The sequence below is a fragment of the Microbacterium sp. genome, assembly GCF_051860965.1.
Classification (GTDB): Bacteria; Actinomycetota; Actinomycetes; order Actinomycetales; family Microbacteriaceae; genus Microbacterium.
Genome location: NZ_JBIMKU010000003.1, coordinates 57,070 through 169,166, shown reverse-complemented (window position 1 = coordinate 169,166; position 112,097 = coordinate 57,070). Strand labels below are relative to the sequence as shown.

General features: G+C 70.1%; 109 protein-coding genes and 4 tRNA genes (2 of these 113 only partly in view). 36 read left to right on the top strand and 77 right to left on the bottom strand.

Annotated features, from left to right (window positions below; all coding sequences use genetic code 11):
* Positions 1-1,458, top strand: the 3' portion of a protein-coding gene (locus tag ACTIFV_RS06720; protein WP_439592002.1) for a DUF222 domain-containing protein. 15 nt of this gene lie to the left of the window's left edge; the window shows 1,458 of its 1,473 coding nt (coding positions 16-1,473); its start codon lies beyond the left edge, outside the window; the stop codon is at positions 1,456-1,458.
* Between the two features lie 40 nt (positions 1,459-1,498).
* Here ACTIFV_RS06720 and ACTIFV_RS06715 read toward each other — a convergent pair whose 3' ends face one another.
* Together ACTIFV_RS06715 and ACTIFV_RS06710 are read right to left on the bottom strand one after the other, a co-directional pair.
* The gene (locus tag ACTIFV_RS06715) at positions 1,499-2,059 is read right to left on the bottom strand and encodes a cysteine hydrolase family protein (protein WP_439592001.1); all 561 of its coding nucleotides are present in this window, start codon (positions 2,057-2,059) and stop codon (positions 1,499-1,501) included.
* Positions 2,060-2,071: 12 nt separating this feature from the next.
* A complete protein-coding gene (locus tag ACTIFV_RS06710; RefSeq protein WP_439592000.1) occupies positions 2,072-3,085 on the bottom strand; it encodes a DMT family transporter in 1,014 nt (337 codons plus the stop codon).
* A gap of 39 nt (positions 3,086-3,124) precedes the next feature.
* Between ACTIFV_RS06710 and ACTIFV_RS06705 the strand changes: the two genes are divergently transcribed.
* Positions 3,125-3,622: a MarR family winged helix-turn-helix transcriptional regulator gene (locus ACTIFV_RS06705; RefSeq protein ID WP_439591999.1), complete on the top strand. Its 498-nt coding sequence runs from the start codon at positions 3,125-3,127 to the stop codon at positions 3,620-3,622.
* Between the two features lie 133 nt (positions 3,623-3,755).
* Here ACTIFV_RS06705 and ACTIFV_RS06700 read toward each other — a convergent pair whose 3' ends face one another.
* The 3 genes from ACTIFV_RS06700 to ACTIFV_RS06690 form a co-directional block, all read right to left on the bottom strand.
* On the bottom strand, positions 3,756-4,253 hold the full coding sequence (locus ACTIFV_RS06700; RefSeq protein WP_439591998.1) for an HNH endonuclease: 498 nt from the start codon (positions 4,251-4,253) through the stop codon (positions 3,756-3,758).
* Between the two features lie 314 nt (positions 4,254-4,567).
* On the bottom strand, positions 4,568-5,425 hold the full coding sequence (locus ACTIFV_RS06695) for a M23 family metallopeptidase (RefSeq protein ID WP_439591997.1): 858 nt from the start codon (positions 5,423-5,425) through the stop codon (positions 4,568-4,570).
* Between the two features lie 215 nt (positions 5,426-5,640).
* A complete protein-coding gene (locus ACTIFV_RS06690) occupies positions 5,641-6,342 on the bottom strand; it encodes a metal-dependent transcriptional regulator (protein ID WP_439591996.1) in 702 nt (233 codons plus the stop codon).
* A gap of 99 nt (positions 6,343-6,441) precedes the next feature.
* Here ACTIFV_RS06690 and serC point away from each other — a divergent pair, with 99 nt between their 5' ends.
* On the top strand, positions 6,442-7,554 hold the full coding sequence (gene serC / locus ACTIFV_RS06685) for a phosphoserine transaminase (protein WP_439591995.1): 1,113 nt from the start codon (positions 6,442-6,444) through the stop codon (positions 7,552-7,554).
* Positions 7,555-7,574: 20 nt separating this feature from the next.
* The gene (locus ACTIFV_RS06680; RefSeq protein WP_439591994.1) at positions 7,575-8,201 is read left to right on the top strand and encodes a TetR/AcrR family transcriptional regulator; all 627 of its coding nucleotides are present in this window, start codon (positions 7,575-7,577) and stop codon (positions 8,199-8,201) included.
* A gap of 6 nt (positions 8,202-8,207) precedes the next feature.
* Here ACTIFV_RS06680 and ACTIFV_RS06675 read toward each other — a convergent pair whose 3' ends face one another.
* Positions 8,208-8,765, bottom strand: a complete 558-nt coding sequence (locus tag ACTIFV_RS06675) for a DUF3027 domain-containing protein (RefSeq protein WP_439591993.1) — start codon at positions 8,763-8,765, stop codon at positions 8,208-8,210.
* Entirely contained in the window at positions 8,749-9,132 is a 384-nt protein-coding gene (locus tag ACTIFV_RS06670) for a cold-shock protein (RefSeq protein WP_439591992.1), read from the bottom strand. Before ACTIFV_RS06670 ends, ACTIFV_RS06675 begins: the two co-directional genes overlap by 17 nt.
* Positions 9,133-9,238: 106 nt before the next feature.
* Here ACTIFV_RS06670 and ACTIFV_RS06665 point away from each other — a divergent pair, with 106 nt between their 5' ends.
* The 3 genes from ACTIFV_RS06665 to ACTIFV_RS06655 are packed head-to-tail and all read left to right on the top strand — an operon-like array spanning position 9,239 to position 12,904.
* A complete protein-coding gene (locus tag ACTIFV_RS06665; protein WP_439591991.1) occupies positions 9,239-9,508 on the top strand; it encodes a multidrug ABC transporter ATPase in 270 nt (89 codons plus the stop codon).
* On the top strand, positions 9,509-11,209 hold the full coding sequence (locus ACTIFV_RS06660) for a helicase-associated domain-containing protein (protein WP_439591990.1): 1,701 nt from the start codon (positions 9,509-9,511) through the stop codon (positions 11,207-11,209).
* Between the two features lie 36 nt (positions 11,210-11,245).
* Entirely contained in the window at positions 11,246-12,904 is a 1,659-nt protein-coding gene (locus ACTIFV_RS06655; protein WP_439591989.1) for a DNA repair helicase XPB, read from the top strand.
* Here ACTIFV_RS06655 and ACTIFV_RS06650 read toward each other — a convergent pair.
* Positions 12,868-13,845 (bottom strand): lysostaphin resistance A-like protein, encoded by a 978-nt coding sequence (locus ACTIFV_RS06650; RefSeq protein WP_439591988.1) that lies wholly within the window; start codon positions 13,843-13,845, stop codon positions 12,868-12,870. The genes ACTIFV_RS06655 and ACTIFV_RS06650 overlap by 37 nt on opposite strands.
* Positions 13,846-13,934: 89 nt before the next feature.
* On the opposite strand from ACTIFV_RS06650, the gene ACTIFV_RS06645 reads away from it, so the two are divergent.
* The 3 genes from ACTIFV_RS06645 to ACTIFV_RS06635 all read left to right on the top strand — a co-directional run bounded on the left by ACTIFV_RS06645 (position 13,935) and on the right by ACTIFV_RS06635 (position 16,796).
* Entirely contained in the window at positions 13,935-14,627 is a 693-nt protein-coding gene (locus tag ACTIFV_RS06645; RefSeq protein ID WP_439591987.1) for a response regulator transcription factor, read from the top strand.
* Positions 14,628-14,766: 139 nt separating this feature from the next.
* A complete protein-coding gene (locus ACTIFV_RS06640) occupies positions 14,767-16,392 on the top strand; it encodes a sensor histidine kinase (protein ID WP_439592302.1) in 1,626 nt (541 codons plus the stop codon).
* Between the two features lie 116 nt (positions 16,393-16,508).
* The gene (locus tag ACTIFV_RS06635; RefSeq protein ID WP_439591986.1) at positions 16,509-16,796 is read left to right on the top strand and encodes a WXG100 family type VII secretion target; all 288 of its coding nucleotides are present in this window, start codon (positions 16,509-16,511) and stop codon (positions 16,794-16,796) included.
* A 67-nt stretch (positions 16,797-16,863) separates the two neighbouring features.
* On the opposite strand, the gene groL is transcribed toward ACTIFV_RS06635, so the two are convergent.
* The 5 genes from groL to ACTIFV_RS06610 all read right to left on the bottom strand — a co-directional run bounded on the left by groL (position 16,864) and on the right by ACTIFV_RS06610 (position 20,759).
* Complete coding sequence (gene groL / locus ACTIFV_RS06630) at positions 16,864-18,483, bottom strand: chaperonin GroEL (RefSeq protein WP_439591985.1); 1,620 nt, start codon at positions 18,481-18,483, stop codon at positions 16,864-16,866.
* Between the two features lie 157 nt (positions 18,484-18,640).
* On the bottom strand, positions 18,641-18,841 hold the full coding sequence (locus ACTIFV_RS06625) for a cold-shock protein (RefSeq protein ID WP_439591984.1): 201 nt from the start codon (positions 18,839-18,841) through the stop codon (positions 18,641-18,643).
* Between the two features lie 133 nt (positions 18,842-18,974).
* On the bottom strand, positions 18,975-19,547 hold the full coding sequence (locus ACTIFV_RS06620) for a LytR C-terminal domain-containing protein (protein ID WP_439591983.1): 573 nt from the start codon (positions 19,545-19,547) through the stop codon (positions 18,975-18,977).
* Positions 19,548-19,556: 9 nt separating this feature from the next.
* Complete coding sequence (locus ACTIFV_RS06615) at positions 19,557-19,787, bottom strand: DUF3263 domain-containing protein (RefSeq protein ID WP_439591982.1); 231 nt, start codon at positions 19,785-19,787, stop codon at positions 19,557-19,559.
* 9 nt (positions 19,788-19,796) lie between these two features.
* Positions 19,797-20,759 carry a DUF2332 family protein gene (locus tag ACTIFV_RS06610; protein ID WP_439591981.1) on the bottom strand — a complete coding sequence of 321 codons (963 nt, stop codon included), beginning with the start codon at positions 20,757-20,759 and terminating at the stop codon, positions 19,797-19,799.
* Between the two features lie 35 nt (positions 20,760-20,794).
* On the opposite strand from ACTIFV_RS06610, the gene msrB reads away from it, so the two are divergent.
* The gene (gene msrB, locus ACTIFV_RS06605; RefSeq protein ID WP_439591980.1) at positions 20,795-21,196 is read left to right on the top strand and encodes a peptide-methionine (R)-S-oxide reductase MsrB; all 402 of its coding nucleotides are present in this window, start codon (positions 20,795-20,797) and stop codon (positions 21,194-21,196) included.
* Entirely contained in the window at positions 21,193-21,741 is a 549-nt protein-coding gene (locus ACTIFV_RS06600) for a nitroreductase family protein (RefSeq protein WP_439591979.1), read from the top strand. The genes msrB and ACTIFV_RS06600 overlap by 4 nt, the downstream gene beginning before the upstream one ends.
* Here ACTIFV_RS06600 and ACTIFV_RS06595 read toward each other — a convergent pair.
* From ACTIFV_RS06595 to ACTIFV_RS06585, 3 genes are all read right to left on the bottom strand, one after another.
* Positions 21,738-22,697, bottom strand: a complete 960-nt coding sequence (locus tag ACTIFV_RS06595; RefSeq protein ID WP_439591978.1) for a DMT family transporter — start codon at positions 22,695-22,697, stop codon at positions 21,738-21,740. The genes ACTIFV_RS06600 and ACTIFV_RS06595 overlap by 4 nt on opposite strands.
* Before the next feature lies 1 nt (position 22,698).
* Positions 22,699-22,771: transfer RNA gene (locus ACTIFV_RS06590), tRNA-Thr, on the bottom strand.
* A 52-nt stretch (positions 22,772-22,823) separates the two neighbouring features.
* Positions 22,824-23,741 (bottom strand): DsbA family protein, encoded by a 918-nt coding sequence (locus ACTIFV_RS06585; protein WP_439591977.1) that lies wholly within the window; start codon positions 23,739-23,741, stop codon positions 22,824-22,826.
* Positions 23,742-24,005: 264 nt separating this feature from the next.
* On the opposite strand from ACTIFV_RS06585, the gene ACTIFV_RS06580 reads away from it, so the two are divergent.
* Both ACTIFV_RS06580 and ACTIFV_RS06575 read left to right on the top strand, forming a co-directional pair.
* Positions 24,006-25,109, top strand: coding sequence for an ABC transporter ATP-binding protein (locus ACTIFV_RS06580; protein WP_439591976.1), 1,104 nt, complete (start codon positions 24,006-24,008; stop codon positions 25,107-25,109).
* A 70-nt stretch (positions 25,110-25,179) separates the two neighbouring features.
* On the top strand, positions 25,180-26,484 hold the full coding sequence (locus tag ACTIFV_RS06575) for a DUF4032 domain-containing protein (protein ID WP_439591975.1): 1,305 nt from the start codon (positions 25,180-25,182) through the stop codon (positions 26,482-26,484).
* A 10-nt stretch (positions 26,485-26,494) separates the two neighbouring features.
* On the opposite strand, the gene ACTIFV_RS06570 is transcribed toward ACTIFV_RS06575, so the two are convergent.
* The 3 genes from ACTIFV_RS06570 to cysS form a co-directional block, all read right to left on the bottom strand.
* Positions 26,495-27,136, bottom strand: a complete 642-nt coding sequence (locus tag ACTIFV_RS06570; RefSeq protein WP_439591974.1) for an NAD(P)-dependent oxidoreductase — start codon at positions 27,134-27,136, stop codon at positions 26,495-26,497.
* Positions 27,137-27,210: 74 nt separating this feature from the next.
* Positions 27,211-28,197 carry a 23S rRNA (guanosine(2251)-2'-O)-methyltransferase RlmB gene (gene rlmB / locus ACTIFV_RS06565; protein WP_439591973.1) on the bottom strand — a complete coding sequence of 329 codons (987 nt, stop codon included), beginning with the start codon at positions 28,195-28,197 and terminating at the stop codon, positions 27,211-27,213.
* Positions 28,197-29,618, bottom strand: a complete 1,422-nt coding sequence (gene cysS / locus ACTIFV_RS06560) for a cysteine--tRNA ligase (protein WP_439591972.1) — start codon at positions 29,616-29,618, stop codon at positions 28,197-28,199. The genes rlmB and cysS overlap by 1 nt, the downstream gene beginning before the upstream one ends.
* A 44-nt stretch (positions 29,619-29,662) precedes the next feature.
* On the opposite strand from cysS, the gene ACTIFV_RS06555 reads away from it, so the two are divergent.
* Together ACTIFV_RS06555 and ACTIFV_RS06550 are read left to right on the top strand one after the other, a co-directional pair.
* Positions 29,663-30,604, top strand: coding sequence for a DMT family transporter (locus ACTIFV_RS06555; protein WP_439591971.1), 942 nt, complete (start codon positions 29,663-29,665; stop codon positions 30,602-30,604).
* Positions 30,601-31,071 carry a GNAT family N-acetyltransferase gene (locus ACTIFV_RS06550; protein WP_439591970.1) on the top strand — a complete coding sequence of 157 codons (471 nt, stop codon included), beginning with the start codon at positions 30,601-30,603 and terminating at the stop codon, positions 31,069-31,071. Before ACTIFV_RS06555 ends, ACTIFV_RS06550 begins: the two co-directional genes overlap by 4 nt.
* 66 nt (positions 31,072-31,137) lie before the next feature.
* Here the strand turns inward: ACTIFV_RS06550 and ispD are convergent, their stop codons facing one another.
* Both ispD and ACTIFV_RS06540 read right to left on the bottom strand, forming a co-directional pair.
* A complete protein-coding gene (ispD, locus tag ACTIFV_RS06545) occupies positions 31,138-32,331 on the bottom strand; it encodes a 2-C-methyl-D-erythritol 4-phosphate cytidylyltransferase (protein WP_439591969.1) in 1,194 nt (397 codons plus the stop codon).
* A gap of 24 nt (positions 32,332-32,355) precedes the next feature.
* Positions 32,356-32,838, bottom strand: a complete 483-nt coding sequence (locus ACTIFV_RS06540; protein WP_248152437.1) for a CarD family transcriptional regulator — start codon at positions 32,836-32,838, stop codon at positions 32,356-32,358.
* Between the two features lie 155 nt (positions 32,839-32,993).
* Between ACTIFV_RS06540 and ACTIFV_RS06535 the strand changes: the two genes are divergently transcribed.
* A complete protein-coding gene (locus ACTIFV_RS06535) occupies positions 32,994-33,467 on the top strand; it encodes a DNA modification methylase (protein WP_439591968.1) in 474 nt (157 codons plus the stop codon).
* 5 nt (positions 33,468-33,472) lie between these two features.
* On the opposite strand, the gene ACTIFV_RS06530 is transcribed toward ACTIFV_RS06535, so the two are convergent.
* Positions 33,473-34,156, bottom strand: a complete 684-nt coding sequence (locus ACTIFV_RS06530; RefSeq protein WP_439591967.1) for a response regulator — start codon at positions 34,154-34,156, stop codon at positions 33,473-33,475.
* Positions 34,153-35,385, bottom strand: a complete 1,233-nt coding sequence (locus tag ACTIFV_RS06525; protein WP_439591966.1) for a sensor histidine kinase — start codon at positions 35,383-35,385, stop codon at positions 34,153-34,155. Before ACTIFV_RS06525 ends, ACTIFV_RS06530 begins: the two co-directional genes overlap by 4 nt.
* A gap of 179 nt (positions 35,386-35,564) precedes the next feature.
* On the opposite strand from ACTIFV_RS06525, the gene phoU reads away from it, so the two are divergent.
* Positions 35,565-36,242: a phosphate signaling complex protein PhoU gene (gene phoU, locus ACTIFV_RS06520; RefSeq protein ID WP_439591965.1), complete on the top strand. Its 678-nt coding sequence runs from the start codon at positions 35,565-35,567 to the stop codon at positions 36,240-36,242.
* Positions 36,243-36,317: 75 nt separating this feature from the next.
* Here the strand turns inward: phoU and ACTIFV_RS06515 are convergent, their stop codons facing one another.
* Positions 36,318-37,061: a phosphoglyceromutase gene (locus tag ACTIFV_RS06515; RefSeq protein WP_439591964.1), complete on the bottom strand. Its 744-nt coding sequence runs from the start codon at positions 37,059-37,061 to the stop codon at positions 36,318-36,320.
* Positions 37,062-37,102: 41 nt separating this feature from the next.
* Between ACTIFV_RS06515 and ACTIFV_RS06510 the strand changes: the two genes are divergently transcribed.
* Positions 37,103-37,930: a class I SAM-dependent methyltransferase gene (locus ACTIFV_RS06510; RefSeq protein ID WP_439591963.1), complete on the top strand. Its 828-nt coding sequence runs from the start codon at positions 37,103-37,105 to the stop codon at positions 37,928-37,930.
* 5 nt (positions 37,931-37,935) lie between these two features.
* On the opposite strand, the gene ACTIFV_RS06505 is transcribed toward ACTIFV_RS06510, so the two are convergent.
* From ACTIFV_RS06505 to ACTIFV_RS06490, 4 genes are all read right to left on the bottom strand, one after another.
* Positions 37,936-39,036: an FUSC family protein gene (locus tag ACTIFV_RS06505; RefSeq protein WP_439591962.1), complete on the bottom strand. Its 1,101-nt coding sequence runs from the start codon at positions 39,034-39,036 to the stop codon at positions 37,936-37,938.
* Positions 39,037-39,045: 9 nt separating this feature from the next.
* Complete coding sequence (ygfZ, locus tag ACTIFV_RS06500; RefSeq protein WP_439591961.1) at positions 39,046-40,140, bottom strand: CAF17-like 4Fe-4S cluster assembly/insertion protein YgfZ; 1,095 nt, start codon at positions 40,138-40,140, stop codon at positions 39,046-39,048.
* A complete protein-coding gene (locus ACTIFV_RS06495; RefSeq protein ID WP_439591960.1) occupies positions 40,140-40,745 on the bottom strand; it encodes an FABP family protein in 606 nt (201 codons plus the stop codon). Before ACTIFV_RS06495 ends, ygfZ begins: the two co-directional genes overlap by 1 nt.
* A gap of 156 nt (positions 40,746-40,901) precedes the next feature.
* Positions 40,902-41,192 (bottom strand): hypothetical protein, encoded by a 291-nt coding sequence (locus ACTIFV_RS06490; protein ID WP_439591959.1) that lies wholly within the window; start codon positions 41,190-41,192, stop codon positions 40,902-40,904.
* Positions 41,193-41,292: 100 nt separating this feature from the next.
* On the opposite strand from ACTIFV_RS06490, the gene ACTIFV_RS06485 reads away from it, so the two are divergent.
* The 7 genes from ACTIFV_RS06485 (at position 41,293) to pstB (ending at position 49,373) form a co-directional block, all read left to right on the top strand.
* Complete coding sequence (locus ACTIFV_RS06485; protein WP_439591958.1) at positions 41,293-41,991, top strand: winged helix-turn-helix domain-containing protein; 699 nt, start codon at positions 41,293-41,295, stop codon at positions 41,989-41,991.
* 44 nt (positions 41,992-42,035) lie between these two features.
* Complete coding sequence (locus tag ACTIFV_RS06480) at positions 42,036-44,201, top strand: RNA degradosome polyphosphate kinase (RefSeq protein WP_439591957.1); 2,166 nt, start codon at positions 42,036-42,038, stop codon at positions 44,199-44,201.
* Positions 44,198-45,139 (top strand): NUDIX hydrolase, encoded by a 942-nt coding sequence (locus ACTIFV_RS06475; protein WP_439591956.1) that lies wholly within the window; start codon positions 44,198-44,200, stop codon positions 45,137-45,139. Before ACTIFV_RS06480 ends, ACTIFV_RS06475 begins: the two co-directional genes overlap by 4 nt.
* 170 nt (positions 45,140-45,309) lie before the next feature.
* A complete protein-coding gene (locus ACTIFV_RS06470) occupies positions 45,310-46,419 on the top strand; it encodes a phosphate ABC transporter substrate-binding protein PstS (RefSeq protein ID WP_439591955.1) in 1,110 nt (369 codons plus the stop codon).
* A 78-nt stretch (positions 46,420-46,497) separates the two neighbouring features.
* Positions 46,498-47,448 (top strand): phosphate ABC transporter permease subunit PstC, encoded by a 951-nt coding sequence (pstC, locus tag ACTIFV_RS06465; RefSeq protein ID WP_439591954.1) that lies wholly within the window; start codon positions 46,498-46,500, stop codon positions 47,446-47,448.
* 1 nt (position 47,449) lies between these two features.
* Complete coding sequence (gene pstA, locus ACTIFV_RS06460) at positions 47,450-48,550, top strand: phosphate ABC transporter permease PstA (protein ID WP_439591953.1); 1,101 nt, start codon at positions 47,450-47,452, stop codon at positions 48,548-48,550.
* Between the two features lie 43 nt (positions 48,551-48,593).
* Positions 48,594-49,373, top strand: a complete 780-nt coding sequence (pstB, locus tag ACTIFV_RS06455; RefSeq protein WP_439591952.1) for a phosphate ABC transporter ATP-binding protein PstB — start codon at positions 48,594-48,596, stop codon at positions 49,371-49,373.
* A gap of 45 nt (positions 49,374-49,418) precedes the next feature.
* Here the strand turns inward: pstB and ACTIFV_RS06450 are convergent, their stop codons facing one another.
* Positions 49,419-49,991: a TetR/AcrR family transcriptional regulator gene (locus ACTIFV_RS06450; RefSeq protein ID WP_439591951.1), complete on the bottom strand. Its 573-nt coding sequence runs from the start codon at positions 49,989-49,991 to the stop codon at positions 49,419-49,421.
* 80 nt (positions 49,992-50,071) lie between these two features.
* Between ACTIFV_RS06450 and ACTIFV_RS06445 the strand changes: the two genes are divergently transcribed.
* Positions 50,072-50,530 carry a DUF2867 domain-containing protein gene (locus ACTIFV_RS06445; RefSeq protein ID WP_439591950.1) on the top strand — a complete coding sequence of 153 codons (459 nt, stop codon included), beginning with the start codon at positions 50,072-50,074 and terminating at the stop codon, positions 50,528-50,530.
* A 2-nt stretch (positions 50,531-50,532) separates the two neighbouring features.
* Here ACTIFV_RS06445 and ACTIFV_RS06440 read toward each other — a convergent pair whose 3' ends face one another.
* The 6 genes from ACTIFV_RS06440 to sigK all read right to left on the bottom strand — a co-directional run bounded on the left by ACTIFV_RS06440 (position 50,533) and on the right by sigK (position 54,689).
* On the bottom strand, positions 50,533-51,420 hold the full coding sequence (locus tag ACTIFV_RS06440; RefSeq protein ID WP_439591949.1) for an aminodeoxychorismate lyase: 888 nt from the start codon (positions 51,418-51,420) through the stop codon (positions 50,533-50,535).
* A 229-nt stretch (positions 51,421-51,649) separates the two neighbouring features.
* Positions 51,650-52,288, bottom strand: a complete 639-nt coding sequence (locus tag ACTIFV_RS06435; protein WP_439591948.1) for a DNA-directed RNA polymerase subunit beta — start codon at positions 52,286-52,288, stop codon at positions 51,650-51,652.
* A 9-nt stretch (positions 52,289-52,297) separates the two neighbouring features.
* Positions 52,298-52,705, bottom strand: a complete 408-nt coding sequence (locus ACTIFV_RS06430) for a VOC family protein (protein WP_439591947.1) — start codon at positions 52,703-52,705, stop codon at positions 52,298-52,300.
* 47 nt (positions 52,706-52,752) lie between these two features.
* A complete protein-coding gene (locus ACTIFV_RS06425; protein ID WP_439592301.1) occupies positions 52,753-53,121 on the bottom strand; it encodes a helix-turn-helix transcriptional regulator in 369 nt (122 codons plus the stop codon).
* 96 nt (positions 53,122-53,217) lie between these two features.
* Positions 53,218-54,102, bottom strand: a complete 885-nt coding sequence (locus tag ACTIFV_RS06420) for an anti-sigma factor domain-containing protein (RefSeq protein ID WP_439591946.1) — start codon at positions 54,100-54,102, stop codon at positions 53,218-53,220.
* Entirely contained in the window at positions 54,099-54,689 is a 591-nt protein-coding gene (gene sigK, locus ACTIFV_RS06415; protein WP_439591945.1) for an ECF RNA polymerase sigma factor SigK, read from the bottom strand. The genes ACTIFV_RS06420 and sigK overlap by 4 nt, the downstream gene beginning before the upstream one ends.
* A gap of 252 nt (positions 54,690-54,941) precedes the next feature.
* Between sigK and ACTIFV_RS06410 the strand changes: the two genes are divergently transcribed.
* Both ACTIFV_RS06410 and ACTIFV_RS06405 read left to right on the top strand, forming a co-directional pair.
* Positions 54,942-55,598 carry a fasciclin domain-containing protein gene (locus tag ACTIFV_RS06410; protein WP_439591944.1) on the top strand — a complete coding sequence of 219 codons (657 nt, stop codon included), beginning with the start codon at positions 54,942-54,944 and terminating at the stop codon, positions 55,596-55,598.
* Positions 55,599-55,681: 83 nt separating this feature from the next.
* A tRNA-Lys gene (locus ACTIFV_RS06405) sits at positions 55,682-55,754 on the top strand.
* 46 nt (positions 55,755-55,800) lie between these two features.
* On the opposite strand, the gene ACTIFV_RS06400 is transcribed toward ACTIFV_RS06405, so the two are convergent.
* Genes ACTIFV_RS06400 through ACTIFV_RS06385 form a run of 4 tightly spaced genes read right to left on the bottom strand, consistent with a single transcriptional unit; the run spans position 55,801 to position 59,648 of the window.
* On the bottom strand, positions 55,801-56,247 hold the full coding sequence (locus tag ACTIFV_RS06400; protein WP_439591943.1) for a GNAT family N-acetyltransferase: 447 nt from the start codon (positions 56,245-56,247) through the stop codon (positions 55,801-55,803).
* Positions 56,244-56,810 (bottom strand): GNAT family N-acetyltransferase, encoded by a 567-nt coding sequence (locus ACTIFV_RS06395; RefSeq protein WP_439591942.1) that lies wholly within the window; start codon positions 56,808-56,810, stop codon positions 56,244-56,246. Before ACTIFV_RS06395 ends, ACTIFV_RS06400 begins: the two co-directional genes overlap by 4 nt.
* A complete protein-coding gene (locus ACTIFV_RS06390) occupies positions 56,803-57,381 on the bottom strand; it encodes an isochorismatase family protein (RefSeq protein WP_439591941.1) in 579 nt (192 codons plus the stop codon). Before ACTIFV_RS06390 ends, ACTIFV_RS06395 begins: the two co-directional genes overlap by 8 nt.
* Entirely contained in the window at positions 57,378-59,648 is a 2,271-nt protein-coding gene (locus ACTIFV_RS06385) for an MMPL family transporter (RefSeq protein ID WP_439591940.1), read from the bottom strand. Before ACTIFV_RS06385 ends, ACTIFV_RS06390 begins: the two co-directional genes overlap by 4 nt.
* 54 nt (positions 59,649-59,702) lie before the next feature.
* Between ACTIFV_RS06385 and ACTIFV_RS06380 the strand changes: the two genes are divergently transcribed.
* On the top strand, positions 59,703-60,659 hold the full coding sequence (locus ACTIFV_RS06380; protein ID WP_439591939.1) for an EamA family transporter: 957 nt from the start codon (positions 59,703-59,705) through the stop codon (positions 60,657-60,659).
* Positions 60,660-60,719: 60 nt separating this feature from the next.
* Here ACTIFV_RS06380 and ACTIFV_RS06375 read toward each other — a convergent pair whose 3' ends face one another.
* The 11 genes from ACTIFV_RS06375 to ACTIFV_RS06325 form a co-directional block, all read right to left on the bottom strand.
* A complete protein-coding gene (locus ACTIFV_RS06375; protein WP_439591938.1) occupies positions 60,720-61,115 on the bottom strand; it encodes a hypothetical protein in 396 nt (131 codons plus the stop codon).
* Positions 61,116-61,174: 59 nt separating this feature from the next.
* Positions 61,175-61,247, bottom strand: a tRNA-Thr gene (locus ACTIFV_RS06370).
* A gap of 83 nt (positions 61,248-61,330) precedes the next feature.
* Entirely contained in the window at positions 61,331-62,887 is a 1,557-nt protein-coding gene (locus ACTIFV_RS06365) for an alpha/beta hydrolase (RefSeq protein ID WP_439591937.1), read from the bottom strand.
* On the bottom strand, positions 62,884-64,065 hold the full coding sequence (locus ACTIFV_RS06360; RefSeq protein ID WP_439591936.1) for a DNA polymerase III subunit delta': 1,182 nt from the start codon (positions 64,063-64,065) through the stop codon (positions 62,884-62,886). The genes ACTIFV_RS06365 and ACTIFV_RS06360 overlap by 4 nt, the downstream gene beginning before the upstream one ends.
* Before the next feature lie 9 nt (positions 64,066-64,074).
* On the bottom strand, positions 64,075-64,725 hold the full coding sequence (tmk, locus tag ACTIFV_RS06355) for a dTMP kinase (protein ID WP_439591935.1): 651 nt from the start codon (positions 64,723-64,725) through the stop codon (positions 64,075-64,077).
* Complete coding sequence (topA, locus tag ACTIFV_RS06350) at positions 64,722-67,415, bottom strand: type I DNA topoisomerase (RefSeq protein WP_439591934.1); 2,694 nt, start codon at positions 67,413-67,415, stop codon at positions 64,722-64,724. The genes tmk and topA overlap by 4 nt, the downstream gene beginning before the upstream one ends.
* A 91-nt stretch (positions 67,416-67,506) precedes the next feature.
* A complete protein-coding gene (locus ACTIFV_RS06345) occupies positions 67,507-67,824 on the bottom strand; it encodes an Rv3654c family TadE-like protein (protein ID WP_439591933.1) in 318 nt (105 codons plus the stop codon).
* The gene (locus tag ACTIFV_RS06340) at positions 67,824-68,159 is read right to left on the bottom strand and encodes a TadE family type IV pilus minor pilin (protein ID WP_439591932.1); all 336 of its coding nucleotides are present in this window, start codon (positions 68,157-68,159) and stop codon (positions 67,824-67,826) included. The genes ACTIFV_RS06345 and ACTIFV_RS06340 overlap by 1 nt, the downstream gene beginning before the upstream one ends.
* Positions 68,156-68,482: a DUF4244 domain-containing protein gene (locus tag ACTIFV_RS06335; RefSeq protein ID WP_439591931.1), complete on the bottom strand. Its 327-nt coding sequence runs from the start codon at positions 68,480-68,482 to the stop codon at positions 68,156-68,158. The genes ACTIFV_RS06340 and ACTIFV_RS06335 overlap by 4 nt, the downstream gene beginning before the upstream one ends.
* A gap of 38 nt (positions 68,483-68,520) precedes the next feature.
* A complete protein-coding gene (locus ACTIFV_RS06330; protein WP_439591930.1) occupies positions 68,521-69,408 on the bottom strand; it encodes a type II secretion system F family protein in 888 nt (295 codons plus the stop codon).
* A gap of 17 nt (positions 69,409-69,425) precedes the next feature.
* A complete protein-coding gene (locus ACTIFV_RS06325; protein ID WP_439591929.1) occupies positions 69,426-70,436 on the bottom strand; it encodes a TadA family conjugal transfer-associated ATPase in 1,011 nt (336 codons plus the stop codon).
* Positions 70,437-70,853: 417 nt separating this feature from the next.
* Between ACTIFV_RS06325 and acs the strand changes: the two genes are divergently transcribed.
* A complete protein-coding gene (gene acs, locus ACTIFV_RS06320) occupies positions 70,854-72,833 on the top strand; it encodes an acetate--CoA ligase (RefSeq protein WP_439591928.1) in 1,980 nt (659 codons plus the stop codon).
* Positions 72,834-72,873: 40 nt separating this feature from the next.
* On the opposite strand, the gene ACTIFV_RS06315 is transcribed toward acs, so the two are convergent.
* Both ACTIFV_RS06315 and ACTIFV_RS06310 read right to left on the bottom strand, forming a co-directional pair.
* Positions 72,874-73,341: a RidA family protein gene (locus ACTIFV_RS06315; RefSeq protein WP_439591927.1), complete on the bottom strand. Its 468-nt coding sequence runs from the start codon at positions 73,339-73,341 to the stop codon at positions 72,874-72,876.
* A gap of 4 nt (positions 73,342-73,345) precedes the next feature.
* A complete protein-coding gene (locus tag ACTIFV_RS06310) occupies positions 73,346-73,558 on the bottom strand; it encodes a hypothetical protein (protein WP_439591926.1) in 213 nt (70 codons plus the stop codon).
* 119 nt (positions 73,559-73,677) lie between these two features.
* Between ACTIFV_RS06310 and ACTIFV_RS06305 the strand changes: the two genes are divergently transcribed.
* The 4 genes from ACTIFV_RS06305 (at position 73,678) to ACTIFV_RS06290 (ending at position 78,312) form a co-directional block, all read left to right on the top strand.
* Positions 73,678-76,440 carry a transglycosylase domain-containing protein gene (locus ACTIFV_RS06305; RefSeq protein WP_439591925.1) on the top strand — a complete coding sequence of 921 codons (2,763 nt, stop codon included), beginning with the start codon at positions 73,678-73,680 and terminating at the stop codon, positions 76,438-76,440.
* Positions 76,437-77,387, top strand: coding sequence for a metallophosphoesterase (locus ACTIFV_RS06300; protein ID WP_439591924.1), 951 nt, complete (start codon positions 76,437-76,439; stop codon positions 77,385-77,387). Before ACTIFV_RS06305 ends, ACTIFV_RS06300 begins: the two co-directional genes overlap by 4 nt.
* A gap of 28 nt (positions 77,388-77,415) precedes the next feature.
* Positions 77,416-77,489: transfer RNA gene (locus ACTIFV_RS06295), tRNA-Pro, on the top strand.
* A gap of 55 nt (positions 77,490-77,544) precedes the next feature.
* The gene (locus ACTIFV_RS06290; RefSeq protein WP_439591923.1) at positions 77,545-78,312 is read left to right on the top strand and encodes an HAD-IIB family hydrolase; all 768 of its coding nucleotides are present in this window, start codon (positions 77,545-77,547) and stop codon (positions 78,310-78,312) included.
* On the opposite strand, the gene ACTIFV_RS06285 is transcribed toward ACTIFV_RS06290, so the two are convergent.
* The 23 genes from ACTIFV_RS06285 to ACTIFV_RS06175 all read right to left on the bottom strand — a co-directional run bounded on the left by ACTIFV_RS06285 (position 78,309) and on the right by ACTIFV_RS06175 (position 109,808).
* A complete protein-coding gene (locus tag ACTIFV_RS06285; RefSeq protein ID WP_439591922.1) occupies positions 78,309-79,589 on the bottom strand; it encodes an alpha-hydroxy acid oxidase in 1,281 nt (426 codons plus the stop codon). The two genes, ACTIFV_RS06290 and ACTIFV_RS06285, sit on opposite strands and share 4 nt — an antisense overlap.
* 12 nt (positions 79,590-79,601) lie before the next feature.
* Positions 79,602-80,312, bottom strand: a complete 711-nt coding sequence (locus ACTIFV_RS06280) for a FadR/GntR family transcriptional regulator (RefSeq protein WP_439591921.1) — start codon at positions 80,310-80,312, stop codon at positions 79,602-79,604.
* Positions 80,313-80,380: 68 nt separating this feature from the next.
* Entirely contained in the window at positions 80,381-81,154 is a 774-nt protein-coding gene (locus ACTIFV_RS06275) for a hypothetical protein (RefSeq protein ID WP_439592300.1), read from the bottom strand.
* 58 nt (positions 81,155-81,212) lie between these two features.
* The gene (locus tag ACTIFV_RS06270) at positions 81,213-81,593 is read right to left on the bottom strand and encodes a hypothetical protein (protein WP_439591920.1); all 381 of its coding nucleotides are present in this window, start codon (positions 81,591-81,593) and stop codon (positions 81,213-81,215) included.
* A 20-nt stretch (positions 81,594-81,613) separates the two neighbouring features.
* Positions 81,614-82,246 (bottom strand): DNA/RNA non-specific endonuclease, encoded by a 633-nt coding sequence (locus ACTIFV_RS06265; protein ID WP_439591919.1) that lies wholly within the window; start codon positions 82,244-82,246, stop codon positions 81,614-81,616.
* Entirely contained in the window at positions 82,246-82,947 is a 702-nt protein-coding gene (locus ACTIFV_RS06260) for a hypothetical protein (protein WP_439591918.1), read from the bottom strand. The genes ACTIFV_RS06265 and ACTIFV_RS06260 overlap by 1 nt, the downstream gene beginning before the upstream one ends.
* Positions 82,948-83,049: 102 nt before the next feature.
* A complete protein-coding gene (locus tag ACTIFV_RS06255) occupies positions 83,050-83,907 on the bottom strand; it encodes a hypothetical protein (protein ID WP_439591917.1) in 858 nt (285 codons plus the stop codon).
* Between the two features lie 33 nt (positions 83,908-83,940).
* Positions 83,941-84,537: a hypothetical protein gene (locus ACTIFV_RS06250; protein ID WP_439591916.1), complete on the bottom strand. Its 597-nt coding sequence runs from the start codon at positions 84,535-84,537 to the stop codon at positions 83,941-83,943.
* Between the two features lie 3 nt (positions 84,538-84,540).
* Positions 84,541-85,236 carry a hypothetical protein gene (locus ACTIFV_RS06245; RefSeq protein WP_439591915.1) on the bottom strand — a complete coding sequence of 232 codons (696 nt, stop codon included), beginning with the start codon at positions 85,234-85,236 and terminating at the stop codon, positions 84,541-84,543.
* A gap of 2 nt (positions 85,237-85,238) precedes the next feature.
* Positions 85,239-85,937, bottom strand: coding sequence for a hypothetical protein (locus ACTIFV_RS06240; protein ID WP_439591914.1), 699 nt, complete (start codon positions 85,935-85,937; stop codon positions 85,239-85,241).
* 85 nt (positions 85,938-86,022) lie between these two features.
* Complete coding sequence (locus ACTIFV_RS06235; protein WP_439591913.1) at positions 86,023-87,711, bottom strand: ABC transporter substrate-binding protein; 1,689 nt, start codon at positions 87,709-87,711, stop codon at positions 86,023-86,025.
* A gap of 10 nt (positions 87,712-87,721) precedes the next feature.
* A complete protein-coding gene (locus tag ACTIFV_RS06230; protein WP_439591912.1) occupies positions 87,722-87,943 on the bottom strand; it encodes a hypothetical protein in 222 nt (73 codons plus the stop codon).
* A gap of 118 nt (positions 87,944-88,061) precedes the next feature.
* Complete coding sequence (locus ACTIFV_RS06225; RefSeq protein ID WP_439591911.1) at positions 88,062-88,355, bottom strand: WXG100 family type VII secretion target; 294 nt, start codon at positions 88,353-88,355, stop codon at positions 88,062-88,064.
* 101 nt (positions 88,356-88,456) lie between these two features.
* A complete protein-coding gene (locus ACTIFV_RS06220) occupies positions 88,457-92,977 on the bottom strand; it encodes an FtsK/SpoIIIE domain-containing protein (protein ID WP_439591910.1) in 4,521 nt (1,506 codons plus the stop codon).
* Positions 92,978-93,035: 58 nt separating this feature from the next.
* Positions 93,036-94,247, bottom strand: a complete 1,212-nt coding sequence (locus ACTIFV_RS06215; protein ID WP_439591909.1) for an RDD family protein — start codon at positions 94,245-94,247, stop codon at positions 93,036-93,038.
* Positions 94,244-95,857, bottom strand: coding sequence for a protein kinase domain-containing protein (locus tag ACTIFV_RS06210; RefSeq protein ID WP_439591908.1), 1,614 nt, complete (start codon positions 95,855-95,857; stop codon positions 94,244-94,246). The genes ACTIFV_RS06215 and ACTIFV_RS06210 overlap by 4 nt, the downstream gene beginning before the upstream one ends.
* Positions 95,854-97,092 (bottom strand): FHA domain-containing protein, encoded by a 1,239-nt coding sequence (locus tag ACTIFV_RS06205; protein ID WP_439591907.1) that lies wholly within the window; start codon positions 97,090-97,092, stop codon positions 95,854-95,856. The genes ACTIFV_RS06210 and ACTIFV_RS06205 overlap by 4 nt, the downstream gene beginning before the upstream one ends.
* Entirely contained in the window at positions 97,092-97,907 is an 816-nt protein-coding gene (locus tag ACTIFV_RS06200) for a PP2C family protein-serine/threonine phosphatase (RefSeq protein ID WP_439591906.1), read from the bottom strand. The genes ACTIFV_RS06205 and ACTIFV_RS06200 overlap by 1 nt, the downstream gene beginning before the upstream one ends.
* Positions 97,904-99,109, bottom strand: a complete 1,206-nt coding sequence (locus ACTIFV_RS06195; protein ID WP_439591905.1) for an RDD family protein — start codon at positions 99,107-99,109, stop codon at positions 97,904-97,906. The genes ACTIFV_RS06200 and ACTIFV_RS06195 overlap by 4 nt, the downstream gene beginning before the upstream one ends.
* Complete coding sequence (locus ACTIFV_RS06190; protein ID WP_439591904.1) at positions 99,106-101,508, bottom strand: transglutaminaseTgpA domain-containing protein; 2,403 nt, start codon at positions 101,506-101,508, stop codon at positions 99,106-99,108. Before ACTIFV_RS06190 ends, ACTIFV_RS06195 begins: the two co-directional genes overlap by 4 nt.
* A complete protein-coding gene (locus ACTIFV_RS06185) occupies positions 101,505-102,767 on the bottom strand; it encodes a DUF58 domain-containing protein (protein ID WP_439591903.1) in 1,263 nt (420 codons plus the stop codon). The genes ACTIFV_RS06190 and ACTIFV_RS06185 overlap by 4 nt, the downstream gene beginning before the upstream one ends.
* The gene (locus tag ACTIFV_RS06180) at positions 102,767-103,738 is read right to left on the bottom strand and encodes an AAA family ATPase (protein ID WP_439591902.1); all 972 of its coding nucleotides are present in this window, start codon (positions 103,736-103,738) and stop codon (positions 102,767-102,769) included. The genes ACTIFV_RS06185 and ACTIFV_RS06180 overlap by 1 nt, the downstream gene beginning before the upstream one ends.
* A gap of 43 nt (positions 103,739-103,781) precedes the next feature.
* Positions 103,782-109,808: an Ig-like domain-containing protein gene (locus ACTIFV_RS06175; protein WP_439591901.1), complete on the bottom strand. Its 6,027-nt coding sequence runs from the start codon at positions 109,806-109,808 to the stop codon at positions 103,782-103,784.
* 179 nt (positions 109,809-109,987) lie between these two features.
* Here ACTIFV_RS06175 and ACTIFV_RS06170 point away from each other — a divergent pair, with 179 nt between their 5' ends.
* Positions 109,988-110,869 (top strand): DUF1295 domain-containing protein, encoded by an 882-nt coding sequence (locus tag ACTIFV_RS06170; protein ID WP_439591900.1) that lies wholly within the window; start codon positions 109,988-109,990, stop codon positions 110,867-110,869.
* 1 nt (position 110,870) lies between these two features.
* On the opposite strand, the gene galE is transcribed toward ACTIFV_RS06170, so the two are convergent.
* Both galE and ACTIFV_RS06160 read right to left on the bottom strand, forming a co-directional pair.
* Positions 110,871-111,890, bottom strand: coding sequence for a UDP-glucose 4-epimerase GalE (galE, locus tag ACTIFV_RS06165; protein ID WP_439591899.1), 1,020 nt, complete (start codon positions 111,888-111,890; stop codon positions 110,871-110,873).
* Positions 111,891-111,899: 9 nt separating this feature from the next.
* Positions 111,900-112,097 carry the final stretch of a thymidine kinase gene (locus ACTIFV_RS06160; protein ID WP_439591898.1) on the bottom strand. The gene runs 453 nt beyond the window's last position, so only the last 198 of its 651 coding nucleotides appear in the window; its start codon lies off the right edge, out of view — the gene reads right to left on this strand; the stop codon is at positions 111,900-111,902.

Genomic DNA, 112,097 nt, shown 5'->3' with positions numbered 1-112,097 from the left:
TCGACACCCGGGTCATGGCCTGAGCTCGACGCGCTCGTGTCCGAGATGCTCGAGACTCGTCGTGCGATAGCCCGTGCGCAAGCGCGAGAGTCGCAGCTCCTGTCGGCCGCCGTCGACCTCGCGATCGCCCATCGTCCCGATCACCGTTCCTCGTCCGATATCGCGATGCGCGAGATCTCCGCCGAGCTCGGCGCCGCCATGAGGGTCAGCGATCGCACGGTGCAGACGCGCATGGGCGACGCCGTGGCGCTCGAGACGAGGTTCCCGGCCGTCCTGTCCGCGTGGCAGGAGGGGCGGATGGATGCCGGTCACGTCAACGCGATCCTCGACGCAGGCGCCGACATCCAGGACGACGATGCGCGACGACGGTTCGAGGCGATGGCCGTCGAGATCGCGTGCGAGACGACGCCGGCACTGCTGCGCGGGCACGCGAAGGCGATCGCGGCAGAGCTCGACCCCTCTTCGACCGCGGAGAGGATGCGGCACGCGCACGGCGAGCGCAGAGTGCGGGTCTTCGACCTCGACGACGGGATGGCCCGCGTGCTCGCCGATCTTCCCGCCACACTTGCCTACGCGATCGCCGACCGGCTGACACAGATGGCGCGGGCGGCACAGACGGATGAGGCGCGTGATGTCGGGAGCGCGAGTGGTGGAGCGCTCGGCGCAGGAGTTGGTTCCGACGCGGTCGGTTCGCCCGGCGTGGGTGGTGGTTCCGACGCGGGCGGCTCGCCCGGCGTGAGCAGTGGCTCAGACGCGGACGGCGAGTCTGGCGAGAGCCGTGACACCGACACGGTGCACGAGCACGTCGTTACCCGCCCTCGGGTGGATGCCGACGACCGCACGATCGACCAGCTGCGGGCCGACATCCTCGCCGACCTTCTCCTGGCCGGTGCTCCCGCGGCCCACGGCGACGGCGATGCATTCGCGGCGATCACCGCACACGTGCAGGTGACGGTGCCGGTGCTCTCCCTCGCGGGAGTGGACGAGTCCCCCGCTCTCCTCGCCGGGTACGGCCCCATCGACCTTGCGACGGCCCGGCGCCTGTGCGCCGACGCGGCCGGCTGGGACCGCGTGCTCACGCATCCGCTCACGGGGGGTGTGCTCGCCGTCGACCGCTACCGACCCGGCGCCGATCTCGGGCGATTCCTCACGGCGCGCGACGAGCACTGTCGCTTTCCGGGATGCCGCAGGCCCGCCCGGCGCTGCGACATCGATCACACGATCGACGCAGCCTTCGGCGGCGAGACCTCGGAGGGCAATCTCGCGCACTTCTGTCGTCGGCATCACACACTCAAACACGCCACGGACTGGACCGTCAGACAGCTGGGTGGCGGCGTCCTCGAATGGACGAGTCCGACCGGCCGGCCGTATCGGGACAGGCCGCCCGCGATGGTGCGATTCGTTCCATCGAGTGCACCCGATCCGAGGGCGGAGCATCATGAACACGCGCCGTTCTGATGCCGTTCGGGCGCGTCCGGCCGCTTTCCGGCGCGCGAGGTCAGTCGACGAGCGAGGCGGTCGTCGCGATCGTCGCGAAGCCGCCGGCCTGAAGGTCCAGAGCCGTCGTCGCCATGAGCTCATCCGCGGTGCGTGTCACGACGCCGAGGCCCGCGACGTCCGTCGTCAGGTCGAACGTTCGCGTCGCGTCGAGGGCCACTGTCACGTCGTAACCGAGGTTGCCCGCCATGCGCGCGGTCGTCTCGACGCACATGTTCGTCTGGATGCCGCAGATGACGAGCTCGGTGATCTCCTTCGCCTGCAACCACGCGTGCAGATCGGGGTCGCCATAGAACGCCGAGTTGACGTTCTTGCCCACCGTGAGCGCGGGTTCGATCGCGGCGACGACGTCGACGAGCGCGTTGCCGGGCTCATCGGGGTTCAGCGGCGAACCGGGAGAGGTCGAGTCGTGGTGCACGACGACGATCGGCTCGCCGGCCCGCGTCCACTGCGCGGCGAGCGCTGCGACATTCGCTTCGCACTCGGGATTCGTCGTCGGTCCCCAGAACGAGAGGTCGTCGAAGGCGCGCTGCATGTCGATCACGAGAAGGGCTCGGCTCATGTCCCCATCACATCATGCGCGACGGGCCTCAGCGAGCGCCGCGGGTGCCGTCTCTCGTCGCGATCCTGCCGAACCCGTCGATCCTGCCGAACCCGTCGGTCCGGTCGATTCCCTCGATCCGATCGAGCCCGTCGGTCCGGCCGATCTCATCGATCCTCGGCGCATCGACGCCGTGCGCCGTGCAGGAAGAGAGCCCAGCACCACCCCGACGAGTACCAGGACGAGGCCGAGCGCTTGCGAGAGGCCGAAGACCTCGCCGGCCACGATCACGCCGAGAACGACGCCGGTGACGGGGTTGAGCAGACCTACGATTCCCACCACCCCCGGAGAGAGATGCCGCAGTCCTGCGAACCACGCCACGTAGGCGACGGCGGTGCCGATGAGGGTGACGTACGCGAACCCGAGCCCCGACTCGAGTGTGAGCGCGGGCGGAGGTCCTTCGACGAGCAGCGCCGCGGGCACGAGCACGAGGGATCCGCCCACGAGCTGCCACGACGTCATCGTGAGCGCAGGGATGTCGGAGCCCCACCGCACCGTGAGCACGAACCCGATCGACGACGACACCATCGCGCCGAGCGACGCGGCGACCCCCCACACATCGGCGCCGGAGCCGTCGAAGCCGAGCATGACTCCGACACCGACGAGCCCGACGGCCGCGCCGACGACGGCGGCCAGCCGGGGGCGACGGTGCAGAAGCAACCAGGCGAACAGCAGCATGCAGGCGGCGGAGGTCGACATGAGGGTCGACGCGAGTCCGGAGGGCAGGCGCTGGCCGGCGACGTAGACCAGCACGAAGAAGCCGCCCACGTTCAGGATCCCCAGGACGACAGAGCGCCACCACCATGACCCGGTCGGCAGGCGGCGGGCCAGGAGCAGCACGAGGAGTCCGGCCGGAAGAGCACGCAGCACCCCGCCCCACAGCGGATAGTCCGGGGGCAGCAGGTTACGCGTCACGACGTACGTGCTCCCCCATGCGATGGGCGCGATCGCGGTGACGGCGATCCAGCCGAGACGATTACCTTCCATGGAAGATATATTACCTTGCCTGGAAGATAAAATGTCGGCATGGCGCACGAAGATCGCATCAGCGAGATCCAGACCGAGTGGCGGCGCGAGAGGCCTGACCTCGACTCCTCACCGCAGGGCGTCATCGGGCGCCTCCATCGCGTCGCGCTGCTGCTCACCGATCGGCTCGTCGAGGTCTACGGCGAGTTCGGCTTGAGCGAGGGCGAGTTCGACGTGCTCGCCGCACTCCGACGGGCCGGCGAGCCCTACGAGCGCGCGGCGGGTGAGCTCGCCGACCACACGCTCGTCACAACGGGAGGGCTCACCAAGCGCGTCGACAGACTTGTGACGCGCGGGCTCGTCGAGCGGCGCGCCGAGGCATCCGACGCCCGCCGACGCATCGTGCGCCTCACCCCGGCTGGACGAGACCTCATCGATCGTGCGTTCGCAGCACACCTGGCGAACGAGCACCGGCTCCTCGCCGAACTCGGCGCGGACGACACCGCCGAGATCGAGCCGATCCTCGCGCGCTGGTTGGCAGCCCTCGAGGGCGCCTGAGCTCAGGCGCCAAGACTGAACTCACGCGGCAAGCCTGTGCTCACGCGGCAGACTGAACTCACGCCCGACGGCCGAGCCCCGCGCCAGGGCCGAGCTCACGCGGCGAGACTGAGCTCGCGCGCCAGGGCAGAGCTCACGCGGCGAGCGCGAGATACGGCTCCCACCGCGGATCCGTGCGCTCTGCGCCGCGAACCGTCCACTGTCCGCCCCGGGGCGCATTCGGCACGAGACGCAGGTCCCAGCGCATCTCCTCGGGAGTGCGATCGCCCTTGAGGTTGTTGCAGCGCAGGCAGCAGGCGACGAGGTTCTCCCATGAGTCCGCGCCTCCGCGCGAGCGGGGCAGGATGTGGTCGATCGTCGACGCGGCCTTGCCGCAGTATCCGCAGCGGTGGGCGTCCCGACGCAGCACCCCGCGTCGGGTGACCGGGATGCGGCGGCCTCCTGGCACGCGCACGTATCTCGTCAGCAGGATCACGGCCGGTCTGTCGTACGACCCGCGGGCTCCCCAGACGGGCTCGCCTTCGACGAGCTCGATCACCGTCGCCTTCTCGTTCATGACGAGCACGAGTGCGCGCTTGAACGACACGACGGCCAGCGGCTCATACCCCGCATTCAGCACCAGAGTGCGCATTGTTCATCCTCTCGAACGGCCGGGACGGCTTCTCGGTTGTTCGTTCTCGACGGGATCAAGCAGTTTCAGGGCATGAAAAAAGCGCCGTCTGATCACAGACAGCGCTTCGGCGCCACGGAAGAACCGTGGCATCCACTCGTGCAATGCCGCAGGACATGACGTCCCAGCGCATCCATGGTTCGGATGCGTGGACTGTTGCCAGTTCCGCCCACGGCTTCCCTCCGCTTCTCTCAAGCGTCGGGAACAGGCTAACGCACGCCCACCGGGCCGAGGGCCGCGAGCGGGTTAACACCCGATGGCGTGTCGGCTAGGGATCAGCCGGCGTTCGACTGCAGCCAGGCCCACGGATCGACGACGGATCCGTTGATGTGCACCTCGAAGTGGAGGTGATTGGCCGAAGAGCTGCCGGTGCTGCCGACGAGTCCGATGAGCTGACCCGCCTCGACCGTCTGGCCCGAGACCACCTGGCGGCTGCCGTACGTCATGTGCCCGTAGAGGGTCGACACGCGCTGGCCGCCGATCACGTGCTCGATCGTGACGGCGACGCCGTAGCCGCCGAAGCTCTCCTGCGATGTCTTGACGACACCCGCCGCGGCCGCGTAGATCGGCGTGCCCGCGGGCGCGAGCAGGTCGACGCCCTGATGGTAGCCCGAGTCCCAGAGCCCGCGGCCCTTGGTGAAGTTGAGGATCGGCCAGCGCACCTCGCCGGTGCCCGGCGAGACGAGGTTGATGTTCACGAGCGCACCGGCGACACGCGCGCTCTGACGCGCACGGGCGGCAGCCGCTTCGGCCGCCTTCTTGGTCGCGATCTCGGCCTCGGTCGTCGCGGCGTATCCTTCGCGGGTCAGCTCGGTCGAGACGGCGTCCGACGCGATGACCATCGACTGCGCGTCATCGGCCGAGAACTGCTGGATCGTCTGGGCGGCTTCGACGTCGGCGCCGCGCGAGGCGGCGTACGCCGGGAGCGCGACGGTGACGACGAGGCCCCCGACGACGCTCAGGATCACGAGGCTCTTCAGCGGCTTGCGAACCGACTTCTTGGCACGCGGCGCCTTCGCCGGGCGGGTCGCCACGGCGTCGGCGCGCTTCGCAGCGGGTCGATTGCGCACGCGTCGTGCAGGAGTCGTGTCACCCTGCGGCTGTACCGCAGTGGGATCGTTCTCTTCAGCCAAGCTCGTCCTCCGGCGCCTCTGCGCCAAGGACGCTGGCTCGTCAGCACTCAGTGTTCGGGGCACGATGTGCGGGTTTCACCACGTGGACGACGAGCCGGTGAGGCAATCCCCGTGGAGTCCTACGGCGGGCTTCTCGCCTATGGACTCTCTGACGCTACCGGACGGTAACGAATCTGTCACGTTCGGGGCCTGGCAAACCCCTGGAGATCCGACGGTCAGACGCGGTCGTCGACGAGGAAGATGTGCGACGCGACCTCGATCGGCAGCTCGAGACCCTCGTCGTTGCCGTCCATCTGGACGAGCACGTAGCCCTCGCTGTAGCGGTAATCGCCGGACGCACCGGGCAGAACACCTGCGGACTTCAGCTGCTGCAGCAGCTCGGGGTCGACCTGCGCAGGCTCGGCGAGCCGGCGGACGGTGCCCGTGATGGGCTCGCCGGCCTCGTTGAGGCGGCGAACGAGACCCACGACGCCCTGCTCGAACTGGATCGCCGGCACATCGCCCAACTGGTCGAGTCCGGGGATCGGGTTGCCGTACGGGGATTCGGTGGGATGCCCGAGGAGCTCGATCAGCCGACGCTCGACCTGCTCGCTCATCACGTGCTCCCAGCGGCATGCCTCTTCGTGGACGTAGGCCCAGTCGAGCCCGATGACATCCGACAGCAGACGCTCGGCCAGCCGGTGCTTGCGCATGACGTCGACGGCCTTCTGGCGCCCCGCGTCGGTGAGCTCGAGCGTGCGGTCCTCCGACACGACGACCAGGCCGTCGCGCTCCATGCGGGCGACGGTCTGCGACACGGTCGGCCCCGAGTGGCCGAGACGCTCCGAGATGCGCGCGCGCAGCGGCTGGATGTTCTCCTCCTCGAGCTCGAGGATCGTGCGCAGATACATCTCGGTGGTGTCGATGAGATCGGTCATGCGTGTCCTCGCGCGAGAAAGAATCAGGTAAGGACACCCTATCCCGGGCACGGAGACACACGGCGCGGTCCGCCTCCGCGGCATCCCTAGAATCGAGCAATGGCTCATGTGACGCTGCCCCGCGAGATCCTGCCCTCCGACGGTCGATTCGGGTGCGGCCCGTCGAAGGTCCGCGCCGCGCAGCTCGACGCCCTCGACGGACCGGGTCGCGCACTGCTGGGGACGTCGCACCGCCAGGCGCCCGTCAAGTCCCTGGTCGGACAGGTGCGGATGCAGCTGAGCGACCTCTTCCGCGCGCCGAAGGGCTACGAGGTCATCCTCGGCAACGGCGGATCGACGGCGTTCTGGGATGCCGCGGCCTTCGGTCTCATCGAGAAGCGCAGTCAGCACCTGGTGTTCGGCGAGTTCGGCTCGAAGTTCGCCTCCGCTGCGAAGACGCCGTGGCTCGAGGCGCCGGACGTCCGCGAAGCGGCCGCCGGCACCAGCGCGCGCCCCGAGCCGCTCGAGGGCATCGACGTCTACGCGTGGCCGCACAACGAGACCTCGACCGGCGTCTCCGCCCCCGTCGCCCGCGTCGAGGGCGACGACGGCGCACTCACGGTCATCGACGCGACGAGCGCCGCGGGCGGCATCAACTTCCGCGCGAGCGAGGCTGACGTCTACTACTTCGCGCCTCAGAAGAACCTCGGCAGCGACGGCGGACTCTGGTTCGCACTCGTCTCTCCCGCCGCGATCGAGCGGATCGAGCGGATCGCGGCATCCGGCCGCTACATCCCCGAGTTCCTGAGCCTCAAGAACGCGCTCGACAACTCGCGTCTCAACCAGACCCTCAACACCCCCGCCCTCACGACCCTGTTCCTGCTCGACAAGCAGCTCGAGTGGATCACGGCGAACGGCGGACTGCAGTGGGCCGACGCGCGCACCCGCGAGTCCTCGCGCGCGCTGTACGAGTGGGCCGAGGCATCCCCCGTCGCCACGCCGTTCGTGGCCGACCCTGCCGACCGCTCCCCCGTCGTCGTGACGGTCGATTTCGACGAGTCGGTCGACGCGGCCGAGGTCGCCTCGAGCCTGCGCGCCAACGGGATCGTCGACACAGAGCCGTACCGCAAGCTCGGCCGCAACCAGCTGCGGGTCGCGACGTTCGTCTCGATCGAGCCCGAGGATGTGCGCCAGCTGATCCGCTGCATCGACTACACGGTCGAACGCCTGTAATCTCGGGCGGCGGAGGACAGATGGCAGGCAAGCCCCAGGCCCGCACGCTCGCACGGCGTGAAGAGGTGCTGCGCGCCGCGATGAGCGTCTTCGGCCAGCGCGGCTACAACAAGGGCGCCCTCGTCGAGGTCGCGGAGCGCGCCGGCATGACCCACGCCGGTGTGCTGCACCACTTCGGCAGCAAAGAGGCGCTCCTCGTCGCCGTGCTGAAGTATCGCGACGGCGAAGAGGCGGCGGGCGTCCCCGGCCGCGCGCAGACCGAGGGGCCGGCCTTCCTCGGGCATCTGCTCGACACCGTCACCGAGAACACCGACCGACCCGGCGTCGTGCAGACCTACACCGTGCTGTCGGCTGAGTCGGCCACCGACGGGCATCCGGCGCAGGAGTACTTCCGAGGACGCTTCGCCGGTCTCCGCGACAAGATCGCCGGCGTGCTCGCCGAGGTCACCGGCCGCGAGCCCGACGACGAGGACGTGCGGGACGACGCGTCCGCCCTGATCGCCGTCATGGACGGCCTGCAGGTGCAGTGGCTGCTGGATCCGGATGCCGTCGACATGCCGCGCATCGTCGAGAAGGTCATGGACGAACTCGTCGATCGCCTGACCACGCGCGCCGAGGCGCCGTCCTTCCCGAGACCGCGGGACTGAGCGGGACTACTCCTCCTCGTCGGAGAGGTCTTCGCCGGACGACGGCTGGTCGTCCTCGGACAGCTCGTCGTCCTCGGACAGCTCGTCGATGTCGACCCCGTCGACATCGCCCGCGTGGAGGATCGAGGAGCCGTCGCTGTCGAAGTCCGCCGCATCCACGTCGTCGATGTCGTCGTCATCATCGTCGTCCACGTCGGCGTCGTCGATGTCGGCGTCCTCGTCGTCGGCGAGTTCGGCCAGCGCCGCCTGGGCGGCGTGGTACTCGGCGAGTCGCTCGGCCCACGGCACCCACTCCGGCGCGACCAGCGCGCCGTTGCCGGGCAGCAGCTCCATCTCGAGCACCGTGGGCTCCTCGCCCTCGACGCGCGCGACGCTGACGGTCCAGAACCAGCCCGGGTAGCCCGCGAGGCGGTTCTCGAACCGCAGCGACACGACGCCGTCGGCCTCGAGCCGGTACTCGGCAGGGGGTCCGACCGTCGAGGCCGGAGTGATCTCACGCAGCGCGGCGAGCGCCAGATCGTGCGCGCCGATCAGGGCGGGGTCGGGCTCAGGCTTCGAGGTCATCGGCGACCTTGCGCAGGACGGCCGCGACCTTCTTCGCGTCACCGCCGCGCGGGTAGTGGCCGCGACGCAGGTCGCCGCCGATGCCGTCGAGGAGCGTCACGAGGTCTTCGACGATGATCGCCATGTCGTCGGCGGGCTTGCGCGAGCGCTTGGACAGGCTCACGGGCGCTTCGAGCACGCGGACCGACAGCGCCTGGAGTCCGCGCTTGCCGTCGGCGACGCCGAACTCGAGGCGGGTGCCCTGCTTGGGTGCGGTCGTGCCCGCGGGCAGGGCGGTGGCGTGCAGGAAGACGTCCTGGCCGTCATCTGTGGTGATGAAGCCGAACCCCTTCTCCTCGTCGTAGAACCTGACCTTGCCGGTGGGCATTGCGAACCTCGCTGTAGAAACTGCGCCGCGGACGCGGCAGAACGGATGGCGGGGCGAACCCCTCCTCAAGCCTAGGGCAAGCGGCGACGGGGGTAGGCTGGGGCGGATGAGCACGCCCACTCCCGGCGACGATGTCGCGATCAGCCGAGTCGACCGCATCCTGTCGTTCATGTCGCTCGGGATGATCGTGGTGTCGGTCGTCTGCTTCTTCGCGATCATGATCGCCCGCCCCGCCGGAGTGACGGATTTCACGCAGGGCATCTGGCCGCTCGTGACGATCCTCCCGCTCCTCGCGCTGCCCCTCGCCTTCCTCCTCATCCTGGTGGTGCTCATCCGCGCCTTCATCCGTCGCGGCCGGGCGAACCGCGGGGGCTGAGTGATCTCGGGCGAGCGCGCGCTCGCGACATCGCTGTCGGACCTCGACGATGTCGCCCTGACCGCCACGCTCGTCGCACGCGGCGTCTCCCCCACTGCGGCGTGGCGCGACTTCTTCGACGCCGCCGCGGGATTGCTGGATGCCGCATCCCTGGACCGCATCCTCACCCGTCTTCCGCGCGCGACGTTGATGGCGTTGACGGATGCCACCGTATCCGGTGTCCCGTCCTCTCTCGCCCTGCTCGACGAGTCCGGTCGACCCTATGACGCCGTCGCGGCGCGCGTGTCGGCGCTCCGCACGGCGCACCCGGAGGCGTTCGAACCGGTCGAGGCGCCGCCCGCCCGCGCCATCGGCGGGGAGGCAGCCGCCGCGGAACGCGCGTTCACCTCGGCCGGAGCCCTCGCCGACATCCTGCTGGCGTGCCTCCACGCCCCCGTGCAGCGCACGGGCGCCGGAGCCGTGAGCGCCGCCGACCGGCGCCGGCTCATCGAGGCGGGCGCCGTCTCGTCCGCCGAGGAGCTCGACGACCTCCTCGCATCGGCGGCCGCCGCGGAGCTCGCGTCGCCCACCGCACGCGAATGGCTCGTGACGGCGGCGGGCGAGCTCTGGATGGAAGCGTCGACCCTCGACCGGTGGCGCACCGTCGTGGAGGGGTTCCTGCGCGCCGTGCCGGCGGGCCTGCGCACCCCCGACGGCGGGATCGCCGATCCCGGCACGTGGCAGAGCGCGTATCCGCTCGATCCCGAATGGCCCGAGCGATCGGCCCGCATCGCCCGCACCGCGGTGCGCTGGGGACTGCTCGGCGACGACGCCACCGAGCCCGCCTGGACGTCGCGCATCCGCCGCGGAGGCGAGCTCGACACTGCCGCGCTCGCGGAGCACCTGCCGGCCGAGATCGATCGCGTGTACCTGCAGGCCGACCTGACCGCGATCGCACCGGGGCCGCTCGCGCCCGCGCTCGAGCTGCGCCTGCGGTCGATCGCCCACCGGGAATCGCGCGCGCAGGCCTCGACCTACCGGTTCACGACCGAATCACTCGGCTCCGGGCTCACCGAGGGCGAGACCGCCGAGTCGATCCGCGGCTTCCTCTCGGCGCTGTCGCTGACGGGCATCCCGCAGCCCCTCGACTACCTGATCGAGAGCACGGCGGCGCGGCACGGACTCGTTCGGGTCGGGGCCGACGAGGCATCCGGTCGCACCCGCGTCGTCGCCGCCGACCGCGGCCTCCTCGACGCGATCGCCGTGGATCAGGCGCTGCGCCCGCTCGGACTCCTCCGCGACGGCGAGGACCTCGTCTCGCGCGTCGAGCGGGATGCCGTCTACTGGTCCCTCGTCGACGCGCGCTACCCCGTCGTGGCCATCGACGACGCGGGCGAGCCCGAGTCCCTCCACCGGCGCACGGGCCGTCACACGACGGACGAGGGCAGGAGCCCGCAGGAGCGGTACGCCGGACTCGTCGCGACCCTCCGCGCGAGCCTCGGCACCGACGGGGATGCCGCGTGGCTGGGCCGCGAGCTCGACCAGGCGGTCCGCAATCGCGCCGTGATCGTCGTCGTCGTCCGGCTGCCCGATGGCGTGGAGCGGACCTTCACGCTCGAGGCGTCGGGCCTGGGCGGCGGGCGCCTGCGCGGGCGCGACCGCGCTGCCGACATCGAGCGCACGCTGCCCGTCTCGAGCATCACGAGCGTCCGTCCCGCGTGACCCCTCGTTCACGGGGCTCACGTAGAATTGCACGTTATGGCTGACGGTCCCCTCATCGTGCAGAGCGACCGGACGGTGCTGCTCGAAGTGGCCCATCCGGATGCCGAGAACGCGCGCCACGAGCTCGCGATCTTCGCCGAGCTCGAACGTGCGCCCGAGCACATCCACACCTACCGCATCACGCGGCTCGGCCTGTGGAACGCCCGCGCGGCGGGGCACGACGCCGACGACATGCTCGCGACGCTCGACCGCTGGTCGCGGTTCCCGGTGCCCCCGTCGGTGTCGATCGACATCCGCGAGACGGTGGGCCGCTACGGCCGGCTCGTCATCGAGCGGACGCCGGTGGCGGATGACGGCTCGGGCGGCGAGCTGGTGCTCCGATCGACGGATGCCGCGGTGCTCGCGGAGATCTCGCGCAACAAGCGCATCCAGCCCCTGCTCATCGGCAAGCCGACCCCCGAGACGTTCCTCATCGACGCGTGGGCACGCGGCCACATCAAGCAGGAGCTGCTGAAGATCGGCTGGCCGGCCGAGGATCTCGCCGGCTACACCCCGGGGACGCCGCATCCCATCGCGCTCGAAGAGAGCAACTGGACGCTGCGCCCCTACCAGCGCCAGGCCGTGGACATCTTCACCGAGGGCGGCTCCGGCGTCGTCGTGCTCCCCTGCGGCGCGGGCAAGACGCTCGTCGGCGCGGCGGCCATGGCCGACACGAAGACCACGACCCTGATCCTCGTCACCAACACCGTCAGCGCGCGCCAGTGGCGCGACGAGCTCCTCAAGCGCACGACCCTCACCGCCGAGGAGATCGGGGAGTACTCGGGCCAGGTCAAAGAGGTCAAGCCCGTCACGATCGCGACCTACCAGATCCTCACGGCGAAGCGGAAGGGCGAGTACGCGCACCTCGCACTGCTCGACGCCCTCGACTGGGGACTCATCGTGTACGACGAGGTGCACCTGCTCCCGGCGCCCGTCTTCAAGCTCACCGCCGATCTGCAGGCCCGCCGCCGCCTCGGCCTCACCGCGACGCTCGTGCGCGAGGACGGCCGCGAAGGCGACGTCTTCAGCCTCATCGGGCCCAAGCGCTTCGACGCACCGTGGAAGGAGATCGAGGCCCAGGGCTTCATCTCGCCCGCCGTCTGCTACGAGGTGCGCGTCGATCTGCCCGCGGGCGACCGGCTCGAGTACGCCGCCGCCGCCGACGACGAGCGCTACCGCCTCGCGGCGACGGCGCACGCCAAGATCAGCGTCGTCCGCCGTCTCGTCGAACGCCACAAGGGCGAGCGCATCCTCGTCATCGGGCAGTACCTCGATCAGATCGACATCCTCGCCGAGGCGCTCGACGCACCCAAGATCACGGGCGCGACACCGATCGACGAGCGCGAGGAGCTGTACCAGGCGTTCCGCGAAGGGTCGATCGAGCTGCTCATCGTGTCGAAGGTCGCGAACTTCTCCATCGACCTGCCCGAGGCATCCGTCGCGATCCAGGTCTCGGGATCGTTCGGCTCGCGGCAGGAGGAAGCCCAGCGCCTCGGGCGCCTGCTGCGCCCCAAGGAGTCCGGCAACACCGCGAGCTTCTACACGCTCATCGCCCGCGACACGGTCGACCAGGACTTCGCGCAGAACCGCCAGCGGTTCCTCGCCGAGCAGGGCTACAGCTACACGATCCTGGACGCCGACGGCATCGCAGCCTGAGCTTCGACCGGCGCCACGGGTGCCGTGAGACGCAGGGTCCGCGGCATCCCGGACCGCCGCATCATGACCTCGACGAGGGCGACGTACGCTGCGACCATCACCGTCGACACGACGAAGCTCAGGATGCCGGGCGACGTCGCGTTGACGTCGCTGAGCCCGGCGAGCGCGAGCAGGAACGCCAGCAGGTTGTTGACGACGTGGATCGAGATCGCCGCCTCGAGTCCCCCCGTGCGCCAGGTGAGCCATCCCGCCGCGACCGCGAAGACGCCGACGCTGACCTGACCGAGCGGGTCGTAGAGGTGGCCGAGCACGAAGAGCGGCACCGGCAGCAGGATCGCGAAGGCGGGATGCCGCAGCCACCGCCCGATCATCTGCATGAGATAGCCGCGGAAGACGTACTCCTCGGCCGCCGCCTGGAACGGCACGACCAGCAGGAGCACGGCGAGGCTCGCCCAGAGCAGGGTGTTGTCGCCGGGCTGCAGGACGTCGCCGACCGGCTCATCCGACGGCAGAAGGTAGGACAGCGCCGTGACGACCCCGGCGACGACGACGGCCGCCGCGGCGCAGAGCAGCATCCATCGCCATCTCAGGCGACCGAACGCCGACGAGACCAGGCCCACCCGGCGGCCGTTGATGATGAGGGACGCGAGCACGTACGACGGCAGAATGAGCGCGATCGAGCCGAGCAGGATCGCCAGCAGGAGCGGATCGGCGAGGTCGAACGCGACTCCCTCGCTGATCGACAGCAGCCGCGGAACGATCGTCGGATCGGCGAGGGACAGCACGAGGATCGCGATGAGGATCACGACGGTGAAGGCGACGTAGAAGGCGACGCCCAGCAGTCCCACGACCAGCGGCGTCCACCATCCCGGGCGCTGTCGGGCGAACACGAGGCGGTGGAAGGCGAGACCGGCGGCGTAGGCGTCGGACGGAGGCGTCATGCTCCTATCCTGCCCGGCCCACGCGTCCATGAAACGGCTTTCCGGGCGATATCCAGACAGGGCATGGCATCCATCGCCATAATGAACCCATGACCGCACCGCGCATCCTCGTTGTCGATGACGAGCCGAACATCCGCGACCTGCTCATCACGAGCCTCCGATTCGCGGGATTCCAGGTCAAAGCCGTCTCGAACGGCGCACAGACGATCTCGGCTGTCCTGGAGGAGGAGCCCGACCTCATCATCCTCGACGTCATGCTCCCCGACATGAACGGCTTCAGCGTCACGAAGCGCCTCCGCGGCGCCGGATACACGGCGCCGATCCTGTTCCTCACGGCGAAGGACGAGACCGAGGACAAGATCGCCGGTCTCAACGCGGGCGGCGACGACTACGTCACGAAGCCGTTCAGCCTCGACGAGATCGTCGCGCGCATCCAGGCGATCCTGCGTCGCACGATGCAGGCCGACGAGGAGTCCGTCATCCGCGCGGGCGAGATCACGATGGACCAGGACACCCACGACGTCGTCGTCGGCGACGCATCCATCGACCTCAGCCCCACCGAGTTCAAGCTGCTCCGCTACCTCATGCTCAACCCCAACCGCGTGCTGTCGAAGGCGCAGATCCTCGACCACGTGTGGGAGTACGACTTCAACGGCGATGCGGGCATCGTCGAGAGCTACATCTCTTACCTGCGGCGCAAGATCGATCCGCACTCGACGGAGCCGCTCATCCAGACCAAGCGCGGCTTCGGCTACATGCTGAAGGCGGGCAAGACGGCCTGAGCCGTTCGATGACACCGTGACCGACAAGACCGACGCCGTCACCCGGTGGTGGCGCAGCATCAGTCTGCGCGCCAAGGTCACCGGCGCCTCGGTCGCCGTGCTCGCGATCGGTCTGCTCGCCGCCGGCATCGGCACGACGATGTTCCTGCGCGGCGCCCTGCTCGCCAACCTCGACACCCAGCTCGTCCAGCTCGCGCAGACCGACGTGGCGCACTCGCTGATGACCTTCGACATCGGCCCCGACGGCGACCTCATCGTGGATGACGCCGACAACGCGCCGCCCGCCGACTACGCCGTCGCCGTCTACAGTCCCATCGACGGCCGCTTCCTCGGCTCCGCGGGCGGAACGGGCCCATCCGAGCCGGACTTCCCCCCGACCCTCACCCTCCTCGAGGCGAAGCAGAAGGAGCTCGAGCCGGTCGCGCTCGCATCGATGGACGGCGACAGCGAGTTCCGCGCCGCTGTCTCGGTCCAGCCGTACGAGAACACGGCGTACCCGCAGCTCGTCGCGCTCCCCGTCACCGGTGTGAATCGCGCCGTGGCGACCTCGCTCGGCATCTACAGCATCATCGCGGTCTTCGCGATCGTCTTCGGCGCGGTGCTGACGCGCCTGCTCGTGACGTTCGCCTTCCGCAGCCTCGGGCAGGTCGAGTCCACGGCCATGGCGATCGCCTCGGGCGACTTCGGCCAGCGCATGACCGACATCGAGCCCACCACGACCGAGGTCGGGCGGCTCAAGACCGCGATCAACGCGATGCTCGGGCGCGTCGACACCGCCATCTCGCAGCGGGATGCCACGGTGCGCCAGATGCGCCGGTTCATCGGCGACGCGAGCCACGAGCTGCGCACGCCGCTCGTCACCGTGCGGGGCTACGCCGAGCTCTACCGGATGGGCGCGATCCGCGGGGACGAGGACATCGCCCAGGCGATGGATCGCATCGAGAGCGAAGCCAAGCGCATGGGCGTGCTCGTGGAGGATCTGCTCGCCCTCGCCCGGCTCGATGAGAGACGGGATGTCGTCATCACGCCCGTGGATCTGCGTCCCGTCGCACGGGATGCCGCGCTGGACGTGCGGGCGACCTCGCCCCTGCGGCCGGTCACCGTCGTCGACACGACAGCGGACGAACCGCGCGACCCCTCGCCCGCGCAGGCGCCCGACACCGAGAGCGCGAAGCGTCCGAACACCTCCGCGATCGCGCGCGCCGGGGCATCCCTCTCGCTCCTGCGACGCAAGCCGAAGCCGGTGCCCGCCACGTCGGCGACCGGGATGGGCGAGCCCTCGGTGCAGCAGATGCATCTGGCGTCGGAGCCGTCGAAGCCCTCGAGCGCCCCGGCGCCGATCGTCTTGGGCGACGAGAACCGGATCCGGCAGGTCGTGACGAACCTGCTGGGCAATGCACGGAGGTTCACGGGCGACGACTCGCCGATCGAGCTGCGCGTCGGCATCGACACGGCGATGGCGATGGGATGGATCGAGATCGTCGATCACGGCGAGGGCATCCCCGATCAGATCAAGGACAAGATCTTCCAGCGCTTCTGGCGCGCCGACACCTCGCGCACGCGCGAGACGGGCGGCACGGGCCTGGGCCTGTCGATCGTCGCGTCGATCGTCGAGGCGCTGCACGGCACGGTCTCGGTCGCCGACACCCCGGGCGGCGGGGCGACGTTCCGCGTCTCGCTTCCGCTCGCGGAGCCGCGGGATGCCTCGGAGCACCTCCACCTCGAGACCCAGCCGCTGCGACGACTGACGGATCTTACCGACTAGCACCTCCTCCCCAGCGGCGGCCCGGTGTGCTGTCCTCCACAGGCGCGCAGACGGCTCGGGATGCCACATCCCCGGATCTTTAGCGTGGACCCACACAGTCCGAGCAAGGAGCTTCCATGGCCGTCTTCTCCGTCGATTCCGACGCCGTCCTCTCATCCACCGCCCTCGTGCGCGGCACGATCGATCGTCTGCAGGGCGAGGTGAACGCTCTGCTCAGTCAGCTCACGGGCCTGCAGTCCTCGTGGACGGGTGCCGCGGCGACGGCGTTCCAGTCCTCCGTCGAGCAGTGGCGTGCGACCCAGCGCACGGTGGAGGAGAGCCTCGCCGGCATCAACGCGGCGCTGTCGCTCGCGGGGCGCCAGTACGCCGAGGCCGAGCAGGCCACGATGGGCCTGTTCCGGTAGCGGCGCACGACGAATGCCCCGGCCGATCGGCCGGGGCATTCGTGTGACTGCTGTCAGAGGGCGGGACTCAGAAGTCCATGCCACCCGTCGGGTCGCCCGCCGGAGCGGCGGCCTTCTCGGGCTTGTCGGCGACGACGGCCTCGGTCGTGAGGAACAGGCCCGCGATCGACGCAGCGTTCTGCAGCGCCGAACGGGTGACCTTCACCGGGTCGTTGATGCCGGCGGCCAGCATGTCGACGTACTCGCCGGTCGCGGCGTTGAGGCCCTGACCCGAGGGGAGCTCGGAGACCTTGTTGGCGACCACGCCGGGCTCGAGACCCGCGTTGAGGGCGATCTGCTTGAGCGGCGCCTCGATCGCGACGCGCACGATGTTCGCACCGGTCGCCTCGTCACCCGAGAGCTCGAGACCAGCGAACGCCTTCTTGCCGGCCTGGATGAGCGCGACGCCACCACCGGCGACGATGCCCTCTTCGACGGCGGCCTTCGCGTTGCGGACGGCGTCCTCGATGCGGTGCTTGCGCTCCTTGAGCTCGACCTCGGTCGCGGCTCCGGCCTTGATGACGGCGACGCCACCGGCGAGCTTCGCGAGGCGCTCCTGGAGCTTCTCGCGGTCGTAGTCGCTGTCGGTGTTGTCGATCTCGCGGCGGATCTGCGTGACGCGACCCTCGATCTGGTCCGCCTCACCGGCGCCCTCGACGATCGTGGTCTCGTCCTTGGTGACGATGACCTTGCGGGCACGGCCGAGCAGGTCGAGCGTCGCGTTCTCGAGCTTGAGGCCCACCTCTTCGGTGATGACCTGGCCACCCGTGAGGATCGCGATGTCCTGCAGCTGCGCCTTGCGGCGGTCGCCGAAGCCGGGGGCCTTGACGGCGACCGACTTGAAGATGCCGCGGATCTTGTTGAGCACGAGAGTCGCGAGCGCCTCGCCCTCGACGTCCTCGGCGATGATGACGAGCTCCTTGCCGTCCTGGATCACCTTGTCGACGATCGGCAGAAGATCCTTGATGTTCGAGATCTTCTGGTTCGCGATGAGGATGTACGGGTCTTCGAAGACCGCTTCCTGACGCTCGGGGTCGGTGACGAAGTACGGGTTGATGAAGCCCTTGTCGAAGCGCATGCCCTCGGTGAGCTCGAGCTCGGTGCCGAACGTCTGCGACTCCTCGACGGTGACGACGCCTTCCTTGCCGACCTTGTCGATCGCCTCGGCGATGAGCTCGCCGATCTCGGTGTCGCCGGCGGAGATGGATGCCGTGGCCGCGATCTCCTCCTTGGTCTCGACCTCCTTGGCATCCTCGAGCAGCTGCGCCGTGATGGCTGCGACGGCCTTCTCGATGCCCTTCTTGAGCGAGATGGGGTCGGCGCCGGCCGCGACGTTGCGCAGGCCCTCGCGCACGAGCGCCTGAGCGAGCACGGTCGCGGTCGTCGTGCCGTCACCGGCGACGTCGTCGGTCTTCTTGGCGACCTCCTTGACGAGTTCCGCGCCGATCTTCTCGAACGGGTCGTCGAGCTCGATCTCCTTGGCGATCGACACGCCGTCGTTCGTGATCGTGGGGGCGCCCCACTTCTTCTCGAGAACGACGTTGCGACCGCGCGGGCCAAGCGTCACCTTGACGGCGTCGGCCAGGATGTTGAGGCCGCGCTCGAGACCGCGGCGGGCCTCCTCATCGAAAGCGATGATCTTTGCCATGTGTGTTTCGTCCTCCCAGGACGGGGCTTATGGATTAGCACTCAACGAACCGGAGTGCTAATCCATTCTGGCACTCGCCCTATGCGAGTGCAAGCCGCCGGGAGCACGAAAGAGGGATGCCTCGCGGCATCCCTCGTCGTGTCGGCGTCGCGATCCGTCAGACGACGCGCACCGCTTCCGCCTGCGGACCCTTCTGGCCGGCGCCGACCGTGAACTCGACGGTCTGCCCCTCCTCGAGGACCCGGAAGCCGCTCATGTCGATGTTGGAGTAGTGGACGAACACGTCCTGACCGTCCGAGACGGTGATGAAGCCGAAGCCCTTCTCGGCGTTGAACCACTTGACGGTGCCCTGAGTCATGCGAAGTCTCCTGTATTGCCGTGTGACAACGCCATCGTATGCACGCCGGAATCACCGGAACCGGCTGCGGGGCGGATGTTGACACGCGCGCATCGAAGTTTTTACGGGCCGGAAACACGCGGCCCGGCGCCGGTCAGGGCGTCGCGGAGGGCGCGGGCGGATTGGCCGTGCGATCGAGTCCGATCACGATCGTGAGCTGCCTCGTCGCGGGGTCGGCGGGCTGGTACGCCTCGCTCTGCTCGACCTTCGCGCCGCCGATCACGCCCGCGAGGCCGAGAGCGGCCGCTTCGTCTTCGGGGGCGAGGTAGTAGACGGTCGTCTCGGGGAAGTCCTGGGATCCGGCTCCGCCCGCGAGGACGGTGCCGATGGGCCAGCCGGCGCCGAGAACGACGTCCTCCATCTGCGTCGCGAGGCCCTCTTCGGGTGTCGCGTTGAGGATCAGCACACTCGTCGTCGTGTCGACGACCGGGGTGACCACCGGCGTCGGAGTGGGGGTCGGCGTCGGCGTCGGGAACAGGTCGATACGGCCCGAGACGAGCAGTGTGCCGAAGATGCCCGCTGCGATCAGGACGATCGTGGCGAGCGCCGCCCACAGGAAGACGACACCCCCGCGCATGCGGGGATTCTCGGCGCGATGTGCGCCGACGCGCCCTGCATCGGCCGGAAGATCATCGAAGCGATCCCGCGGGAAGGTCGTTTTCGGCACCTGACGATGCTACCGTCCGGTCGCGGAAACACGTGCCTCACGCAGGCGGCGCAGGCGCTTGACGAGCATGGGATCGTGCTCCTGCGCCTCGGTCGTCTCGATGAGCCGGCCGAGGAGCTGGTAGTAGCGCGCCGGCGACATCCCGAGGTCGTCGCGGATCGCCTCCTCCTTGGCTCCGACGTGCCGACGCCACTCCGCCTCGAAGGCCAGGATGGCGAGGTCGCGGTCGGTGAGGGGCACAGCCTCACGCTAGCCGGGGAACGCCGCAGCTCCCGCGCGCCACTCCAGGGAGGCGCCGAGCGGATCGACGTCGGCGAGCGGATCGCCGTCGCGCGACAGCGCGAAGCCGGCGCCGTGGACGCCCGGCGGGTCGATCGAGATCCACACCAGATCGCGGTCGCGCAGCATCCCGAGCAGTCGTTCCCGCGCGATCCGCGGGATGTGCGGCAGCACGCCGGGGGTCGTCACCACGAGCGTCACTCCGTCGGGCGCCGCCGCGATCGCGGCGTCGAGCACGGCGGCGTCGGCGGCGTCGCCGCGCCACATCCTCGGCGGATCCGCCGTCGCGACATCGAGCGCCGCTTCGATGCGGTCCTGCCGTCCGGGCTCGCCCGGCCACACGAGCGTCGTGAGGAATCGCCGATCGGCGGGGTCTGCGGCGTCGAGCGGAGCGAGATCGATCCCGCCGCGCCAGAGGACGTCGGGAAGCCGCAGCGGCGGAGCGCCCGTCACGGCGCACGAGAGGACCACGGGCGACTCCCCCGCCGGCGGGTCGAGTGCGACCGAGACATCGCCGCGATAGCGGTACGAGTACCGATCGGGGTAGAGGCACAGCCCCGCGCTCGCGCCGATCTCGAGCAGCGCGAGCGGTCCGCCGACGGTCGCGAGCGCGGGCAGCAGCACGGCGCAGCGCTGCGGCTCGTTCGTCTGGAGGCTGCGACGGGATGCCTCGGCCACGACCGGGTCGGCGTGGCGCAGCATCCATTCCCGCCACGACGCGAACCCCGTCTCGGCACAGCCGAGCAGCCGTGCGACGGCGAACACGAGCGGCGGCTGGCGGTGCGTCGCGGGAATGCGCGCCAGCAGCGCGAGCAGCGCGTCGTCGGATGCCGCACCTGCGGCCCAATCCTCGTACAGCGCGGAACGGCCCGGAGCCTCGTCCGCCGCGAAACGGGCGTAGCGCTCCCGTGCGGCGTCGATCTCGGAGGTCACATCCCCATCCTCCCGCAGTGCGGTTGAATGGATGCATGACCTACGCAGTCGAGAAATCCGACGACGAATGGCGTGCCGAGCTCACGCCCGAGCAGTATGCCGTCCTGCGGCAGGCGGGAACCGAGCGCGCGTGGACGGGTGAGCTGCTCGACGAGAGTCGCGCCGGCCTCTACACGTGTGCCGCGTGCGGCGCCGAACTCTTCAAGAGCGGCACGAAGTTCGACTCGCACTGCGGCTGGCCGAGCTTCTACGAGTCGATCCGTCCCGACGCGGTCGAGCTCCTCGACGACTCGAGCCACGGCATGGTGCGCACCGAGGTGCGGTGCGCGAACTGCGGCTCGCACCTCGGCCACGTCTTCCCCGACGGCTTCGGCACTCCCACGGGCGACCGCTACTGCATGAACTCGCTGTCGCTGGAGTTCAGCCCGGAGTCATGAGCGGCGCACTCGAGGCCGTCCGCGATCGTCGGTCGTGGTCGAAGGTCACCGACGAGGCACCGACCCGCGCCGAGCTGCTCACGCTCGTCTCCGCAGCGGGCCGCGTCGCCGACCACTCGTCGCTGCGCCCGTGGCGCCTCATCGAGCTGCGCGGGGACGACCGCGAGCGCCTCGGCGCCGCGATCGCGAAGGCCGAGGGCGAGACGAAGCCCTCGAGCAAGCCTCTGCGCGCTCCGCTGCTGATCGCGGTCGTGGCCTCCTACAAGAAGAGCAAGGTCCCGCGGTGGGAGCAGGAGGCCGTCGCCTCGGGCGTCGCCCATGTGCTGAGCCTCCTCCTCGACGACGCCGGATGGGGCGTCTTCTGGCGGACCGGGGCCTACACCCGTTCGAAGCCCGTCGCGAAGGCGCACGGCCTCGGCAAGGATGAAGAGCTCCTCGGCTGGCTGTACGTCGGCGGCAAGCCGGAGCGCACGCGGCCGAGCCGACGCCGAGCCGTGGATGCGAAGCACCACGTCTCGCGACTGCCCCGCAAGAAGAAGGCCTAGCGGCTGATCCTGCGCCACGGCGCGGCAGCGACGATCACGCCGACCAGCGCCACGCTGGCCATGAGCGACTCCTGCAGGATGCCCGGGCCCGCGCTGGACGGCCAGATCGCGTCCAGCACCACCGAGGTGAGGAGCTGCCCGACCACGGATCCCAGACCGAACAGCAGCACTCCCGTGTAGGCGACCAGGGCAGCCGACAGGAAGATGTAGACGACGCCGATCGCGCCGCCGAGGTACAGCCAGAGGTCGCTCGGGTACGACGCCGGCCCGCCGACGACGCCCACGTGGACGAGCGCCGCCGCGACGAGGAGCACCGATCCTCCCGCGAAATTGACGAGGGTCGCCGTGAGCGGTGTCCCCACCCGCTGCCGCAGTCGCCCGTTCGTCGCCTGCTGCCACGCGATCCCGACGCCCGCGAAGAACGGCAGCAGCAGCATCCACAGCGGGATGCCGCGCACCCCGTCCCCGACGAGCGACAGCGCGACGGCGCCGAGCGCGAGAGCCCCGCCGATCAGGCGCGGCACGGTCACGGCGACCACACCCGCCGGCCCGTAGCCGAGCCGGTCCAGCAGCAGACCCGACAGCGACTGCCCCGCGACGATGCCGACCGTGAAGAGCGAGACGCCGATCACCCCGACCGCGAGGCCCTGCGTCGCGACGGTGAAGGCGCCCGCGGCGCCGCCCGCCAGCATCCACCACGGGATCGCTCGCCGGCGGATGCCGCCGACGAGTGTGCGCACCCCGCGACGACCCACCGGGAGCAGCAGCGACAGCACCACGAGGATCACGAAGCCCGAGCCGAACGAGATCGCCGCGGCGACGAAGCCGTCGCCCAGAGCCGTGCCGAGCGAGCCGTTGACGCGCGCCTGCGCGGCCGTGAGCACACCCACGAGCACGGCGCCCGACAGCGCGAGCGACGCGGGCAGACGCGCGCGATCGCGGGAGTCTGCGGTCACGAGCCGGCTGCGGGACTTGAACCCGCAACCCCCTGTTTACAAGACAGGTGCGCTGCCAATTGCGCCAAGCCGGCGAAGTGCCCAGTCTACCGACTGGGCGGCGGACTCACGGCGTCGCGTGACCGCCTACGGTGTCGCGGTGGGCGTCGGCGAGGCCGAGGCCTCCTTGTAGTACGCGTCGCTCGCGATCGTGAGCACGAACTGCGCGAACTCCTTCGGGTCGTCGAGGGCGCCGACGTACGGCATCCCGTTCACAAGCACCATCGGCGCGCCCGTCAGCACGACGTCGTCCGTGTCGGGGATGCTCTTGAGCGCCCGCTCGGTCGCGCCCTTCGCCCACGTCGCGAAGTCCTCGTCCTCGATGCAGGCGCGCACGACCTTGGGCGAGGTCGCCCCCGCGGCCTGGGCGATGTCGGCGAGCTCGGTGTCGCTGTAGCCGTCCGAGTCGACGTCGGGCTGCTTGGCGAGCACCGCGTCGTTGAAGGCCCAGAAGGCGTCGGGCGCATGCGTGCCCACGCACGCGGCGGCGCTCGCGGCGCGGAGGGAGTACTTGGTGCCGTTCGACTTCGCCGTCAGCATCGCGACCGGATAGTAGGTGAGCGTCGCGGCGCCCTCGGTGACCCACTTCGACAGCTGTGTCGAGTTGGCGACCTGGAACTCGCCGGAGCCGGCCGACAGGTAGTCGACGTAGACGCGGATGTCGACCGACGGCTGCGCCGTCGGCGTCGGGCTGGCCTCGGGATCGGCGGTCGGCGTCGGAGTCGGGGTCGCGGGGATCTCCTGCGCTTCGGTCGCGCCGGCGACGGTGACGACGAAGCCGTCGTCCGTCGCGTTCGCCGGCTCGAGCATCGGCTTCGAGGCCGCCGACGAGACGGCCCACGTCACCCCTACCGCGGTGATCGCGACGACGGCGACGATGGATGCCGCGATCGTCGCCGTGCGGATGCGATGCGTGCGCTTCTGCTGCGCCTGCACCTGCAGCGCCTTCTCGCGCACCGCGTCGCGGCGCTCGCTCGGGGCGTTCGAAGACTCGTCGCTCGACATGGAACCTCTCGGGAAGACGCGGGCCGGATTCGGCGGGCCGAACCTCGCACGCCGGACTGACGCGATTCGCACGAGGGGACCGTGGACGATGCTAGCCAGACACCCTGGGAAATGCCCAGACGACGACCGGATGCCGGCCGGGTGCCGTACAGGTCATCCGTGTCATACTGAGTCCTACGCCCAAGGAAGGGCTGCGGGACACACCCCGCTCATCCATCACTACGGATCGTCCGGCACGTACCTGCCGGTGAAGGAGAAGAAAACATGGCGTCCGTCACGTTCGACAACGCAACCCGCCTGTACCCCGGGGGCACGCGCCCCGCGGTGGACAAGCTCAACCTCGAGGTCGCCGACGGCGAGTTCCTCGTCCTGGTCGGTCCGTCCGGCTGTGGAAAGTCCACGTCGCTGCGCATGCTGGCCGGCCTCGAAGAGGTCAACTCGGGCCGCATCCTCATCGGCGACCGCGACGTCACCGACGTTCCGCCGAAGGACCGCGACATCGCGATGGTGTTCCAGAACTACGCGCTGTACCCCCACATGACGGTCGCCGAGAACATGGGCTTCGCGCTCAAGATCGCCGGCGTCGGCAAGGACGAGCGCGCCGCCCGCGTGCTCGAGGCCGCGAAGCTGCTCGACCTCGAGGAGTACCTCACGCGCAAGCCGAAGGCGCTCTCGGGTGGTCAGCGTCAGCGCGTCGCGATGGGTCGCGCCATCGTCCGTCAGCCGCAGGTGTTCCTCATGGACGAGCCGCTGTCGAACCTCGACGCCAAGCTCCGCGTCCAGACCCGCACGCAGATCGCGTCGCTGCAGCGCCGCCTCGGCGTCACGACCGTCTACGTCACGCACGACCAGACCGAGGCCCTCACCATGGGCGACCGCATCGCGGTGCTCAAGGACGGCCTGCTCCAGCAGGTCGGCACGCCCCGCGACCTGTACGAGAAGCCGAACAACGTGTTCGTCGCCGGCTTCATCGGCTCGCCCGCGATGAACCTGTTCCCGTCCGACCTCGCCGAGGGCGGCGTCCGGTTCGGATCCGAGGTCGTGCCGCTCGACCGCGACACGGTCGGCCGCGCGAACGGCAGCCAGGTCACGATCGGCGTCCGTCCCGAGGACATCGAGGTCGGCCCGGCCGACGGCAAGGGCCTCTCGGTCGTCGTCGACCTGGTCGAGGAGCTCGGCGCCGACGGCTACCTGTACGGCCACACCGACATCGCCGGCAAGCGCGCCGACATCGTCGCGCGCGTCGACGGCCGCCGCCACCCGAACGCGGGCGAGACGGTCACCCTGGCGGCCAAGCCGGGTCACGTGCACGCCTTCGACATCGAGTCGGGCGAGCGCCTCAACGACAAGCCGGTCGTCTCGGCCTGACGTTCCACCTCGCGAGGGCGCGGGCAGGCTCACCGCCTCCCGCGCCCTCGCGCTTTCCCCGGGAGGACCCGTGCCCGACGCACTCAGCATCACCGCGAGCGCGGTCGACCCCGCCCTTCTCTCACTCCCCTGGTCGACACCGCTCGGGGAGTGGCCGTCGAGCGCCATCGTCTCGCTGCCGAAGGGACTCTCCCGTCACCTCGTGCGCTTCTCGAGCCTCTCCGGTCGCGTCGTGGCCATCAAGGAGACCACCGAGGAGATGGCCCGGCGAGAGTACGACATGCTCGGCAACCTCGCCCGTCTCGATGCGCCGTGCGTCGAGCGCGTCGCCGTGATCGCGAAGAGGACGGACGCCGCGGGCGACCCGCTCCCCGCGGCCCTCGTGACGGCGCACTTGAAGTTCTCCCTCCCCTATCGCGCCCTGTTCACGCAGGTGCTGCGCCCCGACACCGCGACGCGCCTCGTGGACGCTCTCGCCGCCCTGCTCGTGCGCCTGCACAACGTCGGCTTCTTCTGGGGAGACGTCTCGCTCTCGAACACCCTCTTCCGGCGCGATGCGGGCGCCTTCGCGGCCTATCTCGTCGACGCCGAGACCGGCGAGCTGCACGAGGCCGGACTCACGCGCGGCCAGCGCGAGCACGACATCGACGTCGCCCGCACGAACATCGCCGGCGAGATCATGGACCTCGAAGCCGGCGGACGCCTCGAGGGCGGGGTGGATGCCGTGGCCATCGCCGACGGCATCGTGTCGTCGTATCACTCGCTGTGGGAGGCCCTCACCGAGGCCGAGACCTTCAAGACCTCCGAGTCCTGGCGCATCACCGAACGCGTGCGGCACCTCAACGACCTCGGCTTCGACATCGGCGAGATGTCGATCGAGCAGGCGCCCGACGGCACGAAGGTGTCGATCCAGCCCAAGGTCGTCGACGCGGGGCACCATCAGCGCCGGCTCATCCGCCTCACGGGGCTCGACGTGGAGGAGAACCAGGCGCGACGCCTGCTCAACGACATGGACGAGTTCCGGGCGCGCGTCTCACGCCTCGACGACGAGGAGATGGTCGCCCACGAGTGGCTCACGCGCGTGTTCGAGCCCGTCGTCCGCGCGATCCCCTGGGACCTGCGCGCCAAGCTCGAGCCCGCCGAGGTGTTCCACCAGGTGCTCGAGCACCGCTGGTACATGTCGCAGGCGCAGGGGAAGTCGGCGCCCCTCGCCGAGGTGCTCTCGAGCTACATCGACACCGTCCTGCGCCACCGCCGCGACGAGGCGACGGTGATGGGACCGCCGACGGAGACGATGGCGCTTCCCGTCATCACGTCCGACATCCCCCTGCCGACCGCCGAAGAGGACGAGGTCGACTGGCGCGACCTGGTCTGAGGAGCCGGGCTCAGTAGCCGACGGTGAAGCGCTCGCGCGAGTGCTTCGGCTCCTCGATCTCGTCGACGACCGCGACCGCGAGGTCCGGTCCCGAGATGTAGGACTCACCCGCGGCATCCGTCACCAGGACGTCGCCACCGTCGCGGTACGATCCGGTGCGCTCGCCGGGGGCCCACACGCCGAAGCCGCCTGCGGGGTGCACGTAGAACCAGTCCCGCGACGCGGGACCGCTCTGCAGATCCTCGAGGATGCCGATCGCCTCGAGGGCCTCGGGCTTGTACTCCTCCGTGAACGAGGGCTGATCGACGAGTCGCTCGCCACCGGGGGCGACGAGGCTGCCGCCCGCCCCGCCGATGACGCCGACGCGCACGTTCTCGGGGAGCGCCGCGACGAGCTCTGCGACGTTCGTGCGCACCTGACCGAGCATGTCGCCGCGCGCCGGGACGGTCGAGACGACGACATCCACTCCCTGCAGCTCGGCGACCAGGCCCGGGACGTCCAGCAGCGTTCCCTCGACGTAGGTGGCGCCCTCGACGCGCTCGGCCGGGACGTTGCGGGCGACCGACACGACCGTGTGACCGCGGCTCACCGCCTCGGCGACGATGTTGCTGCCGGCGTAGCCGGTTCCTCCGATGACGGCGATGCGTGCCATGACGTCAGTTCCTTTCAGACGGGTCCCCGTCGTGCAAGCGACCTGCGGGCGGATTCATTCCTCCGCATACGGATTCAGTGGGCCGCCCGGAGGGTGGACACCTGGTACAGCGCGACCGATGCCGCGATCCCGGCGTTGAGCGACTCGGCGCCCGTGATCGGGATCGAGACGATCTGGTCGCACGTCTCGGTGACGAGGCGCGAGAGGCCCTTGCCCTCGGAGCCGACGACGATCACGACGGGACGGTCGGCGAGCTCGAGCTGCGGCAGCGAGACGTCGCCGTCGCCGGCGAGGCCCAGGATGAAGACGCCCTGCTTCTTGAACTCCTTCAGCATCGCGGTGAGGTTCGCCGCGATCGCGACGGGGACGCGTGCGGCCGCGCCCGCGCTCGTCTTCCACGCGGCGCTGTTGACCGATGCCGAGCGGCGCTGCGGGAGGATGACGGCCTGTCCGCCGAACGCCGCCGTCGAGCGGAGGATCGCGCCGAGGTTGCGCGGATCGGTGATGCCGTCGAGCGCGACGAACAGCGGCACCTGCCCCTGGTCGATGACCTGTTCGAGGAGGTCCTGCGGGTGCGCGTACTCGTACGGCGGCACCTTCAGCGCGACGCCCTGGTGGACGCCGTCGAAGCCGGCCATGCGGTCGAGCTCGGGCCGGGTGACCTCGAGGACGGGGATCTCGCGATGCGTCGCGATCGAGAGCATCTCCTTCACCCGATCGTCCATCTCGACGCGCTGCGCGATGTAGAACGCGGTGGCGGGGATCTTCGCCCGCAGCGCCTCGAGCACCGAGTTGCGGCCCGTGACCGTCTCGGTGTCGTCGTCCTTCTTGACGGCGCGGCTCGAGCGCTGGCCGGACGAGCCGCCCGGCTTGCCCTTGCCCCCGGCTGCCGCGTAGCGCTCGGCAGCGGCCTTGCGCTTGCCGGCGGGGTGCCACGCACGGTCCTCGGCCTTGGGTGTCGGCCCGCGCCCCTCGAGGGAGCGCTTGTTCTTGCCGCCCGAGCCCTTCGTGGGGCCTTTTCCGCCCTTTGCGGCGCCTGGGCGCCCCGGCTTACCGGCCATCAGATCCTCTGTTCTTTCGTCGATCGGTCGTCGAGCGACCAGTGAGTTCCGTCCGGAGTGTCCTCCAGAGCGATTCCCGCTGCGGCGATCGCGTCTCTCACGCGATCCGCGGCGGTCCAGTCCTTCGTCGCCCGCGCCTCGGCGCGCTGGGCGATCATCGTCGTCACGAGCGCGTCGAGGGCGGATGCCTCTGCCGAGGCATCCATCGTCCGCCACTGAGGATCCTGCGGATTGAGTCCGAGGATCCCGACCATGCGTCCGACGGCGATCGACGCGCGCGCGGCGGCGTCGCGATCGCCAGCGTCGAGCGCCGCGTTGCCGGCGCGCATCGTCTCGTGCACGACCGCGAGCGCCTGCGGCACGCCCAGGTCGTCGTCCATCGCCGCCGCGAAGGCCTCGGGCAGCTCGGCGACCGTGAGCCAGCTCGCGGCCCCCAGCACGCGATCGGCGCGATCCATGAAGGTGCGGATGCGCTCCAGCGCGGCTTCCGCCTCGTCGAACGTCGACGGCGAGATCGACAGGCTCGAGCGGTAATGGGCCGCGGCGAGCGCGTAGCGCACGACGAGCGGGTCGTGCGCACGCAGAACGTCATCGGCGAGCAGGAAGTTGCCGAGCGACTTCGACATCTTCTGATCGCCCACCGTGACGAGGCCGTTGTGCACCCAGTAGCGCGCGAAGGGGTCGCCAGCGGCCGTCGACTGCGCGAGTTCGTTCTCGTGGTGGGGGAACCGCAGATCGAGCCCGCCGCCGTGGATGTCGAATTCGGGGCCGAGGTAGCGTCGCGACATGGCGGAGCACTCGATGTGCCATCCCGGGCGACCGGGCCCCCACGGAGACTCCCACGTCGCGGAAACGGGCTCCTCGGGCTTTGCGGCCTTCCACAGCGCGAAGTCCTGCGGGGCGCGTTTGCCCGCGTCGGTGTCGGGCGACGACTCCATCGCGTCGGGTCGCTGGTTCGTCAGTTCGCCGTAGGCACTCCACGAGCGCACGTCGAAGTAGACGCTGCCGTCGACGGCGTAGGCGTGGCCCGCATCGATGAGGCGCTCGATCAGCTCGAGCATCTGAGGGATGGATGCCGTCGCCCGCGGCTCGTACGTCGGGGGCAGGATGCCGATCGCGGCATACGCGCGCGTGAAGGCGAGCTCCATGCGGTAGGCGAGCGCCCACCAGGGCTCGGACTCCGTCGCGTTCGCGAGCACCTTGTCGTCGATGTCGGTGACGTTGCGCACGAACGTCACGCGCCCGAAGCGGTCGGCGAGCCAGCGGCGCAGGATGTCGAAGCTCAGCGCGCCACGCAGGTGGCCGATGTGCGGACCCGACTGCACGGTGGGACCGCAGACGTAGATCGTGACGTTCCGGGGGTCGATCGGCACGAAGTCGCGCAGGGCCTGCGCCTTGGTGTCATGGAGCCGAAGAGTCACGACCTCAGCCTACCGGCCGGGTCCGCGCCGGAACTGGGGTAGAAATGGGAGTCGTGCACGTTCTCGCCGTCCTCGCCGCCGCTCTGCTGTTCGGCACGACCGGCACCTCGCAGGCGCTCGGCCCGGAAGGCACGACTCCCCTGTCGATCGGCGTCATGCGCATGGTCATCGGCGGCACGGGTCTCGCGATCATCGCGTTCGCGCTCGCGGCGCGTCATCGGCGACGGACGACGGATGCCGCGCCCCGCCCGCGCCTGAACGCCACAGCGCTCTGCCTCATGGTGCTGACCGGCGCCTGCCTGGCGCTGTACCAGCCGCTCTTCTTCCTCGGCACGGGCCGCAACGGCGTGGCCGTCGGCACGGTCGTCGCGCTCGGCTCCGCCCCGATCCTCGCCGGGCTCCTGGAGTGGGCGCTGACGCGCCGTGCGCCCTCGCCCACCTGGATGATCGCGACGGCACTCGCCACGGCGGGGGTCGTGCTGCTCGGCTTCGGGGGCGAAGCCGGTGGATCCGGCGGCACCGATCCGATCGGGCTTCTCGGATCGGTGGGGGCGGGAGCATCCTTCGCCGTCATCGCCAACGCGCAGCGCCGTCTCCTCGACGCCGGCTGGGACCCGTTCACGGTCGTCGGGGCGATGGGCGCGAGCTCCGCCGTCATCTTCGCGTTCTTCGTGCCCTTCGTCGACCTCCGCTGGCTCGGCACGACGAGCGGCGTCGTGATGGCGCTCTGGCTGGGTCTGGGCACGATCTCGATCGCGTACGTCATGTTCACGTGGGGGCTCAGCGGCCTGACGGCCGCGACAGCAGCCACTCTGACGCTCGGAGAGCCGCTCACCGCCGCCGTGCTCGGCATCGTCGTCCTCGGCGAGCGGCTCTCGGTGCTCGCCATCCTCGGGCTCGTCGTGCTCGCCGGCGGACTCGCCCTCCTCGCGTGGGGCTCGCGCACGCCGCGCGACCCGAAGCCCTATGCCGTGGAGGCCCGATGACCCGTCCCGAGATCGAGATCCACGTCGACGACCTGTCGAGCGCCGCGACGCAGGCGCTCGTCGTGGCGCACCTCGCCGGCATGCACGACTCCTCACCGGCGGAGAGCGTGCACGCCCTCGATCTCGAGGGGCTGCGGCATCCGTCCATCACCTTCTGGTCGGCGTGGATCGGCGACGAGCTCGCCGGGATCGGTGCGCTCAAGGCGATCGATGCGCAGCGCGGAGAGCTCAAGTCGATGCGCACCGACGACCGCTTCCGCGGGTCGGGAGTCGGGCGAGCGCTGCTGCGGCACATCGTCGCGGCGGCGCGCGCACGCGGCATGACGAGTCTGTGGCTCGAGACGGGGACGCCCGCGGACTTCGTGCCCGCCCAGCGCCTCTACGAGAGCGAGGGCTTCGTCGTGTGCGGGCCGTTCGAGGGCTACCGCGAGGACCCGTTCTCGGTCTTCATGACGCGCGAGATCTGAGCGTCACCACACCAGTGCGACGGCGAACGCGGCGACGCGGTGTGCTCGACGCCGGCGGTCGATCCGTCAGTACACGAGCGCGACGGCGAACGCGGCGACGCCCTCGGCGCGGCCCGGGAAGCCCAGCCCGTCGGTCGTCGTCGCCGTGACCGACACAGGGGCTCCGCCGAGCGCGGCCGAGAGCACCGCCTCCGCCTCCGCTCGGCGGGCCGCGAACCGCGGGCGGTTCGCCTGCACCTGCACCGAGACATTGCCGACGCGGAAGCCGGCCTCACCCAGCAGCGCGTGCGTGCGCGCGAGGAACGCGTCGGCGTGCGCACCGGCGAACTCCGGCCGGTCCGTGCCGAAGTGCGTGCCGATGTCGCCGAGCCCGGCGGCGGCCAGCAGGGCGTCGACGATCGCGTGGGCGACGGCATCACCGTCGGAGTGCCCCGACAGCGCCCGCTCGCCCGGCCATTCGAGCCCTGCGAGCCACAGCGTTCCGTCGCCGCCGTAGGCATGGACGTCGGTGCCGATGCCCACGCGCGGCAGGGCGGGTGCGTGGATGAGCGAGGGCGCGGCGGAGGGATGCGGCGCGACGAGCGCAGACGCCCGCGCGAGGTCCGCCGGAGTCGTGATCTTGAAGGCCAGCGGATCGCCAGCGACGGCGGCGACCGCGTGCCCCGCCTCGGCCACGAGCGCGGCGTCGTCGGTGAACTCCCCCGCGACCGCGCGGTACGCGGCATCCAGCACGTCCCGTCGGAAGCCCTGGGGCGTCTGCGCTGCCGACAGTTCGGCGCGGTCCACCCCGGCGATCACCCGGCCGTCGTGGACGCGCTTGATCGTGTCGATGACGGGAAGGATGGGGATCGCCCCCGCACTCCCTGCATCGACCTCGGCGATCACCCGCGCGAAGACGTCAGGGGGCGTCAGAGCCCGCGCGGCGTCATGCACGAGGACGATCTCGACGTCGGGCCACACGGCGCCGAGTCCCGCGGCGACGGAGGCCTGTCGCGTCGCTCCGCCCACCACGACCGACACCAGATCGGATCGGTCGCCGAAGGCCGCGAGCGTCTCGGTGAGTGCGTCCCCCTCGCGCCCCGCGGGCGCGACGACGACGACCTGCACGTCGCCGACGCGGGCCACTCCGTCGAGCGCGTGTCGCAGGATCGAGTGCTGGTCGAGACCGACGAACGCCTTCGGTGCGTCCGCACCCAGGCGCGTGCCGGAACCGGCTGCGACGACGATCACCGCGATTCGCGGAACGGGTGCGATGCTCACACCCACGAATCTAGTGCGGGTGGATCAGGAAGCCAGGACCTCGTCGAGGATGACGCCGGCCTTCTCTTCGTCGGTCTTCTCTGCAAGAGCGAGCTCGGAGATGAGGATCTGCTTCGCCTTCGCGAGCATGCGCTTCTCACCGGCCGACAGACCACGGTCCTGATCGCGGCGCCACAGGTCGCGCACGACCTCGCTCACCTTGATGACGTCGCCGGACGCGAGCTTCTCGAGATTCGCCTTGTAGCGGCGCGACCAGTTGGTCGGCTCCTCGGTGAAGGGTGCGCGGAGAACTTCGAAGACCTTGTCGAGGCCCTCTTTGCCGATGACGTCGCGGACCCCGACGAGGTCGACGTTCTCGGCGGGAACCTCGATGACCAGGTCGCCCTGCGTCACGTTGAGCTTCAGGTACTTCTTCGTCTCGCCCTTGATGACGCGTTCCTTGACCTCGATGATGGTCGCGGCCCCGTGGTGCGGATAGACGACCGTCTCGCCAACCTCAAAAAGCATGCAGTTGTGTCCTTTCGGCAACCTCCAGGATACCACAGGCGACATACGCTAAGGTTCGCCGCCCACCCCCTGACGGAGGCGCGCGAAGAGGCACACGGCCGGGCGCGGGAGAACATAGAATGCAAGGGATGCCGTCATCCACTCCGGGAGGATCCGTGAAACCGCGCCTCATCGCGTCGATCGTCGTGGGCGTCGCCGTCCTTCTGGGGACGAGCGGCTGCACCTTCATGACCCCCCAGTCGACCGAGATCCAGTACTCGGCCGCCGAGGGCGTCAACGTCTACGGCTCCGGCCCCCTCCAGGTGCGCAACGCGTTCATCGTCGCCAACGAGGACGGCACGAAGGGCAACTTCATCGCAGCGATCGTCAACGACACCGACGAGCAGCACACGCTCACGGTCGAGGTCGGCCCCGACGGCGACACGGTAAGCAAGACGATCCGAGTGCCCGCGAACTCCGTGCTGAGCCTCGGCTCCGACGAGACGGAGCCCGTCCTGATCCAGGGCGTCGAGATGCGCCCCGGCGCCGACATCCCCGGCTTCTTCACGTCGGGCGACGGCGACGGCGCACTCGTGTCGCTGCCCATCCTCGACGGGCAGCTCGACTACCTCGCCGACCTGGTGCCGTAAGGCGCTCAGCCCTCGAAGCGGTACCCCAGGCCGCGCACGGTCACGAGCATCGTCGGGTCACCCGGCGTCTGTTCGATGCGCGAGCGGATGCGCTTGATGTGCACGTCGAGCGTCTTGGTGTCGCCGAAGTAGTCGCTCCCCCACACGCGGTCGATCAGCTGGCCGCGCGTGAGCACGCGGCCGGCGTTGCGCATGAGCACCTCGAGCAGCTCGAACTCCTTCAGGGGCATGCCGATCTCCCGGCCGTCGACCGCGACGGTGTGACGATCGATGTCGAGCACGACGCGCCCGGCATCGAGCACGCGGTCGTCCAGGTCGGTGTCCGCCGGCACGAGACGTCGCAGGACGGCACGCATGCGGGCGAGCAGCTCGCGCGACGAGTAGGGCTTGGTGACGTAGTCGTCTGCTCCGAGCTCGAGGCCCACGACGATGTCGACTTCGGAGTCCTTGGCCGTCAGCATGATGATCGGCACCGCCGACGACGTGCGGATCTGACGGCACACCTCGGTACCCGGCATCCCGGGAAGCATGAGGTCGAGCAGCACGATGTCCGCTCCACGGTCGCGGAATGCCGCGAGCGCTGCCGGGCCGTCCTCGGCGATCTCGACCTCGTAGCCCTCACGGCGGAGGAGGTAGGCGAGCGGGTCGGCGAGGTCCGGTTCATCCTCGACGATCAGGACGCGGGTCATGCGGGATCTCCGATCTGGGGGGCCTTGCGCGATGGTGCGGTCTTCTTGGGGGCCGCACGCTTGGGCTTCTTCTTGCGGGGCTTCTTGCCCGTGGGCAGGTCGTCGGGTGCCGCGGCGAGCGGGAGGCGGATGGTGAAGGTCGAGCCGCGCCCGGGCTTGGACCACACGCTGACGTCGCCGCCGTGGCGCTGCACGGCGTGCTTCACGATCGACAGCCCCAGGCCCGTGCCGCCCGTGCGTCGGGCGCGGGCCGGGTCGGCGCGGTAGAAGCGCTCGAAGATCCGCTCCTGGTCGCCTTCCGGGATGCCGATCCCGCGGTCTGTCACCGCGATCGCCACGACGTCGGCGTCGTGCGACACCCCGATGCCGACGCTCGATCCGCGCGGCGAGTAGGCGATCGCGTTGGCGACGAGGTTTCCGACCGCCTCGCCGAGCACCTGCACATCACCGCGGACGTGGAGCCCCCGCGTGCCGCCCCGCGTCATCTTGACCCCGGCCGACTCGGACTGGATCAGGTGGGCGTCGACCGCCGACGCGACGATCTCGTCGACCGACACGACGCGATCCTCGCTCAGCTCGTCCGAGGACTGCAGCTTCGACAGGCTCATGATGCGCGAGGTGAGGACGGTGAGACGGGATGCCTCGGCGATGAGCCGACCGGCGAAGTTCCGCACCTGATCGGGGTCGTCGGCGGCCGATTCGATCGCCTCCGCGAGCAGGCTCACGGCGCCGACGGGCGTCTTCAGCTCGTGACTGGTGTTGGCCACGAAGTCGCGGCGCATCTGCTCGACGCGCTCGCGCTCAGTGATGTCGCGCAGCACGAGGAGCGTCAGGCGGGGCGACACGCGGGTCGCGCGGACGGCGACCAGGCGCGGCTCCGCCGGCGGAGCACCGCGACGGAGGCGGAGCGTCTCGGCCTGCGGCAGGTCGGTCTCGCGCGCGCGCCGCATGAGCATCTTGAGCTCGTCGGAGGGCAGCACGCCCCCCTCGCTGAGATGGAAGGGCCCCGCCGGGCCCGACGCCGCGAGGACGGTGGCGGATGCATCGACCACGACCGCCGCGTCATCCATCCCGTGCAGCACCTCGCGCACGCCGTCGGGGATCGCGACCGACGTCTCGATCCTGGCGCGATCGCGGGCGCGCAGCGCGGCGACCATGACGGCTGCGATCGAGCCGCCGACGACGACTCCCGCGAGAAGCGCGAGCAGCGCGAGCTGCATCGTGTCCATGTGTCCAGCGTAGGGTGTGGGTCACACGGCAGAAGGGCGCAGGCCCCGCCCCACGGGGCATCGCCGGGTACTATTCACCGCGGCGGCACCGTTCGTTAACCTTCGCTGACGACAATCGCGAAGGGTTGCGGGCCGTTGTCCGGCGAACAGCCTGCCCCGACTACAGGAAGGTGCTGTCCATGCGCGAAGTGTTCCACCAGTCTCTGGAGGACGTCCAAGGGCGCCTCGTCGAGATCGCCGAACTCGTCACGGTCGCGATCGACAAGGCCACGAGGGCGTTCGGCACGAGCGACGTGGCGCTTGCCGAAGAGGTCATCGAGGACGACTCCGTCATCGACGACAAGGCGATCGCTCTCGACGAGCTCGCGATCGAGATCCTCGCGCGTCAGCAGCCGGTCGCCCGCGACCTGCGCATCGTCGTGAGCGCCCTGCGCATCAGCGCGTCGCTCGAGCGCATGGGCGACATCGCCGAGCACATCGCGCAGCTGACGCGCATGCGCTTCCCCGAGCGCGCGATCCCCAAGGGCCTCAAGTCGACGTTCCTCAAGATGGGCGAGCTCGACGTCGAGGTGTCGCGCAAGCTCACCGAGCTCCTGCGCACCGAGGACCTCGCGCTCATCGAGGAGATCCGCAACGCCGACGACGTGCTGGACGACCTGCATGTGTCGGTGTTCGAGAAGGTGCTCAGCGACAGCTGGCAGGGCGAGGCATCCGCCACCATCGACGCGACGCTCGCGAGCCGCTACCACGAGCGCTTCGCCGACCACGCGGTCTCGGTCGCGAAGAAGGTCGCGTACCTCTCGACGGGCGACTGGACGACGTCGACCGACACGATCGACGTCATCATCGCGAACTGACACCGCGACGCGAGAAGACCGGATGCCCTCCCGGGGGAGGCATCCGGTCTTCTCGTCTGCTCAGGACGGCCCGCGCTACTTCTTGCCCTGCGAGGCGACGGCGGCGGCTCCGGCCGCGGCGGCCTCGGGATCGAGGTACTCGGCTGCACCGAGGGGCTTCAGGTCCTCGTCGAGCCGGTAGACCAGCGGGATGCCGGTGGGGATGTTGAGCTCGGAGATGTCGGCGTCGCTGATGCCGTCGAGGTGCTTCACGAGTCCGCGGAGCGAGTTGCCGTGCGCCGTCACGAGCACCGTCTTGCCTGCCTTCAGGTCGGGCACGATGTCGCTCTCCCAGTACGGCAGGAAGCGGTCGATCACGATCTTGAGCGACTCGGTGCGCGGCACCTCGCCGTCGATGCCGACGTAGCGGGGATCTCCGACCTGGCTCCACTCGCTGTCGTCGTCGAGGGGCGGCGGCGGAACGTCGAACGACCGGCGCCACAGCATGAACTGCTCCTGACCGAACTCCTCGAGCGTCTGCGCCTTGTCCTTGCCCTGCAGCGCGCCGTAGTGGCGCTCGTTGAGGCGCCACGTGCGCTTGACCGGGATCCACAGGCGGTCGGCCGCGTCGAGCGCGATGTTCGCCGTCTGGATGGCACGGCTGAGCACCGAGGTGTGCAGGACGTCGGGGAGGATACCGGCCTCCGCCAGCAGCTCGCCGCCGCGGCGGGCCTCGGCCTTGCCCTGCTCGGTGAGGCGGACGTCGACCCACCCCGTGAAGAGGTTGAGCTCGTTCCACTCGCTCTGGCCGTGGCGGAGGAGGATCAGCGTGTACGTCATGGCCCCCAGCCTAGCGAGCGGAGCCCTGCGATGATGAGGGGATGACGCCCCGCCGCGGACCGCTCGGCCGAGCTACGCGCGGCACGACCGGCACGAATCGCCTGCGCCGGATCGATCGCTGGATCGCACGGCATCCCGTCCTCCGCCGCGCGGCCGATCCGCTCGTCGTCGACCTCGGCTACGGCGCGAGCGGCGTGACCGCGTTCGAGCTGCAGTCACGCCTCGCACGCCAGCGCCCGGATGTCGAGGTGCTCGGACTCGAGATCGACCCTGCGCGCGTCGCTCGGGCGAACGCGCAGCTCGCCGAGGTGCGGGCCGGAGAGACGTCGTTCGCCTCGGACGCCGCGGTCTCGTTCGCGGTCGGCGGCTTCGAGGTGCCCGTTCCCGCGGGCCGGCGACCCGCCGTCATCCGGGCGTTCAACGTGCTGCGGCAGTACGACGAAGCCGACGTCGCCGCCGCCTGGGCGTCGATGGCCGGCCGGCTGCAGTCGGGCGGCCTGCTCGTCGAGGGGACCTGCGACGAGATCGGGCGCGTCTGCACGTGGATCGCCCTCGACGCTGCGGGCACGCCGCAGACGCTCACGCTCTCGCTCCGCCTCGCCGACCTCGAGCGCCCGTCGATCGCGGCCGAGCGCCTGCCGAAGGCGCTCATCCACCGCAATGTGCCCGGCGAGCGCATCCATGGTCTCCTCGCCACGCTCGACGCCGAATGGGAGCGCGCGTCGGCGGTCGCGCCGTTCGGCCCCGTGCACCGCTGGCAGACGGCGCTGCGGGCGATGGATGCCGCGGGCTGGCCGCTGCGCGAGCGCGCGCGGTGGCGACTCGGCGAGCTCACCGTTCCGTGGGTCGCGGTCGCGCCGAGCGACTGAGGGCCTCAGATCCGCGGCACGGCGGCCCGGGCATCCGCCGCCGTCATCCCGGTCGCGACGAGCAGATCCACCACGAGCGGGCGCATCGCGCCGATCAGGTTGAGGTCGCCGAGCGGCGCGCCGGGCAGGAGCTTCTCGGGATCGAGATGTCCCGCGACGGCGAGCAGGGTGGCACGTGCCTGCGGCTCCAGCGCGAGATCGTCGAGCGAGTCGGCGAGGGCATCCGCAGCTCGGAAGACCTCGGCGAGCAGATCGGCCGAGACCGGCCGCGCATGGCCGTCGTCGCACAGATAGACCACCCGCCGCGCCACGACGCGGAGGTTGCGATAGGCGAGCTCGACCGCCGCGCGCATGCGCTCCTGGCGCGCGAGCTCGAAGCGTCGGCGGCGCAGGAACGGCGAGATCCGGGCGACGGCGATCCCCGACTCGACCGACGACCGCCAGTCGTCGATGAGCGGCTGGATCGCCCGCGCCTTCTCGAGCCCCCGCTCGGCCCGGAGCCGATCACCGCGCCGCAGCGCCTGCACGAGCGCCGCGGCGGCGGAATCGAGCGCCGCGAACACGGCCCGAGCGTCGCGCAGCGCCGCCCGGTGCGGGTTGCGTGGGATGAGGGCCGTCACGAGGAGAGCTGCGATGCCGCCGATGACGCCGTCGACGAGCCGGATGAAGGGCGCGGTGGCCGGGATGATCATGACGATGAGCGCCTGGATGCCCGCGGCGATCGCGAAACTCGCCTGCGCCGACAGGAAGCGCGCGACGGTGAGCGTCACGCCCAGCGCCAGCGCGAGCTGCCACCACCCTTGGCCCGCGACCAGGAGGAGGAGCTCCGCGACGAGGATGCCCACCAGCATCCCGACCACCGTCTCGAGCACTCGCCGCGGCCGCGCGTCGCGCACGAGCCCGAGACTCGACACCGTCACGGTGGCCGCGAGGAGCGGCGCGGGATGCCCCAGGACGAACGCCGCGAAAGCGTACGCCCCCGTCGCGGCTACGACGATCTGCACGATCGCGATACCCGATTCGCGCACGCGCCGCAGCGCGGGCCTCGGGTCGATCCGGCGCCGCCACCCGGTCGGGATCGCGGTCGTCGAGGGGGGATCGGTCACGTGCGCAGCTCAGGCCGGGGGCGTCGCGGCCTTGCGTCGGCCGAGTCGCGGCAGACGCGGCACACCGGCGGTGGCGCCCGCTTCGGGCGGGACGACGGTCTCCTGCGCGGCGGCGATCGGCCCGTCGGGCCCGTCGACCGTGAGTGCGGCATCCACCGGTGTCGAACGGCGCACGATGGCGAGGGCGATCGGCCCCTCTTCGAAGTGGAGCGCCGCGGAGCGCACCTCGCCCACGTGCTCGTCGCCGACGCGCACGACCGCGCCCCGTGCGGGGAGCACGCTCCCGCTGCCGTCGAGCTGCAGCGCCACGAGCCGACGGGGAGGATGCCCGAGGTTGTGCACCTTGGCGACGGTCTCCTGCCCGCGGTAGCACCCCTTGCTCAAGTGCACCGCGGTGCGCAGCCAGTCCAGCTCGTGCGGGATCGTGCGCTCGTCGACGTCACCGCGACGGGGTCGCCACGCGGCGACGCGCAGCGCGTCGGCGGCGTCGGTGCCGGCGAGGGCGAGCCGGCCCGCGACGGCGGCCTCGGCCAGTCGGTCCAGGTCTGCGGGCGGGAGGAGAGCCTCGGCCCAGTCGCGATCCGCGCCGGGATGCGGATCGACGGCCGCATAGCCCCAGCCACCCGGCGCGACGGACGGCCACGGGTCGGTCCACACGAGGGCCGACCCGAGAGCGGCGACGGCTGCCGCCGTGCCGCCGACGACCGCGACCTCGTCCGACGCGTCGCGAGGATCCACGCGCAGGCGGAACCTCATGCGCCGCAGCCACGCGAGGAGCCCCTCGGCATCGTCGCGGTCGACGAGCAGCCACGTCGTCTCGCCGTCGTCGAGCACACCCGCGACGTGCTCGACACGGCCCTGCGGGTCGAGCACGAGAAGCTCCGTGCTCTGGCCGGGCGCGAGTCGAGCGACCGCCTGCGAGGTGAGCGAGTCGAGCCACGACAGGCGGTCCTCGCCGGGCACGGCGATGACCGATCGATCTCCGAGCGGAGCGACGGCACGACCGTCTGCCAGCATCCGCTGCTCGCCGAGAGGGTTGCCGAGGTGCCGCAGCACGCCGTCGTCGACGACGGCGCCGGGAACGCCCGCGAACGCCGAGGTCATCACTCCGCCCGCGCGAGCCGGGCCGACGCGTGCGCGCCGAGCTCGGAGCCCAGTGCCGCGATGTCCCACGCCCAGAGGAGATGTCCGTCGACGAGACCGTACATGCGGGATGCCGCGGCATACGTCTTGGCGCCGGCCGGACGCACGACGGCGTCGGTCGCGATGTCGATCCTCGGGCCCTTGATCTGGCCGAGGTAGAGCTCGCTCACGCCGTCGGAGTGCACGAGCGAGACCTCGATGTCGAAGCCGCCGTCGGCATTGCGCAGGGCCTCGATGTCGTCGGCCGTGCGCGTGACGGCGGGTGCGCCGGCGGGGAGCAGTCCCGGACCGACGTCGGCGTCGGTGGCCTGCCGCGAGAGCCGCCAGTAGCCGATCTCGGCCACGAGGGGCGTGCGCTCGTCGTCCTGCTCGCCGTGCAGCCACGCGTTCGCGGAGTAGTTGAGGTACGAGCCGCCGTCGTGACTGAAGCTGACGCGGTGCGTGAACTCGCCCTGATACCGGTGGTCACCCGCCTCGTAGTCGATGACGCCGGTCCCCTCCCATACGCCGACGAGCCACGAGAGCGGCGCGAGATCAGCGGGCAGGTCGGTCGGCAGATCGAACACGGCGGGACGCCTCAGCGCTGGCCGCGGTAGAGGTTCTTCAGCACGACCACCGACACGAAGACGATCGCGAGCGAGGCGAGCGCCAGCAGACCCACGAAGAAGAGTTCGAGCGCGACGAGATCCATGCGCTCCACTTTAGCGGTCCCGGGGCCTCGCTCAGGCGGGGGCGAGGGATGCCAGGCCGAAGCCGAGGCTGATGACGCCGAGCACGAACAGGGCGCCGAGGGAACTCGCCGCGACCCGGCGGGTGAAGCCCTGCGACCGGCCCGACCACAGCTGCACGGCGAACGAGAGGATCACGCAGACCCCCATCCCGACCGTGAGCCACGCTGCGCGCCCCGCGGGCGACACGAGGATTCCGACCGCCACACCGATGACGGCCGCGGCGACCCAGACGATCACGAGCCCGCCGATCGTGCGACGGGGGGCGAGTTGGGGAGTGGCCACGCACTCATTCTCGCGCATGCGGCCCGCGACCGGTACACCCGCCGCCACGGCCTACACTGGGGTGCACGGCGCAGGACGGTGCGCCGGTGAGGACGGCGTCTTGGCACAGCTTCTGGTTCTGAGCTCCACGCAGGGGGGCGGCCCCGTCCTGCCCTCGCTCGAGCTTCTGAGCCACCGCGTGCGCCAGATCCCCGCTGAGCCGGCATCGCTCGTGAACGCGCCGAGCGCCGACGTCATCTTCGTCGATGCGCGCGTCGACCTCGTGGGCGCGAAGTCCCTGTGCAAGATCCTCAACACGACCGGCCTCGACGCCCCGCTCGTCCTCGTCGTGACGGAAGGCGGCCTCACGGCCGTGTCGACGGACTGGGGTGTGGACGACGTCATCCTCGTGACGGCGGGCCCCGCCGAAGTGGATGCCCGCATCCGGCTCGCGATCGGGCGCCAGACCGCCGAGCAGGTGTCGACCCGCATCCAGACATCCGGCATCTCGATCGACGAGTCCTCGTACTCCGCGAAGGTGCACGGCAAGCCGCTCGACCTCACGTACAAGGAGTTCCAGCTCCTGCACTTCTTCGCGACGCATCCCTCGCGGGTCTTCACGCGCGAGCAGCTGCTCAGCGAAGTCTGGGGCTACGACTACTTCGGCGGCACGCGCACGGTCGACGTGCACGTGCGGCGCCTGCGCGCGAAGCTCGGCGACCTCGAGCAGCTCATCGGAACGGTCCGCAACGTCGGCTACCGCTTCAACGTCTACGAGGACGATCAGCTGCCCGCGCCGCGCCAGCGCACGGACGCCTAGCACTCGTTCACCTCTGCGTCACGCGACCCTGCAATGATGAGGGGATGATCGGACACGATGTGCTCGACGCCGGACTGGGCGACGCGGATGACGACGACTTCGACGTGTCGGAGGACTTCGATGCACAGCTGCCGGACGGCCGCTATCTCGACCGTGAACTGAGCTGGCTCGCGTTCAACCAGCGCGTGCTCGAACTCGGCGAGGATCCGTCGGTGCCCCTGCTCGAGCGCGCGAACTTCCTCGCGATCTTCGCGAGCAACCTCGACGAGTTCTTCATGGTGCGGGTGGCCGGTCTCAAGCGCCGCATCATCACGGGGCTCGCGGTGCCCACCAACGTCGGGCGCGCACCGGCCGACGTGCTCGCCGACATCTCCGCCGATGCGCACGCCCTCCAGCTGCGGCACGCCGCCGCCTGGACCTCGCTCGTCCAGCCGGGACTCGCCGAGGCCGGCATCGAGATCGTCGGTCACGACGCGCTCGACGAGGAGGAGCGCGACCGCCTGTACGACTACTTCCAGGCGCAGGTGTTCCCCGTCCTGATGCCTCTCGCGGTCGACCCCGCGCATCCCTTCCCCTACATCTCAGGCCTCTCGCTCAATCTCGCGATCCGCATCCGCAACGCCCGCACCGGCCGGCAGGAGTTCGCCCGTCTCAAGGTGCCGCCCATGCTCCCCCGCTTCGTCGAGGTGTCGCGCGAGGGCGATCGGGTGCGCTACCTGCCGCTCGAGGAGCTCATCGCGCATCACCTCGCGGACCTCTTCCCCGGCATGGAGATCCTCGACCACCACACGTTCCGGCTCACGCGCAACGAGGACGTCGTGATCGAGGAGGACGAGACCGAGAACCTCATCCAGGCGCTCGAGGCCGAGCTGCTGCGGCGCCGATTCGGCCCGCCGATCCGCCTCGAGGTCACCGACGACATGGACGACCTCACGCTCGACCTGCTGATCGACGAGCTCGACGTCACCGAGCAGGAGGTCTACCGTCTCCCGGGCCTGCTCGACCTGCGAGCACTGTTCGACCTCGGCAAGCTCGACCGCCCCGAGCTGCGCTTCCCGCCCCACGTGCCCACGACCGCGGTGGCGTTCCAGCCGGCGGAGCAGAACGGCCGAGCCGATCTCTTCGCGGCGATCCGCAAGGGTGACGTGCTCGTACATCACCCCTACGAGTCCTTCGCGACGAGCGTGCAGGCGTTCCTCGAGCAGGCGGCGCGCGACCCGCACGTGCTCGCGATCAAGCAGACCCTCTACCGCACGTCGGGCGACAGCCCCATCGTGCAGGCCCTCATCGATGCGGCGGAATCCGGCAAGCAGGTGCTCGCGCTCGTCGAGGTCAAGGCGCGCTTCGACGAAGCGGCCAACATCGTCTGGGCGCGCAAGCTCGAGAAGGCCGGGGTGCACGTCGTCTACGGCCTCGTGGGCCTCAAGACCCACTGCAAGCTCGCGCTCGTCATCCGCGAGGAGGACGGCAAGCTGCGGAGCTATTCGCACATCGGCACAGGCAACTACAACCCCAAGACGAGCAGGATCTACGAGGACTTCGGCCTCTTCACGACCGACGAGCAGGTGGGCCGCGACCTCACCCGACTGTTCAACGAGCTCTCGGGCTACGCGATCGAGAAGAAGTTCAAGCGGCTCCTCGTGGCGCCCCTCCACCTTCGCAAGGGACTCCTGCGACAGATCGACAAGGAGCGTCGCAACGCCCTCGCCGGCAAGCCGGCCGCGGTGCGGATCAAGGTCAACTCGATGGTCGACGAGCAGATCATCGACGCGCTCTACCGCGCGAGCCAGGCCGGCGTGAAGGTCGAGGTGTGGGTGCGCGGCATCTGCTCGCTCAAGCCCGGCGTCGAGGGGCTCAGCGAGAACATCACGGTGCGCAGCATCCTGGGCCGCTACCTCGAGCACTCGCGGATCTTCTCCTTCCACAACGACGGCGATCTGCAGATCTACATCGGCAGCGCCGACATGATGCACCGCAACCTCGACCGCCGCGTCGAGGCGCTCGTGCGCGTCGTCGCCCCGGCGCACCTGAAGGAGCTCACCGCGCTCTTCGACTTCGCGATGAGCGACTCGACCAGCTCGTGGCACCTCGGTCCCGATGGGGTGTGGACGCGTCACCACCTCGGCGACGACGGCAAGCACCTCGCCGACCTGCAGGATCGCACGATGAGCAGCGTGCAGCGACGCCGGCGAGCGAGAGCGGTGCGATGACCGAGACCGCCGTCTACGCGGCGGGGGGCGTCGTGTGGCGACTCGTCGACGAGAAGATCATGGTGCTGCTGATCCACCGCACGCGGTACCGCGACGTCACGCTGCCCAAGGGCAAGGTCGATCCGGGCGAGATGCTCGCCGAGACGGCGGCGCGCGAGATCTTCGAGGAGACCGGCATCCGGGTGGCCCTCGGCGTGCCCGTCGGCGTCTCGCGCTACCGCCTGCCGAGCAAGCGCACCAAGATCGTTCACTACTGGGCCGCCGAGGCGACCGAGCCCGCGATCCGCGCGTCGGCGTTCGTCCCCAACAAGGAGATCGCGGCCATCGAATGGGTGGCGCTGTCGAAGGCCGCCAAGCGCCTGAGCTACCCCGTCGACGTCGAGATCGTCGAGAACTTCGCCCGGCTCGTCGGCGACGGCATCCTGCGCACGTTCCCCGTCATCGCGCTACGGCATGCCAAGGCGCTCCCCCGCGAGGAGTGGGACGGAGCGGATGACTCAGCCCGCCCGCTCAGCCCGCGCGGCCGGCGTCAGGCCGACGCGATCGTCGGTCCGCTCCTGGCCTTCGGCGCGCGGAAGATCGTCACGAGCCCCGCCGTGCGATGCGTCAAGACGGTCAAGCCGCTCGCGCTCGCGCTCGGCCGCAAGATCGACAGGACCGACCTCATCAGCCAGGACGCCTGGGAAGAAGGGAAGTCCGACGCCCGCACCCTCGTCGGGCAGCGCGTGCGATCGCGCAAGCCCGCCGTCGTGTGCAGCCATGGGCCGGTGCTCCCCGACATCCTGAGCGAGATCGCGCTCGCGACGGGCACTCTGCGCGGCTCCTACCTCGGAAGCGCCTCCGCCCTCGAGCCGGCGGCCTTCTCGGTCGTCCATCTCTCGGTCGACAATCCGGGTTCGGGCATCGTCGCGATCGAGACGCACGCGACCAAGGTGTAGATCCGCGCGTTCCATGCGCGCGAATCCACCCTGTGCCGTTCACCTCCCGTTCACCATCCGAGCGCACTCTCTTAAGAGTCCACGCCTACGTTTCAGAGCGAGCCCCGCACCGGGCTCATCTCACGAGGCTCACCCGTGCCTCATTCCCTGACACGTGAAGGATTCACACAGTGAAGATCTCCCGCATCGCCCAGGTGGGCGCTGTCGCCGCTATCGCGGCCCTCGCACTCGCCGGCTGCGCCTCGAACGAAGGCGGCACCGGCGGTTCGACCGACGCTCCCGTCTCGGACCTCTCCGGCGAGATCGCCGGTGGCGGCGCCTCGTCGCAGGAGGTCGCGGTCCAGGCCTGGACCGCCGGCTTCCAGACGGCGAACCCCGACGTCACGATCACGTACGACCCCGCCGGCTCCGGCGCGGGCCGCGAGTCGTTCCAGGCCGGCGCGTTCTCGTTCGCGGGCTCGGACCGCGCCTTCAAGCTCGACGAGATCGAGGCGGGGCCCTGGGACGCGTGCGTCGACGGCTCGGGCATCATCGAGCTCCCGACCTACATCTCGCCCATCGCGGTCATCTTCAACATCGACGGGGTCGACGAGCTCAACCTCGACGCCGCCACGATCGCGGGTCTGTTCGCCGGCACCATCACCAACTGGAACGACCCGGCCATCGCGGCTCTCAACGAGGGCGTCGAGCTGCCCGACCTCGCCGTCACGCCGGTGCACCGCCAGGACGACTCGGGCACGACCGAGAACTTCACCGACTATCTGTTCCAGGCCGCACCCGACGTGTGGACCTCGGAGCCCGACGGCGTGTGGCCGCTCTCGAGCGGCGAGGCCGCCAACGGCACCTCGGGTGTCGTGTCCTCGGTCTCGGGTGGCAACGGCACGATCGGCTACGCCGACGCGTCGCGCGCCGCTGAGGAGGGCCTCTCGGCCGCCGCCGTCCAGGTCGGCGACGAGTTCGTCTCTTACTCGCCCGAGGCCGCTGCCGCGATCGTCGACGAGTCGCCGTTCGAAGAGGGCCGGGAAGAGGGCGACCTCGCTATCTCGCTCGACCGCACCTCCGAGGCCGCGGGCGTCTACCCCATCGTCCTGGTGAGCTACATGATCGCGTGCAAGGAGTACGCCGACGCTGCGGTCGCCCCCGTGGTCAAGGGCTACCTGCAGTACCTCGCGAGCGCCGAGGGTCAGGATGCCGCGGCCGCCGCCGCCGGCAACGCCCCGATCTCGGACTCGCTGCGCGAGCAGGTCAACGCCGCGATCGACCTCATCGTCACGGAGTAATCCTCTGATGCCCGGCCCGGCGGACTCCGCCGGGCCGGGCATCCTCCTGAACAGCCCCAGCATCCGCGGAACGGAACCATGACGACGACAACCGCCCCGACCACCCCGAAGGTCAAGACCCGGGCTGGCGACCGCTGGTTCTCCGGGACGGCGCTCGCCGCCGGCTCGATGATCCTGGTGACGCTCGCCGCCGTCGCGATCTTCCTCATCGTCCAGTCGATCCCCGGCCTCTCGGCCACCGGTGAGACGGCGTCGATCCTCAGCAGCGCCGAGAACTTCTGGGCCTACGTCGGTCCCCTGGCGTTCGGCACGGTCTGGGCATCCATCCTCGCCCTCATCATGGCGGTGCCGCTCGCGATCGCCGTGGCACTCTTCATCTCGCACTATGCGCCGCGCCGCCTCGCGCAGGGTCTCGGCTACATCGTCGACCTCCTCGCCGCCGTGCCGTCCGTCGTCTTCGGCCTGTGGGGCATCCTCGTCCTCGCACCGGCTGTGCAGCCGGTCTACGCGTGGCTCACCACCTACATGGGCTGGTTCCCGCTCTTCGGAGGGACCGTCTCGAGCACGGGCCGCACGATCTTCACGGCCGCGATCGTCCTGGCGGTCATGGTCGTGCCCATCATCACAGCGATCTGCCGCGAGATCTTCCTGCAGACCCCCGTCCTCCACGAAGAGGCCGCGCTCGCCCTCGGCGCGACGCGCTGGGAGATGGTGCGCATGGCCGTCTTCCCCTTCGCGCGCAGCGGCATCGTGTCGGCGTCGATGCTCGGCCTCGGCCGCGCCCTCGGCGAGACGATGGCCGTCGCCATGGTGCTTTCGATCTCGGGACGGATCACGTTCCAGCTGTTCACCTCCGAGAACCCCGGCACGATCCCCGCGAACATCGCCCTGAGCTTCCCCGAGGCCTACGGACTCAACATCAACGTCCTCATCGCGACCGGCCTCATCCTCTTCATCGTCACCTTCGCCGTCAACGCCGGTGCGCGCTGGATCGTCAACCGTCGCAAGGAATTCTCGGGAGCCAACTGACATGACCACGACAGCTCCTCCGCAGACCCCGTCGTCCCTCACGACCCCATCGGCTCGCCTCACGAGCGGCCACCTGCCCAAGTGGGGCACGTGGGGCGTCCTCGGACTCGCCCTCGTCGTCTCGGGCATCCTCTTCGCGCTCACCGCTGTCGCGGGGGGTGGCGAGTTCAACGTCGCCGGCTGGCTCGTCGTGACCGCTCTGGGCTACCTCGTGCTGATCGCGATCATCTCGAGCATGGTCGAGGGCCGTCGCAAGGGCGTCGACCGGCTCGTGACGGGAATCGTCGCCACAGCCTTCCTCATCGCCATGGTGCCGCTGGTCTCGGTCGCCTGGACGGTCATCGTCAACGGTGTCGCCGGCATCTCGGCCGAGTTCTTCACGAGCTCCATGCGCAACGTCGTCGGCGAGGGCGGAGGAGCGCTGCACGCGATCGTGGGCACGCTGCTGATCACGCTCGCCGCCGCCGTCATCTCGATCCCGATCGGCATCTTCACGGCGATCTACCTCGTCGAGTACGGGGCCGGGAAGCGCCTCGCACAAGGCATCACGTTCCTCGTCGACGTCATGACGGGCATCCCCTCGATCGTCGCCGGACTCTTCGCCTACGCGCTCTTCGTCGTCTTCTTCGGGCCCGGCATCCGCATGGGCATCATGGGCTCGGTCGCCCTCGCCGTGCTCATGATCCCCGTCGTCGTCCGCTCGACGGAGGAGATGCTGCGACTCGTGCCGAACGAGCTGCGCGAAGCGTCGTACGCTCTCGGCGTGCCGAAGTGGCTCACGATCGCGAAGGTCGTGCTGCCCACATCCATCGCCGGCATCACGACGGGCGTCATGCTCTCGATCTCGCGCGTCATCGGCGAGACCGCTCCTCTGCTCCTGACCGCAGGAGTCACGACCTCGATGAACTACAACCTCTTCGAGGGCCGCATGATGACACTTCCCGTGTTCGCCTACACGCAGTACATGAACCAGGGCATCCCCGCGCAGGCGTACGTCGACCGCGCATGGGCCGCCGCCCTGACGCTCATCGTCATCGTCATGCTGCTCAACCTGATCGCGCGGCTCATCGCCAAGGTGTTCGCGCCCAAGCTCGGCCGCTGACCCGGCACCCACCGCTTTCACCCGAAGAAGAACCAGAGGAATCGTGTCCAAGAGCATCGAAGTCAACGACCTGAACGTCTACTACGGCGACTTCCTGGCCGTCGAGGGCGTCTCGCTGAGCATCGAGCCGCGCAGCGTGACGGCCTTCATCGGCCCGTCCGGCTGCGGCAAGTCCACCTTCCTGCGCACGCTCAACCGCATGCACGAGGTCATCCCCGGTGCGCGCGTCGAGGGCAGCGTGCTGCTCGACGGCGACGACCTGTACGGCGCGGCCGTCGACCCCGTACTGGTGCGCCGCCAGGTCGGCATGGTCTTCCAGCGTCCGAACCCGTTCCCGACCATGTCGATCAAGGAGAACGTGCTCGCGGGCGTCAAGCTCAACAACAAGCGCATCTCGAAGTCCGACGCCGACGCGCTCGTCGAGAAGTCGCTGCAGGGCGCGAACCTGTGGAACGAGGTCAAGGATCGCCTCGACAAGCCCGGTTCGGGGCTCTCGGGTGGCCAGCAGCAACGCCTCTGCATCGCGCGCGCCATCGCCGTCTCGCCCCAGGTGATCCTGATGGACGAGCCGTGCTCGGCGCTGGACCCCATCTCGACGTATGCGATCGAGGAGCTGATCGGCGAGCTCAAGAACGAGTACACGGTCGTGATCGTCACCCACAACATGCAGCAGGCGTCGCGCGTCAGCGACAAGACCGCCTTCTTCAACATCGCCGGCACCGGCAAGCCCGGCAAGCTCATCGAGTACGACGACACGAAGTCGATCTTCACGACGCCGTCCGTGCAGGCCACCGAGGACTACGTCTCGGGTCGCTTCGGATAACCGCACGCGACGACAGGCCCCCGCGATCGCGGGGGCTTCCGTCGTTCAGGCGCGGTCGGGTCGGGTCACGCCTTCGGGGATCATCGCGACGCCGTAGAGGGTGTCGACGAGGGAGCGGGGATGCTCCGCCGGCAGCCATCCGCTCGCCAGGAGCTGCTGGAAGCCGACGATCGCCGAGACGAGCAGCACGGCACGCCGCCCGGCCTCCGCGCGAGGCACGCCGCACTCGCGCAGGAGGTCGCCCAGGTACTGGACGCGACGCTCCGTCACGGCCGAGACGGGCTCGCGCACCTCGACCGCCGCGGAGTCGGCGTACAGCGTCCGTTCGCCGCTGCGCTGCGTCGAGCGGTGTCCGATGATCTCGAAGAGCTTCGCGAGCCTCGCCCCCGGATCGGCGATGCCGTCCACCTCGTCGATGAGCTGCTCGGTCTCGAGCTGCCGCCACCGATCGAGCACGGCGTCGACCAGAGCGCGCCGGTCGTCGAAGTGCCAGTAGAACGAGCCCTTCGTCGCGCCGAGCGAGCGCGCGACCGGCTCGACCGCGACGGCGGCGATGCCGTCGTCGCTGAAGCGGCGGTACGCGGCATCCACCCAGTCCTCGCGCGTGAGTCTTGCCATGTCCGTACGCTACCGTATAGTCTCTTCCGCGCCACCGTACGGCGGCGTACGTAAACGATCGAGCTCACGAGGAGGTGGCGATGCGGCAGCCCGCATTCTGGTCGCTCGCCCTGGCCGAGATCACGGATCCCGACTTCACGCACGTCGCGATCGGGGTCCTCCCCGCGCACGCGACCGCCGACCCCGCAGCATGGGCGCGCGCGCTGCTCTCGCGCGACGCACTCCCCCGCTGGCTCGCGGCGCTGCTCTACGTGCACGGGGTGGCGCTGCGCACGGCGGGCAGATCCGCCCGATGCGACCGCTTCCGCCTGGGCCGCGTCGAGGGCGACGAAGCGCTCATCACGCTCGACGGGCGGCGCCTCGACCTCCGCGTCGGCGTCGGGGTCGACGAGGACCGCGCACTCGTGCGCGTCGTGACGACGGGCCGCATCAAGGGCGGCCGAGCGTGGTCGTGGCCGCTGCGCTCCCTGCTGCCGCTCCTGGTGCGGCGCATGATCGACCGTTCGCGCCGCGACCTCTCAGGCGTCACGCGCGGCTGAGGTCAGTCGCGCGGGGTGAGCAGATAGCGGTTGAACGCCTGCGTCAGCCCGCTGTCGAGCGGGATGACCGCGTCGTCGATCCTCGTGATGGGAGCGGCCAGACGCACGCTGGACACGAGCCATGCGGCATCGGCCCGGGCGAGCACGTCGACGGGGATGAGCTCCTCGGCGGTCTCGTGCCCCTCCTCGCGCAGATGATCGAAGAGGCTCTGCTGCGTCGTCCCGCGGAGGATGCCGCCGGTGGGCGCGGGGGTCACGAAACGGTCGCCGAGTCTCAAGATGAGGGATGCCGTCGGCGCCTCGAGCACGAAGCCGTCGGAGGTCACGAAGATCGCGTCGTCCGCCCCCCGCGCCTTCGCCTCGCGGATCGCGGCCATGTTCACCGCGTAGGACAGCGTCTTCGCGCCCATCAGCAGCCACGGGGCCCGATCGGGCACATCGCTCGCGTAGCCGCGATCGAGGGTCACGACACGGACGCCTTCGGTCCGCGGGCGGGTGAAGTCGGCGGCGGCGGATGCCGTCACCCAGGCCGTCGGCGCGGGGCCGTGCTCGACGCCTCGACTCAGGATCAGCTTGATCACGCCTTCGCCGCGCTGCTGCCCGTGCTGGGACGCCTGCGCGACGGCCTGCCTCCACTGCTCGCGGTTCGGCGCCGGCAGGTCGCAGATCTCGGCCGAGTGCGCGAGCCGGTCCAGGTGGGCCTCGACCTCCTGCGGGTGGCCGTCGACGACGCCGATCGACTCGAAGATGCCGTCGCCGCGCTGGGTGCTGAGTTCGCCTACGCTGAGCGCCGGTTCGGCCGGATCGATCGTACGGAAGGTCTCCGAGAAGTCGCGGCGATCATCGTCGATGTCGGCGGGATGGATCACGAGCGCGAATCGCCAGGTCATGACACGAGCCTAGATCCGGGAATGCCCCGCCGCTCGCCTCGGTTAGTATTGTTCAGCCGGGCCGCAGTAACCCCGGGCTCCATCTTCTGCCGCTCCGAGCGGCTCCGCGCCGAGAGGCGTTCTGCGGCCCGGCACTTTCTTTTCCGGGGGCGCAGAGCGCCTCTCCCGGCGCAGCCGGCAACAGCATCGCGGCGTTCTGCGGCCCGGCACTTTCTCTTCCCGGGGCGTCTCAGGTCAGCCCGTCGCGTCGCCACAGGCCCGCGCACGCCGTGAGATCGCGTGCGTAGGTCGCCAGTCGCAGAGCGCGTGTCGTCAGCGCCGACGCGCGCTCGGGCTCCGTCGGGTCGTAGTCGTCGGCGAGGTGGGTGGCACCGGATGCCTCGACCCGGCAGAACGCGGCGGCGCGCTCGAGCGCGATCGCGAAGTCGCCGTCGAACACGCCGCGCAGGATCGTGTCGATCAGCGAGACGAGCTCGTCAGGACCCGCGGGCGCGGGCGCACCGGCGACCACGGGGTCGACCGAATCGAGGTGCACACGCCCGTTCTCGTACAGCAGGGCGGCGGTCTGCGGGTCGTCATGGATCATGCGCTGCAGCAGATAGAGGCGCCACAGCGCGCCGGGGAGCGAGACGGCGGGAGACCGCGACCAGAGCTCGGCGATGTCGTCCATGCCGTGGACGTCGGTGAACGAGACGAGTCGATCCACGACCGCGCCCGACGCGTCGTGCCGGGCCCGTGCCAGGAGGGCCTGCGCCGTCGAATGCGCGACGCGCGATACCTCGGCGGGGTCGTCCCCCGCGTAGAACCGGTCGAAGACCTCCGCGGGTCTGCGGACGGGCTTGTGGTAGTCCCTTCGCGCGTCGCTCACCGATCCAGGCTACGCCTGGTTGATGCGCACGTGGTTGCCGGCCGGGTCGCGGAACGCGGCATCCCGAGGCCCCCAGTCCTGCTCGATGGGCTCCTGCAGCACCTCGGCGCCCGACGCGCGCAGACGCTCGAACGTCGCGTCGAGGTCGTCGGTCGAGAAGACGTACGGACCGGGACCGACACCCTTCACGACGAGCCGCGTGAGCGCCTCGCCGTCCTCGGGCGAGCGCCCCGCGCCGGGATCCGAGATGACGAGCGCGGCGCCGGTCTGGCCGGGCAGGCCGAAGCTCACCCAGCGGTGGCCGTCGTAGGCGACGTCGTTGACGATCGCGAGGCCGAGGCCGTCGCGGTAGAACGGGATGGCGGCGTCGACGTCGTCGACCGTGATGGGGCAGAAGGCGAGGCTGATGTTCGACATGCCTCCACGCTACGAGGGGCGCGGCATCCGCGCTTCTCGGATCCTGCTCAATCGCTCGGCCGCGGCGACAGGACGTACCTGGTGGGACGCGTCAGGATCTTCGCGATGCACAGGGGCATCGCCTCGGCGGCGTCGTGCTCGCGCGCCCGGTAGGCGCTGGGCGTCTCGCCCACGATCTCGGTGAAGGTCGAGCTGAATGAGCCGAGCGACGTGGCGCCGACGGCCGTGCAGGCATCCGTCACACTCGACCCCGCGCGCAGGAGCGCCATCGCACGTTCGATGCGCCGGGTCATGAGGTACGAGTAGGGCGTCTCGCCGTAGGCGGTCTTGAACTCCCGCGAGAAGTGCGCGGGCGACATGAGCGCCTTCGCCGCCATCGTCGGCACGTCGAGGGGCTCGGCGTAGTCGCGGTCCATGAGATCGCGCGCACGTCGCAGGTGCACGAGCGTCTGCGGGGACTGGGGACCGGATGCCACGCTCCCACGCTACTCGCGACGCGCGCGACGACGAGGTCAGGCGGTGGGGATCGCGACGATCGGCTCGGTCGACGGCTTGCCGCTCGTGGACCCGCCCGCGGGCTCGACCGTGATCGCGATCGCGTCGCCCTCCTGGAGCGCGCCGTCGAGCTCGGTCGTCGCGCTGCGCGCGTCGAACGTACCCGCGGACACAGGGGTTCCGTCGGCGCGGACGAACCACATCTCGAAGGTCTTGTCCGTCGCGATCGACGGAAGCCCATCCGTGACGATGACGGCCTTGCCGAGCGACTCGGACCAGTGCGCGGTCGCGGTGCCGCCGCCAGTCACCTCGGCCGACGCGCTGAGCGCATCGGGTGCCGCCTCGATCTCCTGCAGCGCGATCACCGCCGGCGGACGGGAGAGCCACTGACCGAGCGACGCCGCGCCGAAGCCGATGGTGACGAGGAGCACGAGGGATGCCGCGAGACCGAGCAGTCCACGCGTCCAGTTGCTGCGCGATACGGCCTGGATCATCGCGGTGTTCGGTGCGGGCTCGACGTTCGCCCCCTGCTCGTGCGGCGGCTCGTCGGCCGGCGGCGCGAGGAGATCGGCGTCGCCGACCGTCTCGATCGGCTGCGTCTCGACGAGCACGACATCTCGCGGGAGCGGAGGAAGCGGAGGGACGATCGGTGCGACCGGAGCCTCGGCGGCATCCTGCGGAGTGAAGGCCAACTGCGACAGCAGCGTGCCGCGCATCGTGAGAGGCGGCGCGACGAGAGCGACGGAGTCTGCGAGTGACGCGACGGTCGCGGCATCCATCGTGACGATGTCGGACCACTCGGGATGCTCCGCGCGGGCAGCCTCGAAGGCGGCACGGTCGGCGGGCGACAGCGCGCCCAGCGCGTGGCCCGCCGAGAGCTCGGCGAACTCGTCCAAGTTCATGTCGTCACCCCCATCTCTGCTCGAAGGCGGGACAGTCCGTCCCGCATCCTGGTCTTGATCGTGCCCAACGGCGCCCCCACGAGAGCGGCGATCTCGCTTTGAGAGTATCCGCCGAAATACGCGAGAGTGAGCGCTTCGCGCTGCACCTCGGGCAGGGTCGAAAGGGCCGTGTGGACCTTCTTCCCCTCCATCTTCAGTTCCACCTGCTCCGCGACGCCGTCATGTGCGACATCGAGGTCTCGGAAGCCGACGCGCACATCGCGATCGCTGCTCGCCTGCGAAGACCTCACACGATCCACCGCGCGGCGGTGAGCGATCGTGAACACCCACGATCTCCCTTGACCTCTATTCGGAGTGAACCGCGCGGCGGATTGCCAGATCTCGAGGAAGACCTCCTGCAGCACTTCTTCGCTCTGCGACCGGTCGACGAGGACCCGCAGGATGAGGCCGAAGACACGCGCCGACAGGAGGTCGTACAGCCGCGCGAAAGCCTTCTGATCGCCGTCCGCGATGCGCTGGAGCAGGTCACCCGCATGATCGACGGGTTCCGTGCCGTCTTCGGGCACGTCAAGACCGTCGATGACCATGCCTCAAGCATGCCCTACTCCCCTCGAATCCCCCGTTTCGCGCACCGGGGCTCGTGCCGATTCGCGCTGTTGAGTATGCTCCCGCCACACGCGCGCGACTCCTCTTTCTGCAGGACGTCGGTCCACGCGTCGGCGGACGATTTCTCAGATCCATGCAATCCGATCTACGCGGGGCCTCGAACCTCTGTTGTAAGCCGCACACAGGCGGATGACACAGCGAACCCCCCGGGGCTCTCTACACACGGAGGAATCATGCTCAGCAGCAAGAAGAAAGTGTCCGCAGGTCTCGCCCTCGCCATCGGAGCCATGATCGCTCTCGCCGGCTGTTCCATGGGCGGCTCGGCCGCACCGTCGGACTCGTCGTCAGCGCCGATGACCGAAGAGACCCCTGAGGCCGAGACGATGGACCCGGCGGCCAACCTCGTCGGCTCCGGTTGCGCGGCCTACGCCGAGGCAGTGCCGGACGGCGCCGGTTCGGTCGCGGGCATGGCTCTCGACCCGGTCGCGACCGCGGCATCCAACAACCCGCTCCTCACGACGCTCACGGCAGCCGTCAGCGGCCAGCTCAACCCCGAGGTCGACCTGGTCGACACGCTCAACGGCAGCGAGTTCACGGTCTTCGCACCGGTCGACGACGCGTTCGCCAAGATCGACCCCGCCACGATCGAGACGCTCAAGACCGACAGCGCCCTGCTCTCGTCGATCCTGACGTACCACGTCATCCCCGGCCAGATCGCGCCCGATGACATCGACGGCACGCACACGACCGTCAACGGAGCCGACCTCGAGGTCACCGGCTCGGGCGACAACATCATGATCAACGGCGAGTCGACCGTCATCTGCGGTGGCGTGCAGACCGCCAACGCGACCGTCTACCTCATCGACACGGTGCTCATGCCCCCGATGTAAGCGGCATGCGACCGGGCCCTCCGGGGGGCGGGACCGGATTGCAGGCAGAGGCCCGCGGCGTCCAGCATTAGGCTGGATGACGCGGGCCTCTAGCTCAGTCGGCAGAGCATCGGACTTTTAATCCGCGGGTCGTGGGTTCGAGCCCCACGGGGCCCACACGAGAGACGGCGCACCTTGCGGGCGCCGTCTCTTCCTGTTGCAGTCAGTCCAGTTCGATCTCGTAGTGCACGAAGCCCGTGTCGGTGGCGACTTTGTCGTAGAGCGTGCGCGCGGTCGCGTTGTGGGACTGCGTGAGCCAGTAGACCTTGGATGCCGCGGCCGCCCGCGCCCAGTCGGTCACGGTGGCGATCAGCGCCCGTCCCACTCCCCCTCCTCGCACATCCTGACTCACGAAGAGGTCCTCGAGGTAGACGTACGGTCCCGCGCTCCAGGTGGCGGGATGCGGGAACCAGTGCACGAACCCGACGGCGCGGCCCGCGTCATCCCGTGCGATCGCACCGTGGATCGGGTGATCGGGATCCGTGATCCGCTCGAACGTGAGCGCCGTCTGCTCGGGCGTGAGAGAGGACTCGTAGAACTCGAGGTAGGCCAGCCACAGGGGCAGCCACTCGTCGCGGTCGGCGTCGGTCAGGGCGGAGATCCGGGTCACGTGGCCAGGCTACTGTGCGAGGCATCCATCCTCTTCAGCATCTCGATCTCGAGCCCGATCGGCCCGTGGATCGTACGACCGGTCGGCTCGTAGGCGAGCTTGCGATACGCCTGCTGCGCGCGCATGTTGCGCACGTGGGTGTCGAGCGAGAACTCGTGCGAGCCGAGACCGGCGGCCCATTCCTCGCCGGCGGCGAACAGCTCCCCGAGCAGACCCGCGCCGCGGTGGTCCTCTGTGACGAAGACGGCCACCATCTGCGCGCGCCCGTCGGGGTTGGGCCGTCCGAAATAGTCCCGGGCGCCGGGATCGGGACGCAGCACCGTCACGGTTCCGACGAGCCGGTCCCCCGCGTCGGCGACGAACTGCGCGACCGCCGCGCTGCCCGACCCGCTGACGGCGCGATCCACCCAGAAGGCGTCGTCGCGTTGTTCGGCCTGCGCTCGGGTCTCGAGGAACGCGACATCGGCCGCCGGGTCGAGCAGGGCGTCCAGGCGCAGCCTCCTGATCGCACGCGCTTCGTCCGCGCGGATGCGCCGAACGGTCGGCCCGACCGCCTCAGGCACCGGACTCGACGAGTTCGGCGCCCGCGTGTGCGAGCTCGGCCAGCGCGGCTTCGCTCGACTCCGGAGCGACCCCCGCGACGAGGTCGGTGAGGATCCGCACGTGGCGCCCGTGCGCGATCGCGTCGAGGGCCGACGCGCGCACGCAGTGATCGGTGGCGAGGCCGACGACATCCACGTCCACGACGCCCTCCTCCTCGAGCAGGTGCGCGACCGATTCGCCGTCGTCGGTGATCCCCTCGAACAGCGAGTACGCGGGCTCGCCCTGGCCTTTCTTGACGTGATGGGTGACGGCATCCGTCGACAGCGCCGGGTCGTACTCGGCGCCCTCCGTGCCGCTCACGCAGTGCACGGGCCACGTGTCGACGAAGTCCGGCTCGTGGTGGAAGTGCCCGCCGTTGTCGTTGTGCGCGTCGTGCCAGTCGCGGGATGCCACGATCACGGCGTACTCGTCGGCATGCGCCTCGAGGTGCCGCGTGATCGCCGCCGCGACGGCATCCCCGCCCTGCACGCCGAGGGCTCCGCCCTCGGTGAAGTCGTTCTGGACGTCGACGATGAACAGCGCCTTGCTCATGGTTCGAGCGTACGCCGGTACTCCTCGCGCGTCAGCGGATGCCCGTCCTCGGCGACCAGCTCGGTCGACCTGGGTGCATCGACCGGCGCTGCACCGGCGTCGTGTTTCCAGAGCTTCGAGGGCCACCAGATCGCCCGCCCGATGTCGTACGACAGAGCCGGCACGAGCAGCGACCGCACCACGAACGTGTCCAGCAGCACGCCGAAGGCGACGATGAACGCGATCTGCGCGAGGAACAGGATCGGGATGACGCCGAGCGCCGCGAACGTCGCCGCCAGCACGAGCCCGGCCGACGTGATGACGCCTCCCGTCGCGACGAGGCCCCGGAGGATGCCTCGTCGCGTCCCGTGGACGAGGGACTCCTCGCGCACGCGCGACATCAGGAAGATGTTGTAGTCGACGCCCAGCGCCACGAGGAAGACGAAGCCGTAGAGCGGCACGGCCGGGTCGGCTCCGGGGAACTGGAAGAGTCCGTCGAAGACGAGCGCGCTCACCCCCAGCGCCGTGAGATACGACAGGATGACGGTGCCGATGAGCAGGAGGGGCGCCACGAGCGATCGCAGGAGCAGCATGAGGATCACGAGGATCACGAGGAGGATCACCGGGATGATGAGCGTCCGATCGCGGATCGACGTGTCGTTCGAGTCGATGTCGGTCGCCGTCTCGCCCCCGACGACCGCGTCGGTCGAGGCGAGGTCTGTGCGAAGCTCGCGCACCGTGTCCTCCGCGGCGAGGGAGTCCGCGGCATCCGTCAGCGTGCCGACGACCAGCACATCGCCGTCGGAGACCGTGGGCTCGGGAGCAGGGGCGCCGGGCGGACCCTGCGCGGCGAACACGGGCTCGCCGTCTTCGATCGTGACGGTCGCCTGACCGGACGGGGCGTCCTCGGACGCCACCGCCACCGACTCGATGCCGTCGCTGTCGTCGAGCACCGTCACGGCGTCGACGAGCTCGTCCTGCGGCACGATGACGTACACGGGGCTGCCGGAGCCGGCGGGGAAGTGCTCCGCGAGCACGGCCTGGCCGTCGCGCGCCTGGGAGGCGCCGAGCACGAGATCGCTCGACGGCACGCCGTCGGCCTTGAGCTGCGTGACGCCGACCGCGCCCGCCAGCAGCACGACGGTGCAGACGATCCACACGACGCGGGCGTGGCGCGCGACGAAGCGCGCCTGGCGCGGCCAGAGGCCCTTGACGGGCTGCGTCAGATCGTCGGGGATCGTCGCGAGCTCGTGCTTCGGGATGAACGGCCAGAACGCCGCTCGCCCGACGAGCGCGAGGAGCGCGGGCAGGAACGTGAGCGCCGACAGCACCGAGAACGCGATGCCGATCGAAGCGATGGGCCCGAGTGCGCGGTTGGTCGCCAGGTCGGAGAGCAGAAGGCAGAGCAGACCCGCGATGACCGTGCCGCCGGACGCGAGGATCGGCTCGAAGGCTCCGCGCCATGCCTGGACCGTGGCGTCCCACCTGCGGGCGCCCGTCGCCACCGCCTCGCGGAACCTGGCGACGTACAGCAGCGCGTAGTCGGTCGCCGCGCCGATCACGAGGATGAAGAGGATGCCCTGCACTTGCCCGTTGAGCACGACGATTCCCGCGAAGGCGAGCCACCACACCGTGAGCAGGGCGACGCACAGCGCGAAGACGGATGTCAGCAGGACGAGGACCGGCAGAAGCGGCGAGCGGTAGACGATCACCAGGATGACGAACACGGCGATGAGCGCCACGGCCAGAAGCAGCCCGTCGATGCCGAGGAACCCGGCCACGAGGTCGGCGGTGAAGCCGGCGGGGCCCGTGACCCACGACTCGAGGCCCGCGGGCAGTTCGTCGACGAGGAGGCCGCGGATGTCGTCGACCGTCTGGGCGACCTCGCCCGACGAGTCGATCGGGACGAAGATCTGGGCGGCGAGTCCGTCGTCCGACACGATCGGCGGCGAGACGCCGTCCTGCACTCCGTCGAGACCGGCGATGTCGTCGGCCACCGCTTGGACGTCGGCGAGGTCGTCATCGGTGAGCTTCTGCTCGCCCGTGACGACCACGACGGCGGGGATGCTGTCGGAGCCGAGGAAGTCGGGCAGTCGCTCCGACACCTGCGTCGCGTCGGCGCTCTGCGGCAGGAACGAGGAGCGGTCGTTCGTCGAGACCTCGTCGACCTTGCCGAAGAAGGGTCCGCCGATCGAGCCGCCGACGAACCAGAGCAGCACGAGGAAGACCGGGATGCCGATCCGCAGCCAGCGGGTGGGCGCCTTCGACACGTGGTGGGGGTGAGCCATTTCGCTAGCTTATCTAGCGATCTCTCGACATCCAACCCTCCCTAGGCTGGGCTCATGCTCTCCGCCGCGATCGCTCTGGTCGGCGCCGTCGTCTACGGCTCCGCCGACTTCTTCGGCGGCCTCGCCGCGCGCCGCCTGCGCTCGATCGTCGTGACGGCGCTGTCGGCGTTCGCGGGCCTCGTGGCGCTGGCGATCGCCCTCCCCCTCATGGGCGGCGTGTGGTCGACCGAGGACGTTCTGTGGGGCATCCTCGCCGGCGGCTTCGGCATCATCGCCATCGCGCTGCTCTACGCATGCCTCGCGATCGGACCGATGAGCATCCTGTCGCCCCTCACGGCCGTGGTCTCGGCGGTCGCCCCCATAGTCTGGGGACTCACGATCGGCGGCGAGACCCTGCGCCCCCTCGGCTACGCAGGGCTCGCCGTCGCGCTCGTCGCCGTCGTGCTCGTGGGCTTCGTCCCCGGCGAGAAGGTCGTCCGACCACAGGCTCGGGGTGTGCTCATGGGAGTAGGCGCGGGACTCGCGATCGGCGCGTTCCTCATCGTGATGGACAACACCTCCGCGGAGAGCGGGATCGTCCCGCTGCTGATGAGCCGCGCCACCAGCACCGTCGTGACGACGCTCATCGTCGGCACGCTCATGATCGTCGCGCTGCGCCGCGGTCGTGGCGCGACGTCCGTCTGGGATGTCGCGGGAGCTCCCCTCGGTGCCACGCCGTCGGGTCGGGCCGATCTCGAGCACATCGAGACCGTGTCGGTGCCGCTGGCCATCACGCGGATGAGAGCGCTCTGGTTCGCTGTCGTCTGCGGAGTGCTGGATGCCGCGGCCAACGCGCTCATGCTCGTCGCGCTGCGTCTCGGCGATCTGTCGATCGTCTCGGCGCTCACGGCCCTGTACCCCGCCGGCACGATCCTGCTCGCCGCCGTCGTGCTCCGCGAGCGCGTCGCGCGCGTTCAGTGGCTCGGGCTCGCGCTCGCGCTCGTCGCGGGCGGCATGCTCGGACTGGCGTGAGAGCCGGGCGTGCAGTGGCTCGCGGGCGGCATGCTCGGATTGGCGTGAGCGCCGGGCCCGTCAGCGCACGAAGAGCATGACGATCGACCCCACGGCCGCGAGCGCGCCGACGGCACCGAGGCCGATCGCGAGCCACATCAGCAGCCTGACCAGCGGTGATCCCTTGGTCAGCCGCATCCGGTCGTCGCGCCCCAGCCGCACGTAGACGTCGGCCGTCTCGCGGCCGGCGAGCTCCTTGTGCTGCTCGTGCGTGAGTCTCGCCGAGCCCACCCGACCCTCGTGACCGAACCAGCGCGCGACGCGGCCGTCGGGGTCATCCGCGATGACCGCCTGCGCGGGCACCCATGTGCCGTCGGCGAGCTTCGCGATCACGGCGACGATCGCGACGAACGCTCCTGCTCCGAGCCCCACCCACGTGAAGATCTCGAAGATCGCGTCGATCGCGTGATCGGGCACTTCGCTCCTCGCGGCTCGGGGATACGGCAAAGGCCCGGAAGACCGGGCCTCTGCGTCTGAGCCACCTGTGGGAATCGAACCCACGACCTATTCATTACGAGTGAATCGCTCTGCCAGCTGAGCTAAGGCGGCGTACGTCGCATCCGCGATGCACGATCCACCATCTTACAGGCTGGGAGGGATGCTCGCGAACACGAGCCCGCGGCATCCCGTCCCTACTCGCAGCGCACGTCGCCCTCGGGAACCGTGCCGTCGAGCAGGTAGGACTCCACGGCGTCGTCGACGCACGCGTTGCCCTTGTTGAAGCCCGTGTGCCCCTCGCCCACACGCGTGATGAGCACACCCGCGTCCAGCTGCTCGGCGAGCGCCACAGACCACTCGTACGGTGTCGCCGGGTCGTTCGTCGTGCCGACCACGAGGATCGGAGCGGCGCCCTCGGCCGCGATCGGCTCGCGCACCCCCGTCGCCGGGTACGGCCACACCGAGCACGAGTCGGGGCCGAACCAGTACGGAGCGACGGTCGGCGCCTCGGCGGCGAGGCGCGCCTGAGCTGCCGCGAGGTCGGCGTCGTCGGTGTCGACGGGATAGTCCATGCAGTTGTAGGCGCGGAAGGCCTCGGACGAGTTGTCCTGGTAGACCCCGTCGACGCGGTCGTAGTAGAAGTCCACGAGCACCCAGGCGAACTCGGGGTCGCCCTTGAGCACATCGGTCAGCGCTTGCGTGAGGTACGGCCAGTTGTCCTGCGTGTAGAGCGCCGTGATGATCGCCTGCAGCAGGGCGTCAGCGCCGAGCATCCGTCCGTCGGAGGCCTCGAGCGGCCGCTGCTCGACGCTCGCGAGCAGCGCTCCGAGGTCGGCCATCGCCTCGTCGACGGTGCCGCGGAACGGGCACTCGCTCGTCGTCAGGCAGTCGCTCATGTAAGCCCGCAACGCCGACTCGAAGCCGATGCCCTGCACCACGTTGACGTCGAGGCCCGACACCGACGGGTCGATCGCGCCATCCAGCACCAGCCGCCCGACGCGCTCGGGGAAGAGCTTCGCGTAGGTCGCGCCGAGGAAGGTGCCGTAGGAGTAGCCGAGGTAGTTGAGCTTCTTGTCGCCCAGGACGCCGCGAAGAAGATCCATGTCGCGTGCGGCCTGGTCCGTCGTGATGAACGCGAGGATGCCGTCGCTGTTCGCGTCGCACGCGTCGGCGAACGCCCGGTGCTTCGCCAGGAGCGCGTCGTTCCATTCGTCGGAGCCCCGCGCCCCCGGCACGAGGTCGAAGAGATAGGCATCCATCTCGGCATCGTCGAGACACGTGACGGAGGTGGACTCCCCCACGCCGCGCGGGTCGAACCCGATGACGTCGTAGCGCTCCTGGAGCGCGTCGCCGACGGCGAAGTCGATCGAGTCCCGGATGAGAGAGACTCCGCTCGCCCCCGGACCCCCGGGGTTGGTCAGCAGCGAGCCGACGACATCCCCGCCCGTCGCGCGGTGACGGACCACCGAGAGCTCGATCTCTCCCGCATCGGGGCTCGCCCAGTCGAGAGGGGCCCGCACCGTGGTGCAGTCGAATCCGCTGCCGCAGTCGGTCCATGCGAGCTCCTGCTCGTAGAACGGCAGCAGATCCTCGGCGACGCCCTCGGTGTCGGGCGCGACGCTCGATGTGGGCCGCGCGCCGCCGTCGGGGATGAGGGAGTAGAGGCATCCGCTGAGGACGAGGGATCCCGCGACGAGCCCCGCCACGACGGCGGCGGCGCGACGCAGACGCGCGGAAAGGGTGGTGCTCACGGGGTCCTTCCGCTCGCGACGGTCACGAGCATGCTTTCGAGGGCGAGAGTGGGGGCGACGTTCTGCTCCAGGTTGCGCCTGGTCTCGGCGATGCGGTCCACGACGACGAGCGTCCGCTCGACGGACCATGCAGAGGCGATCGCCCGGAGGTCTCCGTCGAGCTCACGGTTGATGAGGACGTCGTCGCGCCCGAACTGCAGCATGAGGACGTCGCGGAAGAGGGACTGCAGATCGGTGAGGACGCGGTCGATGCCGTCGCGCAGGCTGCGCGTCGCGCGACGCTTCTGCTCGTCTTCGAGCGCGCTCAGCTGCGCGCGCACCGCCGGTGGGACGGCAGCGCCCTCGGCGATCCCGAGCGTGCGCAGCAGACCGGAGCGCTCGGCATCGTCGCGCTCGGCGGTGAGGGCCTTGGCGTCATCCGTCGCGACCTGAACGATGCGGCCGGCGACTTCGACCGCGCCGTTGACGCCGCGCACGCCGAGGACGGCGCGCAGCGTCTCGTCGCGACGCTCACGGGCGGCGGCATCCGTGGCCAGTCGCTGCGCCATGCCGATATGCCGCTGCGCATGCCGCGCGGAGCGCTCGGCGGTCTCGGGGTCGACGCCCGTGCGCTCCACGATGAGGCGCGCGACGTCGTCGACCTCGGGGTCGCGCAGGCGCAGAGTGCGCACTCGGGAGCGGATCGTGGGGAGCAGGTCGGCGTCGCTCGGGGCGCACAGCACCCAGACCGTGCGCTCGGGCGGCTCTTCGAGGGCTTTGAGCAGCACGTTGGAGGTGCGCTCGGACATGCGATCGGCGTCCTCCATCACGATCACGCGGTAGCGGCCGAGCGAGGGCGAGAAGTACGACCGTTCGACGAGGGCGCGGGCGTCCTTGATGGAGATGATGACGCCCTCGGTGCGCAGCGCCGAGAGATCGGGATGCGAGCCGGCGAGCACCTGGCGCATGGCCGGCTCGTCGCCCGGTTCGGCGATGAGGGCCGCGGCGAACGCGTACGCGAGGGTCGATCGACCCGACCCGGGAGGGCCGGTGATCAGCCAGGCGTGCGTGAGATCTGCGGGATCGGATGCGGCGGAGCGCAGCGCCTCGACGGCGTCGCTCTGCCCCCACACCGCACCCCACGGCAGCGTTCCCGAAGGCTCCGGGAGCGTGCGTTCGGCGAGGGCCTCGGCATCCATTCGTTCAGCCTAATCGCGACCGACGACGTCACCGCCGCCGAGGAGCCCGGCCACGCGCTCGCGGATCGCCGCGGCGATCTCGGCGGCGGGCAGCGAGGCGTCCAGGACCAGGAAGCGCGCGGGCTCGGCCGCGGCGAGCGCGAGGAACTCCGCCCGCACCCGCGCGTGGAAGTCGCTCTGCTCGGCCTCGAGCCGGTCGAACGGCTTGTCATCGGCATCCAGCCGCGCGCGCGCCGATGCGGGATCCAGGTCGAGCAGCACCGTGACGTCGGGGAGCAGGCCCGCCGTCGCCCACAGGGAGAGGTCTCGCACCTCGTCGCGCCCGAGGACGCGACCCGCTCCCTGATAGGCGACCGAGGAGTCGAGGTAGCGGTCCTGGACGACGACGTCGCCCCGCGCGATCGCGGGACGCACGACCGTCTCGATGTGATGGGCGCGGTCCGCCGCGTAGAGGAGTGCCTCGGCGCGCGCGGCGATCTCGCCCCGGTGGTGCAGCACGATGTCGCGGATGAGCACGCCGACCTCGGTGCCGCCCGGCTCGCGCGTGCGCACGACGGTGCGGCCGCGCGCACGCAGCCACTCCTCCAGCAGGGTGGACTGCGTCGTCTTCCCGACGCCGTCGCCTCCCTCGAGCGTGATGAAGAGACCGGGCTGCGTCACTTCTTCGCCGGCGCCTTGCGCGTCGTCGTGCGACGCGCGGCGGTGCGCTTGGGCGCCGGACCCTTGGCGCGCTTGTCGGCGAGCATCTGGACGGCGATCTCGAACGTGATGTCGTCGGGCGTCTGGCCGCGCGGGATGGTGACGTTGGTCGTGCCGTCGGTGACGTACGCGCCGAAGCGGCCGTCCTTGATCCGGATCGGCTTCTCGCTCACGGGGTCGTTCTCGAACTCCTTGAGCGCCGACGACGGCCTGTTCGCGCCGTACTTCGGCTGCGCGTAGATCGCGAGCGCCTGCTCGAGCGTGATGTCGAAGATCAGCTGCTCGCTGTCGATCGTGCGCGAGTCGGTGCCCTTCTTGATGTACGGACCGTAGGGACCGTTCTGCGCCGTGATGACCGTGCCCGACTCGGGGTCGGTGCCCACGACGCGCGGAAGCGCGAGGAGCTGCATCGCCGTGTCGTAGTCGATCGTGTCGGGCGACATGGTCTTGAACAGCGACGCGCGGCGCGGCTTGGGTGCGGCGTCCTTCTTCGTCGACCGCTTCTTCGGGGCGTCGATGACCTCGCCCGTCACGGGGTCGACGCCGAGGGGCTCCTCGGGGATCTCCTCCTCGAGATACGGACCGAACCGCCCGTCCTTGACGACGATGAGCCGACCGTTCTCAGGATTCTCCCCCAGCACACGGTTGCCCGCGACGGGGGCGTCGATGATCTCCTGCGCCTTCTCGGCGGTGAGTTCGTCGGGCGCGAGGTCGTCGGGGATGTTCACCCGTCGGGGCTCCGCCTCGGGGTTCGTCGGGTCGACGACGTCGAGGTACGGCCCGTACCGCCCGAAGCGCAGCGTCGCGACATCCGAGATCTTCGTCGCGTTGAGCTCGCGCGCGTCGATCTCGCCCAGATTGTCGACGATGTTGCGCAGCCCCACGTGGGAGTCCGAGCCGAAGTAGAACTCGTTCAGCCACTCGGCGCGCTTCTGCTCGCCGCGGGCGATCGCATCGAGGTCGTCTTCGAGCGCGGCCGTGAAGTCGTAGTCGACGAGATCGGCGAAGTGCTCTTCGAGCAGGCGCACGATGGAGAACGCGAGCCAGCTCGGCACGAGCGCCTGGCCGCGCTTCGTGACGTACCCGCGGTCGAGGATCACGTCGATGATGCTCGCGAACGTCGACGGGCGGCCGATGCCCTTCTCCTCGAGGGCCTTGACGAGCGAGGCCTCGGTGAAGCGGGGCTTGGGGCTGGTCGCGTGGCCCTTCGGCTCGACATCCTTGAGACGCAGCACGTCGCCGACCGCCATGATCGGCAGCGACTGGTCGTCGGCCTTGTCGGCGTCGGCGCGCTTCTCGTCGCGGCCCTCTTCATACGCCTCGAGGAAGCCCTTGAAGGTGTACACGGTTCCGGATGCCGTGAACTCGACCTTCTCGCCGTCCGCCGAGAGCGCGAGGGTGACGGTCGTGGTCTCGTACTTCGCGTCGGACATCTGGCTCGCGATCGTGCGCTTCCAGATCAGGTCGTAGAGGCGCTGCTCGTCGCGATCCAGCTCCTTCGAGACGGATGCCGGCGTGCGGAACTCCTCGCCGGAGGGCCGGATCGCCTCGTGCGCCTCCTGCGCGTTCTTGGCGTTGTTGCGGTACGTGCGCGGGTTGGCCGGCACCGCCTTGTCGCCGTAGAGCGCCACCGCCTGTGCACGCGCCGCCTGCACGGCCTGCGTGCTGAGCGCGGTCGAGTCGGTGCGCATATAGGTGATGAAGCCCTTCTCGTAGAGACGCTGCGCGACGCCCATGGCGTGCTTCGCGCTCATCGAGAGCTTGCGACCGGCCTCCTGCTGCATCGTCGAGGTCGTGAACGGCGGCTTGGGGCTGCGCGTGCCCGGCTTGGACTCGAGATTCGAGACGGATGCCTCGCCCACCGCCGCGATCGCCTGGGCGAGCGCCGTGGCGCGCGCCTCGTCGAGCACGACGACGGCCTTCTTGAGCTGGCCGCGGTCGTCGTAGTCGGTACCGCGCGCGATCGGAGCGCCCTCGACGCGCACGAGGCGCGTCGTGAAGCCCTGGTCGCTCTTGACGGCGAGCGCTTCGAGGTCCCAGTACGAGGCCGAGATGAAGGCCATGCGCTCGCGTTCGCGCTCGACGACCATGCGCGTGGCGGCGGACTGCACCCGCCCGGCGGACGTGCCCTGGCCGACCTTGCGACGCGTGACGTCCGAGACGTCCCAGCCGTAGAGCCGATCGAGGATGCGGCGGGTCTCCTGCGCGTCGACGAGCGCGAGATCGAGCTCGCGCGTGTTCTGCACGGCAGCTTGGATGGCGTCCTTCGTGATCTCGTGGAAGACCATGCGCTTGACGGGCACCTTGGGCTTGAGCGCCTCGAGCAGGTGCCATGCGATGGCTTCGCCTTCGCGGTCCTCATCAGTGGCGAGCAGGAGCTCGTCGGCGTTCTTCAGCGCGCGCTTGAGTTCGGTCACGGTCTTCTTGCCGCGCTCTGACTCCACATAGAAAGGGGTGAATCCGTTCTCGATGTCGATCGAGTACTTTCCGACCGACGTCTTCTTGAGCTCGGCGGGGATGGACTTGCGGTCGGCGAGGTCACGGATGTGACCGACCGAGCTCAGCACCTCGTAGCCGTCGCCGAGGTAGCCCTGAATCGACCGCATCTTGGTCGGGGACTCGACGATGACGAGCTTCTTGCCTTCTGCCAACGGGGGCCGTCCTTTCTCCGACGCACACCATACACGCCGTGATCCGGTCCGGCGCTGTGAGCACCGTGCGGTCAGCGGGCGCTCGAGCGGTTCACGAGGGCGGTCCCGCTCGTGCCGATGCCTGCGCGGGAAGGACGCCGAACGCCCCGCCGACGGTCACCGTGGCGATGAGGTCGACGACGTCGCACGTCTGCAAGGAAGCTCCCGACGCCGCCGCCACCTCGGCGGCGCGCTCGCACGGCACCCCCGAGACCGCTCCGGACGCGGCATCCGCCGCGGCCAGCGCCGCGGCATCGGCCGCTCCCGCGAGCCGCTGTCCGAACACAGCGGCCGCGCCGACCGCGGTGAGCCCGACGGCGAGGACCGCTGCGGCGGCGGCGACGCCGACCGAGAGCATCGAGCCGGGCATCACCAGCCTCCCGCGAGCGCACAGCTCGTCGCCGAGACCCGCACGGGGAGCACCGCGTTCGCCGACGCCGTGACGCAGACGAGATCACCGCGATACTCGATCCCCGCGACCGCGCCGGCCGCAGCGGCTGCGACCGCGTCGTGCACCCGGGCATCGGGCTCGCCGCGCGCCGCCAGGCGAGCGGCGTCGGCCGCGGCATCCTGCAGTCGAACGTGCCGTGAGGCCACGCCGAGCGCGCCGGCGCCGAGCAGCAGCACCAGGACGACCGCAGGCAGCGCCACGGCGAACTCGGCGACGACCGATCCGCGGTCGCCCAGGCGGCGGCGCGCGCTCACGCGACCGTGAGCGCGCGGCGGACGAGATCGGTCAGGATGCCGCGCACCTCGTCGGACTTCATGATCACGACGAGGAGTCCCGCGAAGGCGACCGCCGCCATGGTGGCGATCGCGTACTCGGCCGTCGCGGCTCCGGTGTCGTCGAGGAGGGAGGCACTGCGGCGCCTGCTCACGGGTGCGAAGAGCCGGAGCGCGCGACCGCGGGTGAGCGGCGGCAGACGGTTCGGGCCGGTCGTGGGTGCGGACGCGCCCGCGAGCACGCGGGCGAGGAGCGGGCCGCGCAGCGACGGGGTCGGGAGCGGGGTGATACCGAGATCGAACATGAAGAGCACCGTTCTGTGTGAAGGGAGGATGGGCACGGTCAGAGGCTCAGCGGCACGGTCGAAACGACGCTGAGGAGCATCGGCGCGACGCCGAGGAGGAGGAAGGCGGGCAGCGTGCACACGCCGAGCGGCAGGAGGAGCCGGGACGAGAGGCGCGCGGCGCGGAGTCGTCCGTCGACCCGCGCGCGATGACGTGCGAGCGAGGCGGCCGCACGGAGGAGTTCCACGGCCGGGACACCGGCGGAGCGCGAGAGAGCGAGCACGGAGTCCGTCGATGGATCGACCGGCGCGCCGGTCGCCGCCGTCACGAGGGTGCGCGCGCGGTCGATCGAGGCACCGCCGCTGAGTGCGATCGCGAGGACGTCGGCATCGAGACCGGGAACGGCGTCCTGCGCCCGTGCGCGCTGGACCAGCGCGCCGGTCCAGCGGCGTGCGGCCAGGATGAGCACGGCTCCCGCGACCAGGCACGCGATGCCCATCGGACTCGCCACCAGCACGGCGAGGGTGTCGAAGCCGAGCAGCGCACCGAGCCCGACCGCGACGAGCGGCAGCCACGCGAGCAGTCGCGCCGTGCCCGCCGGCTCTGCGAGGGCGATCCGCACGTCATCCCTCGTCCGCTGGGCATCGCGCAGCGCCTCGGCGAGGGACCGGAGGGCGTCGGCCAGCGGAGCGCCGACCGTCGTCGCGACCCGCCATGCCGCCGCCACCTCGTGCCACGGGCCCGGCGGCGGCGACGCGCGCCCGATCGCGTCGGACAGGGGGATGCCCTCGTCGAGCCCGCTGCGCACGCTCTGGGCGACGGGATCGCCGGTGTCGGCGAGGTGGGTCCACGCCCGCGCCGGGGCGAGCCCCGCCTGCAGCAGGACGGCGAGCTGGAGCAGGGTCTCGGCCACCACCGCGAGCTCGGGTGCGGCGTCCCGGTGCATCCTCGGACGAAACCCTCTCATGCGCACTCCTCGATCGCGAGTCGTCCGTCGGAGGCGAGCAGCGGCCGCCCCATCCCCGCGAGCCTTCGCACGCCGTCGGCCGATCGTTCGACGTGCGCGATGACGCCGATCGCGCTGCAGACCTGACGCGCGAGGGCGTGCGGAGAGAGGTCGGCGAGCGCGCCCAGCGCCTCGAGCCGTGCGGGCACGTCGGCGAGACCGTTCGCGTGCAGTGTGCCGGCGCCGCCGTCGTGACCGGTGTTGAGTGCTGAGAGGAGCTCTCGCAGCTCGGCGCCGCGGCACTCCCCCACGACGAGTCGATCGGGGCGCATGCGCAGCGCTTCGCGCACGAGCCGCGCGAGATCGAGTCCGCCCGCGCCCTCGAGGTTCGCCTGCCGTGCCTCGAGCCGCACATGGTGCGGGTGCGCGATCCGCAGCTCGGCGACGTCTTCGATCGTGACGATGCGCTGACTCGGCTCCGCGGAGGCGAGCAGAGCGGCCAGCAGCGTCGTCTTCCCCGCTCCCGCAGCGCCCGTGACGAGGATGTTCGCGCGTCGCACGACCACGTCGTCGAGCCGCGCCCGGGTCTCGGCGTCGAACATGCCGCGCCCCTGCAGATCGTCGAGCGTCGCGTGCTCGAACCGTGGGACGCGGATCGAGATCGCCGTCCCCTCGGTCGCGATCGGCGGGAGGACCGCATGCACGCGCAGCCCGCCGTCGAGCCGCACGTCGACGGCGGGAGCCGCGTCGTCGATGTGGCGCCCACCCGCCCCGATGAGCTGCACGGCGAGATCGCGGACGTCATCGGCGCTCGCGCGCCAGTGCGGCACCGCGATCGCCCCCGCTCCCCGATCGACGAAGAGCCCGCGCTCGCCGTTGATGAAGACATCGGTGACGTCGGGATCGTCGAGATACTCGGCGAGCGATGCGAGTGCCGGATGCCACGCCCGAGCGACCCTCGGACGCACCGGCGCATCGGCGGGGTGCGCCGCGGCTGTTCGCGGCTGGACGACGAAGGCGGGCGGCATCCCTCGACGCTAGGCGCGCTCCCGCGTGCACCGGAGGCAAGAGCGGTCAGCCGTGGACGACCTCGCGACGGAAGCGCCTGGGGAGGAGCGCACGAGGACCCGGGAAAGCGGCCCGGAACAAAGAGGGGCGGCATCCCATGGGGGGAATGGGATGCCGCCACGCGCAACACCACGGTTCGGGGGGGTGAGTCGGGGTGTCGCAATGCCAGAATCGAAATGTTCGGCCGAGGGACAGCATATGCGAGAAGGGGTGGCCGTCCAAACAAACTCGGCACACTCTGAACTGATATATCAGCCTGAGTTCAACAACGCGCTCCACCCACTATCGGAGGTAGTCCGCCGAGGGACCGCTCAGTAGATTTCACGCAAGCTCGCCGGACTCCGGCATCCTTCCCACGCCGCAAAGGAGCGCGCATCGTGACCGACACCACGAGCAGCCAGATCGACCACCTGTTCACCGAGGACCGCCGCTTCGCACCCTCCGACGAGTTCGCCGCCGCCGCCGTCGCGACGAAGGAGCTGTACGCCGAGGCCGAGACCGATCGAGAGGCGTTCTGGGCCGATCAGGCGCGCGCCCTGCACTGGCACAAGCCCTTCACCGAAGTGCTCGACTGGTCGACGCCGCCCTTCGCGAAGTGGTTCGACGACGGCGAGCTCAACGTCGCGTACAACTGCCTCGACCGCCACGTCGAGGCCGGCAACGGCGACCGCGTCGCGCTCCTGTGGGAGGGCGAACCCGGAGACGAGCGCAGGGTCACCTACGCCGAGCTCACCGACGAGGTCAAGCGCCTGTCGAACGTGCTGGGCGACCTCGGGATCGGCCACGGCGACCGCGTCGCGATCTACATGCCGATGATCCCCGAGGCCATCGCGGCCATGCTCGCCGTCGCGCGCATCGGCGCCATCCACTCCGTCGTCTTCGGCGGCTTCTCGGCCGACAGCCTGCGCTCGCGCATCGACGACGCCGGCGCGAAGCTCGTCATCACGGCCGACGGCGGATACCGCAAGGGCAAGGTGTCCCCGCTCAAGCCCGCCGTGGACATGGCGCTCGCCGACCGCAACGGCTCGGGCGTGCAGGAGACGGTCGAGCACGTCCTGGTCGTACAGCGCGGGAACAACGATGTCGACTGGACCGAGGGGCGCGACGTGTGGTGGCACGACGTCGTGCCGCAGGCATCCGGCGACCACGAGGCGCAGCCCTTCCCCGCCGAGAACCCGCTCTTCATCCTCTACACATCGGGCACGACCGGTAAGCCCAAAGGCATCCTGCACACGTCGGGCGGCTACCTCACGCAGGCGGCGTTCACCCACAGGGTCGTGCACGACATCCACCCCGAGACGGACGTCTTCTGGTGCACGGCCGACATCGGCTGGGTCACGGGCCACAGCTACGTGACGTACGGTCCGCTCGCGAACGGCACGACGCAGGTGCTGTACGAGGGCACGCCCGACACCCCGCACCCCGGCCGGTGGTGGGAGCTCGTGGAGAAGTACGGCGTGACGATCCTCTACACGGCGCCCACGGCCATCCGCTCCTTCATGAAGCTCGGACGTGCGATCCCCGCCAGGTTCGACCTCTCGTCGCTGCGGCTGCTGGGCTCGGTGGGGGAACCCATCAACCCCGAGGCGTGGATGTGGTACCGCCAGATCATCGGCGGCACGACGACCCCGATCGTCGACACGTGGTGGCAGACCGAGACGGGCGCGATGATGATCTCCGCCCTTCCGGGCGTGACCGAGACGAAGCCCGGCTCCGCGCAGGTGCCGCTCCCGGGCATCGCGATCGACGTCGTCGACGAGGACGGCACGCACGTCGGAAACGGCAACGGCGGTCTCCTCGTCATCACGAAGCCGTGGCCCAGCATGCTCCGCGGCATCTGGGGCGACCCCGAGCGGTTCGTCGAGACGTACTGGGAGAAGTTCCAGAAGCAGGGCTTCTACTTCGCGGGCGACGGTGCGCGCCTCGACGACGACGGGGACGTCTGGTTCCTCGGCCGCGTCGACGACGTCATGAACGTCTCGGGCCACCGCCTGTCGACGACCGAGATCGAGTCCGCCCTCGTCGCGAACGAGGCGGTCGCCGAGGCGGCGGTGGTCGGCGCCTCCGACGAGACGACGGGGCAGGCCGTCGCCGCCTTCGTCATCATCAAGCAGAGCTACCTCGCGGCGAACTCCCCCGACGGCCTCGCGCAGACGCTCCGCGCGTGGGTCGGCGAGCAGATCGGCCCGATCGCGCGTCCGCGCGACGTCTACATCGTCGAGGAGCTCCCCAAGACCCGCTCGGGCAAGATCATGCGGCGCCTGCTGCGGGATGTCGCGGAGGGCCGCGAGGTCGGCGACACGACGACTCTCGCCGACACGGCTGTCATGTCCGTCATCAGCGCGCAGGTGAGATAGCGGGACGATGGATGCCGCGCCCCCGCGGCATCCATCCTCGTCACGCGTGGGTGAAGACGACCTCGACCTCGACGGGCGAGTCGAGCGGGAGCACGGGCACGCCCACGGCGGAGCGCGCGTGCCTGCCGGACTCGCCGAAGACCTCGCCGAGCAGCTCGCTCGCACCGTTGACGACGCCCGGCTGGCCGGTGAATTCGGGGATGGATGCCACGAACCCGGTGACCTTCAGCACGCCGGTCAGGCGGTCCACGCCACCGGCGGCGGCCGCAGCGGCGGCGATCGCATTGAGCGCGCACTGGCGGGCGTACGCGGTGGCGTCGGCGGCGGGGACGAGCCCTTCGCCGTCGCCGACCTTGCCCGTCGCGGGCAGGGAGCCGTCGACCATGGGCAGCTGGCCCGCGGTGTAGACGAGGTCGCCGTGGACCTTCGCCGGGACGTATGCGGCGACCGGCGGCACGACCGACGGAAGCTCGATGCCGAGTTCGGCGAGACGCTCGGAGACGGTCATCTGCTCACTCCCCGAACTGACGTGCGGCGACGGCCGCGGCATCCAGTCCCGCATTCGCGGAACCGCCGCCGGACGGGCGCTTGAAATAGGCGACGAGGCCGCCCTCGGGCCCGGGTACGACCTGGACGAGCTCCCACCCCTGCTTGCCCCAGTTGTTGAGGATCGCTGCGGTGTTGTGGATGAGCAGGGGCGTCGTGAGGTACTCCCACGTCGTCATTCGGACTCCTCGGAGGGCGCGGACCCGAGGCGAATCGAGTCCTGGTGAGACCGGGAAACAGCTGCCAGGGCGGCGTCGCATCGGGGTTTCGCCCAGGTATCTCCCTTACGATCTAGCCTATGCCTGATACGAAACGAACGACCAGCGGTGTGCTCGGCGGTCTCGCCGGCCTCGTCGGTCTGAGCGCAGTCGCCGGCGTCCTCATCACCGCGACCGTCACTCCGGCCATCGCCGTGTCCGGCTATGCGGCCTCGAGCGCCATCACGATGTTCGACAATCTGCCGAGCGCGCTCGACCCCGAGCAGCTCATGCTCCCCACGACCGCCTGGGCGGTGGACCCCGCCTCCGGCGAGTATCAGCCCCTCACCCAGTGGTACGACCAGAACCGCTCCCCCGTCGAATTCGACGAGATCTCGCCGGTCATGTTCGACGCCATCCTCTCGTCGGAGGACCCCCGGTACTACCAGCACGGCGGCGTCGACCTCATCGGCACCACTCGCGCCATCCTGTCGAACCTGCGCGGCGGCGGCGAGACGCAGGGCGGCTCGTCGATCAGCCAGCAGTACGTCAAGAACATCCTCGTGCAGAAGTGCGAGGCGACCGCCGACGACAAGGCACGCGAGACGCTCACCGCCGCGGCCGAGAAGGCGGCCGAGGAGACGGGCCAGCCGGTCGTCGCACCGACGGGCGACGAGCTCGTCGCAGAGCGCGAGAAGATCAACGCCGCGTGCTGGAACGACGCGACGAACTCGACCGGCACGGAGGGCATCCAGCGCAAGCTCCAGGAGATGCGCTACGCGATCTCGCTCGAGCAGAAGTACTCGAAGAACGACATCCTGCTCGGCTACCTCAACATCGCCAACTTCGGCGGCCAGACCTACGGCATCGACGCAGCGGCCAAGTACTACTTCGGCGTCTCGTCGGCGGACCTCACCATCGCGCAGGCCGCCACGCTGGCGGGCATGGTCCAGAACCCGAACACGTACCGCATCGACAAGGCGGGCGGATCGTTCTCCAACTCCGACGGCACCGTCATGTACAACAAGGCTGCCGACGGTGACATCTCCGACATCAACGAGTCGATGTTCGGCCCGCTGAAGGAGCTCCTGAACGACGGCACGATCACCGAGGAGCAGTACCTCGCGGCGGCCGACCCCTACAGCTCGACGAAGGGCCGCCAGCTCTACGTGCTCAGCCGCATGCAGGCCGACGGCAAGATCACCCACGATCAGTACGTCGAGGCCGTCATCGCGCCCATCGCTCCCGTGATCACCCCGGCCAAGACCGGCTGCGCGGCAGCCGTCGGTGCCGAGTACTTCTGCCAGTACGTGCGCAGCGTCGTCGAGAACGACCCGGCCTTCGGCGAGACGGCCGAGGAGCGCAGCGAGACCCTGCGTCGCGGCGGCCTCAACATCTACACGACGCTCGACTGGAACCTGCAGCGCGCCGCCACGGACTCCATGGCGATCAACACCGAGCCCGCCGTCGTGGACATGAGGTTCGGCGCCGCGACCGTCAGCCTCGAGGCATCCACCGGCCGCATCCTGCAGATCACGCAGAACACGATCTTCCGCGACGGCGCGGACACGGGCGATCCCGCCTATTCGAGCATCGTGTACGCGGGTGACTCGAAGTTCGGCGGATCGCAGGGCTTCTCCGTCGGATCGACGTTCAAGCTCTTCACGCTGGTGACGTGGCTCGAGCAGGGGCACTCGCTCAACGAGGTCATCAACGGCACCGTGCGTCCGCCCAAGAAGGCGACCAACAGCTGCTCGGGCGACTGGGTCAACGACTCCAACTGGAAGCCGAACAACTTCGGACAGGGCAACGGCCGCGTGAGCACCCCGATGGACTTCACCCGGACGTCGCTCAACTCGGGGTACGTCGCCATGGCGCTTCAGCTCGACCTCTGCGACATCGCGAAGGTCGTCAAGAAGATGGGCGTGACGATGGGCAACGGGAAAGAGATCCCGATGGACAAGATCAACGAGGTCATCGGCTCGGATGCGGTTTCGCCCATGGCCATGGCGTCGGCGTACGCGACGGTCGCCAACGGCGGCACCTACTGCCAGCCCACGGCCATCGACAAGGTGACCGACAGCGAAGGCAACGAGATCGCCAAGCCCGAACGCACGTGCACCCCGGTCCTCGACCCGAAGGTCGCGGCCACTGCGGCTTACGCCCTCGAAGGCGTGATGACCGGCGGAACCGGTACGGCCGGCAACGCGCGCAACGCGCCGGTGCTCGGCAAGACTGGTACGCACGAGCAGCTGCAGACGTGGCTCGTCGAGTCGAGCACCAGGGTCGCCACGGCCGTCTGGGTCGGCCAGTCGATCGGCGAGACGAACCTCTTCAGCCGCGGACTCAACAACATCCGCTACACGCTCGCGCGTGAGGTCCAGGGCGCCGCGAACAGCCTCTTCGGCGGCGACAACTTCCCCGGCCCTGATTCCCAGCTCATCCGCCAGGTGCTGACCGATCTCCCCTCGGTCGTCGGCAAGAGCGTCGAGGAGGGGACGAAGATCCTCACCGATCTCGGGTTCGAGGTCACGGTCGGCGCGCCCGTCGACTCGACCGAGGCCCCCGGGATCATCGCCGTGCAGAACCCGGGCGCGGGCAAGGTGGGCGGCGGATCACCGATCACGATCTCCCCGAGCAACGGCGAGGGCTTGGCGGTACCGGCGGTGTCCGGCACCTACGACAGCGCCCGCAGCACCCTCAACGCCGCCGGATTCGGCAAGGTCGCGAAGGGCACCTGCACGAAGGACGAGAAGCTCGATCCCGGCACGGAGAAGGTCACGGGCACCGATCCCGCCGCGGGCACCGTCACCAACCGGAACGCCCAGATCTCGGTGAACTACTCCGCGCGCGAGTGCGGATGACCTCTGGTCGACGAGCCGCCCTCACCGCTGTCGCAGCGGTGGGGGCGGTCGGCGTCGGCGCCGCCGTCTGGGGCATCGGCATCGAGCGCTACCTCTTCACCCTGCGCACCCACGAGATCAAGGTCCTGCCCCCCGGCTCGCCGCGCATGACGGTGCTGCATCTCTCCGACGCCCACATGGCGCCGTGGCAGCGGCGCAAGCAGCGGTGGATCGCGGCGCTCGCAGAGCTGCAGCCCGATCTCGTCGTCAACACGGGCGACAACATGGGGCACCTCGACGGCCTCGACGGGCTCCGCCGCGCTTTCGATCCGCTGCGCGGCGTGCCCGGCGTCTTCGTGCACGGCTCGAACGACCATGCGGCCCCCGCCCCGCGCAATCCCGTCAAGTACTTCACCGGCCCGTCGAAGTCGCATTCGGCCGAGGAGCCGCTCGACACCGACGCGCTCGATGCATACTTGCGCGAAGAACTCGGGTGGCTCGATCTCAACAACGCCGTCGGATCGCTCGACGTCGGCGGCCGCCGCGTGGATGCCTTCGGTGTGAGCGACGCGCACCGCCACTGGGATCGCCTCGAGGCGCTTCCCGGCCCCCTGGAGCGCCTGCGCACGACGGGCGAGGCACAGCTGACGATCGGCGTCAGCCACGCCCCCTACCGCCGCGTCCTGGACTCCTTCGTCGACCTGGGTGCCGACGCGATCTTCGCCGGCCACACGCACGGCGGTCAGGTGCGCCTCCCCGGCTACGGTGCACTTGTCGCGAACTGCGACATCCCGCTCCCCCAGGCTCGCGGCCTCAGCGAGTGGACGCACGCCGGCCGGACGGTGCCGCTCAACGTCAGCGCAGGGCTCGGACACTCCATCTACGCGCCGGTCCGCTTCGCCTGCCGGCCCGAGGCATCCTTCCTCACACTCCTGCCCATGGACGGACAGACCGCACGGATCGGGTAGACTCGTGGGGTTGCCGTGAGAACGGCGACGGGGTGTGGCGCAGCTTGGTAGCGCGCTTCGTTCGGGACGAAGAGGCCGCAGGTTCAAATCCTGTCACCCCGACTCAAGAGAGGCTCCACCGCGAGGTGGGGCCTTTCGCGCAGAGAGGAGCAGCCCCTTGACCACTCCCCGTCTCGTCGCGTTCGACTTGGACGACACCCTCGCTCCCTCCAAGAGCGCGATCGATCCCCGCATCGGCGACCTGCTCGTCGAGCTCGCACGCCGAGTCGAGGTCGCGATCATCTCGGGTGGGCAGCTCGCGCAGTTCACGACACAGGTCGTCGACAGGCTGCCGGATGCCGCGGCATCCGTCTCCGCGCGCTTCCACCTCATGCCCACGTGCGGCACCCAGTACTACCGCATCGGCGCCGAGGGGATCGAGACGGTCTACGCCCTGTCGCTCACCGACGACGAGAAGGCCCGCGTTCTCGCGGCCGTCGAGCAGGAAGCCCAGCGCCTCGGCCTGTGGGAGTCCGAGACGTGGGGCGACATCCTCGAGGACCGCGGCTCCCAGATCACGTTCTCGGCGCTCGGTCAGCGTGCCCCGCTCGAGGCGAAGGTCGCATGGGACCCGACGGGCGCGAAGAAGAGCGCGCTGCGCGCCGCCGTCGCCGAGCGGATCCCGGATCTCGAGGTGCGCTCCGGCGGGTCGACCTCGGTCGACATCACCCACCGCGGCATCGACAAGGCGTACGGCATGAACAAGCTCGCCGAGCAGACCGGCATCCCGCTCGATGACATGCTCTTCGTCGGCGATCGCCTCGATCCCGATGGCAACGACTATCCCGTGCTCGCCATGGGCGTCGAGTGCCATGCCGTCGAGGGGTGGGAGGAGACCGCGGAGTTCCTCGAGGCGCTCATCCCCACCCTCCCCGCGCGCTCCTAGCTCTTCGCGGCGGCGCGAGCTCGCGGCGCGCGCGCCGGAGCGGTCTGACCCACCGGCATGAGCCGCGAGAGCTGCGTCACGTGGCGCGGCTCGAGCTCGGCGAGCGACGAGACGCCCAGCAGCTTCATCGTGCGCTCGATCTCGGTGCGCAGGATGTCGATCGTGCGGTCGACGCCCTGGCGCCCCCCCGCCATGAGGCCGTAGAGGTACGCGCGGCCGATGAGCGTGAACTTCGCGCCGAGGGCGATGGATGCCACGATGTCGGCACCGTTCATGATGCCCGTGTCGATCATGACCGTGGCATCCTTCCCCACTTCGCGCACGACCTTCGGCAGCAGGTGGAACGGGATCGGCGCGCGGTCGAGTTGACGCCCGCCGTGGTTGGACAGGATGATGCCGTCGACGCCGAGGTCGACGAGCTTCTTGGAGTCCTCGACGTTCTGCACGCCCTTCACGACGATGTTGCCGGGCCAGAGCTCGCGGATGATCTCGAGGTCGTCGAAGCTGATCGTCGGGTCCATCGCGGCGTTGAGAAGCTCGCCCACCGTGCCGCCCGTCGTCGAGAGGGACGCGAACTCGAGCTTGGGGGTCGTGAGGAAGTCGATCCACCACCACGGCCGCGGGATGGCGTTGACGATCGTGCCGACGGTGAGCTGCGGCGGGATCGCGAACCCGTTGCGCTTGTCGCGCAGGCGGGCGCCGGCGACCGGCGTGTCGACGGTGAACTGCAGGGTGTCGAAGCCCGCCGCGGCGGCGCGCTTGACGAGTCCGTACGAGATGTCGCGGTCGCGCATGACGTAGAGCTGGAACCAGTTTCGCCCGTGGGGGTTGGCCCTCTTGACGTCCTCGATCGAGGTCGTGCCCAGCGTGGAGAGCGTGAACGGGATGCCGGCGGCACCCGCTGCTCCTGCCCCCGCCGTCTCGCCTTCGGTCTGCATCAGACGCGTGAACCCCGTCGGCGCGATGCCGAAGGGCAGCGCCGACGGGCCGCCGAGGATCTCCGTCGACATGTCGACCTCGGCCGCGGGTCGGAGGATGTCGGGGTGGAACTCGATGTCCTCGAAGGCCTGACGCGCCCGCGAGAGCGACAGCTCGCCCTCGGCGGCGCCGTCGGTGTAGTCGAAGGCGGCCTTCGGTGTGCGGCGCTTGGCGATCGTGCGGAGGTCGTAGATCGTCAGAGCGCCGTCGAGCCGTCGCTTGCGGCCGTCGAGCTCGGGCTTCTTGAACTGCATGAGCTCGAGGAGCTCCGAGACCTTGGGGAGTTGGCGCTGGACCATGGTTCTTCCTTCTCAGACGGCGGTGCGGGCGAGGCCCGCTTCGGCGTAGTAGCCGGTGATGTGGGCGTGGACGAGGGTGCGCGCGAGCGCCGCGTCGCGGGCGTCGACGGCATCGAGCAGCGCGCGGTGCTCCGCGCGGAGGCGAGCGGCCGTGGCATCCCAGTCCGGGATCTTCTCGGCGCCCTGCTGCACGTAGGACTCGATGGCCGTGCGCAGGCCGGTCATCGTCGCGGCGATGACCTGATTGCCGGATGCCTCGGCCAGCGCGAGGTGCAGCTGCGCATCGAGGGCCAGGAATTCGGCGGGGGTGAGGTCGGTCTGCTCCATGGCTTCGAGCACGACCCGCGCATCGCGGGTCGCGGGATCGGACGCCTGCGCCACGGCCGCGACGACGGCCGTCTCGAGCACGAGTCGCGTCGCGACCACGTCGTCGAGCGGGAAGCCGTGCGCGGCGACCTGGAGCCGCAGGACCGCCGACAGCCCGCCTTGGGGCGTGGCGGTGATGATGGCCCCGGCGTTGGGCCCCGAGCCCGTGCCGGTGCGGATGAGGCCCATGACCTCGAGGACCCGCAGAGCCTCGCGCACGCTCGAACGACCGACGCCGAGCGACGCCGACAGGTCGCGTTCGGAGGGCAGGCGATCGCCCGGGCCGAGACGGCCGTCGAGCAGATCGGCCTCGATGCTCTCGAGCACGGTGCGCCAGGCGCGGGTTGCTTCGCTCACGCGACTCCTTTGTGGTCAGACCACATTATCCACTGTGGTCTGACCACGCAAGGCGTGATGACAGGCTGTCAGTCGGCGTCCGAGTCCACCTGATTGCGCAGCGTCGCGTCGTCGAGGAGCGGCAGGTCGGCGCGGGTCACGACGTGGGACGTCACGGCGTACTCGACCAGTCGCGCGCGGCGGTTGGTCGCGAGCTTGCCGGCTCCCCCGCGCAGTCCCTGGACGCCCATGCGATCGAGCTTGTCGCAGACGTTGTCCAGCTTGCGGTTGAACTTGCTCATGGTCCATCCGAGCCGCTGGGCGGCCGCGCTCGAGGAGGGCAGCTCGTTCATGCTCACACCCTCGCGTCGCAGCATCGGCTCGGCGAGGGCGACCATGAGCTGCTTCTGCAGCGGCGTGAAGCTCGCCGGCATGACGGTGGTCTCTCCGCTCATCGACTCCTGCACCTGACGGGACACCTCGTAGGGCGCCTCCTCCGTGTGGAGGCTCAGCTCGTAGGTGACCGGCCCCGCAGTGAAGACGATGACGCTCCTCTCGAACACGAGCGGCATGCGCGCACCGGGTGAGAGCCAGGACTGGACCGCACCGCCGGCGCTCGAGATGGTCGCGGCGAGCAGGACGCCGACGTTGGCCAGCCACCACAGCCCGTCACGATGCTGGAGCTCGAGGAAGTGCCGATGCAGGTACGGGTTGTCGTCGATCTCGAGGTCACCCTCGCGCCCGATGATGAACGGTCGATCCGTCGGCAGATCGTGCCATTCTCCGGCGAACTCCAACCTCAGCGGTGCGACCCTCGTCGCCTCCTCGGCGACTCCGCGCTCGATTCCCGCATCCTCATTCACATCGGTCACGTGTACTCCCCCTCGGCGCCATTCTGCCAGGAGGATGCCGGAGCACGGCTCAACCGAACGCGGGGCGCAGCTCCTCGGCCATGCGGTCGATGTTCGCCGGTGTCACCTTCCAGCGCGCGGAGTCGTCATCCTCGAACGTCACCTCGTACGTGCCCGAAGCGCGCTCGAACTGCACGAGGATCTTGATCGGCGGCTCCTGCTCGGGCCGATACGTGCTCTCGAGGTAGGCGTCGAGCGCGGGCTTGACGCCGGACGGCCGCGACGCCACTGCCGCACTCGTGCCGTCGGGCGCGTACGCATAGCCGTGCGTGCCGCTGATGCGGCCGCCGGCAAGGTCGATGACCATCGCGAACGAGGCCCAGCCCTCACCCGCTCCCCGCATGTTCTCGATCAGCGCGCGGATCAGATCGGCGGTGGCGTCCTGGGACATGGAGCTCCTTCTGGTGGGATTCACAGACTCGGCATGTCGCCGCGTGAGACGCGGTCGAAGGTCTCGCCGGCTTCGTTCCAGAAGCTCGGCCAGTTGCGATACGCGACCTGACCGGTCTCCGGATTCGACACCGTGTACTCGACTTCGAAGCTATCAGGGCGAACCGCGCCGGGCGGGTAGACGTCGACGGTGTAGTCCACGCGATAGCCCGCGTCCACCCAGTCCGCCCACTCGTTCTCCATCCGCTTCCAGGCGCCGCGGTTGAGGTTGGATGCCTGGGGCACGATGCCCTCGTCAGGCGTGTCGCCGTAGAAGCGATGGGCGCCGAGGTGGCCGCCGTCATCCGTCGCCTCGCCCATGTTGCCGACCGCGGTCGCGTTGTCTCCGCGGTCCGATCCGCCGAAGTCCTCGTTGATCTGACCGCGCTCCGAGACGGGCCGGCCGGTCTCGGGGTCCCACGTGGTGACCTTCTCGTTCCGACCTCGCGTCGTCACCGTCTCGTCGAACTTGTCCTTGTCGCGCACCTGACGGACCACGTCGTCGAAGTGGTCGTTCATGTTGTCGGTGAGCTGGTGGAGCCTCTCCTTGCCGTGCGCCATGCCGTCGAGCACCGCCTCACGGAGCTCCCGGATGACCGGCTTGATCGACGACATCAGTCGTCGCCTCCGAAGTCGAGTGCCGAGAACTCGGCGAAGAACGTCGAGGTCACGCTCTGGATGTCGGCCCCATGCTGCTTCATCGTCGACTGCGCGTCTTCCAGCGCCTGCAGATCCGCGTAGAACTCGTCCGAGTCGCCCACGCCCGCCTCCACCATCGGAGCGTCGAGGATCGCGTCGATGATCGCGGGCAGCTGCTGCGACATCGGCTCGATCGCCATGGGGAGCAGCTGGTTCAGCAGCTGCTCGACGGCGATGTCGACCGCCGCGTTGAGGAGCTTCTTCTTGATGATGAGCATCGGGCCGGCGCCGACGGCCGTGATCGGGTTCGTCAGCATGCCCACGAGCGCGATCAGCGTCGTGGTGACATCGACGATGACCTTCATCTTCAGCGCGAGGATCGCGCCGGCCCCGACATCCATCGCGATCGCCGCAGGCGGCATGAGGTCGACCAGCTTCTGCAGGTTCTGCGACCGGTTGGTGTTCCACGCGCCCAGAGTCGCAGGGCCCGTCTGGCCGCGCATCGCCGCCGCGATGTCTCCGTTCATCTTGCGGTCGACGGCCTGGATCGCGTTCTCCAGGTCCGTCCCGAGGTTGCGCACCAGGACGGCGCCCTTGGTGACCTCGTCCTCGTCGATGTCCGGCCACTCGAACCCGAGCTTCTCCATCACCCAGACGAGCTCGTTCGGCAACATCATCCCCACGGCTCCACCTCCTGGCTCGAATCTACGGAGCGCGGCGCGAACCGACCATGGGTAGCACTTCCCAGGGGAGGACGATCACGTCGTACGTGGGGCGACTCAGCGCGGCGGCTCGCCGGGAACGAAGTAGCGCAACGGCGAGAGCCCCGTCCGCACGACCGCATCGCCGGCGGCGTCGAGGAACTCATCCATCGTCGTCACGCTCAGAGTGCCCGCGGGATTCGCGATCATGACGTTGTCGACGACGGGCAGGAGCGTCGCCGTCCCCTGCGGCCACGCGGCGAAGGTCAGCGTGACGCCGTCCTCGCGCACGTGGATCTTCGGGTCGGCGATGTGGACGTCGGGTCGCGCGAGAACGACGCCCTGTGCCTCGTAGGCACGCACGCTGAAGAGCCGCAGCACGCGCTCGATGCGCAGCTGGAGCGCGGTGAAGCGCTCTCTCCAAGGGAAGGGTGCCCACGCACCGTCGGCCAGAACAATGGGGTGCGCGCTCACGAGCGGTCCGCCCGCGTCGTACAGCGTCTCGGCGAGGTCGAGGACGCGTCCGAATGCTGCCTCGTCATCCGCGCCGACGATCACGAGCGTGTCCCGCGACAGAGCGAAGACGACGCGATCTCCCGTGAGGCCCACCGCCGCGATGCGCGAGGGATCGACGAGCAGCGCGGCCGCAAGCGCCTCCTGCTCGACGATGACCGCGCCGTCGACAGGATCGGGCAGGTCGTCGACCGACGCGACGGATTCGGCCACGAGCTCATCGAAGGGACGACCCGCCGTCTCGGCCTGTGCGCGGGTGATCGCGAGCCCGTCTGCGTCGAGGCCCACGAAGATCTCACCGCCGATGTACTCGACGCGGGGATGGATGTCTCCCGGAGCGGTCAGCGAGAGGACTCCGAGCTCGCTCGCGCCATAGATCCGTGGGACCACGCTCGCCGCTGCATCCCCGAAGACATCCGTCATGGATCCCGACCCTCTCCTCAGTGTCTTTCCAGACTAGTCAGCCGCGCGGAGCGCGATCACGTCGGCCCACGACCAGCCGACGTCGATCCCGCGCACGGGCTTACCGGCCCGGGGCTCCGAGACCCACCCGGCGGGCACGATGTGCAGCGCGAGCGACCTCGTGCCCTCGTCCTCCGCCCCGGCTCGCACGAGTGCGAGACCCATCGCGTCCGAGAGCGTCCAGCAGTCGACATCCGTCGCCCCCGCGTCGCGAAGCGCCGCTATGTACGAGCCGATACTGTCGGCCCGCTCCTCGGCGAGCGAGAGCACTCGCCACGGGCCGGCCCAGTGCATCCCGGCATCCTGGACCTGCGACGCGAAGGCCGCGATCTCCTCGGCTGTGACGCCGCGCTCGGCGCTGTCAAGGTCGCCGAGCCATCCGAGCGGGAGGATCCTCGCCTCTCCGCGCACGAGCACCGGAAGCTCCGGCGCCGCCCAGCCGTCCGTGCGGGCCTCCACCGCCCCTGCGGGCGGACCACCCGGTTGGATGAGGGATGAGCGACCCTCGAACGGGAGGAGGGCGCCTGCCGTCGCGGATGCGGGGCCGAACGCGGATGCCGCGTCCCGGTGCACGTCCCGGTCGAGTTCCATGGATCAGCGCGCTCCGAATGTGAAGTCGCGCGGACTGCCGGGCCAGTTGGTCGGGCGGAACTCGCCGTTCTTGAGGCCCGTGGACGTCTCGGGGATGTCGATCACAGCCTCCGGGATGCCGCTCGGCAGATAGCCGCCCGGAATCCACTTGTCGACGTCCGTGCCACCCTCGTTGCCGGACGGCATCCGCAGACCGTCGAGCTCGTGCGGGGCGAAGTCACGCAGTTCGACGTCTGCGCCGTCGAAGAAGTTCTCCGGAAGGCCCAGCGTGTTCGCGAGGTCCTGCGGGGTCGCGGAACGGTCGATGACGTTCTGCAGCTGGTCGGTCGGGAACACGTACGTCGTCCCGTTGTTGCCCGGCCCCCAGTCGTCGAGGCTCCCCTTGCGATAGAAGCGCGTGGCGCCCTCGGCGAACTGGTCCAGGTGGTCGCGGACGTAGTCGCCGTCGAGGTAGTCGCCCGGATCCGGTCGGCCGCCCTTCCCTGCTCCGAGGACGTCGTTCGGCGTCCAGCCGTCGGGCTTCCAGCCGTTCTGCAGCGGCGACGGCACGTCGGTGGCGTCCAGGTCGCTCACACCGCTCGTGTTGCGGTTCTGCTTCTGCCCGTGCCTGCGGAACATCTCCGACAGCTGGCGCACGTGCACGGGCATGTCGTCGAGGGCGTCCTTGAGCGGCCGGATGACGGCCTTCCCGATACTCATCGTCAATCCCCTCCGATGTTGAGGCTCGCAAGATCCGACATCAGACGCTCGGTGATGGTCTCGACGTCCGCAGCGTGCTGCTCCATCTCGCCCTGCGCCTGCTCGAGCGCCTGCAGGTCGGCGTAGAACTCGTCCGTGTCGCCGACGACCGACTCCACGATGGGAGAGTCGAGGGCGGCCATGATGATGACGGGAAGCTCCTGCGCGAGCGGCTCGATGACCATCGGCAGGACCTGGTTCAGCACCTGCTCGATCGCGATGTCGACGGCCGCGTTGAGGAGCTTCTTCTTGATGAGGAGCATCGGGCCGGCGCCGAGGGCCGTGATCGGGTTCGTCAGCATGCCCACGAGCGCGATCAGCGTCGTCGTCACGTCGACGATGACCTTCATCTTCAGGGCGAAGACGGCGTCCGCCGCGATGTCGACACCGGTCGGCACGGGACCGAGGATGTCGAGCAGCTTCTCGAGGTTCTGGGAGCGGTTGGAGTTCCACGCCGCGACGTATGCGGGGCCGGCCTGACCGCGCATGGCCGCGGCGAGGTCGCCGTTCACCTTGCGGTCCATCACCTGGAGCTTGTTCTCGAGGTCGTCGCGGAACACGCGCACCATGCCCGCTCCGCGACGAAGCTCGTCTTCGTCGATGTCCGGCCACTCGAACCCGAGCTTCTCCATCACCCAGACGAGCTCGTTCGGCAACATCATCCCCACGGCCACACCTCCACACTCGACTCTACGAGGAGCCGTCGAATCCGTGCGATGGGGAGAACACCCCATGACAGCTCCGCGCTCACGGCACGACCGCCCACTGCACGGCGCCCGACAACAGGGGCGCCACCGCACCGTCGCGCGATGCCACGCCGATGACGTCCTTGTCCACGACCGTCACGCGCGGGTTCATCGCGATCGGCAGCACGGCCGCCGCGCTCACGATGGATGCCTCGATCTGCGCCCGGAGGTCTCGGGCGGCGTACACGTCCGTCGTCTGGGCGAGCTGCGCGATCAGCTCATCACGCGCGGGATCGGCGTATGACAGGCCCGAGGCCTGCGGCCCGCTCCCCCATCGGACCGAGATGTCAGCCGCCGTCTGCGGGAGGGGGATGCGCGAGATCACGGCATCCCATCCACCCTGCGTCAGCGCGCCGTCGAGGTCATCCGCCGCGCAGTCGACGGCATTCCAGCCCGCCTCCTGTGCGGCGGCCTGCACAGCGGCGAACGCGCCGGTGGCGAACTCGTCGGCCCGATCGAAGAGGACGCACACCGGTGCGCCGGCCGCGACGCCGGCGGCAGCGCGCTCCGACGCCGGGTCGTCGGCTCCGGTGAGCGCGGCCGAGAAGCCCGCGTCGGAGGTCGCGATGTCGTACGCACGGGTTCCCGGCGCCGACAGCGGCGACGTCGTCGGGGCGTAGACGGATGCCCACGCGCCGCCGCCGCGCTCGACGACGTCGTTCGCGGGAATCGCCCGGAGGAACGCGGCACGCGCCTCGGGACGAGCGAAGACGCCCGCCGGATTCAGCTGCAGCGCCCACAGGGTGCCGTCGTGCGATGCGCCGCTCGTGAAGTCTCTGCGCTCGAGGGCTTGAATCGGATCACGGTCGGCGGCGACGGGCGCGAGCGACACGATGTCGAGTCGGTCGCCGAGGGCGCTGAGCGGATCATCGCCGGCGGGCACGAGCGCGATCTCGGCGACCTTCGGGGTCACCGTTCCGCGGTAGTCGGCGTTCGGCACGAGCGCCACGGACTGCCCGTCCGCGTCGCGCGTCACGGCGTCGACGCGGAAGGGACCGCTCGACAGCAGGAGATCCGCCGGGATCGCGCCCTCGTCGGGCAGCGCGAAGCCGTCGTTCCAGAACTCGGCGACCGAGCCGAGCGCCGCCGTGTCGTTCTCGAGGATCGCCGTGATGAGCGCCTGCTTGGCCTCCATGGGATCCTCGACGCCGAACGCGCCGCGGGCGACGACGTGCGCCGGCACCGCGACCCCGATCCGCTGCTGCCAGTCGTCGACCGGGCGAGGGTAGGTCACCTGGATCGCGCGTGCGAACTCGTCGACCTCCGGGATGACGGGGTCCGCCTCCTCCGCGTCGACATCGCCGGCGGGATCGAGGAGTCCGGATGCCGCCGCCCAGCCCAGCAGCAGGTCGGCCGCATCGAGTGGGATGCCATCCGACCAGGACGGCTCGGCGAGGTCGTAGCGCACCGTGAAAGGGTCGTCGTCCTCGATCGTGACGGTGCCGAATCCCGGGTCGGGGACGAATTCGCCGGCGACCACCTCGCCGAAACCCGATCGCGTCGCGGCGGCGATCTCGAGGTTCCACGGCGTCGGCGCGCCGATCGCGTTCGTCGAGGTGAGCTCCTGCGTCCACCCGACGGTGATCGTCGAGCCGGGGACGACCGATGCCGGCAGCGCCGGCGCGCACGCGGTGAGACCCACGACCGCCGCGATGGCGAGCGGCACCGCGAGGCGGCGTGACCTTCTCATACGGCGGGCGTCAGACGAGGTCGGCGCCGTCGTCGCCTTCGGCCATCTCGCGGAAGAGCTCGCTGTCTTCGCTCTCGAGCCACGCGCGCGCGTGCTCCAGCAGGACCGCGGGGGAATCCTCCGCCTCCGCCGCGGAGCCGAACGGACCCATCGAGTCCTCGGAGGGCCGCTCATCAGCACGCACGACCGACTGCGTCGTCAGGTTGTACCAGTAGGGCTGTCCACCGCTCATCTGCTCTGCACTCCGCTCACCGTTCCGATTCTATGATCCGTCATGCGCCACGACAGACGGAAGGTCGTGGCGCCCGGTCCGAGGACCAGACACCACGACCTCCGAGGATGCGCAAAACTCAGCCGCCAGCGAGCTCGGCATCCTTGTCGCGGATCGAGTCCGCCATGCGGTCGAGCGCCTGGGCCATGTCGTTGACGGCCTCGGCGGCGTCGTCGAGGGACGACGTGAGCTCGGAGTACGCCGTCGAGTATGCCTCGGAGGCGTTCTCGGTCTTGAACCCGTCCTGGACCAGGTCGTCGATGACGCCCTGGAGCTCCTTCAGGGTGTCGGTGACGGCGCTGCGTCCGTCGCGGAGACGCGCCGCTGCGCTCTCCATCTCGCTGTATGTCGCCCCGAAATCATGTCCGGCCATGAGAACCGCCTCCCGCGTTCTTCGTGTTCAGGCCCTGCGGCCCCTCTGTCATCGAGGCTAGCCAATGAAGCCTCATCCGCACACGGGGAGTGGTACCCATGTCAGCCCTCCCCATGCGACGCGCCGTCCGGCACGAACGGCATCTGCATCGTCACGGCCCGTCCCGCCTGGACGAAGATCCCGCGACCGACCGGGAAGTCCGACCGCTTCACCCGACCGAACGGCGTCTTGAAGATCGCCTCGCCGTCGTAGGTGTCGGGTTTGAGCACGATGCCCTGGCGACCGGTCTTCCACTCGCCCAGCACGCCGATGCTCCCGCTCGCGCGGGAGATCTCGGCCTCGCCGACGAGAAGGTGATCGCTGTCGTTCATCGCCTGCAGGAGGGCGCGCATCGGACGGTCCGCCGCGCCGTCGGCGAGGTGGGGCATGTCCTCGACGACGATCATGATGCGCCCGTTCGAGGACTCGCTGACGACGAGCTCGGCGAGTTCCGTCGCAAGCTCCTTCTCGTCCTCCGGTCGCGTCGCGCTGCGCACCCACGGCCGGAAGTCCTTGAGCTCCGCGCGCCGGCTGCCGAGGTGGTAGAGCCTGACCTGCGGATCGAACCGCTCCATCGCGACGATGAGCGCCTTGAGGGCGTTCGTCCGGCCGGACGACGGGGGGCCGGAGACGACGAAGGAGCCGATGGGCTCGAAACCGTGCGGAGCGAGCGTGTCGTCGGCGACACCGAACACCGGCATCCCGTTCGCCTGCGCCGGCATCTCGTCCGCCCCGATCATCGTCGGCAGCGCCCCGATCTCGGGGAGGTCGCGCACGCCGGCCTCCCGGAGCCGGTCGCCGAGGGCGATGAGCGCCTTGGTCTGCTCGACGACGTTCGCCGTGCCGCCGAGAACCGCGATCTGCGCCTCGTGGCCGTCGATCACGGCGCGCCCGGGAGCCGACTGCTCGTCGAGGACGTCGCGCGGCGCGTTCAGCAGCATGTACTGGCTCGGATCGCCCATGCGCAGCACGACGCGGCGCGAGATGTTCGCGGCCACAGCGCTCGGCACGGCGTTGCCGCGGTCGGCGGTGATGACGGTGTGGAGGCCGAGCGTGCGTCCTTCGCCGAGGATGCGCATGAAGATGCGGTAGAACGGCCCGCGGCCGGGCGCCACCTCCCAGTCCTTCTTGAACTCGGGGTAGTTGTCGATGAGCAGGAGGATGCGGGGCATCCGCGGATCCCGCAGCTCGCGGTACTCCTGGACCGACGCCGCGCTGGCGGCCGAGAACGCCGCCGCGCGGCGGTCCATCTCACCGTCGAGCGTGCGCAGAAGCCGCTGGATGCGTTCGACGTCGGAGCTGTCGACGACGGAGCCGACGTGCGGCAGGGACGCGAGGGCGCCCAGCGCGCCGGAGGCGAAGTCGAGGCAGTAGACCTGCACGCGCCCGAGATCGGGCCGCATTCCGGCGGCCGTGCCGATCGTCTTGAGCAGCGTCGACTTGCCCGACCCCGAGGTGCCGTAGATCACGAGGGAGCCGTCGCGGTCGGGAGAGAACACGGCGGCCTGCTGCAGCTGCTTCTCGGGCACGTCCATGAGGGCGAGCGGGATGCGGGTGTCCCCCTCGTTCGGAAGGTCCTGCAGGTCGACCACGGGTGCCAGATCGTCGAGCCACGGTCGACGAGGACGCGGCAGGGCCGCCCGCGAGCTCGCGCGGATGAGCGTCGAGACGATCCGCTTCTGATCGTTGGGACCGAGGTCCTCCAGATGGGAGTCGGCATCGGCCGGCCGATCGGGCTCCCACTCGCCGCGGGCGCCGAAGCGGAGCTCCGCGACCCGCACCTCGGCGGTGGCGGAGTCCTCCTCGGTCGTCCATCCGCCCGCGTACGCCGACTGGAAGGGCACCAGGCGACCCGGACCCGTCTTGGCGATCGCGCGGCCCGGCAGTGTGGCGGGGAACGTCGCGGCCACGGGGTCGTCCACGACGTCGCGCGAGTCCGCCTCATCCGCCATCCGCAGCGCGATGCGCAGGTTCGTGTTGGCGCGCAGGTTGTCCTTGATGACGCCCGCGGGGCGCTGCGTCGCCATGATGAGGTGGATGCCGAGTGAACGACCGCGCTGTGCGATGTCGACGACGCCGTCGACGAAGTCGGGCATCTCGGACGCGAGCGCTGCGAACTCGTCGATCACGAGGACGAGCGCCGGAGGGCACTCGGGATCCTGCCGCTTCTCGAGCTCGAGCAGATCCTTCGCCTTCTTGCGGTTGAGCAGATGCTCACGCGTCTGCAGCTCGGCCCGGAGGCTGGTCAGCGCCCGGCGCACGAGGTGCGGACTGAGGTCGGTCACGAGCCCCACGCAGTGCGGCAGCTCGACGCAGTCAGCGAACGCGGAGCCGCCTTTGTAGTCCACGAAGAGGAACGTCACGCGATCCGGGCTGTGGGCGGCGGCCATGCCGAGCACCCAGGCCTGGAGGAACTCCGACTTGCCGGCGCCGGTCGTGCCGCCCACGAGCGCGTGAGGCCCCTGCGTCCGGAGGTCGAGCACCATGGCGTTGCTCGATCCCTGGCCGATGATGGCGCGCAGCGTGCCGGCCTTCTTGAGGCGCGGCCGGGGAGCCGGGGATCGGTCCACGATCGTGTTGTTCTGCCGCCAGCGCTCGATGACGACCTGGGGGTCCTCCGCGATGGCGGGATCGACGAGCTGCAGGAACATGACGGACGTGGGGATGTCGGACGAGTCCTGCACACCGGTGCTGGCGTCCGCGACGGGAGCGAGCCGTCGGGCGAGCATCTCCATGTAGGCGTTGGAGACTCCTTCGACCTTGACGCCCTGGAAGGTCTCGCCGTTGCGCACGAGGCCCACCACCGCCGCATCGAGACCCGCGCTGACATCGATGTAGCTGCGGCAGACCGCCGGGAGGGCCTCGACCGTCGGCGAGACGAAGACGGCGTGGACGCCGTGATCGGCACCGCGCTCGAGCACGTCGGTGAGGCGCCCGCGATCCACCGGGGCGTCGCCCGACACGAAGACGATCACCGACAGCGGCGGCGTCTTCTTGTGCTCGGCGGCTGCGCGCGAGACATCGGTGCCGTACAGGAGCGGATTCCAGTCCTCCTTGAAGGGCCCGCGGGGCTCCCCGCCGGCACCGGCCGCCTCGGCGCGCTGCACGTACTCCTCGAGGGCGCTGAGCAGTGCGGAGCCGGTCGGCGCCGAGTCTGCGAGCGCGTTGTCCCGGAAGGGGCTGCGGTCGCTGGAGGTGTGCGGCATCCATTTCAGCCAGTCAAGCTCCGGGGTCCAGGCGGAATCCGCGAAGGCGACCGCCACGATGTCGTTCGGAGCGTGCAGACCGAACAGCTGCACCGCGACGCCGCGCATCGTGTCGGCGACGTGGCCCTGCGGACCGGCGATGCCGATGGACCCGGCGTCGGCGAACGTCTCGAACACCGGCACGTCGTCGACGAACTCGTAGCGCTCGCGCAGCCGATCCACCCGATCGATGAAGTCGGGCAGACCCTCGGGCGACTCGGCGTCATCGATGCGGTTGCGCGCCGGGAGGCGGCAGCTGCCCAGACGCAGAGCGAGGAAGTTCCAGTGCTCCGGTCGCCTCGTCCACAGCATGGGGCCGAGGCGCATCGCCTGATCGAAGATCTCGGCGACGGGCGGGGCCTCGGCGTTGCGCGCGAGCTCCTCTTCGGGCTTGCCGTGGAAGAAGTCCTCCTCGAGCTGCTCGTACTGGCGATCGAAGAGCAGGATCTCGTGGTTCTCGCCCTTCTTGCTCTGCATCGCCTGGTTGAAGATGTTGCCGAAGGCCATGAGGGGCGTCATGACGATGATCAGGAGCGAGCGGGGATTGCCGTTGAGCGCGTAGAGCGCCATGCCCATCAGGATCGGCGCGATCAGGATCGGCCAGGGGAACATACGGCCGATCTTCTCGGTCGGCAGGCGCGGGATCTTGAAGAGCGTCCCCGGGTAGCGCACCTCGACGCGCGGGCTGCGGTTGAACAGCAGACCACCGCCGCGCTCGATGATGGGCTCGGCGGCGCCCGAGCCGTCGAACGAGCGCGCGAGCCGCAGCACGAGGGTCGTCCCGCCGATCACGAAGGGCTCTCCCTCCTCGATGCGGACGCGCTGCACCGCGACGCCGTCGACGAGGACACCGTTGGCGGAGTTGAGGTCGACGACCTCGATCTGCGTGCCGACCTCCAGCCGCGCGTGGCGTTTCGAGGCCATCGGGTCGGCGAGCACGACGTCGTTGCCGGCATCGCGCCCGAGGAACACGTGTCCGGACGAGATCGGGAACTCCTGGCCCGCCAGGGGGCCGGCCGTCGCGACCAGGACTCCGGCGACGTCGCGTCGGTCCGCGACCGCGTGATCCCGGCCGTAGTTGAGGATGGATGCCGTGAACCCCGACCCGATCGGCGCCTCGCCGATCGGCACGTCGGGCTGCAGCGGGATCATCCGCTCGCCCGCGGGCGGCGCGACCGCGAGAGTGAGGACATCCCCGTCGACGAACGGCGTCGACCTCGTCGGATCGGCTGCGGCCACGTGGCGCGCGACATCGCCCGCGGTGGCCGTCGAGTCGGTCGTGATGACGATGTCGACCGGATCACCCGTCTGACGCTGCAGGGTCAGCTTGAGCCTCACGACGCTCCCCCGGATTCGCTGCACTGGTAGGCGGACATCGTGCTTCCCTCGTCTCGTGTCATACGCGGACCACCGCGGCGATGCGGTCGCCGAGTCGGATCCGGTCGCCGTCGACCGCCAGGACCGGCGCCGCGGGATCGATGCGGTTCTCGACGTCGCCTCGGATGAGCGCGGAGCCGTTCGTGGAGTGCTTGTCGGCGACCTCGAGCCCACCGGCGACGGGGGTCACGAGGGCATGGGTCTTCGAGAGCGACCTGCTGTCGTCGGCGAGCGCGACAGCGCGTGCGCCCGGATTGCCCGGGTCCTCGGGATTGCGTCCCAGCAGCACGGGCCCGTCGACGGGGATGCTCTCGCCCGAGTCGAAGCGGAGAGCGAGGCGTGCGGCGGCCGGGACGGACGCCGGGGCCGGCGCGGGCGGTGCCATGGCCACGGGGGGACGCGGCGCGTCGACGACGGGCGTCGGCGACTCCGGGGCTGCCGACGGGGGCGGTGCCTGCTCGGCGACGGGACGGTCGCGGAGCTCGTGGGTGCGCGCCACCCCGAGCACGCCCGCACTGCCCCGACTGGCTGGTCGGTACTCCGGCTGCGCCGCCGGATCGGCGGACGTCGCGAGCGACGGCAGTGCCACGCGCGCCGCGACCGGCTCGGCCTTCACCGTCTTGCGGGCGATGCGCATCCGCTTCTCGTCGTAGGGGTCGAGTCCCTTGCGCACGTCGACGAGCCAGAATCCGGCGGCCTTGTCGTGGAGTCCGCGACCTCTGCCGTCCGGATCGAAGGTCGGCGAGGCGAGGATGAGCGCCGGCCCGAGCACGGGCACGATCCCGGCCGCGACCACGATGGCGAAGCGCACCACGACGGCCCCGACGCCGGGGCGGGCGAGGGTCTTGACGTTGACGCTGCGGATGCCTGCGACCGCCTTGCCGATCGTCTTGCCCTTCCTCCCGTGCAGGACCAGCTGCACGATCAGGAGCACCAGGCCCAGCACCGTCGACACCGCGGCCGTGACGACGGCCAGCACGAAGTCGGGATGGTTCAGGAAGCCGTAGGGCGAGATCGATCCGGTCGCGAGCTTGAGGATCAAGGGCACGGCCCCGATCCAGAACGGGAGCGACAGGACGACCCAGATCGCGGCATCCACCGTCAGCGCGAGGGCACGGCGGCCGAAGGGCGCGCGCACGAGCCCCAGTGCCGCTGCGTACGCGGGATCCGGACGCCCTTCGGCATCCAGGCCCTCGATCACCGGCTTCTGTTCGTCGACTTCCCAGATCATCCGTCGACGCACCCTCGCGCGGGCTCGGAGACCCGTCCGTCCTCGCGCCGCAGCATGACGTCGATGCAGACCGTCCCGGGCGTGGCGGGCACCTGCGCGATCGCCGTCTCGGTCTGCTGGGGATCCACTTCTCCCGAGACTTGGACGACGCTCCAGATGAACAGGTCGCCCTCCTGCGGGTCCTTGTTGACCCAGCTGAACACGATCTGATCCCCCTGGAGCGTTCCGTCGAGTTCCGCGACGCGAGGGACGAAGTCGGTCACGACCTCCTGCGGCTCGGCCGAAGGGGTCTCCTCCGGTGCGGTGTCGAGGCCCGCGACGAGCACGTTCAATCCGACGATCCCACCGACGACGAGCACGAGGCCGGCGGCGACCGAGAGCCCGATCCACAGCCCCTTCCGCGAGCGCCGCGGAGCACCGGTCGGCGACTCGGCCACGGCAGGTGCCGCCTCCACGACGGGAGCCGGCGTCTGCGGCGCGACCACCGTCGGCGGCCGCATGATCGTGGGGGCGTCGTCGACGGGGGGTGCGGATGCCGCGGGCGCACGCAGCTGCGTCGCCTCGTCGACGGCATCCCCGCGCTGCGGGGCGTCGAAGCTGGGCACGGCCGGCGAGGGGAGCGACGTCTTGCGCTGGGTGGTTGCGGACGGCCGTGTGAAGTCCGCGGCATCCGGATCGATGCTGACGACCTCCCGCACGCGCGTGAGCCCGTCGCCGTCGTCGTCGCGCTCCTCCGGCGGCGCATGGTCGTCGACGATGTCGATCGGCGTCACGGAGTGCGACAGCTCGATCTGCACCTTCTGCAGCGCGCGGGCGAATGCGACCGCGCTGGGGTACCGATCGTCGGGGTTCTTCGCCATCGCACGCTCGAGCGCACGCTGGAGGCTCTCGGGCGCGTCGGGTCGGTTCAACGACGTCAGAGCGGCGCGCTCGATCCGCTCGATCAGATCGGCGCTCGTGTTGCGCTCTCCGGGCCGCTCGAACGGCGAGCGGCCGGCGATGAGGGTGTAGATCGTCGCGCCCAGGGCCCAGACGTCGGTCCGAGGTCCGCTCCGGGGCGGATCGGCGAACGACTCGGGCGGGGACCACGGGATCGACATGCCCGACGCCTCGCCGGTCGCCCCCGTCGTCGACGCGATGCCGAAGTCGGTCAGCGCGGGCCGGTTGTATGCCGTCACGAGGATGTTCGCGGGCTTGATGTCGCGGTGCAGCACGCCGGCGCGGTGCGCCGTCTCGACCGCGCCCGCCACCTGGATGCCGACGCGCAGCGCCTCGGCGATCGAGAACGTCTCCCTCCGCGCCCGCACCTGCAGGTTGGGACGCGGGCAGTACTCCATGACGATGTAGGGGCGCCCGTCGCCCGCGACGCCCGCCTGGTAGATCGTGACGATGGCAGGATGCGTCGACAGCATCGCCATGACGTTCGCCTCATCGGCGAACTCCTGCGCGGCACCGCTCGACAGGCGATCCGCCAGCAGGACCTTCACCGCGACCTGGCGGCGAGGCATCTCCTGCTCGTACAGGAAGACGTCCGCGAAGCCGCCCGTGCCGAGGGGCTGGACGAACTGGAAGCCGGGAAGCTCCGGTGGTGGGGACGGAGGCCGTGTCACGGGAGGTCCTCGAACGCGACCTCGACACCGTCGCCGAGATCCACGACGTCGCCCGAGAGCACGAGGGTCTGCTCCCCCGGGTGGAGCCTCATGGGATCGGCGCCGGGGCGCAGGAGGGTCGAGCCGTTCGTCGTGTGCAGGTCGATCACCACGACGGTGTCGCCCTCGGGGCGGATCTCGAGGTGGCTGCGCGAGATGTCCTGCTGCGGGCTGTCGACGGCGATGAGATGCGGAAGGTTCGCGCCGCTGGCGCGCGTGGAGCGCGGCCTCCGGCCGATGATCACCGTGCGGTCGAGCGTCACGACCTGACCCGTCGAGACGCGGATCCGACCGGTCGCCCCCGGAGCGGGAGGAGTCGGTGGCGGCGCCGGCGCCTCGAGCGGGGGCTCGTGACGGAGGGCGCGCAGCGCCGCGGCCGAGATCGTCTCGCCGTCGTGATCGCCCAGGTCGGGCACGGGAGGCGCGGGAGGGATCGGGGCGGGCTCGGCCGGTGCGGAGTGGACCGTGGCACCCCACAGCTGATCGAAGTCCTCGATGGCAGGAGCGAGAGTCGCCTCGTTGGGCGTCATCCCGTCGTCGACGACCGCGCCGTGCGCGAGCGTCGCCTCGTCGGGTGTCACGACGTCGTCGACGACGGGAGCCGGAGCGGGCTCGCGATCGGCGGGCGGCGCTGCGAGCGGGGCGGGCGACATGGGCTCGGGGGCGGTGGGCGCAGACACGGGCGCGGCAGGTGCCTCGGGCTCGGGCACGGGCGCGGCGGATGCCTGTGGTTCGGGCTCGCCTGCGGTCGCGTCGGCGGGCTCGAACCGGGCGCTGACGACACCCGCCCTGACGACGCCGCTGTGCACGGGGAGGTCGTCGGACGCATCGGTCGCCTCGACGGTGATCTCGATGCGCGAGGCGCCGGCGACGAATCGCTCGCTCCACGTCGTCACGTCCGAGCCGGAGAACTCCTGCTCGCCGGCCGCGGCGGTCACCCGCGCCGAGACGGCGCCTCGCAGCGCCATCCGCAGGTCGGCTCCCTCGCTCACGGCGGCGACGAACGACGGCATCGAGCCGAAGGCGCCGCCCGCCTGCGCGGCGATCACGTCGACGACGGTCGCGAGCGTGCGGTGCTGAGGCATCCGCTCCCACAGGCTCATCACGACATCGCTCGATGTACCCGGCGGCAGCGCGACGAGCGCACCGGGCAGGACGATCACGTACCACTGCCCGGATCGGTAGGTCGTCTGCATCAGCGCACCCCTCCCGCCGCGGCCTCGCGCGGACGCGTGTCCATGTCGATGTCCGAGTCCGTCGCGAGCAGGGTGCCCGGTCGCGACGCGACCGAGACCGCGTCGACGACGATGACCGTGATGTTGTCCCGTCCCCCCGCGGCGACCGCCTCATCGACCAGCAGCTCGGACGCCGTCTGGGGATCCGTCACCGTCATCAGGATCTCGCGGATGCGGGCGTCGGGCACCTCCGAGGTGAGACCGTCGGAGCACACCAGGATGCGGTCGCCGAGCTCCGCCGGGAAGAGCCAGTAGTCGGCGTCCCCCGTGCTGCTCGCGCCGATCGCCCGCGTGATGATGTTGCGACGCCGATCGGCCATCGCCTCCTCCACCGTCAGCTCACCGGACTCGATCAGCTCCTGGACGACGGAGTGGTCGACGCTGATCTGCTCGAGCTCGCCGTCCGCGAGCCGGTAGGTCCGCGAGTCGCCGATGTTGACGGCGAGCCAGTACCCCATGCCGTCGACCGCTGCGACGACGACACCGCTCAGCGTCGTGCCGGCGCGCACATCCCCCGACGTCGACAGCTCTTCGACGGCCTCGCGCGCGCGGGCGAGCGCACGCGAGACGTCCTCGAGCTCGAGCGACGGGCGCCCGACGCATCCCGAGAACTCCGCGATCACGGCGGCGCTCGCGCGGTCGCCTGCTTCGTGCCCGCCCATGCCGTCCGCGACGACGAACACGGGAGCGAGCGCGAGATGGGCGTCCTCATTGAGGGTGCGTCGGAGACCGGGATGCGTCGCGGACCCCGTGGCGACGATGAGGGACGGCCTCACGCGTAGCCCCCGATCGTCACGACGCGATCGCCGATCTCGATCGCGTCGCCGAGTCGCACCGGAACACGCTGGCCGGCAGGGCACGCGATCCGCTGACCATCGCGGACGAGGGTCATGCCGTTGGTCGAGAAGCGATCGAGGACCCAGCCTCCGGCCGCCTCGGCCGCGGCTTCGAAGTGCGTCTTGGAGAGCGAGAGCGTCTCATCGCGCACCGACACGATCACGGCACCCTCCTCGGGTGCCGGATTCCGGCCGAACACCGTGCGGCGTGACACCGAGACGCGCGTGCCGTCGTCCCACGTGAAGACGAGCCGGTGACCGGGGATGCTGATCCTCGTGTCCTCGATGTCGGAGGCCGCCTGCGGTGCTGACGGAGCGCTCGCACGTGTGGATGCAACCGGCGTGGCCGGCGCGACGGGCGCGGGCGGAGCAGGCGGGGAGACCGCCGGGGGCACCTCGGCGCGGCCCTGCACGGTCGCATCGAGGTCGTCGGCGATGGGTGTCGCGCGCGGGGGCGCCGCATCCTGCGTGATGCCGGGCACGAAGGCGATGAGGGATCCGTCGTCGGGCACGACCGGCGCCGGCCGCGGCGCCGCGACGGGTGCCGCGGGGGGCTGAGGAGCGGCAGGGACGGCAGCCGGAGGGGCGGGCGGCTGCGCTGCGCCCGACATCAGGGGCGTCGCCGAAGGGGGCGACGGCGCCGACGCGGCGGAGTCCGCGGAAGGAGACGAGGGGACGGATGCCGTGGCCACCGCCCCACGCGTACTGAGCATGAGCGAGCCGACGACCTTGTCGTGCCACCCCTGGAACCTGCCCGAGCCGTCGAAGAGCGGCGTGAAGTAGCCCACGACGATCGAGCAGGCGAGGCCGAAGACGATGTTCCGCACGAGCGCGCGACCGAAGCCGAGCGGAGTCTCGTCCTGCGCGCCGACGAGGCGGAGTCCCTGAGCGCGCATGCCGATCGAGCCTCCGCCGGCCTGCATGAGGGTGTAGACGACGAACCATCCGAGCTGCAGCAGAAGGACGAGCGGGAGACCGATGAGCAGCACCGACCGCCATCCATCCCCACCGGCGAGCGTCGTCGCGACGACGAGGGCGCCGAAGAGCACGATCGCGAGCGCCGCCGCGATGAACGCGTCGATGAGGTAGCCGACCGCGCGACGCGGGATCGGCGCGATCGGTGCGGACGCGGGCTGCGTCATGGGGTCTCGCTCTCGGATGCGGGGGGTGTGCTCATGCTGCTGCTCTCGATCGTGCCCGATTCGCGGCGCACGCGCGCGGTCGCCGCCTCGCGAAGACCCTGCAGTCCGCTCGAGAGCTTCGTGCCACCGAGAAGCGAGCGCACGCTCAGTCGCGCCTTCGTGCGCTTCCAGAAGCCGGCATCCTTTCCGAGGCCGCCGACGATCGCGTCCACTTCGCTCCAGAAGGCGTCGACGTCGTCCTGCGTGGGATCGGTCGGCCCGAACACATCGACGTCGGCGCGATCCGCGAGGGCCGTGACGCGGGGTTCGGCCAGCGTCGCCACGACGGCCGCCGCTTCCTCCGGCCGGGTTCCACCGGGTGTCAGACGCGCGCCGTAGTCGACGGCGCGGTCGGTGAGCTCGTCCCAGCCGCCGCTGATGCGGTCGGCCGTCCGGTCCGCCGTGCGCCGCGAACGGCGCTTCGCGGCCTTCCAGGCGCCGATGACGATGAACGGGCTCATGAGGATCGCGAGGATGCCGAGCGAGATCCCGCCGATGAGCAGGATCGCTCCGATGATGCCCGCGAGGTTGAGCGTCTCCTCCTCGGACTCGCGGTCGTCCGGCAGTGTCGGCGGCAGATCGACCGGCTCCTGCGGCGGGGGCGGCGGCTGAAGCACCTGCGGCTTCGGGTCGACCCGCGGCTTCGTGTTCTGGTCGTTGGGGACCTGGTCCTCGGGGGGCGTCGGGTCGAAGGGCAGCCATCCGACTCCGTCGAAGTTCACCTCGGTCCAGGCATGGACATCGTCGCCGGTCGCGGCGAAGACGGCATCCCCTGCCTCCTCCTCGTCGGGGTAGTAGCCCATGACGACGCGGACCGGGATACCGAGCTCGCCTGCGAGGAGCGCCATCGCGACGGCGTACTGCTCGTCGTCGCCGATCATCTGGTCGCCGCCGAACAGCGTCGTCATGCGCTCCGACGTGTGCCCGGCACGCGACAGCACCTCGCCCTCGAGCCCGTGACTGAAGAAGCCGCCCTCCGAGAGGAAGCTCTCGAGCGCTCGCACCTGCTCGATGGGCGATTCCGCGTTCGCGACGGTCTCGGCAGCGAGCGCGGTCAGCTCCTCGGGGACATTGCTCTGCTTCGGCAGCGCGACCGCGCCGAAGTCGACGTCCGCGAGCTGGACGTCGTCCGGCATGGTCGGGATGACGGCATCCACCGTGTACTCGTCGCCGGCGCGCAGCTTCGGCGTCGCGACAGCGGTGCCGGTGGCGGGGTTGACATAGGTGTTGCGGCGCAGCTCTTCGGCACGGTCGCCCTCGAACCGGATCTCGCTCAGCTGGCCCGCCGTCGGAACCCAGACCTGCGCGTAGTCGTCGATCGCGATCCGCAGTGTGACCGGCATGCCTTCGGCGTCGGGCGAGATGTCGGAGCGCAGCGGAGTGAACGCACTCGACGACGTCGGGCCGCCATCGGTCACGTTGTACACCATGCCGTTGAACTGGTCCATGACCGCCGTCCGGATGCGGGCGTCCTCGGGCAGCCCCTGCACCGTGAAGAGCGTGTCGCTCGCCGCGTCGCGCACGTTCTTGCGGAACGACTGCAGGGGGCTGGCGTAGTCGCGGATGTCGAACGGGGGGATGATCGCGTCGCGGAACACGTGCCGGGGCTGGGACGGCGCGGCGATCGCGCTCGTCGCCACGCCGGCGACGCCCGCCACGGCCAGGACGGCGACGCCCGCGAGCAGACGACGCAGGCGCATGTGGGACGCGCGTGCGGGGTCGACCTCGCCGACCGAGACGGCGGCGTTCTGAGGAGCCCAGATCTGCCGCAGCGCGAGCCACGCGACACTGACGACGGCGAAGACGAGGCCCTGCGCGATCGGGAACGCCGGCTCGGGAGTGCCGAGCGCGATGACCAGCATGAGGAGCGCGCCCGGAGGCACGAGCGCCCAGGCGACATGGGACAGCCGCAGAGCGAGGGATGCCGTCACCGTCGTGAACACGAGCGCGAGCAGGAACGGGACCACGAGGTGCCCGTCGGCGGCGGCGACCGGCGCGACCGTCGTGAGCATCTGCTTCCAGGCCGTCACCGTGCCCAGCGCCAGCGTCTGCAGCGTCTCGAGGGTGGGCACGAAGCCGAGGATCGCCGTCTGCGGAAGAGCGAGGGCGCCGCCGAAGACGAAATACGCGCCCACGACGAGTCCGGTGACGACGAGGATGCCCCAGCGACGCCAGGTGGCGACCGCCGCGATCGCGAGGCCGAGGACGATGCCGCCGAGGGCTGCGGGAACGAACGACGCGCCCCCGAAGGTCGGCCAGAATCCGACGAGGGCGACCGCGACGAGAAGAGCGGACGCCGTCAGGTCGAGGACCCAGCGGCGGGTCGAGATCATCGCGGATGCCGCGGCCGGCGCGCTCATGCGAGGACCTTCTGCAGGGCGAGGGGGATCTGCTCCAGCGCGCCGATCGTGATGACGTCCGCGTCGCCGATGCGGCGCAGGGCAGGTGCGTGTGCGGCGGTATCGGCGACGACGGCGAGCGCGCGCGCACCGAACGGCAGCCGTGCGCAGGCGACCCGGAGGTCGTCGGACGACACTTTCGAGCCGCACACCAGCACGACGACGCTGGCGAGGGGCATGCTGGCGGAGATGACCCCGGCGAGGCGATCGATGCCGCCCTCCCGCGGTCTGCTGTTCTCGACGGCCGAGAGCGAGTCGAGCAGCTGCTTGCCGGTTCCGGCCGGCAGCTCGCGGCCCTGCACACGCACATCCACCCGCTGCGAGTCGCGCAGCGCGCGCAGGCCGATCGACCCCGCCGCCGAGACGGCGAGCTCGAAGTCGTCGGCCGTGGCGTAGTCGGCGCTGGAGCAGGAGAGTCCGATGACGAAGTGGGATCTGCGGGTCTCTTCGAACTGCCGGACCATCATCGTCCCCGTGCGCGCCGTCGAGCGCCAGTGCACGTGGCGCAGATCATCGCCCGGCTGGTACTCGAGGAGCGCGTGGAACGACACGTCGTCGCGGGACAGGTCGGCTGCCGGGAGTCCCTCGAGATCGCGCAGGTAGCCGAGCGACTGGCCGTCGAAGAGCACGGTGCGCGGATGCACGAAGAGGTCCACCGGGGCATCCCTCTGGTGCGCCCTCTCGAAGAGTCCGAGCGGATCGCCGCGCACGACGCTCACCGGGCCGACCTTCACCACGCCCCGTCGCTGGGTCGGGATGGCGAAGAGCTCCTCCGCCCGCTCCCCCGGAGCCAGACGCTGGATCCCGAACTCGCCGCGTCCGGCTCCGACGGGAAGGACGATGCGCGAGGGGAGGATGGCACGCGTGCCGTTGTTGGCGAGCGTGAGTGCGCCCACGGCACGCTCGCCCACGACGACGCGCGTGCGTGCGAGGTCGAGGGACACGTCGTATGCCGTGCGACCGATCAGGAAGACGGCGCACAGCGCGACGATGATCGCGATGACGATCGCCGCCACGATGAGCTCCGTCCAGCCTGCGAGCTGCCCGACGATCCACGAGCCGGCCGCCATCGCGATGAGCACCCACGCCAGCGGGCGGACAGCGGAGCCGATGAGGCGGAGGCGCGCCAGCAGGCGCGCGCCGACGACGGCCGCGACGTCACGCCAGCCGGCGTCGCGGTCCGTCTGCGCCGGCGGCGCCGAGAATGCCTCCGCCGCCATCAGGCCGCCGATCGCGCCTGCGGCGCCGCGATCCCGTCGAGCACCCGATCGATGACCGACAGGCTCGTCGTGCCGGCGAACTCGGCCTCGGCGTCGAGCAGCAGCCGGTGCTGCCACACGGGACGCGCGAGCGTCTTCACGTCGTCGGGGAGCACGAAGTGTCGACCGTGGGCTGCCGCCCACACCTTCGCGATGCGGATCATGGCGATGGCGCCGCGCACCGATACGCCCAGGCGCGTGGCAGGGTCGTGGCGCGTCGCCTGCGCGAGCTCCGCGACATAGCGCAGGACGGCGGGGGCGACGTGGACGGATGCCCCGAGATCGGCCATGTCGGCCACAGCGCCCGTCGTGATGATGGCCGGCAGACCCGCGGACGGGTTGCGGTCGGAGGCTCCCGCGAGGATGCTCTCGGTCACCTCGAGGTCGGGGTATCCGATCGACGTCTTGATGAGGAAGCGGTCGAGCTGAGCCTCGGGGAGCTTGTACGTGCCCGCCTGCTCGATCGGGTTCTGCGTCGCGATCACGAGGAACGGCCGGCCCGTCTCGTGCGTGACGCCGTCGACGGTGACGCGGGACTCCTCCATGACCTCGAGGAGTGCGGACTGCGTTTTCGGCGACGCTCGGTTGATCTCATCGGCCAGGACGATGGATGCGAAGATCGGCCCCTTGTGGAACTCGAAGCGGTGCGACTGCTGGTCGTAGATCGTGACGCCGGTCACGTCCGACGGCAGCAGGTCGGGAGTGAACTGGATGCGCGCGCTCGTCCCCTGCACCGTCGCCGCGAGCGCCTTCGCGAGGCTCGTCTTGCCGGTGCCCGGGGCGTCCTCGAGGAGCACGTGGCCCTCGGCGAGCATCGACGCGATCACGAGGCCGACGACCTCGCGCTTGCCCTGGACGGCTTTGTCGACGTTGCTCACGAGCCGCTGGAAGGTTCCCTGGAACCAGGCGGCCTGCTCGGGGGTCATGCTCATGTCTGCTGTGCTCTCTCTCGTACGTTTCTCGTCGTGGGCCCGGCTATGGTCGCGCCCAGAATCTCTTCTCGGTGTCCACTCCGTCGCCCCAGCCGAGGATGTCGACCCACACGTCCTGGCCGTCGCGGCCGACGAAGCAGCCGAGCTGCTGGCTGCCGCTGCCGTTGAAGTTGATCGTGTACTGGAAGTTGCCGATCTGACCGTCGTTGCTCGAGTAGCACTCGACCGTGCGGTTGCCGATGTTGAGGTTCTCCCAGTGCACGACGTACCGGCGGCATCCATTGACGCAGCTGCCCGCCGCGTCGCCCTGCGTGACCCAGACCTGCGGTGCCGGCGGATCGTTCGTGCGAGCGGACGCCGAGGCGACGGGCGACCAGTTGCCGAGCGAATCCTGCGCCCGGACGTCGATGCTGTGCGTCTCCTGGTATCCGTTGCCGACCGTGCGAGATCCGTTCGCGCCGACGTCCTGCCACCCGCCGCCGTCGATGCGGATCTGGGTCGTCTGGATCGGCCGGCCGTTGTTCGACCCGCTCGAGTTCCACGAGACCTCGACGCTCGTGCCCAGGTTGCGCGCACCGGCGTCGGGGGCGCGGGGCGTGCCGTACGGCGTCTCCCGCACTCCGTTCGAGACGGCGCCCGCGTAGGTCTGGCCGCTCACGGTCGCCACGGCGCGCATCTCGACGGTGTACGGGGTGCCGTTCGCGAGGCCGCCGATCACGCCGTTGCCGGGGAATCCTGCCCAGCCGCCGCCGTTCAGGCGGTACTGGAATGAGATCTCACTCGTCGTCGCGCCGTTCCGCGCGCCCGGCGTGTAGCTCACCGTGAGCTGCCGGTCACCGGCTGCGACGCCGGTGATCTGCGGGGCTCCGGGTGGGACGACTCCGCGGCGGGGCGCCGACATCGCGCTCCACTCACCCCAGCCGGCCTTGTTGTGGCCGCGGATGCGGTACGTGTACGGGCTCTCGGACGTCGGGACGACCACCGCCTGGCTGTTCGACGCCGCGCCCGGGGTCAAGGTGCGCTGGAGCGTCGCGCCCTCCCACACCTGCAGCTCGTAGGCGTCGATCGCGTCGCCGTTGGCGGGCGGAGTCTGCCAGCTCACCTGCATCTGCGCCTGGTTTCCGACGGGCTGCAGCTCGGTGGTCGTCGGCGCGCCGCCCGCGAGCGGGGGGCCGGCGGGGATCTCGGACGCCGACCAGTTGCTCCAGCTCGACGGCTCCGGGGCGCGGTTGTGCGCCTGGACGCGCACCTGATAGTTCGCGCCGTTCTCGAGCCCGTCCCACGTGACGGAGTTGCCGGTGACCTCCTTCTGCGTGATGCCCGACGGCGGCGCAGGAGAGATCTCGAGCGTGAACCGCTCGACCGGCGAACCGGGGGTCGTGGGGGTCGTCCACGCGACATCCAGGGACTTGTCGCCGAACTTCAGGGTCGGGGGGTTCGGCGTGTCGGGGCGTGCATCGGGGCGCGCGACCGCCGATGAACCCGACGGCTCCGACTCGCCCACGCGGTTGGTCGCGGTGACCTGGAACGTGTACTCGACGTTGTTGGTCAGGCCGTCCAGGGTGCAGGTCGTCGACGCGCACTCCTTGGAGTAGCTGCTGCCCTGCACCGAGCGCACCGTGTACTTCGTGATCTCGGCGCCGTTGTTCGACGGAGCGCCGAACGACACGACGACCGTGCGGTCCTGCACGCTCGTCACGGTCGGCGTTCCCGGTGCGTCGGGGACACCCTGCACCGTGAGCACGACCTGACCCGTCACCTCGCGATCCGGATCACCGGTCGCATCCTGGATCCGGTAGCGCACGACCAGCGTGCCCACGAAGTCCGCCGATGGGGTGACCACGACGTTGTCGCCCTCGGCACGGGCCTGCCCGGATCCGGTCTCGACGTTCGCGGACAGGAGCTTCAGCGGCGTCTCCGGGAAGGGGTTGAAGTCGTTGGCGAGCACCGGCACCGTGAGGGTCTTGCCCTGATCCGCCTGCGGGATGGTGTCGGTGTTGGCGGCGGGCATGGCACGCGTCGACGCCGAGACCTGCACGAGCACCGAGCCCTCGACCGGTTCGGTCTCGCCGTCGGTGATCCGCAGGGTGAGCGTCGTCGCGGCGCCCTTCCTGGCGTTGGCGGCCGCCTGCACCCGCAGCTGGTCGCCGGCGATCTCCGCACTGATGCCGTCGCCTTCGCCGCTCACGAGCGTGTAGCTGTGCCGGCCGGCGTCCTCGGGGTCGGGGTCGCTGGTCAGCGCCGCCAGATCGAGCACGGTGGCGTCCTCGCCCGGGGCGACGTTCATCCGGGCGCCCACGAACGTCGGCGGCTGGTTGTCGGGCGGCAGGACGTTGATCGGGATGCTGAGCGTCGCCTTGCGGCCGTCGGGGTCCTCGGGACTCGTGCCGTCCGTGACCTCGAACGTGAGGGCATCCTGGCCGAAGTAGCCGTCGGCCGACGTGTAGACGAGCGTGCGCTCGTCCTTCACGAGGTCGGCGCCGTTGGAGTTGATCGCGCTGACCTTCGCGTGCTCCGTGATGACGACGTCGCCGCCGCCCGCGACCGTGACGTACTCCGAGAGCGGCACTTCCTTCGTCTCGCCGCTCATGACCTCGAGTGGAGTGGTCGACGTGAGCGTCGGTCGCAGCCCGTCCTCCGAGGGGACGAAGATGAACGCCGAGGACTGCAGGTCGTCCTGATCGGTGAGGGTGTAGCGGATCAGCTGGAGCTCGTCGGTGACCGTCACGCGGACCTTGCCGTTGTCGAGCAGGGTCGCGCCCGGTCCGACCTCCACGTCGAGGCGATCGGTCGTTCCGTCGGGGTCCTCGTCGTTGTCGAGGATGTCGAGGTCGGCCGTGAGGCTGCCGTCCTCGAGGTCGACGGGACGCAGCCGATCATCGCGCGCGACGGGTGCCTGCAGGGGCACATCCTCGTCGACGGTGATCTGGAGCGCTGCCGTCGCCGTGGCGCCGCGGGCGTCAGCGATCGTGTACTGGAGCGAGGTCTCGACAGCGGAGTTCGGCGCCTGGACGAGCACCCGGTCGCCCGACACCCGCGCCGAGAGGCCCTCGCCGTCGGGGACCTCGAGGCCGTCCTTGACGAGTGAGACCTTGTCGCCCTCGGGGTCGGAGTCGTTGAGCATGACGGGCACGGCGATCTCGCGACCCGGGCGCACCACGACGGCATCCTTCACCGCGTACGGCGCCTGGTTGATCTGCTCCGCCGGAGCGATGCCGACGCGGATGGTCGCCGTCCCCTCCTTGCCGAGGCGGTCGCGCACGCGGTACTTGAAGACGTCCACGCCCGTCGAGCCGTCGAACGCCTCGTAGGTGAGGTAGTCCTGAGCGACCTCGACGACGCGTCCCTTCGTCGGGCTCGACGTGATGTCGAGGAGCTCGACGGAGTCGCCGTCGCTGTCGATGCCGTCGAGCGGCACGGCGATGTCGATCTGGGTTCCCGACAGCGCCCGGGCCACGAGATCGCGCGGACGCGGCGCCGCGTTGGTCTCCTCGTCGATCGGGAGGATCTGGATCGTGACGTAGCCGGCCGCCTTCTGCTGACGCGAGTCGACGGCTTCGTAGGTCAGGTAGACGGTCTTCGCCTCGTCGCCCGCCTTGAATCGCACAGCGTCCTGCGAGACGAACGCCTCGCCGTCCTCGGGATCGACGAACGGCTCGATGAGCTCGGGCGCGACGTGGAGGGCATCGTCGCTGGGATGCGTGTCGTTGCCGAGCACGGGGATCGTCACGACATCCCCGACGCGCACGTAGGCGGTGTCGGGTGCGGTCACCGGCTGGAGGATCTCCTCGGGCGCGGGGATCGGCACGACGACGACCTCGCCCTCGGCGGACTGCTTGCCGTTGGAGATGCGGTACTTGATGCGCACCTGCTCCTCGAGCGTGCCCTGGTCGGTGATGCGCAGCGTCTCGTGGTTGAGGACCGAGACGGAGATCCCGGAGCTCGGCTCGACGGTCACCGACTGCACGACGAGGATGCCGCCGGCCGGATCGGTGTCGTTGTCGAGCACGCCGATGAGCGCGTCGCCGCCCGCGGGAAGCAGGGCGACGTCGCGCACGGCGACCGGAGGCAGATCGACCTCGGCGGCCTCGGTCACATCGATGCGGACGAGCCCCTCGCCGTTCTCGGGACCGGCCGTGGCGAGGTACTGCACGTAGTAGACGCCGACGGTGGGGGACGTGAACGAGAAGGTCTTGTTGGTGAAGTCGGGAACGATGGTCGCACCGGCGACCTCGTCCACGCGGCCGAGCCGCAGGGGCTCGCGACCCGAACTCGTGTCGTTCGCGAGCGGCGCGACGGTGATCTGCTCGCCCACGCGCGTGACCACGTGATCGGCGTTCGTCTTCGGCTTCGTCGAGCCCTGGGGCCGCACGTCGAGCGTGATGGTGCTCGTCGTCATCTCGCCGAGGCCGTCGGCGACGGTGACCTGCACGTCCTTGCGTCCCTGCAGGCTCGCGGTCGCCTTGTAGGTGAGCTGACCGTCGGTGCTGAAGTCGACCTCGTCGCCGGGAGCGGCGACCACCTCCTTGAGGTAGATGTCGTCGCCGTCCGGGTCGATCCAGTCCGGGAGGATGTTGTACGACACCGTTCCGCCGGTCTCGACGGTCAGCGCGGTCTTTCGCTTGGGCGTCGGCGGCCCGTTGACGCTCTCGTCGTGCACGGACAGCGTCACGGTCGCGGTGTCCTTGCCCCCGCGTCCGTCGTCCACCTCGTACTGGAACGTCGCTGTGCCGGTGGCGTCCTCGGAGACGGCGATCTGCAGCGATCCGCCGTTGAAGATGGGCTGGACGACACCGATCGACGGCTGCTCCGACGCCATCGAGGCGACGAGGACGTCACCGTCGGGGTCGTTGTCGTTGTCGACCACCGGCAGGAGCGCCGAGGCGCCGGGGCGCACGCCGAACGCGTCGTCCTCGGCGACGGGCGGAGTGTTGACCTCGCTGCGCTCGGGGAGGGTCGTCTCGACCGTCTCCTGGGTCGAGTCCTCCTCGTTCTCGGTCTCGCCCTCGGGAGGGGTGATGTCGTTCCAGTTGTCGACGCGCTGCAGGCTCTCGTTCGCCAGCCAGGCGGCGCCGCCGACCGCGTCGTTCAGGATGATCACATCGCGGTTCACACGGAACACCAGGCTCGTGGAGTCCTTCGCCTCCTCGATGTCGGCGGAGACGTCGTCCGCCTCGCCGGCGCAGTCGCGCACGAACGCCCCCGAGCCTCCCCAGGCTCCGTAGGCGCACCCGCGCAGCCAGACCGGGACGGCGGGCGAACCGGTGCCTCCCGCATCCGTCGTCTCGGGCTCGCCACCGTCGAACGGGACGCGGACGAGCGCCGACGCGGTCGCGATCGTGACGGCGTCCGCCTCGGCGGACGCCTGCTGGAGCACCGCGTCGCCGGCGTCGGGGATCTCGGTGCGGAACCCGCCGGGAGACATGACGACTCCCGCCGCCGCGTCGAGCACGACGGGCATGCGGCCGACGACGGTGATCGTCGCCGTGCCGGCCTCGTCGAGCTCGCCGAGCGATGCCGTCGAGGACTCGAGGGGCTCCCCCTCGCCGTCGACGGCGATCGTGACGACCTCGCCGCGTGCGACCGACAGCGCGAACACGGTGCCGTCCTGCGCGACGGCGACATCGGCTCCCTCGCCGAGATCGGCGACCGGATCAGCGCCCTCGATCTCGAACGACGCGAGTCCGCCCATGGGCTCGACCCACAGCTTGCCCGACTCGGGGTCGAGGATCGCCGCGGTCTGCGCACCCAGCGCGACCTTCGCGCCCCCCGGCATGCTCGCGGAGTCGCCCATCGACACGCGCGCGGGGTCCACCGCTGCGAGGGTCGAGCTGCCCTCGTCGACGACCAGCACGTTCGCGGCGTCCTGCAGGATGTCGTAGTTCTCGCCGATCGTGCGAAGCCCGCCGTCCAGCACGGTCGACTCGTGGTTGAAGTGTCCGACCAGCAGGCTCGACGTCTTCGTGATCCAGACGCCGCCGTCGTTGAGGTCGACCTTCGTGGTCGGGTATCCCTCGTAGGTGAGGGCCATCGTGGTGAGCGCGACGACGCCGACGGTGACTCCGGCCACGGACGCGAGCGTCTTCGGGCGCGCGCGGATCCACGACAAAGCCTTCATCGCTGGTCTCCCCCCGGGCCTCGCGCCTGCACCGCAGCCGCGCGCAGACCGGCGCAGTGCGTAAGAACTCATTCATCCTAACCGCCCGGTCAGCGTGCTCTGATGGGCAGAGATCCCCATACCCTGTACCCATGGACCCCCTCCTCCTCGTGCTCCTGGTCTTCGCCGCGACCTGCGCGTTCTGCTGGATCGCATCGCTCATCACGAAGGACACCTCGTGGGTCGACCGCATCTGGTCGATCGTGCCGGCTGTCTACGTCTGGATCTTCGCGATCGCCGGCATCGTCGACGGGCAGGATGCCGCGCGCCTGATCGTCATGGCGGTCCTCGTCACGGCATGGGCTGCACGACTGACCTTCAACTTCGCCCGCAAGGGCGGCTACACGGGCATGGAGGACTACCGCTGGGCGATCCTGCGCGGCCGCATGAAGCCGTGGCAGTTCCAGGTGTTCAACCTGCTCTTCATCGTGCTGTACCAGAACGCGCTGCTCGTGCTCATCGCGCTGCCCGCCTTCATCGCGTGGCAGAACCCCGCTCCCTTCGGCGTGTGGGACGCGATCTTCGCCGTGGTGTTCGCGGCGTTCCTCGTCGGCGAGTTCGTGGCCGACCAGCAGCAGTGGGACTTCCACCAGGCCAAGCGCGCGGGCCGTGCCGAGGGCTTCCTGACGGGCGGGCTCTTCTCGTGGAGCCGCCACCCCAACTTCTTCTTCGAGCAGGCGCAGTGGTGGGTGTTCTACGCGATCGGGGCGACCGCCGCCGTGGCATCCGGGCTCGGATTCTGGGGCGGTGCGATCAACTGGACCATCGTCGGAGCGATCCTGCTGACGATCCTGTTCATCGGCTCGACGATCTTCACCGAGGGGATCTCATCGTCGAAGTACCCCGCGTACGCCGAGTACAAGCGCACGACGTCGATGCTCGTGCCGCTGCCGCCGCGGCGGGCGAAGGCGAAGTCCGGGGCGAAGAAGAAGACCGGAAAGGGAGCGAAGGCTCCGACGCCCGAACCGGCGTAGTTCAGGCGGTCGCGAAGCCGTCCGGATTGCGGGACTGCCAGTTCCAGGCATCCCGCGTCGCGTCGTCGATCGTGCGCGTCGCGACCCAGTCGAGCTCGCGCGCAGCCTTCGAGGGGTCGCAGTACGTCGCGTCCACATCGCCCGCCCGGCGCCCGAGCACGGTCTTGGGCAGCTCTCGTCCGACCGCGCGCTCGAAGGCCGCGACGAGCTCGAGCACGCTGACGGGTCGGCCCGTGCCGAGGTTGTAGACCATGAAGCCGGGCTGCGCCTTCTCGAGGGCCGCGACGTGGCCGAGAGCCAGGTCGACGACGTGGATGTAGTCGCGCAGGCCCGTGCCGTCGGGGGTGTCGTAGTCGTCGCCGAAGATGCCGACGCGCTCGAGCGAGCCGACGGCCACACGCTGCACATAGGGCATCAGATTGTTCGGGATGCCCGCGGGATCCTCGCCGATCAAGCCGGACTCGTGCGCGCCGACGGGATTGAAGTACCGCAGGATCGTGATGTTCAGCTCGGGATGCACGCGCGCGACGTCCTCGAGCACGACCTCGTTCATGCGCTTGGACTTGCTGTACGGGTTCGACAGGTCGACGCTCGTCGTCGACTCCTCGGTGAAGGGCAGATCAGCAGGGTCCGAGTAGACGGTTCCCGTGCTGGAGAACACGAACGACCGGATGCCGTGCTCGAGCCCCGCACGCACGAGCGCGAACGTCGTGTCGAGGTTGTTCGAGTAGTACTCCAGGGGCTTCTGCGTCGACTCCCCCACGGCCTTGAACGCCGCGAGGTGCACGACGGCGTCGATGGGCCCGTGCTCGTCGAAAGCGCGCGCGACGACGGCGTCGTCGGAGGCATCGCCGACGAGGAGCGGGGCGGGCTTGCCGGTGATCGTCTCGATGCGCTCGGCGGCGACGGCCGACGTGTTCGAGAGGTCGTCGAGAAGGACGACCTCGTGACCGGCGTCGAGCAGGGCGACCGCCGTGTGGGCACCGACGTAGCCGGCACCGCCGGCGAGCAGAACACGCATGGCTCGAGCTTATTGGCCGAGCCGACCGCCCGACTCGCGCAGGTAGCACTCGGCGCACATGGATTCGTACGTGACGCGATCCGCCGACAGCTCGTCGATCGCGACCTGGTCGCCGTCGAACACGAACCGACCGCCGACCAGACGCGCATTGAACAGCGCCTTGCGCCCGCAGCGGCAGATCGTCTTGAGCTCCTCGAGGCTGTGGGC

What these genes read in the sequence shown, in the direction of transcription:
- ACTIFV_RS06715 (WP_439592001.1), bottom strand. Translation starts at nt 2,059, where the DNA reads ATGAGCCGAGCCCTTCTCGTGATCGACATGCAGCGCGCCTTCGACGAC.
- ACTIFV_RS06710 (WP_439592000.1), bottom strand. Translation starts at nt 3,085, where the DNA reads ATGGAAGGTAATCGTCTCGGCTGGATCGCCGTCACCGCGATCGCGCCC.
- ACTIFV_RS06705 (WP_439591999.1), top strand. Translation starts at nt 3,125, where the DNA reads ATGGCGCACGAAGATCGCATCAGCGAGATCCAGACCGAGTGGCGGCGC.
- ACTIFV_RS06700 (WP_439591998.1), bottom strand. Translation starts at nt 4,253, where the DNA reads ATGCGCACTCTGGTGCTGAATGCGGGGTATGAGCCGCTGGCCGTCGTG.
- ACTIFV_RS06690 (WP_439591996.1), bottom strand. Translation starts at nt 6,342, where the DNA reads ATGACCGATCTCATCGACACCACCGAGATGTATCTGCGCACGATCCTC.
- serC (WP_439591995.1), top strand. Translation starts at nt 6,442, where the DNA reads ATGGCTCATGTGACGCTGCCCCGCGAGATCCTGCCCTCCGACGGTCGA.
- ACTIFV_RS06680 (WP_439591994.1), top strand. Translation starts at nt 7,575, where the DNA reads ATGGCAGGCAAGCCCCAGGCCCGCACGCTCGCACGGCGTGAAGAGGTG.
- ACTIFV_RS06675 (WP_439591993.1), bottom strand. Translation starts at nt 8,765, where the DNA reads ATGACCTCGAAGCCTGAGCCCGACCCCGCCCTGATCGGCGCGCACGAT.
- ACTIFV_RS06670 (WP_439591992.1), bottom strand. Translation starts at nt 9,132, where the DNA reads ATGCCCACCGGCAAGGTCAGGTTCTACGACGAGGAGAAGGGGTTCGGC.
- ACTIFV_RS06665 (WP_439591991.1), top strand. Translation starts at nt 9,239, where the DNA reads ATGAGCACGCCCACTCCCGGCGACGATGTCGCGATCAGCCGAGTCGAC.
- ACTIFV_RS06655 (WP_439591989.1), top strand. Translation starts at nt 11,246, where the DNA reads ATGGCTGACGGTCCCCTCATCGTGCAGAGCGACCGGACGGTGCTGCTC.
- ACTIFV_RS06650 (WP_439591988.1), bottom strand. Translation starts at nt 13,845, where the DNA reads ATGACGCCTCCGTCCGACGCCTACGCCGCCGGTCTCGCCTTCCACCGC.
- ACTIFV_RS06645 (WP_439591987.1), top strand. Translation starts at nt 13,935, where the DNA reads ATGACCGCACCGCGCATCCTCGTTGTCGATGACGAGCCGAACATCCGC.
- ACTIFV_RS06640 (WP_439592302.1), top strand. Translation starts at nt 14,767, where the DNA reads ATGTTCCTGCGCGGCGCCCTGCTCGCCAACCTCGACACCCAGCTCGTC.
- ACTIFV_RS06635 (WP_439591986.1), top strand. Translation starts at nt 16,509, where the DNA reads ATGGCCGTCTTCTCCGTCGATTCCGACGCCGTCCTCTCATCCACCGCC.
- groL (WP_439591985.1), bottom strand. Translation starts at nt 18,483, where the DNA reads ATGGCAAAGATCATCGCTTTCGATGAGGAGGCCCGCCGCGGTCTCGAG.
- ACTIFV_RS06625 (WP_439591984.1), bottom strand. Translation starts at nt 18,841, where the DNA reads ATGACTCAGGGCACCGTCAAGTGGTTCAACGCCGAGAAGGGCTTCGGC.
- msrB (WP_439591980.1), top strand. Translation starts at nt 20,795, where the DNA reads ATGACCTACGCAGTCGAGAAATCCGACGACGAATGGCGTGCCGAGCTC.
- ACTIFV_RS06600 (WP_439591979.1), top strand. Translation starts at nt 21,193, where the DNA reads ATGAGCGGCGCACTCGAGGCCGTCCGCGATCGTCGGTCGTGGTCGAAG.
- ACTIFV_RS06585 (WP_439591977.1), bottom strand. Translation starts at nt 23,741, where the DNA reads ATGTCGAGCGACGAGTCTTCGAACGCCCCGAGCGAGCGCCGCGACGCG.
- ACTIFV_RS06580 (WP_439591976.1), top strand. Translation starts at nt 24,006, where the DNA reads ATGGCGTCCGTCACGTTCGACAACGCAACCCGCCTGTACCCCGGGGGC.
- ACTIFV_RS06570 (WP_439591974.1), bottom strand. Translation starts at nt 27,136, where the DNA reads ATGGCACGCATCGCCGTCATCGGAGGAACCGGCTACGCCGGCAGCAAC.
- rlmB (WP_439591973.1), bottom strand. Translation starts at nt 28,197, where the DNA reads ATGGCCGGTAAGCCGGGGCGCCCAGGCGCCGCAAAGGGCGGAAAAGGC.
- ACTIFV_RS06555 (WP_439591971.1), top strand. Translation starts at nt 29,663, where the DNA reads ATGGGAGTCGTGCACGTTCTCGCCGTCCTCGCCGCCGCTCTGCTGTTC.
- ACTIFV_RS06550 (WP_439591970.1), top strand. Translation starts at nt 30,601, where the DNA reads ATGACCCGTCCCGAGATCGAGATCCACGTCGACGACCTGTCGAGCGCC.
- ACTIFV_RS06540 (WP_248152437.1), bottom strand. Translation starts at nt 32,838, where the DNA reads ATGCTTTTTGAGGTTGGCGAGACGGTCGTCTATCCGCACCACGGGGCC.
- ACTIFV_RS06530 (WP_439591967.1), bottom strand. Translation starts at nt 34,156, where the DNA reads ATGACCCGCGTCCTGATCGTCGAGGATGAACCGGACCTCGCCGACCCG.
- ACTIFV_RS06525 (WP_439591966.1), bottom strand. Translation starts at nt 35,385, where the DNA reads ATGGACACGATGCAGCTCGCGCTGCTCGCGCTTCTCGCGGGAGTCGTC.
- phoU (WP_439591965.1), top strand. Translation starts at nt 35,565, where the DNA reads ATGCGCGAAGTGTTCCACCAGTCTCTGGAGGACGTCCAAGGGCGCCTC.
- ACTIFV_RS06515 (WP_439591964.1), bottom strand. Translation starts at nt 37,061, where the DNA reads ATGACGTACACGCTGATCCTCCTCCGCCACGGCCAGAGCGAGTGGAAC.
- ACTIFV_RS06510 (WP_439591963.1), top strand. Translation starts at nt 37,103, where the DNA reads ATGACGCCCCGCCGCGGACCGCTCGGCCGAGCTACGCGCGGCACGACC.
- ygfZ (WP_439591961.1), bottom strand. Translation starts at nt 40,140, where the DNA reads ATGACCTCGGCGTTCGCGGGCGTTCCCGGCGCCGTCGTCGACGACGGC.
- ACTIFV_RS06480 (WP_439591957.1), top strand. Translation starts at nt 42,036, where the DNA reads ATGATCGGACACGATGTGCTCGACGCCGGACTGGGCGACGCGGATGAC.
- ACTIFV_RS06475 (WP_439591956.1), top strand. Translation starts at nt 44,198, where the DNA reads ATGACCGAGACCGCCGTCTACGCGGCGGGGGGCGTCGTGTGGCGACTC.
- pstC (WP_439591954.1), top strand. Translation starts at nt 46,498, where the DNA reads ATGACGACGACAACCGCCCCGACCACCCCGAAGGTCAAGACCCGGGCT.
- pstA (WP_439591953.1), top strand. Translation starts at nt 47,450, where the DNA reads ATGACCACGACAGCTCCTCCGCAGACCCCGTCGTCCCTCACGACCCCA.
- ACTIFV_RS06450 (WP_439591951.1), bottom strand. Translation starts at nt 49,991, where the DNA reads ATGGCAAGACTCACGCGCGAGGACTGGGTGGATGCCGCGTACCGCCGC.
- ACTIFV_RS06445 (WP_439591950.1), top strand. Translation starts at nt 50,072, where the DNA reads ATGCGGCAGCCCGCATTCTGGTCGCTCGCCCTGGCCGAGATCACGGAT.
- ACTIFV_RS06440 (WP_439591949.1), bottom strand. Translation starts at nt 51,420, where the DNA reads ATGACCTGGCGATTCGCGCTCGTGATCCATCCCGCCGACATCGACGAT.
- ACTIFV_RS06430 (WP_439591947.1), bottom strand. Translation starts at nt 52,705, where the DNA reads ATGTCGAACATCAGCCTCGCCTTCTGCCCCATCACGGTCGACGACGTC.
- ACTIFV_RS06425 (WP_439592301.1), bottom strand. Translation starts at nt 53,121, where the DNA reads ATGGACCGCGACTACGCCGAGCCCCTCGACGTGCCGACGATGGCGGCG.
- ACTIFV_RS06420 (WP_439591946.1), bottom strand. Translation starts at nt 54,102, where the DNA reads ATGAACTTGGACGAGTTCGCCGAGCTCTCGGCGGGCCACGCGCTGGGC.
- sigK (WP_439591945.1), bottom strand. Translation starts at nt 54,689, where the DNA reads ATGGTCATCGACGGTCTTGACGTGCCCGAAGACGGCACGGAACCCGTC.
- ACTIFV_RS06410 (WP_439591944.1), top strand. Translation starts at nt 54,942, where the DNA reads ATGCTCAGCAGCAAGAAGAAAGTGTCCGCAGGTCTCGCCCTCGCCATC.
- ACTIFV_RS06390 (WP_439591941.1), bottom strand. Translation starts at nt 57,381, where the DNA reads ATGAGCAAGGCGCTGTTCATCGTCGACGTCCAGAACGACTTCACCGAG.
- ACTIFV_RS06385 (WP_439591940.1), bottom strand. Translation starts at nt 59,648, where the DNA reads ATGGCTCACCCCCACCACGTGTCGAAGGCGCCCACCCGCTGGCTGCGG.
- ACTIFV_RS06380 (WP_439591939.1), top strand. Translation starts at nt 59,703, where the DNA reads ATGCTCTCCGCCGCGATCGCTCTGGTCGGCGCCGTCGTCTACGGCTCC.
- ACTIFV_RS06360 (WP_439591936.1), bottom strand. Translation starts at nt 64,065, where the DNA reads ATGGATGCCGAGGCCCTCGCCGAACGCACGCTCCCGGAGCCTTCGGGA.
- ACTIFV_RS06345 (WP_439591933.1), bottom strand. Translation starts at nt 67,824, where the DNA reads ATGCCCGGCTCGATGCTCTCGGTCGGCGTCGCCGCCGCCGCAGCGGTC.
- ACTIFV_RS06335 (WP_439591931.1), bottom strand. Translation starts at nt 68,482, where the DNA reads ATGTTCGATCTCGGTATCACCCCGCTCCCGACCCCGTCGCTGCGCGGC.
- ACTIFV_RS06330 (WP_439591930.1), bottom strand. Translation starts at nt 69,408, where the DNA reads ATGCACCGGGACGCCGCACCCGAGCTCGCGGTGGTGGCCGAGACCCTG.
- ACTIFV_RS06325 (WP_439591929.1), bottom strand. Translation starts at nt 70,436, where the DNA reads ATGCCGCCCGCCTTCGTCGTCCAGCCGCGAACAGCCGCGGCGCACCCC.
- ACTIFV_RS06315 (WP_439591927.1), bottom strand. Translation starts at nt 73,341, where the DNA reads ATGACCGTCTCCGAGCGTCTCGCCGAACTCGGCATCGAGCTTCCGTCG.
- ACTIFV_RS06310 (WP_439591926.1), bottom strand. Translation starts at nt 73,558, where the DNA reads ATGACGACGTGGGAGTACCTCACGACGCCCCTGCTCATCCACAACACC.
- ACTIFV_RS06305 (WP_439591925.1), top strand. Translation starts at nt 73,678, where the DNA reads ATGCCTGATACGAAACGAACGACCAGCGGTGTGCTCGGCGGTCTCGCC.
- ACTIFV_RS06300 (WP_439591924.1), top strand. Translation starts at nt 76,437, where the DNA reads ATGACCTCTGGTCGACGAGCCGCCCTCACCGCTGTCGCAGCGGTGGGG.
- ACTIFV_RS06285 (WP_439591922.1), bottom strand. Translation starts at nt 79,589, where the DNA reads ATGGTCCAGCGCCAACTCCCCAAGGTCTCGGAGCTCCTCGAGCTCATG.
- ACTIFV_RS06270 (WP_439591920.1), bottom strand. Translation starts at nt 81,593, where the DNA reads ATGTCCCAGGACGCCACCGCCGATCTGATCCGCGCGCTGATCGAGAAC.
- ACTIFV_RS06265 (WP_439591919.1), bottom strand. Translation starts at nt 82,246, where the DNA reads ATGTCGTCGATCAAGCCGGTCATCCGGGAGCTCCGTGAGGCGGTGCTC.
- ACTIFV_RS06260 (WP_439591918.1), bottom strand. Translation starts at nt 82,947, where the DNA reads ATGATGTTGCCGAACGAGCTCGTCTGGGTGATGGAGAAGCTCGGGTTC.
- ACTIFV_RS06255 (WP_439591917.1), bottom strand. Translation starts at nt 83,907, where the DNA reads ATGACGGATGTCTTCGGGGATGCAGCGGCGAGCGTGGTCCCACGGATC.
- ACTIFV_RS06250 (WP_439591916.1), bottom strand. Translation starts at nt 84,537, where the DNA reads ATGGAACTCGACCGGGACGTGCACCGGGACGCGGCATCCGCGTTCGGC.
- ACTIFV_RS06245 (WP_439591915.1), bottom strand. Translation starts at nt 85,236, where the DNA reads ATGAGTATCGGGAAGGCCGTCATCCGGCCGCTCAAGGACGCCCTCGAC.
- ACTIFV_RS06240 (WP_439591914.1), bottom strand. Translation starts at nt 85,937, where the DNA reads ATGATGTTGCCGAACGAGCTCGTCTGGGTGATGGAGAAGCTCGGGTTC.
- ACTIFV_RS06235 (WP_439591913.1), bottom strand. Translation starts at nt 87,711, where the DNA reads ATGAGAAGGTCACGCCGCCTCGCGGTGCCGCTCGCCATCGCGGCGGTC.
- ACTIFV_RS06230 (WP_439591912.1), bottom strand. Translation starts at nt 87,943, where the DNA reads ATGAGCGGTGGACAGCCCTACTGGTACAACCTGACGACGCAGTCGGTC.
- ACTIFV_RS06225 (WP_439591911.1), bottom strand. Translation starts at nt 88,355, where the DNA reads ATGGCCGGACATGATTTCGGGGCGACATACAGCGAGATGGAGAGCGCA.
- ACTIFV_RS06215 (WP_439591909.1), bottom strand. Translation starts at nt 94,247, where the DNA reads ATGATCTGGGAAGTCGACGAACAGAAGCCGGTGATCGAGGGCCTGGAT.
- ACTIFV_RS06205 (WP_439591907.1), bottom strand. Translation starts at nt 97,092, where the DNA reads ATGCAGACGACCTACCGATCCGGGCAGTGGTACGTGATCGTCCTGCCC.
- ACTIFV_RS06195 (WP_439591905.1), bottom strand. Translation starts at nt 99,109, where the DNA reads ATGACGCAGCCCGCGTCCGCACCGATCGCGCCGATCCCGCGTCGCGCG.
- ACTIFV_RS06190 (WP_439591904.1), bottom strand. Translation starts at nt 101,508, where the DNA reads ATGAGCGCGCCGGCCGCGGCATCCGCGATGATCTCGACCCGCCGCTGG.
- ACTIFV_RS06185 (WP_439591903.1), bottom strand. Translation starts at nt 102,767, where the DNA reads ATGGCGGCGGAGGCATTCTCGGCGCCGCCGGCGCAGACGGACCGCGAC.
- ACTIFV_RS06180 (WP_439591902.1), bottom strand. Translation starts at nt 103,738, where the DNA reads ATGAGCATGACCCCCGAGCAGGCCGCCTGGTTCCAGGGAACCTTCCAG.
- ACTIFV_RS06170 (WP_439591900.1), top strand. Translation starts at nt 109,988, where the DNA reads ATGGACCCCCTCCTCCTCGTGCTCCTGGTCTTCGCCGCGACCTGCGCG.
- galE (WP_439591899.1), bottom strand. Translation starts at nt 111,890, where the DNA reads ATGCGTGTTCTGCTCGCCGGCGGTGCCGGCTACGTCGGTGCCCACACG.